Here is a 115,343-nt window from a genome sequence, read left to right on the forward strand (position 1 = left end):
CTCCTGCCGTATCGCTGCTTCCATCTACCCTGATCAAGTATGTGCCGTCTGCCCCGGTGGCCGCGGATGTGAACCTGAAAGTGCTCTACCGGGATTTCCTCTGGGCCGGAGCCTCGTACCGCAAGCGCGATACGTTGGTGCTGCTCGGTGGTGTCAATATAAAAAAGCTGTGGCAGCTAAGTTACGCGTATGACGCGTCCGCTTCCGAAGTAAGCCGCAACAGCAAAGGCAGCAGCGAGATCGTGCTGGGCATCCTGCTCAACAACAACGGCAAGGTCATCAACCCGTCACAGTTCTGGTAATGAAGTAAACAAAGCTACAGGCCACATTTAGTTTGTAGTTTATAGCAAATTAAAATTCTAATTACTTCAGCTGACTGCTGAAAAGAAAGAAGCCAATTTTAGCCTGTACCGGTTGCAGGTAAGGGGTCTTTTTATGTTCGTGCAACAGGTTGTACTGTACCAACGCATAGCCCTGAACATCCTTGTAAAAAGTGTATTTATTTCCGATTCCAAGGGATAAACCCGGCACCCAGGTCTGGTGCATCTGTTCTACCTGGCCTGCTGTGTTAACAACCGGAACAGGCGTGCTCAGGTGATCGTAATGGAGACGGCCAAAGAAGCCCTTGTATACATCGACATCGGTAAAGGCAAAGAGTCCGCCGACCTTATCTGCGCCGCTAACCCAGGGCTTTTCTTTGATACTGACACTGAACCGGTACTGAAAGCCGGCACCACTGGCCACTTTGTCTGTAAAGCGCCAGGCAGCATAAGGGCCGATGTCAATTATAAAACGTTCTTGATTCCCAAACTGCCACAAGCTGCCAAGCACGACGCGCTCTTGCCATGGCTTGTTTTTCAAAGGGTTCAAGCCCAAAATGCCTCTGGGTAAGTCCTTAACACTTTCTATTTTACTAAACCTTCCCTTGTAGCGGTTTAGCTCCTTGCGGGCTTGGTTTAGGGCGGCCTCGTGACCGGACATGTGATTGCCTGCCGCTTTTGCTGCCCGAGCTTTGGCAAGTCCTTGTAGCGGAGGGGGGAGACCAGTACCACCAGATAAGGCGTTAGGTGGAGCTAAAGCTTTGGAGCTATGGGCACTTACGCTTTTGAGGGAATTTAGAGCGGCTGTGGCTTCTCCTGGTAAAGGTCTGCTGCCTAGGGTGGTGATCGCCTTTTTAATTTCTGCTTTCAGTTGTGCTTCAGCTTGGTTGAGTTGATCAAGTTGGAGCTGGTGCTGAGTAAAAGCATGCCTGAGGCTATCCTGTTTCTGCTTTAATATTTTTGGATCCTGATAGCGCTGTTTTAGACTATCGATAGCAGCATCGAACTTAACGGAATCCTGAAGTTCTATCCGTAAAGTTTGCAAACTATCCCGTTTTGCTTCCAACTGCTGTAAAAGGGCTTGTGCTTTTATGATACTTTCTCTGAGCTGATCAACTTCAGATTGTTGAGCTAAAGTGGAAGAGCTGAAGAGTAGCAGGAAAGAAATAATAGCAGCGAGTCTAAAGAGCATGGGATTCCTATTGATAGCAAGTTGTGGTTTAGGCACAATTAGTATTAAAAATAGTTAACTCTGATCAAACCGCAGTATTTATACTTAATAAAAAATTTCTTTCAATAATATAAATGTAAACTGTCAACTTATATTAGGACGGGTGGTTGATTAATCTGTATCAAAAAACCTCCGTTTTATGAGATGAAATGGCTAAGGCAGCATTAACTTCTTATCCTCCGATATTCTTTCTCAAATTGCCGTCTCACAAATCAAAACAAATTTGCTATATTTGAGACGAGTTACTGAGATAAATTATGAAGATTGGCTACGCCCGGGTCTCGACCCAGGATCAAAAATTAGAATTGCAGCTAGACGCCCTTACCCAGTACGGATGCAACCAGATCTACAAAGAAAAGAAATCCGGCAAAAGCAAAGAACGCCCGGAACTCGAGAAGTTGATCGGGCAGCTTCGTGCTGGCGATACGGTAGTAGTCTGGAAGCTGGACCGGCTGGGCCGCTCGCTACGGGATTTGATTGACCTAGTTGCCGAGTTTCAGCAAAGGGGAGTGGACTTTGTCAGTTTGCAGGATGGTATCAACACGGCCACGGCTACCGGCCGTTTTACCTTTAACATCTTTGCTTCCCTGGCTGAGTTTGAGCGGGAGATCATACGCGAACGAACCAAAGCCGGACTTGATGCCGCTAAAGCACGCGGCCGGAAAGGGGGAAGGCCACAAGGTTTATCTAAAGCTGCGATGGAGAAAGCTAAGTCAGCCCGCATCTTGTTTGATTCTGGTACCAAGACTGTAGAAGAAATAGCCAAGATTCTGCATATTTCTAGGGCGACTTGCTACCGATACCTTTCCCAGGTAGCTCCAGTTTTAGTTTAACTTAACCCTATACAACTTATTTATAGAACACCAGTCGATGCAAAATATCACGTTAATTAGTACAGTACATAAGGAAATTGGTAATTGCAATGCTGACGAATTGTTCAAGGTTATTGCAGAAATTAGCCCTGAAGTAATCTTCTTAGAAGCACTTGAATCTACTTATTCAGCGCATGATCAATTGTTGTTTTCCTCATTCGGAGTACATTCTAAGAAACTAGAGATTCAGGCAATACAGAAATATTACCAAGAAAAGTCCTTTCAATATGTTCCTGTGCTTGATGATGGATTATCTGATGCTTTTGACAATAAATACAATATAGTTTGTGACAGGGTTGAGCTACAAATACTGCTAGATAATTTCAATTCTTTAGCTGCAAGAGATGGATTTCAATTTCTAAATAGTGTTAAGGCCATGGATCTTCAAGAAGAAATGAGAAGTTTAGAAAAAGGTCTTCTGAATGATAATCAAATACAAAGGGAAGCCGAAGATTACATCCATGGATATGAGGACTCCATGATTCATAACATTTACTCATACTGCAAAGACAATTTTTTCGATACAGCAATTTTCATGTGCGGCGTGGCGCACAGGAAATCTTTAATCAATAAGATCACAGATTATAATACCCATGAAGGAATAAATGTGAATTGGATATACTATTAGCAAAAAGGCTGCGCACAACGGAGGCTGTTATGCTATGGTCATCATACAGCGTTGTAATTACTAGTTTCGTATTGGCCTCAGTGTAAAGGCTTAACTGTTATGTTTTATTTTGAAATTCATCTCACAAACCCCTTGTTTTTTTAAGACACTACAACTTTTAATTAACCTTTATCGTCTGATTTTACAACAGCACACACCCTGTACACATTACTAACTGGGAAAGTAGATTTGCCGAACAGGAGTTAGTCAAAACAGAGGAACGACTTATCTCGTCAAATCCGGTCAGCTTCAGAACGGTATGCACTCTTACTAAAAACGAATTCTAATCTTTTACAGAGAGTACCCCTAAGTTATATCGCTTCCTACTTAGGCATCACCCAGGTCAGCTTGAGCAGGATAACGGTATAAATCCGGTAAGCAGTTGCTTTTTATCATTTGTTAAATTTTAATCGAGTTCAGTTCCTGACTTTTGTAAAAAACGAAAGGAATGAACTGGATTATCTTGATTATCGCTGGGCTGTTTGAAATAGCTTTTGCTTCTTGCCTGGGTAAAGCAAAAGAAACAACAGGAAGTGAGATGTACGGGTGGTATGGTGGTTTTTTACTCTCCCTGACTATTAGTATGCTACTCTTGATGAAAGCCACGCAAAGTCTGCCGATCGGAACTGCTTATGCTGTCTGGACGGGTATTGGAGCTGTTGGCACTGTAGTGATTGGTATTGTGGTATTTAAAGATCCTGTAACCTTCTGGCGTATTTTCTTCATTGTCACCCTTATCGGCTCCATCATTGGGCTAAAATCTGTTTCACATTAAATCTTCAATGACTTTGCTACATCACTTCTTAAGCGAATTAGCTAGGCCTAAGTCTTCCCTTTATAGCTGATGTAGTAATGTATGCCAGTTTACTATACCACTTCTGAGATCAGGTAAAACTCTTTTAAAAAAAGAGGTATCCGTTTGTCGTGCCTGGTCACTAAAAGCTTAACTATATGCTCGATCCTACTACCCTTACCTTGAATATACCTCATACTACAAAGCCGCGTGTTGTAATCATCGGTGGTGGCTTTGGGGGATTAAACCTGGCAAAAAATTTAAAAGGCAAAGACTTTCAGGTGGTACTACTAGATCGGCAGAACTACCATGGTTTCTGGCCACTGCTCTACCAGGTAGCTACTGCCGGTCTAGAACCAGACGCGATAGCCGAGCCATTGCGCAAAATGTTTGGCAGCGATAAGTTTGAAGACTTTTACTTCCGGTTGGTAAAAGTAAATGGTGTAAATACTGCTGAGAAAACGGTACATACCATCATTGGGGATTTAGCTTACGATTACTTAGTTATAGCTACTGGTACCAAATCGAATTACTTTGGCAATGAGCAGATAAAGAAGAATGCTTTCCCGCTCAAGCAGATTCCGCATGCTCTAAACTTGCGTAGCCAGTTGTTACAGTGTTTTGAACAGGCCAGCATGACACAAGATCCAGTACTACAGCAAAGTTTGCTAAACTTTGTTATTGTAGGTGGAGGCCCAACGGGCGTAGAAACTGCGGGGGCACTGGCCGAAATGCGCAAACACATCCTACCTTCAGATTACCCGGGTGTAGATTTTAGTAAAATGAACATTTACTTAATCGAAGGTATGGATCGGGTATTGCCACCTATGTCGCCGCAGTCTAGCGCTAAAACACTAAAGTACCTGCAGGAACTTAGCATTCATGTGAAACTGAACATGCTGGTAGAAACCTATGACGGCCAAGTGGCAAAGCTGAAAGGCGGTCAGCTAATCAAGACACAAACATTGGTATGGGCGGCTGGCGTGCAAGGAGCCTTGATAGAAGGATTTCCAACCAAAACGATCGAACGTGGGCGTATTCTGGTAAACCCTTACAACCAAGTTATGGATTTTGACAACATCTTTGCCATTGGCGACATTGCCCTGATGAAAACAGAGAAGTGGCCAAATGGACATCCGGGTGTGGCGCAGCCAGCTATACAGCAGGGAAAACTGCTGGCTAAAAACCTACATCGTCTGGTTACAGGACAGAACCTGGAGCCTTTTACATACCATGACAAGGGTTCGCTGGCTATCATTGGACGGAATAGGGCAGTGGCAGATTTATCAAAGAAAATGCAGGTAGGAGGATTTCTTGCCTGGGTGATTTGGTTGCTGGTGCACCTTATGTACCTGATTGGTTTTCGTAATAAGCTGGTGGTGCTGAGCAACTGGGTCTATAAGTTCTTTACCTACCAAAGCGGAACACGCCTTATTATTCGGCCCTTTGTCAGGAAGGGTGATCTAGTGAAGCGAAGATTTCTTAGTAAGTATGAAACTGAATAAATGAGGATAATACAGCGACCTAAGGGTGCATAAATAGGACGTTTCAAGAATGTCCTATTTATGAAAACACATCCGATCTTCTTTAGTCAGATTTACAAATTTAGCTCCCCTTCGTCAGATAATTGCTGGCAATATCTATGACCTGCTGCAATATGTTCTTTAGTACCGGGCTGTTATCGTGCTTTCTCCATACTACATAAAGGTGTATACTATATGGAAGAGGTATAAAACGCACGTTAGGCAGTGCACTTAAAGAGTAGGATAAAGGCAGTATGGAGACCCCAAGCCCTTTTGAAATTAGTCCAAGTATCATTCCCCCAAAATCAGTTTCAACGTGCACGTTGGGAGTAAATTGGTGCTCTTCAAATATCTGTCGAAGAGTTGCGGTATAGACTGAGTTATGCGCTAGGTTGGGTAGGATAAATTTCTCGTACTTTAAATCCTGAAGTTTAGTAAAGTTATGCTCATTGAGGTGGTAGTCAGATGGTACAACAAGAGCAAACGATTCTGAGTAAAGGCAAGCGGTTTGCAAAGCGTCGTTCTCAGCAGGTTCTCTTCTGAGTGCCAGGTCCATCTGGTAATTGAGTAAAAGCTGCTCGAAGCTGGTATCAGTAGGCTCCACTAACTCCACCTTTAGTTCGGGCAGCGCTTGAGAAATATTGGTGATTAAATCTGGTATAAAACCATACACAATAGAACCAGGATAACCTATTTTCACATAACCGAATGCTCCTTCATGAATTTTTTTTGCCTGTAAGTGAATACGGTTGATCGTATCCAACAGGGGTATCCATTGGTCTCTTAGGTATACGCCAGCTTCGGTTAATTTTACACTTCGCTTGCTTCTTTTAAAAAGCTGAACACCTAGTTCTTCCTCCAACGCTTTAATCTGCCTGCTGAGAGCTGACTGGGTTATAAACATGCGTTCTGCTGTTTTCCAGAAGTGCAGTTCCTGCGCCAGCGCGAGAAAATATTTTATCTGTTGAATCTCCATTTACACTGATTCATTTTTTGCATTAGTTAAGCCAAACATAGCATTTTTATACACATAGAAACGCAGTTATTTTGCAATAAATAATAATCTATTACGCAATGGTATCAATACGTCGGTACATGGGGGAAACGGTAGGTTGGGTTAGTGCAGTGATTTCCCTTTCAGCCTTCACGCTGAATAGTATGGGCTTCATTAGTGGGCAGTCAGTCGCATATTTAGTAATGAATATCATAGCTTGTTTTTTAATGATGCTATACGCCCTATCCAAGAAAGCGCATGCGAGCTGGGTGCTTAACAGCATCTTTATGGGAGTGGCTGTAATTGCATTAATCAAGTCTTTTCTCACCTAATACATAAGAAAAGGAATTGTAGTGTATTAGTCATTACAGGCTTTTTTAGTCACCTCCTTTGACTTCCAGATAATGAGGGAGATAGGAGACAAACAATAATAGCTTGTTACTGCATTATTCGACATAACTTCAGGGTAGGCAGTGTACTAAATGGTTACCATAACCTCAAAGCCACTGAGGTCGTGATGACCTATTATAGAACCATTTTTTCATATAACAATGAGTATAAAGATTAGAAAAGCAGTTGAAGATGATAGTGTAAAGGTTTGGCCCTTAATGAAAGAGTTAGCCATTTTTGAAAAATATATCGACTCTTTTGCCATCACACCAGAAATCGTACGTGAAAGTGGATTTCATAAAAACCCGCCTGATTTTTATTGTATAGTTGCAGAAGATGATGACAAAATTGTAGGCATGTTGGTGTATTATTTTCTGCCCTATACTGCTCAAAATAGACCTGCTATTTATATGAAAGAACTCTATGTTGATGCACTCTACAGAGGGCAAAAGATAGGAGAGCAATTAATGCATGCTTTGCGGGAAGAAGCTAAACAAAAGAATTGCGGGCAGATTAAATGGACTGTTGCCCCCTGGAATAAGGCAGGCATCAAGTTTTATGAAAGATTAGGGGCGAATGAAAATCGGGATTGGCTAAACTACGAATGGAACATATAATTTTCAGGTATTACATTAACAGGTAGAGCAATGGAAGTAATCAATATAAAGAAAGCAACTATAGACGACATTAACCAATTACAAAAGATTGGTAGGCAGACATTTTCTGAAACATTTTCAGCCGGTAATTCTGAGGAGAACATGGCTAAGTATTTGGAAGAAGGATTCTCTTTAGAAAAGTTAACGACTGAACTTAATGATCCAGGCTCAGAATTTTATTTTGCTTTGCTTAACAAGGATGTAATTGGGTATCTGAAGCTGAACTTCGGGCAATCGCAAACGGAGCTGAAAGACAACAAAGCACTAGAGATTGAGCGAATCTATGTCTTAAAAGAATTCCATGGAAAAAAGGTAGGTCAACTGCTTTATGAGAAAGCGCTTGAGATTGCAAGGCAGAAACAAGTAGACTACGTTTGGTTAGGAGTATGGGAAGAAAACCCAAGAGCAATTAACTTTTATAAAAAGAATGGCTTTGTAGAGTTTGACAAACACATCTTCAAACTAGGTGATGACGAGCAAACAGACATTATGATGAAGCTAAATCTGATCGAAAAATAAGAAGATAGCTGTTGGCAAAGCTGGCATATAATACAGCGTATTGAATGAGTATAGACCAGATTATTGATAATATTTACCTGCTTCCTGATGCTTCAAAATCAATTCTTAAAGATAGCTTCGAAGAAGTCAGGTATCCTAAAGGCCACATTTTGTTGAGGGCCGATAAGATAGAGCCAAATTTATACTTCATTCATAAAGGGATCGCTCGTGCATTTGCCTACTCAGGGGAAGCCGAAATTACTTTTTGGTTTGGAAGAGAAGGAGATACCGTCCTTTCCATGAAAAGCTATGTTGAAAATCATAAAGGATATGAAAACATAGAATTGTTAGAGGATTGCATTTTATTTGAATTAAATGCTGCACACCTTCAAAAGCTCTTTCTTGTGGACTTGCATATAGCTAACTGGGGACGGAGATTGGCAGAGCAAGAACTAATAAAGACCGAGGAACGACTCATATCCCGGCAAGTCCGAACTGCCTCAGAACGATATGGACAATTGATTAACGATAATCCGGACTTAATTCAAAGAGTTCAGTTAGTCCACATCGCTTCCTACCTAGGTATAACTAGAAATAGCCTAAGTAGGATTAGAGCCGAAATCAGGTAATATCCTTTTTTAACATTTGGTAAATTCATTTTCAGCCTGATTCCAGACCTTTGGTAAAAGAGGTATGAACTGGATTCTTCTGATTATAGCAGCAATATTATAATATTATCGTTATCCTATTAAACAGTATTGCCGAAACTCTGACCCCTTGCAAAAGGCGCTGACAGGTTAAAGGCTCCCACGCTAGAAAATCAGTTCTCCTATATCAATGGCTAATAGCCTTGGTCAAATGATGTAAAAATCACAAGTAAACCTAAAAAATATATGGAACCGATATTAAAAGAAAACCCCAACCGCTATGTCCTATTCCCCATCCAGCACGAAGAAATATGGCAGATGTACAAGAAAGCAGAGGCCAGCTTTTGGGTAGCAGAGGAAATAGATCTGGGGCAAGACATGAAAGACTGGGAGAACCTAAACGATGGGGAGCGCCATTTCATCAGCCATGTCCTGGCTTTTTTTGCAGCCTCGGACGGTATCGTGAACGAGAACCTTGCTGTGAACTTTATGAATGAGGTGCAGATACCGGAGGCACGCTGTTTCTACGGTTTCCAAATCATGATGGAGAACATCCACGCCGAGACATACTCTCTGCTTATTGACACCTATATCAAGGATCAGCAGGAAAAAGACCGTTTATTTCATGCCTTAGATACAGTACCGGCTGTTAAGAAGAAAGGTGAGTGGGCGCTGCGTTGGATCGACAGCGAGAACTTTACTGAGCGACTTATTGCTTTTGCGGCTGTGGAGGGCATCTTCTTCTCCGGCTCGTTCTGCTCTATCTTCTGGCTTAAGAAGCGCGGCCTAATGCCAGGTCTAACTTTTTCCAATGAGCTTATCTCCCGTGACGAAGGTGTTCACTGTGACTTTGCCTGTCTGCTATACAGCATGCTGGTGAACAAGCTGCCAGAGGAACGTGTGCACGAAATTATCCGCGATGCGGTAAGTATAGAGCAGGAATTTGTGACAGACTCGCTTCCTGTTGACCTAATCGGCATGAACGCAAAACTGATGAGCCAGTACATCGAGTTTGTGGCCGATCGCCTGTTGGTAGACCTTGGCTATAGCAAGATTTACAACTCAACTAACCCATTTGATTTTATGGAGATGATCTCGCTGCAGGGTAAAACTAACTTCTTTGAGAAGCGTGTGGGCGATTACCAAAAGGCAGGGGTTATGGCAGAACGAGGCAAAAATGTATTTTCGCTAAACGAAGAATTTTAAACTTAAGTCAGCCTTCTAATTTGCGTTAGCTGTATTTTTGGATAAAGCAGATTAGAAGGCTATAAGACCAAGCAAACACTCCTCAACAACTGGTTTGATATTGTGTTGCAAACAAATGGTTGGCGGGTTTAAAAGCGTGGCTATAGTTACTTTTTGACTGGTTTGTATGAGGGTAATGAGTTTTTTTTACTTGAAATGCAGCATGTTTTCTACATGCAGTTCAAAAGATAAAGCTATTTATTCTATTCTTGACTATATAGGGAGCTCTAGAATGTTACTGCAAACTCAAAGTTTCAAACATAAAACAAACATCCCCAACACGGAGGCAACTGTCGTAATTCAACTAATCTCTGCATTTTGTTTAGTATGAGCTAGGTAGCAATAGCAGGTAACCCGGCTAATACTCAGGAGCCTTGGGAATCTCAATTCATGGAAAAAATTGTCTCTTAAAACCCTCGTGGCTGTTGCACAACTACTATACTTGCATACGCGTTCTGCTTCTAAACTTCCTAAACCAATACTTTCACACTAGCTTCGGTAGGTTGCGTTGTATAGCGCTGAAAAAGCGCAAAATGGTTGACAAAGAAACTTCTTTTTCCAGTACCTGGGCCATGCTTATAGCTCTGGCAGGCTTACTCTTCATGTACTTTTTGAGATTGAAGGCAACAGCTGCCGGCAGCATTACTTTGTGCGCTCCTGATTTGCCCAGCACATTGATTTTGCGCAGGCCATAATGCTGTACCAGGCTTCCGAAGACCGGCTCTATGGTGCTCTGGCGGAGTTTCTTCATGCGATTGCCTTGCTTGCTGTGTTGCCTGGCGAAAGCGCGCTGGTAGTGCTCATCATAAGCGGTGCGTGTAATTTTGCGGCACCGGGTCTTGGGCGCACAGGTAGGCTTGCTTGGACACTGCCTGCAATCACTGGGTACTGCCCAGTAATGCTTCAGTAACCTGCCGTCCGGCGTATGATCAAAGCTTTTGAACTGGAGCGCTTTTCCCATCGGGCAGCTAAACTGATCTGCTTTCTTATCATAAGGAAATCCATTGATCTCAGGCTTGTACATTCCAAAAACCGGTATCCAGGCAGTTATCCCCCGTAGTTCCAGAAAGTAATAGTTCGACCAATTCGAATACCCGGCATCAGCTAGCAGATCTTGCATCAATAGCCCATGGGTTAGGAGTCGGCTTTGCACCTGCTCGGTCAGGTTTGGCAGATACTGGCTATCACGGCCATCAGCAAAATCGGCCTGAATATGCGAGATCACGCCCTGTGCTGTATCTACTGCCATGCTGCAGTGGTAATTGAGTTTTCTGGCCTTTCCCGGCTTTACAGAGATGCGGGCATCCGGATCATGTGGGGCATAATGCGTTTTGTTGCTAACCAGCTGCGCCTTCTCATGATTTGCCCCTAAAGCAGTAGGAGTGCTTTTGAGGTTTTGCTGATGCTTTTTCAGTTTCCTGAGCTGATGGGCGGGAGCGGTGATAAGTTGTGTCGGTTGGTTATTCTTAGGGTGTTGAACGTCATGTAGTGGAGCCGTCAGATACAATTGTCCAGTCTCCTGTGGCTGCTTTAATAGTAGGCTTTCCATGGAAGCGTTGGCCTTAATCGGGGCGGAATCAATTGCCTGTACACTACCCGACACCATACCCTGCTCTACGCACAGGCTGAAGACCTTGTCGAACAGAGTTTCAAACAGGCGTTCAGGATATAGTTTGCGGGTGCGTGATACGGTGGAGTGCCAGGGTAGCGGTTCGTCGAGCTGGTAGTCCAGAAAGTATAACAGATCCAAACGAAGGCTACAATGCTCGATGAGCTTGCGGTCTGATACGATGTTCTCAAGATAGCTTACCAGGCAGAGCTTGAAGAATACGACCGGATCAATGCTTTGCTGGCCGCACTTGCCGTAGTAGGGAGCCGTCAGCTCGTAGAGAAACGAAAGGTCGATCCTGTCCTTGAGGCGCCGGTAAAAGTTATGTCCCGGCACATGAGCCGAAAGCGAGAAACGCAGCTCCCGCTCATCTTTGAAATTCTTCCTTCCCTGCATAACACCATAGAATTAACCACTATTATTTAACGGCTATATCTAAGTTGGTTGTGCAACAGCCACCTTCGTTTATGAGCAGCTTGAAAAAGGATTTGTGCAAAACGAAAACAAGGTAACAACGCATGAAACGAAAGGAGTAACAACGCTAAAAATCTTTTTTGTTACTTTTTTGTTACTCTGGAAACAAAAAACCCGCTTATTAGATAAAATAAGCGGGTTTTTATGGGTTATCGTGTAGTCCGTAGGGGAATCGTAACCCCCGAAGAACATGGTTGATTATCAATGGCTTATGTGGTGTTTTTTCTTTGACTCACCGAATTACACTCCACTTTTGGCTTCAATCTAGCTGCAAATACTATAGACTAAAGTTAAATCTTTTAGCGTTAATTGGCAATGAAAATTAAAGGCTTCTGGCCTCTACTGGTTCCTACACTTTTCATAACAACTCTTATAAGCACACCTACTTTCAGTGTAGGATTAAATTAACTACTTTGATACAAAGCCGCCCTTGGATATTTAGATGGTATGGATATTCATGAGAGATTACAATTAGCCACTCCAACTTCACCTATTTTAATTTGAACACTTCACTGCTGGTAAAGATTATAAAACCATAATGGTAGTAAAGGAACAGGGAGAAAACAAATAGCTAAAGGTTACTTTTTTTATAGAATTAGTGATGTTTAGGCTTCGTATATAATGCTCATGAACAGTAGATGATTATTGAAAACAGGAAAAATTAAATATAAAATTTATATAATCCCTGTTATATTTCCGAGCACTTATTCCTTTTTTGTAATTTAAGAGAAAGGCAATTTCGTGATAAGAATAAGTATCCCTTTCTTATTCTATACGATCCAAGCTTAAAACGAACTACCATGTTAAATGTTGCCCTTCTTTTCTTTATTCGGAGATCTTTTTTTAGCACCTGCTGTGCTGCCAATCTTATAAATAGTGTGGCTATTTATTTAAGCTAATCAAAAAGGTAATAAAAGGGAGTCGCGAGTTTAACAACCACTCCTTTTATCCCATCTAAAAAATTAGCCAATTTTTCTCTTTCTACAAGAGAGGAAATCGCCTTTCCGCGCTGACATTTTATGATCTTATGCTTACAGAACCCAACAATCCTGACTTACAAATAGCCAAAGCAATGAGTCGTATCAAACACTTCTTTTTTGTATTTGCAGCGTGCTTTTTGCCGCTGCTGCTCTCTGCTCAAGATGTTCCCGTTGACCTGGTTACAGGAGCACCTACCGTCTACATACCCCTTCACGCTCTTGCCGATGGCGGAGTAACCGAGCAGGTAGGCTTAAGTTATTCTGCCAATGGGATGAAAGTCAGCAAGCACGAGCAGTCTGGTACAGCTGGTTTGGGGTGGAGCCTACAGGCAGGGGGAAGTATCTCACGGGAAGTGCGAGGCTTACCAGATGACTACAGCGGTTCCAGTACGGATAACCGGCGTGGATGGCTTTATTCATCGGTGCCATCTGAATTGCTGAGTTTTGTTCCCCAGGATAACAGCACATGCCCAGAGCAAAGTATCAACTATACTAAGCTCAATACATGGTACACTAGTTTTGCTGATACGGAAGCGGATGTTTTTTATTTCCAGTGCGGCAATTACAGTGGCAAGTTCATGCTGGACAACAACAAGCAGTGGCAGGTCATTCCTTACCAGGACGTTAGTATCCAATTCAATAGTAATAGCCGAGCCTTCACCCTGACAACAGGAGACGGTATGACCTATAATTTTACTGTCTCAGGAACAACAAAGCAGCAAGCTGTGCTGGCTGGTGGGGTAAGCAGTGTGACTTACTTTAACAACGACTACCAGTATTACAAGACAGAAGTAAGCTACGCATCGACCTGGAAGTTAACAGAAGCCGTTGCTACTTCCGGAAGAAAGATAACTTATACCTATAGCCAAACTAATTACTCATCCGAAGAAGTGCCGGTAAAGTTTGCAGAGTACGGTTCAAGTCCTGTTGTGAAAAGCCAGTACAAGATGAAGTACTCTACCAGTTCTCAAAAACTCACTTCCATCAAAGCAGATCAAACGGAAGTAGTTTTTACATGGGGATCAAAATACATCAGCCAGATAAAGATTTACAACCATGCAAACAAAGTTAACCCACTTATCAAAGAATTTAACTTTAGTTATGCCGGTAGCTCGAGCTTAGGGACTGCTTACCTGCGGAAAGTGGTAGAGCAGTCGAGTGATTGCGTGTTGATGCCACCCTATGTATTTGATTATTTTGGTGCCGACTTAGCTGGAACGGGCAGTTCTATGTTGCCCTTAGATGACAGTGATAAAAAGGACCTATGGGGGTACTACAATGAGAATACCACTTCTGAAGTGCCAACCATTTATGTGTATGATAGCCGCTCCAATGGAGAGCGGTTCCGCATCGAGCCCATACTAGGAGTTACCCCAACTTATACCTTAAGTGGTGGTAGCGACAGAAAAGCCAACCCGCAGACGGCAGCAGCCGGGATGCTTACCAAGGTAACGTATCCGGGTGGGGGACAAACCAGCTTTACCTATGAGCTTTCGGATTATTATGATCCCGTGGCAGGTACTACCTTTTATGGTGGTGGCGTTCGGGTAAAGCAGGTCCGCATCCACGACGGGCATCGCGTTGAAAGTGATCAAGTCAAAGAGCTTGATTACAAGGCTTTAAATGGGCAATCAAGTGGCCGTTTACTCTACCCGCCATCTTTTGTCGTGACAGGCACTACGCCTACAGTCGCTGCCGTAGATGACCTGGCACCTGAGAACAGCATCTTTTATGAAAGAGTAGGGGTGCGCTCTGTTGGAGCCGGGAAAACGGTGTATACTTCGGAAGTAGAAGCAACGTATCCTTTGCCGGCTGCTGATGCCACAATGGTTTCTTTCACTAATTCTGCATCCTATGACAAGGATGGCAAGCTTATTTGCCTTGGAAAAGAAGGCAATACGAAGGTAGATACCTATGCCTATCCCTATGTGCTCAACGGAGACAACTCTTACCTGAGCGGGCAGTTAAAAAATGTTTCTTATTACGATGAACAAGCCGTAGGGGCTTCCAACCCGGAACCTCTCAAGGAAGAAGAGTACGTGTACACCAAGCAGGTGCATGGCAACCTGGTCTACATCAGGGGGTTACGCTATGAACGGGTAGGAACAACCTATATTTATGGATACTATACCATAGTTGCTCGAAGAAGCAAGGTGCTCGCGCAAGAAACAATAAAGCTTGCCAACGAAGCAAACAAATCTGAGAAACTGATAACCACCACCAACTACATATATAGCGGGGTAGGGGATAGCAAACTGTTAAGCCTTGTTCAGTCAACCGATAGCAAAGGACAAGTACATAAGCGTTCTATAAAATACTCGGGAGACTTTTTAAGCAGCCTGACCAATCCGGATCCGGCTAAGCTGATGGACATGGCCTTAAATGCCATGAAAGCGATCGGTGCGAAAAATATTCCGGTTGAAGAAGTGTCTAGCGTCGTATTACCCGGCGGCCAGGAGAAGGTGCTTGCAGCAACACTTACAACTTTTCAGCCACTGGGCTTGCGGCAGTATACGCCTGCGGGAGTTAGCAACTTCGGACCGCTGGCTGTTTATGCCTTAGGGCGTGGCAGCTTCACCCCGGCTTCGATTACCAGCGGCACCTACACAAGCTTCAACTTCAACACCCAGGAGTACCTGGTAGGAAGCAAATTGTCTTATGATCCTGGGTTCAAACAGGTGGTTAACACCGAAGACAACTGGGGCAATGTGGCGTCTGTGCACTATGGGTATGATAAAACATTGCCTGTTGCAGAAATTGTAAACGCCAGGGCAGAGCAGGTAGTGTATGAAAGCTTCGAAGCCGGTAGTAACACAGGCTATAATGCAGGCATCACTGGAACCGGAACCGGGTGGACCGGTGAGAAATCATGGAGTGCAGCAGCAGGCAACACCTACAGCAAGGCTGGTATCAAATACAGCGATGCGCCAAGTTACAGGTTTATGTGCCGGACAAACAGCAACATCTCCGGAAGTCTGACGGTAGAGCTCGTGCAGGGTGGGGTTGTTAAGGCTACCACCACCGTTACTTATCCTGGTAACGGTAACAATACCTGGGAGCTGACTGCACTTACTTTGAATTCATCAGGCTTAACCAATGCTGATTTTGAACTGAGGGTAAAGCCTTCTGCGGCTGTGCTGATTGATGACATCACCTTCTTCCCTGCATCAGCGGCGGTAACCACGAGTGCCTTTATACCCGGCATTGGAAAGACAGCTGTAACGGACACCAGGGGCATGACTACTTTTTACCAGTACGATCAGTTGGGGCAGCTGACGCATGTGGTGGACCAGGACAGAAACATACGCGAACGAAAGACCTACTCGCTGGCCTCTACCAAAGAACCCATTATCTCTGCTAACTTCTATCAACCTTCTTCAATGGAACCTATCTATGCTGGAACGGCTACTACCTTTACAAGCATCCCCTCTGCCTGCCTTTCTGGTCAACTACAATTTAAGTGGTATGTGAATGGGCAGCTGGTTTCTGGCGCTAATACTAATACCCTGACTTATACTTTCCCGGCTGCAGGAACATATTTTGTGAAGCATGAAATAATTTATGATGGAAAACCATTTCCTTATGAGGATGACTTTTTAGTTCAAGGGGGGCTAATCAGTGTTGCCATTCAAACTTCCGGGGCACCGCTTTACACCTGCGGGGGCGGCACCAACAACGACCGGATCCTAAAGGCAGTGGTAGCGGGCTGCAACACAGGCTTAATTTATCGCTGGGAGAAGAGCACCATCTATAATAATTATAATACCTGGGAGACAGTAGGCACCAATTCTGACACTTACGTGACCTATGCCGATGCAGATCTGACGCGTTACCGCTGTGTTGTGATACAAGGATGTGGAGGGCCTTCTGCGACAAGCGAAATTGTTAGCATCCAACATGATAGATTCTGTGACAGCCAATACTAAAAGATATGACAAGAGGTTTACGAATACTCATCGCAAGTATAGCCGTTGGCGCTACTAATATTCCGGCTGCAGCACAGACTCCCGCAACTACTGAAGGGAAAAGAGCTGAGATTATTACAGAGGTTTTAACCCAGAAAGGGTATATGACCAATGCAGCAGTGGATGCAGCAGCACACCCTGTTAAAAAAACTACCATCAGCTTTATTGACGGATTAGGCCGACCAGTGCAACAGGTTGCCCGCCAGCAAAGTTCAGATGGAAACGGGAATGACGTTGTTCAATTCTTTCAGTATGACCAGCATGGAAGACAGACAAAAGCATATCTGCCCTATGTAGCTCCAAGTTCCGGTGGGGGCTATAGGCCGGACGCTATGACTGAGCAACTGAACTGGTATTTGGCTACAGCCGGTGAAGATAAACCATACGCCGAGACTGTGTATGATGCCTCGCCCTTGCAGCGGGTGAAAGGGCAGGGGGCACCGGGCAGCGACTGGCAGCCAGGTACGGGCCACATAGCTACCACCACAACCCGGCCAAACACTGCAGCAGATGCCGTGAGCATCTTCGATGAGACGGGCCGTACAGCCCTTTACTATCTGGCAAATGAACTAGCGGTAACTGAAAGTACGGACGAAAACGGCAATAAAGTGCTGCTTTATACTAACAAATCGGGCCAGCAGCTGCTAAAACGGGTGCAGCTCGATGACGTGCTGACCCTGGAAGGTTTCCCGGATGCGACGTACGCCTGGCTCGAAACCTACTATGTGTATGATACCTATGGGAGCCTGCAGTACCAGGTACCACCGAAAGCCGTTGAGCTGTTAAAGAAGGGAAAAACCTGGAGTGAAGTGCAGGAGCTGCTTTTTAGCTATACGTATGATAGCAAAGGCAGACTAGTAGAGAAAAAAGTGCCTAACAGCGGAAAGACAATCTACAAATACGACAACCGGAACCGTTTGGCCCTGGTACAGGATGCCAACCTGCGCTCCAAAAACAGCAACAGCTGGTACTTCACCAAATATGACCGGTCGCAACGACCTGTGATGGAAGGGATCTATACGTTTGTTCCTGGAACTTACGCTTCGGTGGATGCAGCGCTGGCAGCTCAGACCGTATTTACAGAAGATAGAAATACGAATGGTGCCACCCACTTCTACACCAACAATGCTTTCCCTGCTTCTAGTATCGAAGTGCTGTCGGTAACTTATTACGACACGTACCAAGATTTTAGCACCGCTTCGTATGCTGCGGGCTTATTAAGCAACCAGGAAGCTGCTGCGACCACTAATACCTACGGGCTTGCTACGGGTAAAAAAACTAGAGTGGTTACCAGTACTGGCCTGAGCAGTACCTGGCTGCAACAGGTTTACTATTATGACTCTGAAGCACGCCTGATTCAAACCAAAGCAAACAACCACCTTCACCATGCATTAGAAGATGTTTCGACATCTGTTTATGATTTTATGGGCAAGATTGTCAGCACGCAAAGTACAGTTAAGTCCTCAGCTGCGACCTCGCTCACGGTGGAAAACATAGTAGCCTACGATCTAAACTCAGGCTTAGCCAAGCAGGTGAAGCAGCGCAACAAGCTTAATGGGGGAGTATGGGACAAAGCTGATTACCAGTTGGTGGCTGAATACAAATACGATGGCCTGGGCAAGCTACTGGAAAAGAAACTGCATGAAAAAGCCAGCGGGAGTAACACCTTCCTGCAAACGGTGGATTATAGCTATAACATTCGGGGCTGGCTAACCGGCATCAATAAACCCAGCTCTTCTGATGACTTGTTTACATTAGATCTATATTACAACAAAACGGATGCTGGTTTAGGGAATACTGCCCAGTATAACGGTAATATATCGGCTGTAAAGTGGAGAGTAAACTCGGATGCAGCGGCAAAAGAGCGCAGCTACAAGTTTACTTATGATAAAATGGACCGCCTGAAGGAAGCCGCCTATGCCGCTTCGGGGACAACAGGCTGGACAGAAGAGGTAGGCGGCTATGATGAGAAGGGTATCCGCTATGACCACAACGGGAACATCACTGCTCTGCAGCGTAACACGATCACATCAGGCACCACTACCGCCACCCTGTTGGATAACCTGTCTTACAGCCTGACCGGTAACCTGCTTACCAAGGTAGAAGATTTATCCGGTAATGCGGAAGGCTTTCATAATCGCAGTAGCGCATCAGATGAGATGGCGTATAATGACGCCGGTAGCCTTACAAAGGACCTGAACAAAAACATCACCAGCATTACCTACAATGAGATCAATAAGGTTAGCCAGATCACCATCACCGAAGGTTCGGCCACCAAAATGATTTCGTACGATTATGATGCTACAGGTACGCGCCTGGCTACAACGGCAACGGGCACAGCAAAACAGGATTACCTTGGTGGACTTGTAGTGGAGAATGCGGTTTTCAAACATTTCCCGATGGCTGAAGGGCTGGTACGTATTGCTGACAACAGCTTTATCTATGAATATCACCTGAAAGACCACTTGGGCAACATGCGGGTAGCTTTTACCGAAGCGACCACTACTACCACCGGGGCTACCATGGAGCCTGACTTTGCCTATCAGGAAGAAAGCAACTTTGCTAACATATCAGAGACACGTCACCTGGACCGCGGCCGTGCCAGGACCGGGAGTTATGCAGCGCTACTGAGTACTTCCCGTAACCGGCCCGTTGGGCCCAGCAGAAGGGTTACCATGCAGAAAGGGGATTCGCTGAAGGTGGAAGCCTACGGCCTGTATGAGACGGTAAAAGAGCAGGACATGACCTTTAGCCTTTTGTCCTGGCTGGCAGCGAGTGCTATGATCACTACTGGGCAGGTAGCGGAAGGCAAGGGCAAGCAAAACAAGTATTTGCCATACCTGGGCATGGCCCTGGCAATGGCGCCAAAAATAATTCAGAAGGAAAAAGGGGTTCCGAAAGCTTATTTGCGCTATATTGTCTACGATAGCGATTCGAACTATGTGACGAGCGGCTACCAAGCCCTTGGTCGTAACGGCAAGGGTAACTGGGAGAAGCTCGAGTTGAAGTACAAAGCCGAAGAAGATGGCTTTGCCGAAGTATACCTGGCCAATGAGTCGGGTAATGATGCATGGTTTGACGACATGAGCGTGAGTGTGACCAGCGCGATGATTGTGCAGGAAAACCATTACTACCCGTTCGGGATGGTGATGCAGGGTGCTGTGAATGGCATTGCCATGCCAGCGGATGCCACCAGGCGCCTGTTCAACGGGGGAGCAGAGTGGCAGAACCAGTTTGATGTTGACCCCAATTACCACTCTACTTACTTCCGGGAGTATGACCCGGTGCTTGGCCGCTTTAATGGGATAGATCCAATGGCAGATGCGTTTTCTTCGTGGTCTCCTTACCAGTATGCTTTTAACAACCCGGTGTTGTTTAATGATCCAAATGGAGCCAAGCCGGTCCCAATTGATGGGTATGATTCTGTACCTATTGATGGTGGTATGGTACTGACAAGTAGAGGCTTTGTACCTTTATATGCTTTAGGTGGATCCGGAGTTGGAAGTATTGCCGGAAGTCCCGGCGGTCTCTATTGGGCTAACGGGTTTTACACAGAGGAGCAAAATAAAAAAAGAATGTCAGCTAGTAGCTACTTTTTGTACTATGGTAGAGATAAGGGTACTATGTATTTCTATTATGAGAAAGAAACAGAGCCTACTAAAGAACTTTTTAATGGTAATGTGATAGAGGGTACTACAATAAAGTCAGTTAGGAAGAAAGGATATAGAAATAGTGCTGTCGAGTGGAGAAACCCAAGTGAAACAGATATAATTTTAGCTGGTATTGGAACGTTAGGGTATATTGGTGAGAAGCTTTCACAAAATATTTTGAATAGTCGTTCTGGATTTACATCAGGCAAAATGTTTCCGAATAGTCCTTCTAACTTCTCTAAAGCTAGAGCAAAATATGTTAAGGGAGGGTTAAAAGTTGGAGGATGGGGTTTAACTTTGTACGGATTAGTGAGTACTCAAGATGACTATGAAAAAAGAAAAATTAGTCGATATAGAAGAGATCATAATCTTTTACTTAATGCATATGGGTTTTTTTTCCCTTCTTATGCAGTACCTCTTGCTATTGGAGATTATTTCGGTCAAATTTATTCTAAAGAGATTAATGACAGTATTTTAAAACCGGGTGGGGTCTTGCATGAAGCAACTATATTGACGCTAGAAACTTTAGGAATTCCATCAGAAGCAAAATAATACCTATGACTTTAGTAAACTACATCTTTTGGGGATGGTACCAAATTTTGGATAAGACTATTTATTCAATGAACACTGAAAATCAGGTCATAGGCCCGAAAGAACACTCGTTTTTCATTACTTTTTTATTACACGGGACTAATATTTGGAGTTGCTTTAGGTATTTTTTTATAGAATATTTAGGAAAAACGGTTGGTTTATATGGAGGTTTGTCTATCTTTTTTATGGTTTTTATAATTGGATATTTCTTTTTCTTTACTAAAAAAAGAGCTAATAAAGTAATTTCTGAAAGTGTGAATAATTTTAGAGGTTTCATGGTAATTGTATTAACCCTATTATACACAGTTTGTACTGTATATTTTATGCTCGACATAGGAGATCATATAAGAAATAAGCTAAATCCACATTTACCTTTATAATTCCGAGAAAATTCCATGCTGGCACGGACTCGTAATTAATGTTCCTAATTATTAAAGTTTTAAAAATTTTCCTTATCAAATAACCCTAAAGAAGAAAGTGAGGAGAGAGCGTATTTATACTATATTGTCTATAATGCTGACTCAAACTATGTATCCAATGGCTATAAGGCAGTAGGCAAAGTCAGTTAAGATAATTTTTAAGCATCATTAAATTCTCGGATTAATGATACCAGACGCTACAAGTACACAGATTACTTTCTCTACTTCAAATTTTAATTGTGTCATGGACTATATCTGATACCAATACTACTTCGACTATTAGCCTTGAAAACACACTTTACCCTTACACATGTTGGAGTACTCCTACTCCTGTTTCTCTCCCTTGCATCACGCGTTTCTGCCCAGCCAGCTTCCAACGAGGGGACTGATTTCTGGATCGCCTATACGGCACATCAGTTCGGGACAGAGTCGAAGATGCTGCTCTACATTTCTTCTCCCCATTCTACAACGGGTACGGTCACTATACCGGGGCAGAATTACAGTTCCGACTTCACTGTGGCTCCTAATGAGGTTACCATTGTCACCATCCCGCCCGATGCCTACCTGGGTACTTCAGAAGTGGTGGAGAACCGGGGCATACAGGTTGTAACAAAGGACCCGGTGGTGGTGCATGCGCACATCTTCGGAAAAGGAATTGCCTATGATATGCCGGAGCAAATCGGCGGCTCTACCCTGGTGCTGCCCACCAGCACGCTGGGCCGCGAGTATGTGGTGATTACCCGCGGCTTTGAAGGACTATTAGGCGGCATGGCCGGCTACCGGCCTAAAACCGGCTTTACCGTAGTGGCCGCAGAAGACAACACTACCATTCAGATCACGCCAAGCCAGCTTACGATCGGGAACCAGCCGAAGGGAGTGCCCTTTGAAGTGACCCTGATGCGGGGACAAGCCTACCAGGTGCAGTCGCGCCAGGATTTGACCGGCTCCAGGGTAGAATCCATCAGCGCAAATGGAGAAGATTGCAAGCGTATCGCTGTGTTTTCAGGGAGCGACATTTCCAGGATAGGCTGCCCGTATGCTTCTACAGGCGATAACCTGTATGCGCAGCTCTACCCGGTCAGTGCCTGGGGGAAGACCTACATGACGGCCCCGATCAAATCGCGGTTGGGAGACCTGTTCCGGATCATGCCTGCCGAAGACAACACGAAGGTTTCCATCAACGGCGGTGCTCCCATCACCCTGAATGCCGGTGAGTACCACGAATACTTTTCCGGGCACCCCTATTACATCACGGCCGATAAGCCCATCACGGTAGCGCTTTACATCCGCACCAACGACTGTGACTGGAGCGGTTATGACGGGGATCCGGAGATGATCATTTTCCCGGCCCTGGAGCAGACCATTTCAGAAGTGACCGTTTATTCCACGCCCAATAACACCATCACCAAGCATTACCTGGATGTGGTGATACCTAAAGAAGGGGTGGAAAGCTTCCGCCTGGATGGGAAACCGATCACTTTCATACCAGCCGAAAACAATCCGGACTATGCCTATGCCGTGCTGGATGTAACAGAAGGAAGCCATCATCTGAAAGCAGACGTCGGTTTTTTAGCCATGGCCTACGGGTTCGGACAGTATGAGTCGTATGGGTACATTGCCGGGAGCAGTATGAAGAACATGGCCCAGCACATGACCCTGGACAAGTACGCGTATTGTGACGGGGAACCAGTTACTTTCAGCGGTTTTACCGGATATGAGCCCCTGAGCTGGCATTGGGACTTTGGGGATGGGACCACGTCCACATTGCCCAAACCAACTTATACTTATGACAAACCCGGCACCTATACTGTTACCCTGACCACGCTGCGGGATAACCAGGAAGACTGTAATTCACTGGATGTATCGGTGGCTACGGTTACGGTCTATGCTTACCCTGAGGCTGCATTTGCCGCTACCCAGGAGTGTATGAGCCAGGCCATCCTTTTTGAAGATAAGACAACAGCTGCAAATGAAAACTCCCTGCCAACCGAATGGCTATGGGACTTTGGCGATGGCACTACCAGTACAGAACAGCATCCACGCAAAACCTATACTGAGGCAAAAGAATATCAGGTTACCTTGCAAGTGAAGAACAGAGGCGGGTGCCTGAATGAAGTCAAACGTAAAGTGGTGGTGGCTCCGGCCCCTGTCCTGGATTTTATAGTTGCCGGCAACTGCGAAAACAACCGCATTTCCTTTACCGATAAATCTACCGCTACCACCGATGCGATCACCGGCTGGCACTGGGACTTTGGCGACAACACAACCAGCACGCTGCAACACCCGGAGCACACGTTTTCGACACCCAACACCTACCAGGTTACGCTCACGCTGACCTTTGCTACTGGCTGCCAGACAGCCATCACAAAGCCAGTGGTGATCAACCCAAAACCAGTTGTAGCCATGGAATTGCCGGATGTGTGCATCCTGGATGAAGCGCAGTTTGTCAACAAGTCCACCATTGCCTCTGGTACCATGACCTACCTGTGGGAGTTTGGCGACGGGAAAACATCTACGGAAGTAAACCCGCGTCATCGCTACACCGCCGAAAAAGAATACACCGTGCGCCTGACTGCCACTTCCGACAAAGGCTGCTCAGAAACAATTGAAGTAAAGTATGTGGTAAGTGGGGCCTACCCGAAAGCTGATTTCTCGGCGGCGCAGTTCTGCCAGCAGCAAGGGGTGCAGTTTACTGATGCCTCTACTGTGCCTTTTGGCCGCATCGTGCGCTGGGAATGGGATTTTGGCGATGGTACCACCAGCTCGGAGCAACACCCAAAGCATACCTATGAAAGAGCGGCCACGTACCAGGTCACGCTGAAAGCTTATTCGGGTATTATCTGTGAAAGCATCGTGACCAAAACCATTACTGTTAACCCGGAGCCCGTAGCGGAGTTCCAGGCCGGTAATGTATGTGACGGGGAAGCCATTGTATTCAAGAATACCTCAACGGTAGCAAGCGGCCGCATCGTGGGCCATCACTGGAATTTTGGGGATGGCGAGGGCACTTCCACTTCAGCTAACCCGCAGTATACTTACGCTGCGTCAGGCACCTACCCGGTCACGCTTACCGTCACCACTGACAAGGGCTGCCAGCACAGCAGTACGGAGCTCGTAACGGTGTATGCCAAACCAACGGCTGCTTTCTCGCCGGTACAGGCCTGTATTTCGGATGAAGTGAACTTCCGGGATGAAAGTACGATTCCCGTCGGCCAGATAGAATCCTGGTTCTGGAGCTTTGGGGATGGCAAGACAAGCACTGACCAGCACCCGCGCTACCGCTACAGCCAGGCTAAAAGCTATAAAGTAAAGCTACAGGTTACTACTACCGACGGGTGCAAAGATGTGATAGAGAAAACTATAGTTATACAACCCCTGCCAGTGGCCCAGGCCGGCCCAGACCAGCTGCCCGTCTGTGGTACTACCAGCACTACACTTGCTGCCAACACGCCGGCAACCGGCACCGGCACCTGGTCGATCCTGAACGGAACGGGCGGGCAGTTCTCGGATATGCATAACCCGCGCGCTACGTTCAGTGGCCGGATGGGGGAGACCTACAAGCTGCTCTGGACGGTGCGCAACAGCCCCTGCACCGAAGCCTGGGATGAAGTCGAGCTGCGCTTTGGCCCGGTGCCTGTAGTGGATGCCGGACCGGACCTGCAGATCATCGAAGGCGAATCTATTACCCTGCAGGGAAGTGGCGAAGGAACCTTGCTGTGGTCATCGGCTGCTACGCTGGACAATGCCAGCCTGGCCCGCCCGCTGGCTTTCCCGACCGAAACTATCACCTATATGCTGACGGCCACCTCGGCAGAAGGCTGCCAGAGCACCGACCAGGTAACCGTGCAGGTACTCAAAAAGCTGAAGATCCCGAACGGCATCTCTCCTAATGGCGATGGCATCAACGATGTCTGGCTGATCGAAGGCATAGAGGATTATCCGGCTGTCCGCATAGAAATCTTTAACCGCTGGGGTGCTAAAGTGCACGAATGGCAGGGGCCCGGCACGCCCTGGGACGGAACCCGCAACGGCTCCCCGCTGCCCGATGGCGCCTATTACTACGTGATCGATACTAAAAAAGGAAGAAAAGCCTTTACCGGCGCTATTACCATCCTGCGATGAAAACAAGCAAACTACTTTCGCTGCTCCTTTTTCTGTTTTGCTATAGTTGGACCACTGTAAGTGCGCAGCAACTCAGCCATTTTAGCCAGTACATGCTGAATGGTTACCTTATCAATCCCGCTCTTGCCGGATCAGAGAACTATGGCGAACTGAAGACCGGTTACCGCAGCCAGTGGAGCGGGGTGGAGGGTGCCCCGGAATCCTTTTACCTGACTGCCCACACGCCTCTGGGCAAGATGAACCGCAGCAATACGCCTACGTCTTTCCCATACCGCGAGCGCACCGGCAGCAAATCGCTGCGCCAGAACTATAGAACAAAAGATGTACTCCATGCCTTGCCGCACCATGGGGCGGGGCTGGCTATAGTTCGGGACAAGGCCGGCGTACTGCAGCGTACCGATGTGGGCCTGAGTTATGCCTACCACCTGCCGGTATCCCGCTCGCTGAAACTATCGGCTGGCATGACGGCAGGCTTTGCGCTTTACCAGGTGGATGAAGCGGCCCTGGAACTGACCAACCCGAATGACCCGGCTTTTTTAGGCAGCTACTATAACCAGGCAAAACCAACTATAGCCGCCGGCATGCTGCTTTACTCGGAGCGGTTTTATGCAGGCTTCGCCAGCGCCCAGCTGTTACAGGACGAGCTCTCGCGCCACTTCTGGGACAAGGGAACTACGGAGAACGACGCCCGCTCGCGGGCACACCATTCCCTGATGGGAGGCTACAAGGTCTATCTGTCGCCAAAAGTATCGCTACTTCCTTCGGTGCTGGTAAAGTATGCCAGTCCGGCACCACTTACCGCCGATGTGAACGTAAAGCTGCTGCTTGATGATAAACTATGGCTGGGTGGCTCGTACCGCGAACAGGAATCGTTTGTGGCCCTGGCAGGCATCAATATTAAAAACCTGGTGCAGGTAGGCTATGCGTACGATGTGGCCGCAACCGGCATGAGCCGCTATGGACGGGGCAGCCACGAAGTAGTGATCGGCCTGTTCCTGCACAACCGCGACAGGGTCTTCAGCCCGTCGGATTTCTGGTAAAAAGTAAGCCTAGGATTTGTTTAGTATGTTTCAAAGCCTTATTATTTAGCAGAATAGGATCTGTGGGAGGAGCGGGGTTCGTGCGTGTCCTCGGCTGGACTTCACTCCGGCAAAAGCAAGGCTATACAAACTCGCTCTCGCTCGGCCTTGCTTTTGCCTTCGCTTGCCGGCCTGAGGTACTCCTCACGCCTGTTACCGTTTCGTTTTTGAAGTTCATTGATTCCCTGCGGCGGCTGAACCGTAGCGGCTTCGCGCTAGAATCTTACCCCAACCCCCAGCATCAACCGGGGGCTTTTTGTTTATAGTTGGTGATTTTCCTCTAATTCGAATTTTTAAAAGTGCAAAAATCAGTTGAACGCTTATGGCTTACTGGATTTGAGACATTTGCTTTAGTATTCCTATCAGGTCCCTACTTTCAATTGTAAAATTTTTCTATAAAAACCTTTATCCGATAGTGCATCAACCAATAAAAAATATCTGGTCTAGGATAGATAAATAAAGGTGTAGTGGCGTGCTAGGGCGGGCACGAGCAAGATGTATTTTTGTATACAAAAATGGTCCTACCCGCCTGGTCAGGACCGCTGAATCCTGCCTCGGAACTCGGCGCTTTTTCTTTTTCATGACCACACTTCACCAGGACCCTATTTCCCTTTCATTATCAGATACGCACATTTACACGCTGTTAGTAATATGAATCAATCCTGCCTGGATACATTCATAAAATACAATCTTGGGGTCTGCTGAAGCTTGGCAATAGTGGGTCAAAAGCAACAAGATGGGGATAAGCAAGCCTGTTCTAAAGTGCTTATTATTGGAAGATACAGCAACGCAAAAGTGCGGGGTCATTTATTCTGCTGCAAAGGTAGCCCTGGGACCGGACACGGGTACGCTCTCGCCAAGGTAGTCCAAACAAAATGGGTATCCCTGAAGGGAGCCCTCCGCATTTTCTTTGGCTCCACCTTTCCCTTAGTCCGGTCCCAGGGCAGGTGGGGCACCATAATCAATTCCTTTCACTAAAAAACTACGATTATGGAAAAGGCAGCCAAAAGATCAGCAACGACAAAAGCAGCACCACTTAGCAAAGCGGCCGAAGTAAAACTTACCTACCGATCCAAAGTAAAACCATCCGACAGACCTCAGGTGACCAGCTCTGCTGACAGCTACCGCATCCTGAAAGAAACCTGGGACACAGGCAGGCTAGAGTTTGTCGAGCAGTTCAAGGTACTCTTGCTGAACAGGGCCAACCGGGCGCTGGGTATCTACGAACTCTCCACCGGCGGAGTAGCTGGCACCGTAGCGGATCCCAAGCTGGTCTTTGTAGCTGCCTTGAAAGCCTGTGCTTCAGCTATTGTTCTGTGTCACAACCATCCATCGGGCAATACCAAACCAAGCGCAGCAGACCTGGCATTAACAAAGAAGATGAAGCAGGCCGGGGAGGTACTCGACATCGCCGTGCTGGACCACCTCATCCTCACCAGCGAAAGCTATTATTCACTGGCAGATGAAGGGCTTTTATAGCCCTTCTTTTTGTTCATTCTTTAGGAACTGGGAAGGCGGAGTGGCTGAAGCTTTCAAAACTTATTAGATATCTTTTATTAAGATTCATATCTTCTCCATAATTTGTTAAGGCCCACAAGTTTCCATCCTGCAACCTATCAAGACTGATACATCCCACGACACTCTTCAAAAATGTTCAGCATCTCTTGTCTTAATGCTTCCGGCGCTAAGACCTTTACATTTTTTCCAAAGCTTAAGATCGTTGCAATTAGCTCGTAATTGATCACAACTCTTAGCTTGATCCTCAGTTCGTGGTCGTCATCAATTAGCGTCTCCTGTGACTGGTGCAGATGCTGGGTCTTTACATAATGGCCGTCATGAGGAGTAAAGGACAAGACGATTTGTTCCACCTTGCCATCTTCCAGTGAGATTCCAATGGTATTTTTGAAATACAGCTCCGGTTCAAATCCTTCGGAATGGATGTACACTTCTCCTTCAGCGGGACGAAGACTGTGGATTCGGTCCAGGGCAAACTTTCGAAGATTATTGGTCTCGTGTTGCAGGCCGACCAGATACCATCTGTTCCGATACTCTTTGAGCAGGTAAGGGCTTACAGTTCTTTCCTTGGGAAGCGTATCATCAAACTTTAAGTAAGAGAGTAGAATAGGTGACTTGTTCCTGGTCGCAGCTATCAGGGGATCAAGGAACTCTTTTCCCTTGGCATAGGGAGCCCTTTCAAAATCAATAAATTTCAACCCTTTTGCCGGCCTTTCAAAGCTGATTTGTTGCACAAGGTTGATCACCTTGTCCACGGTTGCGGCAAATTCATTGAAGACGGCTATATGCTTGTACTGGCTTAACGTATCAACGGCTGCAGCCAGAGCCTGCAGCTCTACCTCGTTTAGTGGAAAGTTTCCTATAGAGTAATTAGGATCCGTGTAGTAGTAGCCATTCTCCTTTTTTGAATACGCGATGGGGGCATTGTAATTCAACTGCGAGCAGTGACGCATCTGGTATAGGTCGTAATCCAGGCTTCTTTCGCTTATATCGATGTCCTTTGTTTCGCTGATCCGTTGAATCAGTTCAGCTTTGGACCAATACTTTTTAGTCTTACTTCTTAGGCACTCGTCAATTACCCGCATGCGCACGAGAGCATGTTTATTCTGCGGCATAAAAATTTATTTTACAGCAATTTACAAATTTATTGATGAACGCAAATAGATTGCGTCCATCTTTCCTATATTTGATAAAAAAGATATTCTATGGCAAATTATCCAAAGTTTCAGGTGTTTAAGAGCACCTACAACAATCAATATTACTTTAGGCTCCGCGCTGTTAATACAGAAATCATCCTGAGTGGTGAAGGTTATTTAACAAAACAGGCATGCCTGAACGGCATAGGCTCTGTTAAGGCCAATGCCCCTTATGATTTCCGCTACGTGAGGAGGGACGGAGTTACCAATTTTACATTCAACCTGAAAGCAGCTAATGGCGAGATAATAGGTAGGAGTGAGAACTATACGACAAGGGCTGCACGTGAGAATGGCATTGCTGCAGTAAAAAGGGATGCACCGGCGGCACCTGTTGAAGATCTTTCTTAATTCCTTTTAGAAGTGAGCAAATAAGATTTAGACGAAAGCTTGGAATGAATCAGCACGTTCGTTCAAATGCTTACTTCCAGCAGTTTCTAGTGGTACGGCTCCTATGTATAGAGTGGATTTAATTTCATCTGCCACACCGTCAGTGACATGTTAAAGGTGAAATGTCCGGAGTTTCTGCTAATCTGTCAGGAATGAAGATTTAGAAAAGGTTAAAATTAATATATAGAGATAAATTTGGATTTGGTCCGGCTTTTGTTGGCGCTAACCAAATAAAAAAAACCAGCTTATCTATGGGACATAGACAGCCGGTTCTACTGGGGCCAGCATTTACCAGATGCTGGGGAAATCAAACATGCTTGTTTGGGAACGCAAAAGTAATGAAAAAGTTACTACCTGCAATACCCAACTCTTCTACGGCCTGGCCAGCTATCCCACCCGGCTACTAATAATCACAATCAGGTTGTGGTGAGCCAAATTCACCACAGGTCAATTGTCTGTACCTCCTTTAAACCAGACATGGAATAAGTTTATGCACATGGTAATATAAGAGGAACGCATTTTAAGATCTGGTTGGTGCCTTTGCCCAGGTGGCAGGTGGTGCCAACAAATAGTGCAAGGACAGAGGAGATCCGAAAGGGAGGAACTATACTTGGTTCAGGCCTACCTACTTCTGCTCGTGTCCTTTTCTTGCCTGATTCTTTAGCAACGCATGCATTGCAGCGATGCCAGGGGCTCCTTTGCCCATAGGTTCGGCATGCGCCAAGCAGGGCTGTTTGATATTTGGTACTTCAATTTATCTAAAACCCATTAGTATATGGCTACTAATAGACCGGCCGGGGACGGCCACAGAAATGGCGCTGTAAGAAAGCGCTCCCAGACTTTCAACCCACAGACAGAGCGCTGGGTAAAGCGGGACACGGAGACTGGTCGCTTCATGGACCAGAAATCCGATGGCAAACCTTTCAAGGGGGTGCGCAAAGAAAGGTAAGGTGAGCGGGGTCAGATACAATTTTTATGGTGTTTGACCCTGCACTTTACAAAGAATAAACACGGTCTTTCCTGTCGAAATGCGATTTATGGGAAGGACTACATTTTCAACTTTTAGACATAGTAACATGAAAAGAATTCTATCTATTGATGGCGGCGGCATACGCGGTATTATCCCAGGCCAGGTGCTGGTGGCACTTGAGGAAAAACTGCAGCACCGGTCTGGTAATTCGGATGCCCGCTTAGCCGATTATTTTGACTTTTTTGCCGGTACCAGTACCGGTGGAATCCTGACCTGCATCAGTTTATGTCCTTCCGAGCTAGATCCGACAAAGGCCCGTTTTTCTGCCCAGGAGGCAGTAGACCTTTATGTGCATTATGGAAAGGACATCTTCGATGTCACGCTGTGGCAGCAGCTCCAGTCGGGCTTTGGGACGTTTGACGAAAAATACAATGCTTCTGCTCTTGAAGAATTACTTGAGCGCTATTTCGGGGAATTAAGGCTAAGCCAGCTTTTAAAGCCATGCCTGATTCCTGCTTATGATACGGAGAGGAGAGCAGCCCACTTCTTTGCCCAGCACGATAGTAATAAGCTCGGCGCTGGCGCAGACTTTCTTGTGCGCGATGTCTGCCGTGCCACTTCTGCGGCGCCGACTTATTTTGAAACGGCCATGGTGCGTTCCTGCAGCGGAGTACCTTACTCCCTGGTGGATGGTGGCGTTTTTGCCAACAACCCGGCTTTATGTGCTTATTCCGAAGTGCGAAACGCAATGGGTAATCCAAGCGCCAAGGATATGTTCCTTGTATCCCTTGGTACCGGCAGTATGCATACGCCATACGATTATACGGAAGCAAAGGATTGGGGAGCGATCGGGTGGATCCGTCCGGTAATCGATATCATGATGGCAGGTGCTTCGGAAACGACGGATTACCACCTTTCCAAAATGTTCTCTGCGGGGGGCAATGAAGCAAACTACGTTAGGATTCAGCCTGCCTGGATGGGGAATGCCAGTCTGGACATGGATAATGCCACTGCCGCTAACATCCAGGCTCTGGTGGAAGTAGGGGTTGAAACTGCACAGAACTGTGCTGCTGAACTGGACCGTATTGTGGACGTGTTGCTGGCAGGTACTGATCCGGTGGAATATGAAGTTTTACAGCAAACCACAGCAGCAGGATGAAAAGGAAGCAGGTTTTTCTATTCAGTATGGCACTAAGCATGCTGCTGCTGACAAGCTGTGTGTCTGTTCCCAGAGCCACGGTCACGTTAAGTGGAGAGCTTTCGCAGATGATCGTTCATTCCCGGCAGTCGCACCTGCAGTTGCTTGATCAATACACTGCTATGCGGAAGGCTGAAGTGGACCGGTTCCTGGAGGAAGAGTACATTCCCGCTTTTACAGGCAGGTTTGTGCGGGAGTCGGGTGTGCTTCATAATATTCAGGCAGCAAACACTGATGAAGCGAAAGGGGCTGAGATCCTTGAGTTTGCAGTGGCGGCACTGCCCGTGATTTACCAGGAGCGGGCCGTGATGATGCAGGCAGTGGATGAGATGGACAAGCTGATCCGTACCAGTATTGAAGCGCATTACCAACAGATGCTACAGACCAACCAGGCGCTCACGGCATACCTGGGTTCCGCCGCAGATGTGGTTCAGACAAGGGAAGAGCTGCAGCGGCAGCTCCGTGTCAATGTTGATACCCTAATTCCACTCGATAAAATGAACAAGGTGATGGAGAAGATGCTGCAGGCGGGAGCGAAAGCAGAAGATATACCTGTCCTGTTGGAAGACTTTAAAGAAAAATTAAACGAAGTAAAAGATGGCAAAACCAAATAAATATGCAGCTGCGGCACTGCGTGCCAAGCTGCAAACGGATGAAGAGTATCGGGAGGTTATTTCTAAACTAACCCAGGTACCAGTAGCACAAATAGAGGCATTGTTTCCTAAGGAAGCTGACCAGCAGAAGGTGCGGGAGCTAATGACTTTGGTGAATTCGGCCACAAGCCGCAATGAACAAATCCTAAAACTAAAGCAGAATGCTGAAAAATTCGGCGCTCTGACAATCAGACTGCTGGCACTGCTGTAGTAGTATAAAAGCAATAGCCTGCATATTCTTTCAGGCTATTGCTTTTTCTATGGTTAACTTCGTGGCTTGTGATGATTTTTCAGAACTCGTGATGTTAAATCTTTTTTCCTCTGCTACGCTTGTGAACTGGTTTTGCTTGAATTTCTTTGATATCACTCAGGTCGCGGGCCCTACCAACAGCCTCCTTATTTTTAATAAAATCACGCAGGCCAATGTAGGCCACCTGTAGTCCATCCAGGTTGACCAGTTCTTTGCTTTGGTAGGCATCCTTAAAGCTGACGCCATCAATGGTGTTAAGAATATCAATGCGAAGCGGAGGATAGCCGATCTGGGTGACATACCCTTCCTTTAGGAAATCATCTTTTTCAAAGCCAAGGGAAGCCAAGCCAAATTCCCCGAGCACTTGTAGCATGCGGCTTGCATTTTCTTCTGAGACGTCTATCCAGATGTCCAGGTCACCGGTGTGGCGTGGCCTGCCATGAAAGGCAAGGGCATAACCGCCCACCACCATGTACTCCACTCCATGCTCGTTAAGTGTTCGGATAAATTCTTCGAAATCCTTAGCTAAGACCATTTGAAAGTTTTCTTTTGGAAACAGCGGTTTTATCAAGCCGCTGACCTGGCTTCAGGTATTGGGATACGATGAAGGTAAGCGCTTCTATCCGCTCTTTGGGGGAGCGGCTAAGCCAGTAGCGCAGGTCCTCCTGCTCGTCTATTTCCTTCATCGGGCCCTTTCGGACAACAGCCTGTATGCGCATAAGGACAATGTATATTTGTTTAGGGCATGAACAATACTGCCCTATACAAATATACTAAATTTAAAGACACCTTGTTGCTTTCACTTATACACATCACTGGCTATGGGGAAGGGATGGCAGCATTCACTGCCATCTCTGGGACATACTTGTTTCGAAGCACTAGCATGTCCTGGCTCAGCTTCAGGTCCAGCACCTTGGCGTAGTGCTGTGTGGTTTTGATGGAAGTATGGCCGAGCATTTTGCACACGCTCTCCATGGGCACCCCGTTTAAAAGGGTGACGGTGGTGGCAAAGGTATGGCGGGCGGTGTGGAAGGTGACGGCCTTGTTGATGCCGCACACGTCCATGATTTCTTTCAGGTAAGCGTTCATTTTCTGGTTGCTCAGCACGGGTAGCAACCTGTTCTTGTACAGGCACTGGGGGTGCTGCTGGTACCTGTCCAGTATTATTCTAGCAGCAGGCAGCAGGGGCAGGCGGGTGGGGGTGCCGGTCTTCTGTCGCTGTACAGAGAGCCACGTTTCTCCGTCCACTCCCTTTATAATGTTTTCCTTGGCTAGTTGTTGCACGTCGGTGTAGGCAAGGCCTGTCAGGCAGCAGAACAGGAAGATGTCCCTGACCTGGCTTAGCCGCTCGGTAACCATCTCCTTGGCTGCTATTTTCTTTAGCTCTTCTTCTGTCAGGTAGACCCGCTCCAGCTGCTTTACCTTTCCTTTGTAGTGCAGGAAGGGGTTCCGATCCAGCAGGCCCTGGTGCAGGCACTCCCTGATTACTTTCTTAAGCAGCTTGATGTACTTTAGTGTGGAGTTGTTGGAGCACCTGCAGGTACTACGCAAATAAAAGTCATAGTCAGAGACAAAGCCGTAGTCCACCTGTTTCAGGTCCAGGTCCTTTATCCCGTACTTACTTAATAGAAAATCCTTTATGTGGTGCAGGGAGGTTTTATAGCCTTTCAGGGTAGCGGGTGAGTACCCGGAGCCCAGCAGGGTCTCCACGCGCTGGTTGTGCGTTTCCAGAACTTCAACGATTGTGCTGGTTTTTTCCTGCTTGCCCAGGTATGCTCGTTTTACTTTTTCTGCCGAAACTGCTTTTCCTTGTTCCAGTAACTGGCGGTGGGCTTCGAATATGTTCTGCTGGAGCGTGTCCAGGTAGGCGTTCAGCGAGAGCACCGTTTCCCTTGTGCCGGTGGCCCTTCCGGCACAGGAGTTCCACCGTAGGGGATCGCACTGCCTGGCAGTGGAGAGCTCTGCCCGCTTTCCGGCAACGGTGATGCGCAGGTAGATGGGTACGGGGCCAGTCGTGTAGTTTCTTTGTTTTTTCAGGTAAAAGATAATTCGGATGCGTTTGCTCATGGCAGTATGGCTTTAAAGGTTAATAAAATTAGCCTTGCAGCCAGCTGAAATCAAGATGTACAGGCCCTGTACAGCTTGAAATACAATGGGTTACGATAGATTCGGTGAGTTGAGAAAGTAGCTTAAAATGACGCACCGAATCACGCCCCTTTTTATCGGGAGATGCCGAATAATTCGGTAGTGCCAAAAATGCAAAAAGCCTGCAAATATTTGATTTGCAGGCTTTTTGCTGATTTTAGTATGATAACTTGTAGTCCGTAGGGGAATCGAACCCCTGTTGCCAGAATGAAAATCTGGAGTCCTAACCCCTAGACGAACGGACCGTTCTTGCTGTATTGCGGGTGCAAAGATAGGAGAGTGTTTTTAATCTGCAAACAACAGTATTTGATTTTTTGCCTGTTCATTTATAAGCCTCTGCAAATCAGTAGTAAAAAAATTAGCCACCTGATCAAGGTGGCTAATTTCGGGCAAACAGCTATAGTTATTCGCTCTTTAAGGATAGTACCGGATTGGCCATGGCAGCCTTTATTGCCTGGATGCTCATCGTAATTAAAGCGATTACCAGGGTTAAAATGCCAGCCACTATAAAGGCGCCATATCCTAATGTGATGCGGTAGGTAAAGTCCTGCAGCCAGGTATTTATCAGGTAGTAGGCTATGGGCACAGCTATGACAAAGGCCACCAATACAAGTTTTACAAACTCTTTAGAGAATAATACGGTGATGCTGAAGGTAGAAGCGCCTAATACTTTGCGGATACCGACTTCCTTGGTGCGCTGCGCTGCCATAAAGGCCACCAAACCATATAAGCCGATACAGCCAATGAAAATCGCAATCAAAGAGAATAGTTTGAAGAGCGTGTTTTGTCTGGCTTCATCCTGGTAAAACTCGGCTATAGTTGCATCCAGGTATTCATAGTTAAATACGTCATCCGGATAAACCTTTTCCCAGACTTTCTCTAAATGTTGGAGTGCTTCCTTCTGCTGGCTCATGTCTATTTTGACCGAGATAACACTGTACGCTTCCGGGTTTTTGGTCATAATGATCGGTTCTATGGGCGATGCAAGCGATGCCTGGTGAAAATCGGCTACCACACCAACTATAGTTCCTGCATACCGTTTGTCGCCCAGCGATAAATGTTTGCCTAACGCATCTTCTGGCGTTTTAAGCCCAAGTTTGCGGCGCATCGTATCGTTGATCACCATGTAGTGGATGGAATCGCCACTCGGGTAGCCTTTGCCGGCCAGAAACTTCATATCATACAAACTAAAGTAATAGGGGTCTACAAACTTTTTGTGTGTCTGAAAATCTTCATCTTTTGCTGCATGGTTAAAGTAAAAGTTGCCATAGCTGATGTTGCCGGAAGAAGGGGCGTCAGAGCCGAAACTGATTTCCTTGATAGCTGGGTTATTTAATAATTCCTGGCGCAGCGGCTGAATTTTATAGCCTGTATTTCGGGGTAAAAAGACGGTGATGACTGCTTCCTTGTTAAACCCTAAAGACTTGCTCCGGAAGTAGTTCATCTGCTCATTCACCAGTAGGGTGCAAATAATGAGTACCTGGCAAATAGTAAACTGCATCACCACTAACACCTGGCGTAACGATATTCCACCAAAACGTTGTACGCTCATGCGGCTGCGCAAAGCTGTAATAGGCTGGAAGTTAGACAACACAAAGGCAGGATAAAATCCGGCGAAAAGTGTGACCAGCAAGGTTTGAAGTACAAGGAAAAGCAGCAGTACCTGATCATCAAACAAACTGAAGCTTATCTTGAGATCAAGCAGTGTGTTGAGGTGTGGTAATGCAAGCTCCGTGAGAATAACAGAAAGGAAAGTAGCGCATAATACAATCAAAAGGGTTTCGCACAGAAACTGGATAACCAGTTGGGTGCGGCTGCTGCCCATTACCTTGCGCACACCAACTTCTTTGGCGCGTCTGATTGCCTGTGCCGTTGCAAGGTTTATAAAGTTGATACAAGCCGTAAGTAGCAATACAATGCCAACTATAGCCATCGCCCAGATCAGCTCTTTGGAAATAGGGGTTTGCGCAAATGCCCCGAAAAAGCTGGTATTGTAGTGGATGTCTTTTAAGGGCTGCAGCAGGTACTGCATGTTGTGGCCCGGGCTTTCACGTTCTACATGCTGCTTCACAAATTGGTTGACTGCTGTTTCGGCTGTAGTTGGCGACATGTTGTCTGGCAGCACCACAAATGTCTGGTGGTCGCTCGATAGGTTCCCCCAGTCGGTTGGCAGGGTTTTCCGGATGGTTTCGTAAGATACGAGCATTACAAATGGGAATTCGGTATTGCCCGGCATATCCGGCATCACAGAAACCACCTTCAGGATATACTGGTTATTGTACCTGATCACTTTGCCAACTGCATTCTGTCCCGGGAAATATTTATCTGCAAGTGATTGTGTCAGTATCACGACGTTAGGATTTGCAAATTGCGACTTTACATTTATAGGGCCTGTGTTAAAATCAAAGACATCAAAAAAGCTCGGTTCTACAAACCCGATGTTCTCGTCGACCAGGAATTTCCTGCCTGTGCCCACCGTGTTTGATGGAATATTGATCTGGGCACCCATATCACCCTTTATCTGCGTGATGGCTTCAAAGCCTAAGTTTCCGTTACTACGGAGGTTGGCGGCCAACGGGAAATGGGAGGCAGGTGTGTTAAAACCGTTTACCGGAAATGTAACGACAAACCTGTAAATCTTTTCGGCTTTGGTATGAAAGTTATCGTAGCTGAGCTGGTATTGTATGACCAGGAAAAGCAAAATGCTGCAGGTAATGCCCAGTGCCAGTCCGGCAATGTTCAGGATGCTGTAGCTCTTGTTACGGAGCAACGAGCGAAAGGCGGTGAGAAAGTAGATCTTAAACATAGTTTTATAGTTGGAGGCTTAGTTGTTAGTTATTGGTTGTTAGTTGTTAGTTATTAGTTATTGGTTGTTAGTTGTTAGTGGTTTTGGATCGGCAGGTATTATAGTTTACTCTTTAATCTTGAAAATCCATAAATCCTGATTCTGATAATGCCAAGCAGTGTGCCAAAACTATAAAAGCGGCTTCCCGGATCAATTTCCTAAACTATAGTCCGGAACAGTGTCCATCTGCGGACACTTTTTGTCCATGCATGGACAGCAGGTACTACTTTTTCCGGTAAATTTCCCATAAATTACATAAGTATAAGCCTGGCACAATATTTTACTGTGACCTGTAAACTATAACCCCGCCAACTATGGAAAATAACCTGGGCCGCATCCTGGTAATCGACGATAACGAAGATGTGCTTTTCTCTGCTAAAATGCTGCTGCGCAAATATGCCAAAGAAGTAGTAATGGAGAAGAACCCAAAGAAGATCCCGTTCCTGCTTTCAAACTATGAGTTCGACATCATTCTGCTGGACATGAACTATAGCCAGGACATTACCAGCGGGCAGGAGGGCTTTTACTGGCTGCAGGAGATCCTGAAATATGATCCATCGGCGGTGGTGATTATGATCACGGCGTTTGGCGATGTGGAAATGGCGGTGCGGGCAGTAAAGGAAGGTGCTACCGACTTTGTGCTGAAACCATGGCAAAACGAAAAGCTGATCGCCACACTTTCGGCGGCGGCAAAACTGCGCAACTCCTACAAAGAAGTAACTCAGCTGAAAGAAGTAAACCGCACCCTTTCGGCGGAGCTTAACCCTTCGACCGACATCATTATGGGTAACAGTCAACCTATGCAGCAGCTGTTTTCGATCATAGATAAAGTAGCCAAAACCGATGCCGATGTATTGCTGCTGGGCGAGAACGGAACCGGTAAAGAAGTAATTGCCCGAACTATACACCAGCGCTCCTCCCGTGCCGATAAAGTGTTTGTAACCGTAGATATGGGCGCTATCACCGAATCCTTGTTCGAGAGTGAGCTGTTTGGCCATAAAAAAGGCGCGTTTACCGATGCTAAAGAAGATAGAATTGGCAGGATAGAAGCGGCAAATGGCGGCACATTATTCCTGGATGAAATCGGTAATTTATCGCTGGCTATGCAGGCAAAACTGCTGACTGTGCTGCAGCGCCGTGAAGTGATACGGGTAGGTATCAACAAACCGATACCGGTGAATGTGCGCCTGATATGTGCCACCAACATGCCGCTGAAAGAGATGGTGCAGCGTAACGAATTTCGCCAGGATTTGCTGTACCGCATAAACACCGTAGAACTCAACCTGCCACCTTTGCGCAACCGGCTGGATGATATTCCGCTTTTTGCCGAGCACTTTTTAAGCATCTATGCCCGCAAGTACAAGCAGCCTTTAAAACGGTTGTCAGATTCCGGTTTGGCAAAGTTGCGCCGCTATAGTTGGCCGGGCAATGTGCGCGAACTACAGCACGTGTTGGAGCGGGCATCCATTATGAGCGACAACCGTGAACTGCAGGCCGACGACTTTTTCTTTTTAGCCGAAACGGAAGCGCCCCAAATTATAGCTGCAACTGCAAACGATGCCGTGAAACTGGACGACCTGGAGCGCGAAGCCGTGCAGCGGGCATTGGACAAACACGACGGCAACATCTCGAAAGCAGCCAAGGAATTAGGTTTGTCGCGCGGGGCGCTTTACCGAAGACTGGAAAAGTATGCGCTTTAAGAACTACAGGCTACAGCTGGTGTTGCGCCTGCTGCTGTTGGCGGCATCTATCTATGCATTGGCTATAGTTGGGCCATCGTCAGCCTACGGTGCCACATTTACGGGCCTGCTGGCTTTAATCCTGCTGCAGGTTTTTCTGCTGATACAGTTTCACGAGCGTACCAACCGGCAGTTCCTGCGCTTTCTGAACTCCATAAAATACGATGACTTTACCGAGCAGTTTAACGTAACCGGCGAAGGAAAAGTACAGGACGAACTGACACGTGGGTTAAACGATGTGATGGAGAAGTTCCGGGAAGTGCGTGCCGAAAAGGAAGCCCATCTGCATTACTTTGAAGTGATCGTGCAGCACATTGGCATTGGCATCATCACCTATAAACCCGACGGCGAGATACTGATGCTGAACAATGCCGCCAAAAAACTGGTGCATTTAACGCAGGCAAATACCATAAGCGAACTGCAGAAAGTAAGTCCGGAACTGGCGTTGGGGCTGCAACAACTGGAGCACGGCGATAAGGTTTTGGTGCCGGTGCGGCATGGCGGCGAACAGGCCAATTTAACGGTGCATGTCATCGAACTATCACTGCTGGGCGACCGCGTGCGGCTGGCCTCTATCCAGAACATACAGCGCGAGCTGGAAGAAAAGGAGATGGAAGCCTGGCACAACCTGATCAAGGTGCTCACACACGAGATCATGAATTCCGTTACGCCAATCGCTTCGCTTTCTGCCAGTGCCTCCGAAGAGATAAGCAGCTATACAGATACCGAAGCCGAAGAAGTAACCATTTTGCGCGAAGAGCTGGATGATGTGGGCCGCTGCCTGCAAACTATAAGTCGCCGCTCCGATAGCCTGATAAAATTTGTGAACGACTTCCGTAACCTGACCACTATCTCGGTGCCGCAAAAAACGGTGTTTAAAGTAGGAGAGCTGTTCTGCGAAATCAAGATGCTGCTGCGCGAGCAACTGGCAAATAACCATGTGCAACTGAAAGTGGAGATACCGTCTGAGGACATCCTGCTGTCGGCGGACCGCGGGATGGTGGAGCAGGTGCTGATAAACCTGGTGAAGAACGCCATGGAAGCCCTGCACGAAAAAGAACATGCCACTATAAAACTACAGGCTTACCTGGATGAGCGCAGCCGCGCCCGGCTTTTAGTTTGCGACAATGGCCAGGGCATGACTGAAGAAGCCATGCAGAAGATCTTTATCCCGTTTTATACCACCAAAAAGACCGGCTCCGGTATTGGCCTGAGCTTATCCCGACAGATCATGCGTTTGCACCAGGGCAACATTGCTGTAAATTCTAAACTTGGCGAGGGTACTGTCTTTACACTTAATTTTTAAGCACCGCTATAGTTTGCTATAGTTCATATCTCACCGCTCTTTCGGACATCCATGTACGAAAGCAATCTGCCGGGGACATGGATGTCCCTATGTTACCAATAACGCGGACAAGGATGTCTGCAACAGCTATAGTTCCTGACACGGATATCCGGAACAGCGACTTAGTATTGTTTGCGAAGGAGTTTAACTTAACTATAGTTCTGCGCAACTGCGTATAGGAGTGTAAAACCGCACCACTATGAGCAGAACCGTAACCGTTAGCGCCGAAGTACCCAATGGCTTTGTGGCCAACATACAAATGGGCGATCAGCAATTTATAATTGATGAGACCGGCATTGAACAGGGGCTTGACACCGGCCCGACGCCATACGATTACATTATGAGCGCCTTGGGGGCCTGCACGGTTATAACGCTGCATATGTACGCCAAACGAAAGCAATGGCCCCTGCAGCGCGCCGAAGTTACGCTTGTCCACGAACGCGTTTACGCCACCGATTGCGAACACTGCGACGACAAAGCTGCCAGAATATCACAGATCACCAAGAAGCTCCGTTTAATAGGCAACCTGACGCCCGAACAACGCCTTCGCCTCGAATCCATTTCTGCTAAGTGCCCGGTCCAGAAAACACTGCAGACTGGCCTCATGATCCAGACGGAGCTTGTGCCTGAACTATAGTTTGCTTCTGGCGCTGTTTTCGGTATATTCGTCATGTAAAACCACTGCAATACAGGCTTACCTATAGTTGCATTCTCAAACATATGTTCAAAAAGTCCATCTCTGCTTTTATACTTGGTTTAACCCTGCTGACAGGCTGCGTGCCTCTCGAAGAGCAGGCCCAAAGCAGCACCAGCCATCAAAGCCAGATCCGGTACGAAGATTTTATTTATAACGAAGGCATAAAGTCGGTGCAGTTTTACCAGGCAACCGGTGTGCCCGAAGAAGTGCTGGAGCCGGCCGTAACGAACCTGCAGCAGGGAAGGCCCCTTGTACTGGAGTTCGACAGGCTGAATGTGGGAACACAGCGCCTGGTGGCCAAACTGATACACTGCAACTATAACTGGACGCCCTCTAACCTGAACGAAACGCAGTACCTGAACGAGTTTAACGAGTTCTTTATAACTGATGCACAAAACTCAGTAAACACCCGCGTGCCGTATGTGCATTACCGTTTCCGGGTGCCGCGCGTGAAATTGAGTGGCAACTATGTGCTGGAAGTGCGTGAAGAAGGTGGCAACCTGCTGCTGACGCGCCGCATGATGGTGTACCAGAACCTGACCACTGTTACCGCAAAACTGGGCTTGCCTGCCGGGCCGTCGGGCCGCGAAACAAGGCAGCCGGTAGAGTTTAACGTGTTTTACAAAGACTACGAACTGGTAAACCCGGCCATGGAAGTGAAAGCTGTACTGCGCCAGAACCACCGCTGGGACAATGCCAAATTCATCCCGTCGCCAACCTTTGTGCGCGACCATCTGAAGCGCCTGGAGTACGTGTTCTTCGAGCCAAAGGATAATTTCCTGGGCCTTGCCGAGTACCGTCCGTTTGATACCCGCAGCGTGCGCTACAACGGCATTGGCGTAAGCAACGTGAACACAGAGGCAAACCCTGTAGAAGTGTTCCTGCAAATAGATAAGAACCGCTCTGCTGAAGTTTACAGCCAGGAACCGGACATCAATGGCAAGATGATCATCAATAACCTCGAGTACGGCAACGGCGACATAAACGCAGATTACACGTGGGTTGATTTTGAGCTGGAAGCCCCTGAAGAGCCAGCCGGGCAGGTTTACATTTTAGGTTCCCTTACCGATTGGAAACTATCCCCGGAAGCCCGCATGAAGTACAACCCCGAGCGGCAGGCTTATAGTGGCAAGTTGCTTCTGAAACAGGGCTACTACAATTACCAGTACGCGCTGCAGAAAGGCAATACCATAGACTATAGTTACTACGAAGGCAGCCACTTCGAAACCGAAAACTCCTACGACATCCTGATCTACTACCGCCCACCTGGTTCCCGCGCGGATCTGTTAATTGGGTATGAAGAGATCTTGTTTAACAGGAGACGTTAAGCGAATAATTTCAAATTACGCATATAGTGCAGATAAGCGTATGTTGTGGTTTATACTATAGTTATGTGGTATTTTAAATTATCAAGGAAAGTATCAAGGGATAGTATGTATAGCAATAAGAAGTACTTTGTAACTCTCATATGTTTCTTGTGTGCTTTGCAAATTCAAAGTCAGAATTTATTATTGAACGGAGACTTTGAAATCAGTACAGACTGCCCTAGAGAGGCGGGAAAAATAGAGCTATGTGAGGGCTGGACAATTCCCAATTATTCAACTCCTGACTTTTACAAGAACTGTGATAATGCTTTCCATAATATGGGTGTACCCCAAAATATTATGGGTACACAAATTGCATATTCGGGAGAAAGTTACGCCGGCATAATCTTATTTATGATTGATTACCCCATGTATAGAGAGTACATACAAGGACAGCTTCAGCATACTTTAATTAGAGGTATAAAATACCGAGTAACTATGCAGATCAGTTGGGCTGAAGTTTCAGCATACTTCTGTGAAGTCTTAGGCTATAAATTTTCAGAAGATAATGAAGGATCAAAAGGAGAGAAAAGTGAAAATAAGGTAAAGCATAAAAATGTTATTTCACGCAGTTCAGGAAGTATACCTCTAGCTTATGATAAACTCAAAGATAAGGGTAACTGGCATGAAGTTACATTCATTTATACAGCTAATGGTGGTGAAAAATTCTTAACGCTAGGGTTATTTGGGGATGCATTTAGTAACAAACAAGTGGCTGCAGCGTCTCCTGTAAAAGGGATAAGTGTTAACAAATTAAGTGCGGGAGCATACATCTATGTCGATAATATTGAAGTAATAGAATTAAGAAATTAGATTATTTTTATCATGATGATTTTACAAGTAAAGTTGATTAAGAATATGAATTGTACCTACTAAGCGTAAAATGAAACTTTTCTTAATTTTGATGCGGGAGCATATGAATTGAATTGTTCGGGCACAGCACCTCGAATGCCCTCAAGAGAATATAGGAAGTTTGTTAAGAAGTTCAACGTTAGATATTTAGTTATGGGTAATGTTATGCTTGAAAGCTATACTTGCTTGCTTAACTACAACAAAGAAACCTTTTGGACTTTTGATAAAGAGTAAGAAAATAGGGGGCACAAAAAAGTTCGGTAGGACTCAGTAGGTTTGAACAAGTATAAAAACAGTCCATAACAAGACCTAAAGCACATAAACGTGCCTTAGCCAAGCCGTTATCAATAACCTTATAATGTCCAACATCCAAAAAGCCTATAACAGTTGGGCAGCGCAATATGACACCAACTATAACCGCACCCGCGACCTGGAAGGAACTGCGCTACGAGCTATACTGGCAACTATAGCATTTGAGCGGGTTTTGGAAATCGGCTGCGGAACCGGCAAGAATACAGTTTGGCTTCAGGAAAAAGCAGCTCATGTTACAGCTGTTGATTTTTCGGAAGAGATGCTGGCAAAAGCGAAGCAAAAAATCACATCTCCTATAGTTCAGTTCAAACAGGCCGACATCACCAAAAGCTGGACTTTTACAGAAGGGAACTATGATCTGGTTACGTTTAGCCTGGTACTGGAACACATCGAGAACCTGAACCATAGTTTCAGACAGGCTGCAGAAGTATTACAAACAGGTGGTTATGTTTACATCGGAGAGCTGCACCCGTTTAAGCAATACACCGGCAGCAAAGCCCGCTTCGATTCAGCAGAAGGACGGCAGGTATTGGAATGTTACACCCACCACATCTCCGACTTCACACAAGCGGCCAAACAGCATGGTTTTATAGTTGCTAATTTGGATGAGCACTTCGATGACGGCGACAGAACACAGGTACCACGAATTTTAACGCTTCTGCTACAGAAATTGTAGGGCCAGGTCGCGACTTGGCCGCGCAATAAACTGTAACTATATAACTATAGCTCAAATTATAACTGTAGCAGAAAGTCCCCCTTTGAAGGGGGTAGGGGGATGACAAACGGTAGCTATAAAACTATACCAGCTCAAACAATAGCAAAGACTAAAATCCTGAAAATTCTTAAATCCTGAAATTCCTGATTCAGGCAAATGCCCACTATCAACTATAGCCAGCGTCATTGTTGTGCTTGTCCCTACCGGGCCAGTTGAGTTACAAACTCAACACCATCATAAGGCACGGGTTACAAACCTGCGCCAGCGAAGTATCTTGCTGAAGCAACAATAAACTATAGCTCAAACTATAGCATAACTTAAATCCTGAAAATCTTTTAATCCTGTGAATCCCGGTTCAGACAATAACAAGAAAGGGCAGCTGAATGGCTGCCCTTTTCTATATCTAAAATGTAGAAACTACACGTTAAAGCGGAAGTGCATGATATCGCCGTCCTGCACCACATAGTCTTTACCTTCTACGGCCATTTTACCAGCTTCCTTAATCTTGGCTTCGGTTTTGTATTCCTGGTAATCTTTCAGTTTGATAACTTCAGCACGAATAAAACCTTTCTCAAAATCAGTGTGAATGACACCGGCTGCCTGTGGGGCTTTCCAGCCTTTACCGATGGTCCAGGCACGTACTTCTTTTACACCAGCCGTAAAGTAAGTGATCAGGTTCAGCAAACTATAAGATGCCTTGATCAGCTTGCTCAGACCAGATTCTTTCAGGCCATACTCTGCCAGGAACATTTCCTTTTCTTCTTCATCGGTCAGTTCGGCAATCTGCGCTTCGATAGAGGCAGAGATCAACACTACCTGCGCGTTCTCGTTCTTCACATGTTCTTCCAGCGCCTTCGAGAACTGGTTACCGGTATTAATAGATTCTTCGTCCACGTTGGCCGCATACACCACCGGCTTCTCTGTCAGCAGGTTCAGGTCTCTAACCGTTTCCTTCTCTTCGTCCGTTACATCTAAGCTACGCGCGTTAAAGCCCTGCTCCAGGTGTGACTTATATTTCTCAAGGGTTGCCAGCTCTTTCTTCGCTTTGGCATCGCCAGCTTTGGCCGAGCGCTGCACTTTCAGCATCATCTTCTCAATCGACTCCAGGTCTTTCAGCTGCAACTCTGTGTCAATGATCTCTTTATCAGAAACTGGGTCTACTTTGCCGGCCACGTGTACAATGTTCGGGTCGTCGAAGCAGCGCACTACGTGTATAATGGCATCTACTTCACGGATATTTGCCAAAAACTTGTTACCTAGACCTTCACCTTTGCTCGCACCTTTCACCAGACCGGCAATGTCTACAAACTCAATGACAGTTGGCAGCACGCGCTCCGGGTGCACCAGTTCTTCCAGTATCTGCAGGCGCTCATCGGGCACGGTAATTACGCCCACGTTCGGCTCAATGGTACAGAAAGGGTAGTTGGCAGATTCTGCCTTGGCGTTAGAAATAGCGTTAAATAAAGTTGACTTACCTACGTTTGGCAAGCCCACGATGCCGCATCTTAATCCCATGTATCTATAGTTCTTAATTTCAGGGGGCAAAGATACGATTTTTTGTGGATTGGTTTATAGTTGATGATAAAGTGTTGGAGTAGGAGGAAGGTGTCGTTTTGTTTCGTCCTGTCGAGCGTCACTGAGGTATCTTATGTTTCCTATAGTTGTCGATATTGTCATCCCGAGCGAAGTCGAGGGATCTTATATGGCCTATAGTTTTAATAGTTGTCATTTCGACGCAAGTAGAAATCTATCTCAGCCTATAGTTGATGCTCAAGGGTTATAGTTCTAAAGTTGACGTTGCCTACTATTCGACACAAGCCTTTTCTTTCATAGCCGCTTTTATTCCTGGGAGCTCTACGACCTATAGTTTTATAGTTTGCTTGGCTACCTCTGAGGCCGGGAGGCCCCGTCTTCGGGCATCGCGCGGTGTATATTTCCTTTGCTCCTGACGTCGCAATGCTTTCAGCACCGGAAATCTACAAGGCGCTCAACCCAAAGACTGAAATCAAGCTCGATAGCTTCAGCTTAAACTATAGTTTCTATTTGTTTCTTGGTTAGAGCATATCTGTTTTTCTCGTGGTTGTAATTCCGTGGGTACAGGTAAACCTGTCCTACTCATGGTCTGTAACTATAGAACTATGGCTGAATCTATAGTAGTAGCAGAGTTCCCCTCCTTGGATAAGGAGGGGTTGGGGTGGTTTGACCAACCGCAATTATTGAACTATAGCCCAACTATAGCCACAGCCTAAATCCTGAAAATCCTGTAATCCTGTAAATCCTGATTCTTACAAATCTCCCTTTCCTGTTTTGGGGGTGGGGGCCCTCGATAAAAGGAGAGGGCTGGGGTGAGGTAAACAAAAAAGCCTGCAGGATTAGCTGCAGGCTTTTTAAGTATTTTAAGACAGTAGGAGCGATTATTCCCACTTCAGTTCTTCATCAAAAGTTGCGTCGGCGGTTAGTTCGGCAGTTGGTTCTGCGGTTTCAGCGGCTTCCAGGGCAGCTAAGGCTTCTTCTGTCAGCAATTCGGATTTAACGTGATCGATCGTGCCCTGCAGTGCTTCCATAAATTTCACGAAGTCTTCTTTGTAAAGGAAGATCTTGTGTTTCTCGTAAGAGAAGGTCTCGTCTTTGAACTTTCTTTTGCTTTCTGTGATGGTCACATAAAAGTCGTTTGAGCGAGTTGATTTCACATCAAAGAAATACGTTCTTTTCCCGGCTCTTACTCTTTGGGAATAAATTTCTGCTTTTTCGTTGTTCTCTTCCACCGTTTATTAGACGTTAAATTCAACTTAATGAACCTAAAAGTAACATATAGAAATGATATATAAAAATTTTTGAATTTAAAATTGAAGTTAAATTTTTATCTTATATTTGGCGTCGGACCAAAATAGTAAATCATGAATTTATGTTCAATTTTACTAATATTCCTGCTCTCTTTTTCATCGGGTAACACCCTTTACACGGCCAACGGAAAGGCTACTTACTACGCCGACCGCATGCACGGCCAACGAACCGCCAGCGGCCAGCGCTACGATAAAACGCAGTTAACAGCAGCGCACCCCACACTTCCGTTCAATACGCTGGTAGAAGTAACCAATGTAGCCAATGGCAAATCGGTAGTGGTAAAGATCAACGACCGCATGCCTAAAAACCGTCATACCATCATCGACCTGTCGCGGGCAGCTGCCAAAGAAATAGACCTGATCCGGGCTGGTATTGCCAAAGTAACTATAAAAGAAATAGATCCGGAGCAGGAAAAGCAACAAGACGTGCCATTTGTCGTTTCAGAGACAACATCTGATAAAACAAAATAGCATGTAGCCCATGAAGCAGCCCATCACCCTTGCCGATGTTCAGAAGTTCGAGAACATGGAGTTTTTGGCAAAGCAACTGGTGGAAGGTTTTATTACCGGGCTGCACCAATCCCCTTACCACGGCTTCTCGGTAGAGTTTTCGGAACACCGCCTGTACAACAGCGGCGAAAGCACCCGCCACATAGACTGGAAAGTTTTTGCCCGCACCGATAAGCTTTTTGTAAAGCGTTACGAAGAAGAAACCAACCTGCGCTGCCACCTGCTGCTGGATGTGTCGCCGTCGATGTATTACCCTACGGATACACATGGCAAGATAAAGTTCAGTGTGCTTTGTGCGGCGGCTATCGCTACCTTATTGCGCAAACAGCGCGATGCGGTAGGGCTGGTTACCTTTGCCGATACTATTCAACTACAGACTCCTGTTCGTTCCACGGCCTCGCACCTGCACACGTTACTGCTGCTCCTGCAACAGCAGTTAGATGCAACTCCGGCCCGCTCCGGCACCGAAGTGCCCGGCGTTATTCACCAGATCGCGCAGCAGATTCCGAAGCGGTCTTTGGTTATTATTTTCAGTGATATGCTGGGCCGCAACGAGGATATGGATACTACTTTTTCGGCGCTGCAACACCTGAAGCACCAGAAACATGAAGTGTTGATCTTCCATGTGATGGACCGCAGAACAGAAGAGGAATTTGACTTTGCCGAGCGCCCTTACATTTTTGTGGATGTGGAAACCGGGCAGGAACTAAAACTTCAACCATCGCAGGTGCGCGAGCATTACAAAACTGCCGTAGAGAACTATAAACGCGAGCTGGCTTTAAAATGCGGACAGTACAAAATAGACTTTGTGCCGGTAGACATCAGCGAGCCTTTTGATAAGGTGCTATATAGTTACCTGGTAAAGCGGGCAAAAGTGCGGTAACTATAGAAAACACTACACGCTTTAAACTATAAATTAACTATAGCGGCGCTACCCGAAACTCCATTGTATAGTCAGCATAGTCGGGCTGGGTAATGCCAATGGAGTAAGGCAGGTTCTCCGGGGTTGTATAGCGTGTCCTGTAAGCCTGGTCAATTTTCTCATTCAGCAGGGCATCTTTGCAGGGCACTCCTGTAATGTTCAGCACTTTGTCTCCGTACTTAATTTGCCCGTTTTTTTCATCCAGTAAAGTTGTAAACCAGCTCCGGTTGCTCTTTCCCCAACTTCTGGCAAATATTCTTCCGTCCACGTTCACCATCCAGATATTCAGGAAGGTAGTTCTGTCTTTTCCTGCCTTTATGCCGGTGAGTGTGTGGCGCGCTAGGTGCTGGTAAAAGTCCTCCGGGAAACTATAGTTTTTGGTGTTCATGAATGGATAATTGGTGATCTTAACTTCAGTAGGACAGTTGTCAAGCCTTGCGATATGGCTGCTGATTGTAGAACTATAGTTAATAACTGATCTCAAAATTTACGGTGTCGTGTTCTTTCAGGTCTATCGTCTCGTTGAAAGTTTCGGACTTGCCATCTGAACCCGTTACTTCCCAGGTTAGGTGTACTTTGCTCGTTTGTTTGTAGTAAAAGCCGCGGTACACAGTGGTTTCTGTGGTATTGGCGTCTATAGTAACTACTTCGCTCCTTAAAGAAATCCCATTAAGTGGTGACTCATTGCTGTTAGCTGTATAGGTTATTGTAAGTTTCAGCGTTTTATCTGAATCAGATGGTGTTTGTTTGAATCTTAAAGTTAGGTATGAGCCCTTTGCTACAGGTACATCGTGTTGGTTTTTCTGGCCTGATTTTAACAGCTCAGATATGTAATTCACGTCTCTTGCTTCAACATACCCACTTTTGTCGGCGGTTACCCGGAATAGTTCCTGCTGTCCGTTCTCAGGTATGATAAAACTATAATTGCCTTCGCTGTTGGATGTGGTATTATGGTTAACCGGGTTCACAAAGCTACCGTCTTTGTTTATGCCTTCTGCTACTGTCAGGTTAAGCGATGCATTGGCAACCGGAGTGTTTGTTTCTATATCAAGCACTCTGCCGCTTATTTCCGTTACGGTTTCTTCCTTTTCGCAGGAGGTAAGTAGCAGCGCTACAAAAAATAAAAGGTAAAGTTTGTTCAGTTTGCGCATGGTGTAAGGGTATAGTTTAAGGTATGGGGTTAAATCAAATCGACATCCATCCAGTATTTGCAACCCGGTATAGTTGGTAAGAGGGTAGATGCCTGGCTGTTTTAATAATTTATCTCAAATTCAGTTGTGTCGTGTTCTGTCAGGTAAATGTCGGTTTGGTATTTTTTTACCTGAGAATCCTGTTCCTGTGTCACTTCCCAACTCAGGTTAAATCTTCTGGTATCTCCGTAGTAAAAGTCATATAGGATTTCAGACTCTGCTTTGGTAGCATCTATTTTCAACTCATATTTTGTTCCTGAATAAGGTTCGTTATCAGCATGGCCCGTTCCCAATCCATCTATACTGTAAGCGATAAAAACTTTAAGTGTATTGTTGGTGTTTGGCGTTTTTTTAACGGTAAGTTTTAAATAAGAACCCTTGCCAATTACCATATCGTGCTGTGTCTTTCTGTTCGGTTTAAAAGAGATCAGGACAGAGTTACTTTCACGCGTGCGAACGTAACCATCTTTAACAAAGTCAAAAGTGTACAACTTTTTATCGGCTATTTCAGGCACAAGCATAGCATAATTCCCTTCGACATCCGTTACAGCTGTGCCTATTATTTTCTCACCTTTTTGATTGTTAGGAAGATTCTCCCCAAACGAGATTAAATTTATAGTAACATTGGTTAATGGTTCACCCGTCTCAATGTCTGTTATCTTTCCATAAATTTCAGTTTCAACAAGTGGTTCTTCTTTTTCGCAGGCAAATAAAAAAGCGGTAAGAAAAATGAGCAGGAGAAGAGGGGAGCGGGTGATAAGTTTGTTCATGCTATAGTTGGAGTTATACATTGCGTACACAATATAGTAATTTAACTATAAATGTAAAATAAAGTACAACTCTCAAACTATAGCAACTGTGCTGTTATACCTATTTTGGTGTGTTGTTCAGCGACTGCCACAGGTATTTGCTGGCTATGGTGCGGTAAGGGCGCCAGTTCTCGGCTATCTGCTGCATACGCTGGCGTAGGGGTTTGCCAGTTTCCTCTAAACTATAGTGTCGTTTCATGGCGTTCTGTATGCCCAGGTCATCAACCGGAAACACGTCGGGTCGCTCCAGCGCAAACATCAGCAGCATCTCTACCGTCCAGCGACCAACGCCTTTTATCTGTGTCAGGTGTTGTATCAGGGCTTCGTCTTCCAAGGCATCTATTGTGGCATGTTCCAGGTTTCCGGCTGCTGCAAAAGTGGCTACATTTCGCACATAGCCGATCTTCTGAAACGACAGCCCCACGCTTCGCAGCATTTCATCTGTGGCAGCCAGCACCAGCTCCGGGTGCGGATAATTTTCCGGGAAAAATTCTGTGAATCTTTTAAATATAGTTGCTGCTGCTTTTGTGGAGAGTTGCTGCGACACGATAGCGCTCAGCAATTTATAGTACAGGTCTTCGGATCTGGAAGAAGTGAGCGGCTGGCCCTGTTCGATTATAGTTGCCAGTACAGGATCTTTGCCAAGTACGGCCATCACTTCAGGGGCAGGAGTAGAGCTATTCATAGTTTTATGGATTCAGAGTTTTTCACCCCTACGAAAGGAGAGATCTATTTAAGATACACAATAATCCAAAATAGATCTCTCACTTTTTTCGGGATAACATAATACTTGTGTGAAAAGCTGAAGGTTAATAGCTTTTCCTTAATCAGTAATTTGATAACAATTACAGCGATTTAAGCACTTTTAGCGTGTGCTCCAGCATTTCGTCGGTTACATCGAGGTGCGTTACAAAGCGGATCATCTGCGGCCCGAAAGCCGAAGCGCGAATGTTTTGTTCTGCCAGTGTCTGCACAAAGGCCGCATCGTTGTACTTCTGGTTTAATTTAAAGATAACAATGTTGGTCTCGACAGGCAGTACGCTTTCTACATAGTTTGTCTGCAGCAGTGTTTCTTCCAGTTGCTTAGCCTTGCGATGATCTTCGGCCAGGCGATCGACATGGTTATCCAGGGCATAGATGCCGGCAGCAGCCAGGTAGCCGGCCTGTCGCATGCCACCACCAAACACCTTCCGGATACGGCGGCTGTGCTTTATGAAGGCTTTGCTACCTAACAACACAGATCCAACCGGGGCTCCTAATCCCTTGCTCAGGCAAACCGAAATACTGTCGAAGTACAGGCCATAGTTTTTGGCATCCTCGCCCGAGGCTACCAGGGCATTAAAAACGCGGGCGCCATCCAGGTGCAGGGCCAGGTTCTCGCGCTTACACAACGCTGATATAGCTGCAATTTCATCTATCGTATAATAAGCACCACCGCCTTTGTTGCAGGTGTTCTCCAGGGCAACCAGCTTTGTGATCGGGTGGTGCAGGTTATCGGGGCGTATGTTGCCTTCAATCTGCTCCGGCGTCATTTTGCCACGCTCGCCATTTACTAATGCTACCGATGCGTACGAGTTGGAGGCAATGCCACCGCCTTCGTACTGGTAAATGTGGGCAGTTACATCACAGATTACTTCGGTTAGCGGGCCGGTGTGCGCTTTTATGGCGATCTGGTTGGTCATGGTGCCGGAAGGACAGAAAAGGCCGGCTTCCATGCCGAACATGGCCGCTGCTTTGGCCTCAAGGGCATTTATAGTGGGATCTTCTTCGTACACGTCGTCGCCTACCTGGGCTGCAAACATGGCTTCCAGCATCTCGGGTGTAGGTTTTGTAACGGTGTCGGAACGGAGGTCTGTTATAAACATATCAATTTTGGTTCAGGAAATACTTTACAATTCAAAAATAATGTTTTACTTTTGCCCTTCAAATTAAAACTTTGCAACGATGGGAGTTACTAGACTTAAAAGAAAAGACCGTAAAAATAAGGCAAGAGCAAACAACAAGGTTGCCAGAATTAAGCAATTATTGTTAACACCAGTTATCAAGAATGTTGACATGGACGAGCTGCGCGCTCAGTTCGGTGAGGCTCCAAAAAACAAGAAGGCAGAAGAAACTTCAGCTGAGTAGTCTTATACGGCAAAGTAAAACCATCTGCCTGCCAACGCTGTGAAAGCTTCGGTTGGCGGGTTTTCGAAAGACTTCAGAGTGTGTTTGCACCCGCAGGCACACTTTTTTTATGCCCGCTTGCCCAGCTCAATTACCTGCAGGTTCTCTACTTTGCCGTTATTTACATCAAACCGCATCATGGTGCGCATGGTATGAAAGCCGTGTCTGCCGGCAGCGCCCGGGTTCAGATGCAGCAGGTTGTTCAGGCTTTTGTCTGTCATTACCTTTAGTATATGCGAGTGGCCGGTTATGTACAGTTGCGCTGGGTTTGCTTTGATCTCATTGCGTACATCCGGGTGGTATTTGCCCGGGTAGCCGCCAATGTGTGTCATCATCACATCCAAGCCTTCCACTACAAACCGGTTTACCTTTGGGTGCACCTGCCTTATAGTAGCGTCATCAATATTGCCATACACACCCCGCAAAGGCGCAATTTCATTCAGCCTGTCCGATACTGCTATCGTTCCAAAATCACCTGCATGCCAGATTTCGTCGCAACCTGTTAGTAATCGGATGATTTGGTCGTCAAGGTAGGAGTGAGTATCGGAGAGCAAGCCTATTTTCATGGTTTTTATTTTCTGTGAAGTTAAGGTTTACGAGTGGATTTGAGAAAGTATTATGGTTTTTGTCTTTGCGAGCGTTAGCTGAGGGATCTTTTGTGTCCTATAGTTCATTCCCTCTCTTTTGTCATTTCGAACCGAGTGAGAAATCTATCTCAAACTATAGTTGATGCTGAAAAGCTATCCTGCTATAGTTGACGTTGCCTACCACTTGAAACAAGCCGTTATTCTATAGTTTCTACCAATCCTGGGAGCTCTAAGAGCCTACCGTGCTATAGTTAGTTTGGCTCCCTCCCGGGCCGGGAGGCCCCGTCTTCGGGCATCGCGCTGCTGCCTTCCTGCTATCCTCGTGCCTCTGATTGCCTGACGGCACCGCAACAAGTCAAAGGCGCTCAACCCAAAGACTGATAACACATTCGATAGCTGCTGCTTTGGCTATAATTACTGTATTGGCTCTTGGGTAAAGCAAATCGGTTACTTTCTCGTGATTGTAATTCCTTGGGGACAGGCTGCGCCTGCCTGCTCGTGGTCTGTAACTATGGAACTATAAATTAAACTATAGCAGTAGCAGAGTTCCCCTCCTTGGATAAGGAGGGGTAGGGGTGGTTGGACCAACCGTAACTATAAAACTATAGCCTAAACTATAGCAAAATCAGAAAGTCCCCCTTTGAAGGGGGTAGGGATGACCAACAGCAACTATAAAACTATAGGTGTTCCAACTATAGCAACACCCAATCCTGGAAATCCTTTAATCCTGTAAATCCTGATTCAGACAAAAAAAGGAGACAAAGCCAAAGCTCCATCTCCTTTATTAGTCATTCCTAATTAATCATTAGTCATTAATTCCCCCACGTTTCCGGAGACTTGCGCCATTCAGCTAAGGCTGTCATGGCTGATTCCTGGATGTAGCCGTTGGCTACGGCGGCTTCGGTGAGGGCGCTATAGTTGCTCAGGCAGTGCAGGGTAATACCGGCGTTTTCGAAATTTTTATCGGCCTGCGCAAAGCCATAGGTAAAGATAGCGGCCATGCCTACCACTTCGGCGCCGGCAGCGCGTACGGCTTCGGCTGCTTTCAGGGAGCTGCCACCTGTTGAGATCAGGTCTTCTATCAGTACTACTTTCTGACCTTCAAGTAGTTTGCCTTCGATTTGGTTGCCCATGCCGTGCTTCTTTGGCTCAGGTCTGACATACAGGAATGGCATCTCCAGCAGGTCAGCTACAAGGGCACCCTGCGCAATGCCGGCAGTGGCTACACCTGCTATGGCTTCGGCGTGCGGGTACTGTTTTTTAACCAGTTCCGCCAACTGTTGCTTTATAAAGCTGCGTATATGCGGAAACGAAAGGGTAACACGGTTGTCGCAGTAAATGGGCGAGTTCCAGCCGGAGCTCCACTTAAAGGGCTTATCCGGGCTTAACTTTACGGCTTCGGTTTCCAGCAGAAACGAAGCTACCTGATGTGCTGTCGTCGTAGTATCCATGCGCCGAAATTACAGAATTATTTATCTTTTTTTGGCGCTGTATTTTCTATAAAATGATTTATTTCTTATTTGCGTAAAATTACGCTCAACCAGAGCACCTACTACATGAACGTTTTCATAAACGATATTCCGCTTATTCTTAAAAGATCGAACGAGAAAGTTTACCGTCACCACTACGACCTGGTGCTGGATGCCGATGGCCATTTCACATCAAAAGACCTGGTGGGAGATGTGCTCATTAAGGATGCGGATATGATGCTGATCGACCGGCTGGTGCGCCTGATGGAGGTGAAGAAACTGAAAAAACTGAACTCGCTGACACTGGTCACCAACAAAAAGAAGCGCTTGATCGAGCACCTGAAAGACCAGTTCAAAATCGTGAAAGCGGCCGGCGGACTGGTAGTAAAGGAAGGCAGGATCCTGATGATCTATAGGTTAGGAGTTTGGGATCTGCCGAAAGGGAAGCTGAACAAAAAAGAAAATGCCAAAGCCGGCGCCCTGCGCGAAGTGGAGGAAGAATGTAATATACAGGTAGAGTTGGTAGAAAAGCTCCCTAAAACCTGGCACTCCTATGCGTTTAAAGGCAAGAAGATATTAAAGAAAACGTCGTGGTACGTGATGAACTGCACCGACGACAGCCTGATGAAGCCGCAAGCCGAAGAGTTTATTGAAGAAGTACGCTGGATGACGCCGGAAGAAGCCCTGGAAGCACTACCAAAGGCCTATACATCCATTGCGTTTATAGTTCGGCACTACCTGCAATCGCTGAAGTCGGGAAAGGTATAAAATCGCTTACATCGCCTCCAAAGCGGTGTATTTCGCGGATAATAGAGGAGCTGATCGCTGCCAGTGGAGGAGATGTGATCAGGAACACAGTTTCCAGGTTGGTGTTTACGTGCCGGTTGGCCTGGGCTATGGTATTCTCGTATTCGAAGTCGGTTGTATTTCTTAACCCGCGCAGCAGGAATTTAGCACCTACTTCCCGGGCATATTCAGCTGTTAGCCCTTTGTAAGTAGCTACTTTTACATTCGGCACGCCCACAAAAACGCTCTCAATAATTTTCACCATCTGTTCCACCGGAATATAGCGCTGCTTGCTGCTGTTATTCCCAATGGCAATAATGATCTCATCAAATAATTCGGTACCACGCATCACCACATCCAGGTGTCCGTTTGTAAAAGGATCAAAAGAACCAGGGAAAAGGGCAATGCGTTTCATAGTTTAATTTTGAATAATTGATTACTGAATAACTGAATTAAAATGCAATGGTTGGTAAAATAGCCGATAACTATTCAATTATTCAAAAATCAGTTATTCAAAATTACTTATTCGCACAGATGTAAACTATAGAGTTCGAAGTAGCGGTGCTCAAACAGGTCGTCGAATTTATAGGAGTAGCCAATGTTCTGCGGTTTCCTGCCGAATTTAACCTGGCGGATATACTTCTGCAGGATGGTGAAAAGGGAGGCATCGTGCGTAATGTCGCCCCAGACAGTAATGGTTTCCTGCTCCGGGTTCATCTTTTGCTCCTGCATTACAAAGATGATATAATAGATAAAATCCTCCGGGCTGTGGTACTGGAAAATGTTGCAGAATTGCAGCCCGTGCTCGTCGGCCACCAGTATAGTTACCAGGCCACGCTCTACAAACACAAACATGCTGCGCGGAATGCTGCGGCCGGCCTGGTGCAGAATACTTTTAATGAGTGAGCTGGTCTGGTGCACAAACTGGATCGGGCGCTCCGGAAACAGGTCTTCTATTGTTTGGCGAAGCACACGTTCTATGGCAAAAATGTTAACGGCTTCCAGACTGCTGTGGCGGTATGCAAGCACGTCATCCAGTTGCGGGTTCAGGTTGCTGTGCAGGCGCAGGTAGTCCTGCTGGTGGGCCGGGTCGTACAGCGTTTCGGGTACCAGCGTAAAATGTTGGTTACTCACAGATACGCGTATCGTTTTCCAGTTCTGCTCCTGTAGCACCGGGTTTTCACTGGCGATCAGGCGAAGTTGTTCGGCGGCTTGTGCAGGCGTAAACACTGTTATCAGCTCATAATCCTCCAGCAACGCAAACTTGTCGCGCTCCAGGTCAACTATAGCCAGGCGTATGCTTTTCTGGGCCAGCGATACGTACATATTGCATTTACTGGCGGCAGAGAGCGTAAAGCCTTCGTCCTGAATTTTGTGTGATAGCCGAAAGTTAGTACTGATCGTGTTCAAAGTATAAAGCTGGTGATGAAACGCTTGTTTATAGTGCTATGCAAGTATACTAAAAAGATGGCATTTCTATTTCAGGAAATGATGCGGCATGCTCAGCAGGTCGTTGAAAGAGTAAAGATGATGCAGGATGCGGTGTTTATCGGGCAGTGGTATTTCGCGTACCTGGTGCTTTGTTTTCCAGGCTACTTCCTCAATCAGTTGCATCTCAGGAGTAGCTTCCGGGTCATGGCCGGTTATCAGTTCTCCACCGGTCGCTTTTACTTCAAAAAAGAATTCGATGGCGTGCAGGGGCGCCTGCATAAACTCATTTACAAACAGGAAACGACCAACTTCTACTATTAAACCGGTTTCTTCCAAAAACTCGCGTTTCAGGCAATCAGCCAGACTTTCGCCGAACTGTAAGCCCCCGCCAGGTGGTGCCCAGAAATCCCGGTTCCTGATAGTTGCCTGGTGCCGTACCAGCAACAGTTTTTCGTCCTGTATGCAGATGCCGCACACCCGCACCCGTACTTTATCGGCGTAGGCGGCAGCGTTAGGGTTTATATCCGTCATAGTTTGTTTGCGCGTGGTATTGGTGGTATTTTTGTAATATGATCCAAACATACAATCCCGATTTCGAAGCCGACATCCGCGAAAAACTGGAGCGCCAGGAATTCATGAAACTGATGGGCTTCGAAGTTACAAAAATAGAAGCAGGAAGAATAGAAGGCGAGCTAAAACTGGAACAGCGCCACAAACAGCACAAAGGGTTTACGCACGGTGGTGTAATTGCCACTTTAGCCGATATAGTGGCCGGGTTTGCCGCCGTAAGTTTAGTGCCCAAAGACCACCACGTAGTTACAGCCGAAATAAAAGTATCGTATTTCCACCCGGGCGTGGGCGACAAGTTGCTGGCAAAAGGCTATGTACTAAAGCAGGGCCGCAAACTTAATTTCTGCGAAGCCGAAGTGTACGTGGTAAAAGATGAAGCCGAACCGTTGCTGATAGCCAAAGCCACCACCAGCATGGCAACTATAACCCCGGAAGACCTGAAAGTTAGAGAGTTGAAGAGTTAGAGCGTTTAGGAGTTTATAGTTAAAAGTTTTTAAACTATAGCTATAGTTTCAGATGTTGAGAAGTAACTATAGTTTGCGAACTCGAGCTGGAGTAAACCACCCCTAACCCCTCCGAGGAGGGGAATTAAACTTTTAGCAATAAAGGGGAGCCAATAGCGACTATAGAACTATAGTTTCAACTATAATACGATAACATTAAACAGTGCCAGCAACTATAGTTGGTCAATTCATAATTAATAATTCATCATTCATAATTAACCCAAAATGCGTCCGGTAGAAGTACTGCGTCAGAATTTTCCGTTTGAGCCCACCGAGGACCAAGCGAAGCTGTTTGCCAAACTGGATGAATTTATCCTTTCCAGTGCAGACGACCGGCAGGTGTTTATGCTGAAAGGCTATGCCGGTACAGGTAAAACTACGGTGGTTACCTCGCTGGTAAAGATCCTTAACAAGTTTGGCTATAAGTATGTACTGCTGGCGCCAACTGGTCGGGCGGCTAAGGTAATGAGTACCTATAGTGGCAAAAAAGCGTTTACCATCCATAAAAAGATCTACCGTCAGACTGCCAATCCATATTCTGAGGGGCTGGCTTTTACGCGCATGCCCAACAAGCTGGAGAATACTTTTTTTATAGTGGACGAGGCCTCCATGATCGCAGATGACAGTGGTTTCGGGCAAAATGGATTATTGCAGGACCTGATGAATTACGTGTTCGAGAAAAAGAACAACAAACTGCTGCTGATAGGTGATACAGCCCAGTTGCCGCCGGTAGGGCAGGTGCTGAGCCCATCGTTGGATGCTGGTTATCTGCGCCACAATTTTCGTTGTGCGGTGCAGGAAATCGAACTGAAACAGGTGATGCGCCAGGCAGAAGCATCGGGTATACTGATGAACGCCACCAACTTGCGCAGCCAGTTAAGTGCCGAGCAACCCGACATAAAACTACATACCAAAGGCTGGCGCGACATCTATAAAATGACCGGCGAGAAGCTGGAAGACGGCCTGCGCTACGCGTATGATAAGTTCGGGGTAGAGAATGCTATAGTTATCTGCCGCTCCAACAAAGTGGCGAACATGTATAACCAGCATATCCGGCGCAGCATTTTCTTTTCGGAGGATGAGATTGGCGTAGGCGATTACCTGATGATCGTGCGCAACAATTACTTCTGGCTGCCTAAGGATTCGGAGATCGGGTTTATGGCCAACGGCGATTTTGTAGAGATCACCAAGATCATAAAGCTGGAAGAAATGTATGGTTTCCGGTTTGCCGATGTGCGCGTGCGCTTCGTGGATTACCCCGATGCCGAAGAACTGGAAACCAAGATCATGCTTGACACCCTGCACAGCGATTCGCCGGCTTTGCCAGCTGACCAGAACAAGAAACTATACGAAGAAGTGCTGCAGGACTACATGGACATACCCAACAAGCGCGACCGGGCCAAGGAACTGAAGAAAAACCCGTACCTGAATGCGTTGCAGGTAAAATTTGCCTACGCCCTAACGTGTCACAAGGCGCAGGGCGGGCAATGGCAGGCGGTGTTTGTAGAGCAAGGCTACCTGAACGATGAGATGGTGAACCAGGAATTTGCCCGCTGGCTGTACACGGCCCTTACCCGGTCATCCGAAGAACTATACCTGCTTAACTTTAACGCGCAATTATTAGCCAACTAACGAACTAAAATCTTATATTGCTGCGTTGTAACAACAAAATAAAGAATCCGGCCGTAGGAACCGTATAATCTATAACATTCTCATGAAAAAACTTATCCTTTCGTTCGCAATTGCAGCCCTTGCTGCAGGTGGCGCTGTGGCACAACAGCAGCCTACTAAACAACCTACTGCACCGCAGGCACAGGCTAAAGCGGGTCCTGTTATCACGTTCGAAGAAACGGAGCACAACTTCGGCGATATTACGCAGGGCGATGTAGTAGAGCATACCTTCAAATTCAAGAACACGGGTACGCAGCCGCTGGTAATTGAGCGCGTGGATGTAACGTGTGGCTGTACTTCTCCGGCCTGGAGCAAGGAGCCTGTAATGCCAGGTAAAACAGGTTTTGTGACTGCTAAATACAACAGCGCCGGCAGATTAGGCCAGCAGAGCAAAGCTATTACAGTACACTCCAACACGGGCGAGCCGGTGCATGTGTACATTAAAACCAACATCAAAGAAAAGCAGGCAAGCGCTAAAAACTAAGCTGCCTTTTTTCTCTAAAGCAAAAGCCATCCTGATCGGGATGGCTTTTGTGTTTTTAACTATAGTTGCTCGGTTTACAGCGCTTTTAACACAGCATAGAACAAAGCCGCCCAGCCAACTATAAGCGCCGTACCGCCCAACGGGGTAATAGCACCCAGCCAGGTAATGCCTGTCAAACACAGGGTATACAGCGAGCCAGAGAAAATAAGGATACCGATAAAGAAAGCCCAGGCCGCAACCTGCAAGGCCGGATGCTCTACCCGGAATAACAACAGGCCAACGGCAAGTAAGGCCAGCGTGTGGTACATCTGGTATTTTACAGCTGTCTCGAAGGTATCAGTGCGGTTAGTGGCATTCAGCATAGGGGCAAGGGCGTGTGCCCCAAAGGCGCCGATCATTACCGATAAGGCTCCGAAAGCACTGGCAATAAGGAGTATGGTTTTTTGTGTCACGTTAGGTTGATTTAAGGGATAAGAACTTCTCTTCTATAGTTTCGATCAGTGCTATAACAAGGGCTGCGATAATGAAACCGAAAAAGGATAGCACAAGCGGAATTACTAACAGGGTAACTATAGATCCGCCTATAAAACTAAAGATGAGCGCTATAGTTATGTTAAAGGCCACGTTGGCAGCCAGCCCGCCTACCAGTTTTTCATCATAACTCTGGGGCCGTTTCAGTAGCAGCCTGTTAAAGAATACCGCTAAAGGTATTGTTGCCACATACAGCAAAAATGCCGTCAGCAGCGGGTAATCGTTTGTAAAGCTGACACCAAACCTGGCGAAAATAACGGTAAATATAACATTGTGCAGCGGGTACATGATGGCCAGGTACGCACCCAGCAACACAGGTGCGACCAGAATAAACTTGTTATTTACTTTTGACGGTAGCTTTAACATGTACTGCCCGAAAGGTAAGGAAATTAATCTTCTTCGCCTTCCAGCGCATCAATGATCTGTTCTTCCAGTTCGCTCAGGCTGTCGTACTGCTCCAGGTTAATTTCTTTGCCTGTCTTCTTCAGTTCCTGCACCACATCCAGGGCTACTACCAATGGGTCTACTTCTCGGCCCTGCAGTTCTTTTGTCCAGTCGGTACCTACCAGCAGGCCATCGTCGTACATGCCTACGCACCAGTTTTCCAGAAATTCGGCTACCGGCAACGATTCCGGTTTATAGTCTGCCCACTCATCCGACGCGCAGGCTTTGGCACCTTCGGCATCAGACCAGAAAAGGATCACTTCTGTGTCTTCGTACTCGTTGGAGCTGGAAGTAGCCCAGATGTCGCCTTGAGATAAGCCCCAGACCTGCTCGGTAGCGGCAACCTGCTGTATAAACTTGCGGTAATTGGCTTCGTTTTGATCTTGCATGTTTTTGTGTGTTTTGTTTTGCTATTTGTTATAGTTGCGCGAGCCGAAAATACCGCTGCCCACGCGTATCATGGTGCTGCCTTCTTCCAGGGCCAGTTGCCAGTCCGAGGTCATCCCCATGGATATTTCCTTAAAATCAGGATTTGCGAAGAAGAACGTTTCCTTTAACTGCTCAAAATAGGAGCGAAGCTGCCGGAATTCCTGACGTAGCTTTTCCTCATCATCCGTATTGGTGGCAATGCCCATGACGCCGGTGATTCGGATGTAATGCATGTTGCGGTACTCTTCGGACTGCAGCAAGGCAACAGCTTCGTCGTAAGTCATGCCGTATTTGGTTTCTTCGTCGGCGATAGATAGTTGCAGCATGCAGTTGATAGGCAGGGTACGGTTGCGCTGCTCCGCCCGCTTGTTGATCTCTACGAGCAGTTTCAGGCTGTCAACGGACTGTATGGTGTCTATAAAATCGGTGATGTATTTTACTTTGTTAGTTTGCAGATGGCCGATCAGGTGCCAGGCAATGTCGTGGGGAAGCAGCGCGTATTTATCTACAAGTTCCTGCACTTTGTTCTCACCAAACAGGCGGTGGCCCGCATCATAGGCTTCCTTTATAGTTTCTACGGGGTGTGTTTTGGTTACCGCTACCAGCCGCGCCGGCGTATCTTTCAGTTGCTCGTCAAAGTAGCGTATGTTTTCTGCAATTGTGCTCATAGTTTTAGGTTAATGTTGAATAACTGACTTTTGATTAACTGAAATCTGATGCTTAACAACTATAGTTACAGGGTGCCGAAATTAAGGTTTATAGGTACGGTTTATTCTTTCTACAGGCAAAAAATATAGTTAGTATCACCTGAATCTGCAGAAGCCACACTATAATACGTCCGACTTTCTGACTTATACCTTTCTAACTTCCAAACTATAGTTAGTCTTCCAGCACATTGGTTATGAACGTGTTTTTCAGCAGCATCCAACAAACCAGCAGGAGCAGGGCCCATTTCAGGTACACCTGGTAGTAATCCTTGGCGTCGCGGAAGCGTTTTTCACTTACTTCTGTTTTCTCTAACCGGTTTATACTTTTAAATATCTGCTGCAGCGCATCCTTACTGTCGGCCCGGAAAAACTGTCCGCTACCTATAGTTGCCACATCACGCAGGCTGCTTTCATCCAGCCTGGTTTCCACAAACTGCGTTTTGCCGGCATCATCTACCGCATAAGGTACCTGCCCATCTTTACCAATCCCGATGCTGTAAAGTTTTATATTAAAACCTTTGGCTAACTGTGCTGCCATTTGCGGGTCCAGGCTACCGGCTGTGTTTTCGCCATCACTGATCAATATAACCACTTTGCTTTTAGCTTCCGAATCGCGCATGCGGTTAGTGGCCACGGCCAGGGCGCTGCCTATAGCTGTACCATCGTTCTCTATCATCTTAAACCCGATAGAATTAATACTTTCGCGCAGCATCTGGTAGTCGGTGGTAAGCGGGGCAAGGGAATAGGCATCGCCGGCAAAAACTACCAGCCCGATGCGGTCCTGCACACGGCCGTTAATAAAATCCAGGGCTACTTCTTTGGCGGCATCCAAGCGGTTGGGTTTTATGTCCTGCAACTCCATCGACCCCGACACATCCAGGGCAAGCACAATGTCGATACCTTCGGAGGTTTGCTCTACCTGCTCGTTTATGCGCTGCGGCCGTGCCAGAGCTATCAGTACCAGCATAATGAACAGGATGAACAATACATCGGGGATAAACCGCAGCAGGCTGATCCATTGCCATTGTAGTTTACCATCGAACATGGCCACGTTCAGTTTATTGCGGGAGTTTATGGTAAACAGCCACTTAAGTAAAAACAGCAGCGGCACCACCGGCAGTGCATACAGTACCAGCGGAAACACCCAGTCGAAGGAGCGCAGCGTGTTAAGGCTGAACCATTCCAGGCTCAGCCAGTCCAGCATGTCGTCTGTTATTCTTAGCATTTTTGGTTATTTCGCGTCGGGCTTTGTAACGGCTCTTGGCAAAGCGGCGGAGCAGCAGCAAGGCATCTTTGGTTTCGGTATCGGCCTCGTGCTGCACGTTGCCATATATGGCTTTGTCGCAGAGGCGCAGGGCATCGTTTACTTCTTCGTTGTTGTCGTAATATTCTACTATCTCCTTGGTGGTGAATGAGTTGATGGCGCTTCGTTCCAGTTTGGTCAGGTAGTTCTTCCACAACGATACGGCCTTCTCCATACTCTGCGAAACACCCGTCTTCACGAAACGGTCGATATGCGAATTGTAACGCGAGGTGAAATACAGGTGGTCCTTGCGCAGGCGGTATAGTTTATACTTGGTTTTAATGGTTTGCCCGAAGATCAGCCAGATAAGCGTGGAGACCAGCGTCACGAATGTGATCCAGAGCAGCAGTACCGGCCAGTTAAACCGCTCGGCTACCGGCATCAGCGTGGTCTGGTTTTTAAACGTTAAGGGTTCCCGTACCTTATCCACTAACTGGTGCAGTACCACCCGGCTGCTGTCACCATTTACGCGTATGGTGTCTTTGCCCTGCAGAATAAAAACCGGCAAACTCAGGGCCTGCACTGCTTTGGTGTCAAACGTCCGGAGGGTGTAAACGGCGCTGTCGGTGCTGAGGCCATCAATTGTTCTGGTCGGGTAAAAATCTTTACGTACCAGCTCAAAAGGAGTGAAGTTATAGTTTGTGCCTGGGAGTATGATCTCCTGCCTGGCCGAATGTTTATGCACCAGTGTATAGGTAACCGGCAACCCGATCTTTACGGTATCGGTGCTGAAGGTGCCAACAGGCGGTGCCACCTGCTGCCCGCTCACCAAAACCGGCCATATAACTATAGCTAAAAATAAAAGTAACCTAAGCACTCTTTTTGTGGGTTTTATTGCGGAGCCTGAACAGGTTCACTAACTGTGGTACATAATCTTCGTTGGCCTCTATCGCCAGGTAGTTGGCCTGGTATTTCTGGCAGATGCGGATCACGTTTTCCTGGTTCTGCTGGTACTGCGCAAAATATTTTTTCTGAAATTCTTCTCCCGATGTATTAAGCCATACCATTTTGCCTGTTTCTTTATCCAGCACCGGCACAATGCCCATGCCCGGCATTTTGCGCTCGCGTACATCCAGCAAATGTATAACTATAAGGTCGTGGCGTCGGGCCAGCATCTGCAGCTCTTTCTCATAGTTCATGTCTATAAAGTCAGAGATGAGGAGCACAATGCTGCGGCGCTTGATGATATCGAGGGTAAGGCGGATGCCGGCGGCCAGGTTTGTTTTAGCCGATTTAGGTTGCAGCTCGTGCAGGGCTTTGATAATGGCATAGGCCTGCTCAATTCCCTTGGCCGGTTTCAGGTATTTTTCCTTCTGATCGGAGATGCAGATAATGCCGATCTGGCTTTGCTGCCTTGCCGCCGAAATGGCCAGCACCCCACAGATCTCCTTGCCCACGTCTATCTTCTGTTGTCTGCCAGTACCTATAGTTTGCGAAGCGCTCACATCTAGCATCAGGAACACGGATTGTTCTTTTTCTTCGCGGTATGTTTTTACAAAAGTACCATGGCCTTTGGCGCTCACATTCCAGTCTATCGTGCGCACGTCGTCTCCGTACTGGTAGGCGCGCACGTCGTCAAACTCCAGCCCGGTGCCTTTAAACACCGAGTGGAAATCGCCCTGCATCTGGGTAGTGATTGCCTTTCGTATCCGGATCTCGTACTTGCGCAGCTTTTGAACAAGCTCTTTCATACTGCTGTTGTCCTGGTGTGAGATTTTAAAATTAGGACTAATTGCCGTAATTTACATCCGTGAAACGACTTTTCTACATACTTTTTTGCCTGGCGCTGCTGGGCTGCAACTCCCCGGACAAGGTACAGAAGCCTGATGACATGATACCGGAAGGAAAAATGGCGCAGATACTGGCAGATGTGCATGTGATGGAGTCCGTCATAGAATCCACGATAAATTACCCGGATTCGGCGGTGATGGTGTACAACAAACGCCATAAAGAGATACTGCAGCAGCACAAGGTTTCGTCGGAAGCTTTTCACGATACCTACGATTATTACGCCGCCAACCTGGCAGAAATGGACAGGCTATACGAAGCCGTTCTCGATACCCTCACGACCCGCGAAGCTAAACTGATAGCCAAGAAAGGTGGTTTACCAGGAAGTGATCAGGAGATGGCTCCGGTGTTGCTGGATGACAGCATACCGGATACAACCCGCACCAGGGAGGAAAGAGTAAGGTTAATTGACAGGCCACTAAAGGCGCCGGGCAGACCTGCCGATCCGGAACTGGAACGGGATAACCCTTAAGCTCAGATTAGCTTGCTGCCATTAGGTACTTTTCCCGCAGGCTGTGCCAGTATAATATCTCGGTTCTCGTCTTCAAAGCCGGTCACCAGCACTTCCGACATAAACGTACCGATCTGTTTTTTACCCAGGTTCACCACACACAGCACCTGCCGGCCAATCAGGGTTTCTGGGGTATAGTGTTTGGTTACCTGTGCGCTTGATTTCTTGATGCCCAGCGGTCCGAGGTCTACTGTTAGTTTATAGGCCGGCTTGCGTGCTTCCGGAAATGGGTGCACTTCCAGTATAGTTCCTACGCGTATATCGGTTTGCTCAAACTGTTGCCAGCTAATTGTTTCCTGTGCCTGTTCTGGTGCGTACATCGGTTCGTGTTATAGTTTAATCTTTCCTCAAATATAATAGAAGCTGTCTAAATCCTGTTACCCCAGCGTGGTAGAAGGCTATAGTTTGCACTGCGGGCTGATCCTCAAAAAGTAACATAAGCCTCAGTCCTTCGTAATCCTATGCAGCCTTTCTGCTGTTCAGAAGGTGCAGTGCAAGCTGCTAATCATCACACGCTCACACCCCATACTATGAAAGAAGAATCCGGAGCAAGTAAGTCTGTCTGGGTAGATGGCATTGCTATGCCTGTCACACATCCGTTACAGGAAAACGTTACCTGCGATGTATGCATTGTCGGGGCCGGTATTGCCGGTCTGACCACGGCCTATCACCTGATGAAGGAAGGAAAAACGGTTGTTATACTGGAAGCAAAAAATACGATTTGCGGCGGCGAAACCAGCCGAACCACCGCACACCTGGCCAGCGCCCTCGACGATGGTTTTCCGGAACTGATCCGCTTGTTTGGAGTAGATGGTACCCGCCTGGCCGTGCAAAGCCACATGGCTGCTATCGATAGAATTGAAGCCATCATAAAAGATGAAAAAATAGACTGCGAGTTTAAACGTCTGGACGGCTACATGTTTGCCAACAACCAGGAAGAAGAAGCACAACTGACCCGTGAACTGGAAGCCGCTCACCAGATTGGCTGGCGCGATGTAATTTTGCGTAAATCCTGCCCCTTAGGCTCGCTTACCGAGCTGCCTTGCCTGCACTTCCCGAACCAGGGGCGTTTTCATGTGCTTAAATACCTGGCAGGGTTAACCAATGCGATGCTGGACAAGGATGTTCGGATTTACACCGCAAGCAAAGCCGTAGAGTTCAGGACCGGACCTGTTACCACGGTAGTAACCCAGGACGGACATAGTGTAACCGCGAATACCCTGGTAGTAACTACCAATGTGCCCGTTAACGATGTGGTAACCATGCACACCAAACAGGCGCCTTACCGCACCTATGTAATTGGGGCACGCGTTGCCAAAGGGGAGGTGCCGGATGCTCTTTACTGGGATATGCAGGACCCTTACCACTACATCAGGCTGGAAGAATCGGGAGGCGAAGGCACAGACGACCTGCTTATAGTTGGCGGCGAAGACCACAAGACCGGCCAGGACGATTACCCAACGCTGCGCTATCAGAAACTGGAGCATTGGATGCGACAGCACTTCCCGATGGCGGGAGAGGTGGTTTACCGTTGGTCGGGACAGGTGCTGGAACCTGTGGACAGCCTGGCTTTTATAGGAAGAAATCCCGGGGATGCTGATAACGTGTACATTGCCACCGGCGACTCTGGCCACGGTATGACACACGGAACAATTGCCGGTATGCTGCTCACAGACCTGATCATGGGCCGAAAGAATGAATGGGCAACGATCTACGACCCGGCACGCGTAAGCCTGAAAACTACCGGCGAGTTTTTAAAAGAGAACCTGAATGTGGCAGCCCAGTACAAAGACTACGTAACCGGCGGCGAAGTAAAAGACGCATCGGAGGTGATACCAGGTACAGGGCGCATTATGGGCCGTGGGCCAAATAAAATTGCCGTTTACTGCGACCAGGACGGCGTGCGCCACGAATGCTCTGCCATTTGCACGCACCTGGGCTGTGTGGTTAGCTGGAACAGCGCCGAGCACTCCTGGGATTGTCCGTGCCATGGCTCCCGCTTCGACCCGTTTGGCAAAGTAATTAGCGGCCCCGCCACCAAAGATCTTGAAAAACCGGGTGGCAGATAGTTGCTGGTTATTAGTTGTTGATTATTAATGAGGAGCTTATAGTTATAGTTGATGATCAACTATAGGTTTTAAAACAGAAGGGGCAACTATAGTATCGAAAACTATAGTTGCCCTTTTTAACTTTCTGACTTCCAGACTTCCTAACTCTTTTAGCTCTTAAATTTTTCCAGTTGTTTCAGGCGTTTGGCAATGTTTTGTTCCCAGACTTCAGAGACTTTGGCGTCCAGGCCGTGGCGCGACTGTTCATCAAATTTTTCCTGGTCGGCTTTCCAGTCTGCAAAAGCGGCATTCACAACGGCAGCTAATCTGGGTTTGGCATCGGGGCAGGATGTTCCCAATGCCTGCAGGTTTTTGCGGAGCTGGCGGGCGTGTACTTCGGTCAGGTCGAAGTGCAGCTGCTCGTGGTGCAACAGTTTTTCTGATCTGGTGTTCTTGGTCCAGGATTCGGTAGCCAGGAAAACGCATTTTACGTCGTAGGCAAAGGTATTGGCGTTGCATTTGGCATCTACGGCCAGGTTGGCAGCCGTCAGGGCGTGGTGCGGGTTCAGGGTGTCGGGGCTGGCTTTAAAATCGCTCCAGGCCAGGCGCCTGTCAGCAGACCAGGCAATCTGTTCTGTTTTAGCTGCTTTTTTTTCTTCGGATACAGGCTTTGCAAGTACCGGTGCGGGCGCAATGTAGCCCGTCAGCAACGACAGGAAGAGGGCAATAAAATTCATCTTGGCTAAAAGATTTATATTCGTCTGCTTAACAGCAGCTTAGCGCAGAAAGTGCCAGTACATTGTACTTTATGTGGTAACTACCTGGGAACTAAGCTTTTTGAAGCGTAAAAATAGCAATAAAGCAGCAACCGACAAACCTGCCAGCAACCCAAGCCAGACTCCGTTTACTCCAAAACCCAGCTTAAACCCAAGCACATAGCCCACCGGCAGGCCAAATACCCAATACGCTACCAGCGAGATAACTCCCGGGATGCGCACATCTTCCAGTCCGCGTAAAGCGCCCAGGCCCACTACCTGCACACCATCCGAGATCTGGAATAGTGCCGCAATGATCAGCAAAGTAGAGGCAACCTGAATCACTTCCGGGTCATCAATGTACAGAGCCGGGATGATATCTTTGGCGGCCACCATCAGCAGGCCACTGACAAGCATGAACAGTACGCCCATGGCAAAGCTGCTGTTGCCAGCCATGCGCATAGCCCTATAGTTGCCCAGGCCCTTCTGGTTACCCACCCGTATAGTTGCTGCCGCCGCTATGCCGCTTGCCATCATGTAGGTTACCGAGGCCACGTTTATCGCTATCTGGTGTGCTGCCAGTTGTTTGGCGCCCAGCCACCCGATCATGATCGCCGAAAAGCTGAAAGCGCCCATTTCAAAGATCATCTGCCCGGAAATAGGAAGGCCCAGTTTAAAGATGCGGTACATGTGCAGGAACGAGAGGTGGCGCCAGCGCAGGAAATGGCGGAACACCTCGAACCGCTTCGCATACAGTACCCAGGCAGCCATCATCAGGGCCATAATAACCCGCGAGATAAAAGTAGCCCAGGCCGCGCCCAGCATTCCTAACTCCGGAAAGCCCAGCTTACCCCAGATCAGCACATAGTTCAGGAAAATATTGAGCAGGTTGGCGCCTATGGTGATGTACATGGATTGCTTGGTGAACGAAAGCCCCTCGGCAAATTGCTTAAATGCCTGGAACAACATGAGCGGCACCATCGAAAGGAACAGGATATTTACGTACGGGATCGCCAGTTTTACGACATCTTCCGGCTGATTGAGCAGGTTAATGTAGGGCGACAGAAAGTAACCGGCTATAAACAGCAATATGCCCAGCAGGAAGTTGGAGATCAGGCCGTTGAGCAGCAGCAGCGAGATGCGCGTATAGTTACGGCGGCCTTCGGCAGCGGCGATAAGCGGTGTTATACTGAACGAAACGCCCATCCCGAACACCATCACGATCATAAAGATACTGTTGCCCAGCGAAGCAGCTGCCAGCGGAATGGTACCGATCTGCCCCACCATCAAACTATCGAACACACTTACCATAATGTGGCCTAACTGGCTGAGCACTACCGGGTAAGCGAGTGAAAAGTTTTTGGCGAAATGTTCCTTGTAAGTGGCGGTATCCATAGTAATCGGGAAAGGCCTGCAAAATTAGCAGTTTTTTACCGGATGCCCATGCTATAGTTTAATTACGCCACTATTAGTTGCTGCAGGGCTTTCTGTAAGCGTCCCAGGGCCAGTACCAGTTCTTGCTCTTCTACGGCAAACGACATGCGCACATGGCCCTTGCCGCCAAACAGGTCGCCGTTGGCAACTATAAGCTGATAGTCCTGCTGCAGGTAATGTACCAGGTCGGCGGTGGTTGCAATGGTTTTGCCTGCCGGTGTTTTGCTGCCAATGTAGTAGCTCAGGTCCGGGAAAAAGTAATAGGCGCCATCGGGCTCCATAAAGCGCACATGCGGAATGGCTTCGAGGCCGGCCTTCATGAGCTGCCGGTGCCGGGTAAGAACGGGTAGCATGGGGTAGAGGGCGTTTTGTTGCTGTTGCAGCGTGGCCAGGGCGGCATCCTGTATAAACATGCTCACACCCGAAAAAGTACTGGACTGGAAATCGGTGCACTTTGCAACTATAGTTTCCGGCCCCACCATATACCCGATGCGCCAGCCTGACATGGCAAAGTTCTTAGAGAAGCCGTTGACAACTATCGTTCTTTCCGGCGGCCCCTGGCAGGCAAGGGCAGAAGTAAAAGGCTTGCCGTAAGTATCAAGGTCATATATTTCATCGCTTATCAGGTAAAGGTCCGGGTAATCCTGCAGCAGGGCGAGCATAGCTTCTACTTCAGGTTTGGTATAGATACGGCCGGTAGGGTTGGCAGGGTTGGTTAAAAGTAAGATCCTGCTTTTAGAGGTCAGTGCCTTTCGTACTTGTTGGGCATCCAGGCTATAGTTGTGCTGGGGTGTGGTTTCAATTGTTACCAGTTTGCCTTTGGTGTACTTCAGCAGTTCATAAAAGCCGAACCAGGCCGGCGTGGGTATCACCACTTCGTCGCCCTCGCGCAGGAGCACGGAAAACAAGTTGAAAAGTGCCTGTTTGGTGCCTGGCGTCACTACTACCTGCTCTGGCTTTACTTTTATGCCATCGTGCTGGTAACGGTCTGCTATGGCCTGGCGTAATTCCGGGCTGCCTGCTGCGGGGCCATAGTAGGTTTTGCCCTGGTGCAGGGCGGAAATGGCAGCGGCAATAGCAACAGCAGGGCTTCTAAAGTAGCTTGCTCCGGAAGCAAGGTTCAGTTCGGTCATTGTTCAGGCTGGTATAAAATATCTGCAAAGTATTTCTTTTTATCCTGAAAAACAGATTTTACACGCAGCCCATGGCGGGCGCCTAATTGCTCAGCCTGTGCTAAAGTAAACTTGCAGGAATTTTCGGTATGAATGGCTTCCCAGGGCTGTAGATGAAATGTTTGCCCGGGAGCGGCCTGTAAAGTTATAGTTTGCGCTGCCTGGCTTACAAGATAACTTCGCATAACGCCTTCCTGCGGGTCGTACAAAGCAAAATGCCTGAAATTATCAACGGGGATATTGCCGCCCAGTTCCCGGTTAATGCGGTGGAGCAGGTTCAGGTTAAAGGCTGCTGTTACGCCTGCAGCATCGTTATACGCGCTCAGGATTGTATCCGGGTCTTTGTGCAGGTCAATGCCCATCAGCAGCATATCCTGTTGCTGCATGTAGCTGCGGAGCTGCTGTATAAAATCTTCCTGTTCCTGTGTGGTAAAATTGCCGATGTTGGAGCCTAAGAACAGCAACACTTTTCTGCCGGGTTTATTTTTGTTTAGCCAGTCTAAAGCCGTAGAATAATCGCCGACTACGCCGTGTACTTTTAAACCGGGCATTTCCTGGTGAAGCGTTTCCAGCAGTCCGGTTATGGCATCTCCCGAAATATCTACCGGCACGTATTCAAATTCAGCCTGCCTGCCAAGCAGCTCGTGTAGCAACGTTTTCGTTTTCAGAGCATCGCCGGCACCCAGGTCTATCAGGCAGAAAGGGCCGTTGGCTGCGAAAGCCGAAGCTATAGTTGCGCCATGGGTCTTCAGCAATTCGTGCTCAGCACGGGTCAGGTAATACTCCGGCAAATGCATGATCTGCTGGAAAAGCCTGCTTCCTGCTGCATCATAAAAGTAACGGGAGGAGAGGTGCTTTACCGGCTGGCTGAGGCCCTGTATCACATCCTGTAAAAATAAATTCTGCTGTAGGTTTTCAGCATGTTGTATGCTGAGGTCAGTTATAGGAAGGGTAGAAGTCGTCATGTAGTTTTATCTGTTTGCCAGTCTGATACCGTTGAACTGCCACCGCTTATCCGGGTGGAAAAAGTTACGGTACGTGGTTCGGATGTGGTTAGAAGGGGTGGCATAGGAGCCGCCGCGCAGCACCATCTGGTTTATCATAAATTTGCCGTTGTATTCGCCCAGCGCTCCTTCCGCTTTCGAGAAACCCGGGTACGGATGGTAGGCACTATAGGTCCATTCCCAGGCATCGCCGTATAGTTGCTGCATACCGTCTATAGTTGGGTCCGCGGGCTGCGGTTCTGAAATGGCTTTGTCTGCAAAATTGCCTTTGGCGGGTGGGTAGGCCTGGGTGGTGGCTTCCCATTCAAACTCGGTCAGTAAGCGTTTGCCGGCCCAGTTGGCATAGGCATCTGCTTCGTAAAAACTGATGTGGGTGACCGGGTCGTTGGGGTTTACATCCTGCAGGCCGTGCAGGGTAAAGCGCTTCCAGGTGTTGTCCTGTTTTACCCAGTATAGCGGGGCCTGTAGTTGCTGCGTTTTTACCATTGCAAAGCCCTCATCCAGCCAGTGCCTGAAATCCGTGTAGCCGCCATCCTCCATAAATGCAAGGTATTCTGCATTGGTCACCAGCCGGTTCATTACCTGCAGGTCCTGTATCAGCACTTCGTGCACGCCCAGTTCGTTATCAAAACAAAACTCATTGCCCTGGTAGCCGATCTGGTAAATACCGCCTGGTACCTCTGAATAAGTTGCAGGCACAGCCTTAACTATAGTTTGAGCTGGCGCAGGTGTATAGGCTGGCAACAGCGGGTTGGTGCTGAGAATGTATTTGATGTCGGTGAGCAGGAGCTCCTGGTGCTGTTGTTCGTGCTGAAGCCCTAATTCCAGTACATGTAGCATGGCACCAACTATAGCATCGTCCGGGTTTTGAAGCAGCTTTTGCATATGCTCGTTTACATAAGCCCGGTAACTATAGATGTCGCGGAGCGGAGGCCGTGTAAGGGTGCTGCGTTCGTGGCGCTGCACGCGGTTGCCTACGCTGTTATAATAAGAATTGAACAGGAAACTATAGTTCGGGTGGAACAGCTTATAGCCGGGTAGGTACGGCTTCAGCACAAATTCCTCGAAAAACCACGTTGTATGTGCCATGTGCCATTTCGGAGGGCTTACATCTACTATAGGTTGCACCACGGTATCTTCGGGCTCCAGGGGCCTGCAGATGGTTTCGGTCTGGGTGCGTATGGTAGTAAACCGCTGGAGGGTGCTGGTCAGGTCGGTGATGGTTTGTTTCATTTGTTGGGTGCCGGGCAGGCTGTTTTGTATACCCACCGGAGTTAGATGTACGTAAAAACCGCAGCAAAGGCACTATTTCTGAATGGAAATACGATATTTGTATCAAACAACCTGTCCTGTTATGGCCTTACAATGCTCCGTTATACCGCATACATTGCATTTTAAATTTGATGCCCGTACGTCGCGTGGCGCCATTTCGGAGCACCAGGTATACTATATAAAACTATGGCAATCAGGCACGCCCGAATTGGTAGGTGTAGGAGAATGTGCTCCTTTGGCCGGTTTAAGCATCGACCATCGCCCGGATCTGGTGCAAAAGCTGGAACAGGTAAGCCGCCAACTCAACCAACTGCAGCTCTTAACTATAAATTTAAACGAAGTTATCACCCGGCTCGAACTACAAGAGTGGCCTGCCATCCGGTTTGCCATAGAAACGGCCTGGCTGGACCTGCAGAACGGCGGCAGCAAAGTTATCTTTCAGAATGATTTCAGTGCCGGTAAAGCTGGCATTCCAATCAACGGGCTGGTGTGGATGGGAGAGAAGGCTTTTATGCAAGAGCAGATAACCCAGAAACTGGCGCAAGGCTATAGTTGCCTGAAACTGAAGATCGGGAGCCTGGACTTTACAACCGAACTGGAATTGTTGCAGCAGATACGCGAAACTGCTCCGGCTTCAGAGCTAACCATTCGGGTAGATGCCAATGGTGCCTTCGCTCCGCAGGAGGCTTTCAAAAAGCTGGAGCGCCTCGCTAAATACGACATCCATAGCATAGAGCAACCTATAAAGCAGGGGCAGTGGCAGCAAATGGCCGAACTTTGCAGCTACACACCCATCCCCATTGCCCTGGACGAGGAACTGATAGGCGTACAGCAACTACAGGAACATCAGCAGCTGCTGGAAACTATAAAACCGCAATATATCATCTTAAAACCGACTTTAGTAGGCGGGCTGCAGGCCAGCGCAGACTGGATAAACTTAGCCGAAAACTATAGGATAGGCTGGTGGATGACCTCTGCGCTTGAATCAAATATCGGATTGAATGCCATCAGTCAGTTTACTGCCAACTATAGCCTGGACATGCCGCAGGGACTGGGCACCGGGCAACTGTACCACAACAACATTGCCTCGCCATTGCAGATAGCACAGGGGCAGCTCTGGTATAAGGAGGGGCAGCGTTGGGGCGAACTATAGTTACAGGTACTTTTCCAGCAGGATCTGTTTTACCTGGGCCATGCCGGTGCTGGCTTTATCTTCTATTAAATACAGGTTAGGCCGCTTGCGCATCTGGGGCAGGTTCGGGTCAACCACAAATACGGGCACATCTTCGGGCACCAGATCCACGAGCCCGGCTGCCGGGTAAACCACCAGCGAGGTGCCTACTACCAGAAAGATATCGGCCTGCAGGGTTTCTTCTATGGCTTTCTCCATGAGTGGCACCGGCTCCCCGAACCACACAATGTTGGGTCGTAGCTGCGAGCCGCGCTCACATTTATCACCTTTCTTCAGTTCCCAGCCGGTAATGGGGTACACCAGTTTTTCGTCCAGGGTGCTGCGGCTCTCGAACAGTTTGCCATGCAGGTGAATTACATTTGTAGAGCCCGCCCGCTCGTGCAGGTCATCTACGTTCTGGGTAATGATGCGCACATCAAAGTGCTTTTCCAGTTCGGCCAGAAGGGTATGGCCGGCGTTTGGTTTTACATCTGCTGCATTCTTACGGCGCTGGTTATAAAAGTCCAGTACCAGTTCCGGGTTTTTGCGCCAGCCCTGCGGCGAAGCCACTTCCATAACATCGTATCCTTCCCAAAGGCCGTTCGCATCCCGGAAGGTAGCAATGCCACTTTCAGCACTGATGCCGGCCCCAGTCAGGACCACCAGTTTTTTCTCCATCGGTTAAGGATCAGTTGGTTATAGTTTAATGTGTATAGTCTGCAAACAGGTTATACGGCAGCACCCTGCTACCTGATATAACTATGCAGGGATAAGGTTTTTAAAATACTTTCCCGGGCAATTATAGCGGCAAAAACGCTTATAAGTATAGTTTCAGGCAAATATAGTTAGTTGTGAATGTTTATAAATATTTCAATATTTAATTTGTGTTTTAAAAAACAGCCGATTAAATTGCATTACTTCAATTAAAAGGAATTGTAATCTTTTAAAGATAAATTGAAGCCTGAAATGAGATTGCCACTTATGGAATTATACTTGCAAAAGAACGGTTTAAGCTGGCATACTATTTGGTTTTCTACTGTAAACAAAACTTTTAGCCGATGTTAGATCTTCTTAACTTTGTAGCGTTATCCGGTGTTTTTAATGTGTTGTTCTTCTGGTACGCTTCTACCAAAATGAAATCCAAAGCCGACCCGGTTAAAACGCTTATTGTATCTTTTGTATTTTCGATCCCGCTAAGCTTCCTGCTGATAGGGGTATACACCACCATGCTGATCTATGCCGCTAAAACCGGCGCCAGCGAAGATGCCATGTGGGAATACATGGAACAGGAAGAACTGCAGTAACCTATTTCGCCTCCGATCTCTTACAGTTAGTTTTAGAAAAATATCACAACGACAGCTCCCAAAGCTGTCGTTTTTTGTTTGTTTACCTCACCCCAGCCCTCTCCTAAAAACAGGAGAGGGAGATTGTTTGAATCAGGATTTACAGGATTAGGGGATTTACATGATTATGGAATTTTCAGGATTAGGGCTTTGGCTATAGTTTTATAGTTGCCCGTTTTTGCTGGCGCGGGTTTGTAACCCGTGCCTAACTATGGTGTTGAGTTTGTAACTCAACTGGCTCGTTAGAGACAGAAATGTCTGAACTGGGATTAATGGTGATGAGAGGATTTTCAGGATTCGTGCTTTTGCTATAATTCAGGCCATAGTTTCATATGTAATGCTTTAACACCCCTGTAGTCCCCTCAAGGGGACAATCTCTGCCGTTACCCTTTCTCAAGCTATAGTTCTATAGGTACAGACCACGAACAGGGCAGGTTTACCTGTCCCTACGGAACTACAACCACGAGAAAAACCGATCTGCTCAAGCTAAGAGCAAGTATAGACAACTATAGATATAGCTTAGCTATCGAAAGATCTCAGTCTTTGGGTTGAGCGCCTTGGCAGGTTCCGGTGCCGATAGGCAGCGCGACGTAGGAGCGCGGGAAGCTGGCACCGCGCGATGCCCGAAGACGGGGCCTCCCGGCCTCAGAGGGAGCCAGGCTAACTATAGAACTATAGGTAATTAGAGCTCCCAGGATTGGAAGATGCTATAGAACAACGACTCGTTTCAAGTTGCAACTATAGTTAACTATAGCACCAGACGCTAGCAGGAGCTGCGCACACTGCTAGGTCATTACAAACTACAGGCTGAGATAGATTTCTCACTAAGTTCGAAATGACAAAAGAGAGGAAATGAACTATAGGATACATAAGGTCACTCGGCTGCGCTCGACATGACAATTAGAGAAACTATAGCCAGAGCCAGGGTTACTGGTAAGCCTGTCCCTGCCGGGCCAGTTTAGTCAGGAGACTAAACACCATTGTAAGTCACTAGCAGAATGCTCGCGCAGCATCCGATTGCACAAAAGCTAACTATAGAACTATAGCATTCAACGGGAAAGGGGATAACTTACTAAAGAAAATACTACGACAGAATATTTACAGCATCACGGTTGATAAGCGTAGTACCAGCATACCGGTTTTCCCTCGGTCCATTCTCCAGCTTTAAAACACCTCTGGGACAAACATGCGCGCAAATACCACAACCCACACACGACGAGCGGATGATCGGTTCGCCTTGTTGAGCGTACCAGCGGACATCGATTCCCATTTCGCAATACGTAGAGCAGTTGCCACATGAAATACACTGACCGCCGTTAGTTGTGATACGGAACCGCGAGAAATGCTTTTGCAGCAGGCCCAGGTAAGCCGCCATCGGGCAACCGAAACGGCACCACACCCGGTTACCAAGAATAGGGTAAAAGCCCACACCAACTACCCCGGAAAAAATAGAGCCGATAAAAAATCCATAGGCGCTCGAAAAGCCACCGGATAAATCGCCGAACAGCGTGCCACCCGACCAGGAATTAGCCCAGAGCAGGAGCGTGGTAATGATCACAAACCCCAGGATAGGATAGATGATGGCAACTTCCCATTGCCAGGCTTTGCGGCTATTGTCGGAGAGATGGCGGTATGGGTCGCCGGCGGTTTCGGCGAGGCCGCCGCAGCCGCACACCCAGGAGCAATACCAGCGCTTGCCGTAAAAATAAGTAAGTACCGGCGTGGCTATAAAAGATATAACAGCACCCCAGAACACCATAAATACGCCCAACGCGGCACCATTGTCTATCAGATACCCCACGGTGCCCGGAAAAAGGTAGTCGTATTTGAGTGGCCAGAAATAGCTGAAATAAAACTCCGGCTGGTTAAATGCCAAAAGCAGGCCAGGCAACAGAAAAGCAAAGCCCAACTGGAAAAATATCACCGAGCAGGTACGGATAAGGTGGTAGCGGTTGTTGCGGTATTTGAGCAGGGCGTAAACTCCCATCAGCAGTACAGCCAGGGTATACAGTGCCCCATACACAAACCAATGGTCCGATGGTTTATTGCGCAGCCACTGGCTAAGCGGTTCGAAAGCAAGAATAAGGCCCTGCAGGGTTTCTGGGAACCAGTACAAAAGCACATAAAAGCCCGTCAGAACTACGCCCAGCAGCCACGCCGACCAGCCACGCGAGGTAGCATCCTGTTGCCAGAGCTGGTTATTTTGCTGTGCCACGTGTGCCTGCAACCGGTCCGGAACTATAACGCATAAGCTGCCAACTATAAGCAAGCCAATGCCGCTCCAACCCCAGAGTACAGGATCGGTATAGGGGTAGGCAACTATGCAAGTAATAAGGCATAGGATGCTGACGGCCAGCAGGGTATAGCCGGTGTAGATGAAGTATGAATTTAGCTTGCGGTGCATAGGTCAGCAGTTGTCGGGTGTGGTTGAGAAAAGGGAGAAACGATGGCGCAGCTGCCACCAGGCATGTTGTTTGGCCGGTGCCTGCTGCTCCGGGAACTGCTGGTAATACTGCCGCAGGAGTTCGGGTTCGTAGCGCTGGAAAAACTCTGCATCGAAGTTGGCCGCCGTAAGTTCCTGCATCACATGGTGTATAGTATAGTTTGATCTCAGCCAATGGTGGCAAAGGTCGTGGCGGTAACGTACACCCAGCAGGTTAATGCCTACCAATTGGCTGTTCCTGAGATTGTAAAACAGGCGGATGGCTTTGGTTTTGCCTGGGTGCTCCCAATACAGGGAACTATAGTGTTGCTCGTCCCAGTCGCGGGGAACGAAGCCGTAGGTCTGGTACTCGATGTTGAAGAACTTGGCAGAGTTAAACCAGGGGCCACGCTTGTAAGGAGTGCCACCGCCGCAGAGGATGGCAGCCAGTGCTTCGCCGTGTTGCCGGCCGGTGTACCAAAGTTGCTCCAGCGCTGGCTCTCCGGGAGCGGGTTCCCGGAACTGGGCGCAGTCGCCGATGGCATAAATGTCCTTACAACTTGTCTGGAATAAATAGTTTACCAAAATGCCTTTATCTGTCTCAATAGCAGTGTTTTTTGAAAGGGATATGTTTGGCTTTACGCCTGTCGCGATACCTGCAAACTGGCAGGGTAATTCTGCGCCGGTCTTGGTTTTTACAGCACTTACCCGGCCATCTGTATCTCCCAGAATCTCTGCTAATTCGTCCTGCAGAAGGAGGTTTATACCGCACTGCTGAATGTGCTGGGTTACCAGTTGGGCTTCCTGCTGTGGTAAATTGCTGCGCCAGTAAAGCGGCTCCCGCACCAGCATGGTCACTTCTATGCCTTTGCTTTGGAGCATCTCTGCCATCTCAACCCCGATCAATCCGCCGCCAACTATAGTTGCCTGCTTTATGCCTATAGTTTGCTGCTGCATCAGTTCCAGGTCCTGCCAGGTTACCAGCGCCTGCACGCCTTTCAATTGCTGGCCGGGCCAGTTGTAGTAAACCGCCGAGGAGCCGATTGCCAGCACCAGTATATCATAGCTTATTGACTGCCCTTTCTGCAGTTGCAGTTCCTTTTTATCAGTGTCTATTTTCTCAACATGGTCGTGCAGCAGCGTTATGTTTTGCTCTTTCCAGTACCAGTCGGCGTATGGAATGATATCCTGCTGTCGCAGGTGGCCCATGTACACGTACATCAGGGCAGGGCGCGAAAAATGGGTAGCAGACTCGGCAGAGATAACGGTAATGCGGCACTTGGCGCGTGCACGCAGGCGCTGAGCCAGGGTGATGCCGGCTATCCCGTTCCCGATAACTACTACATGCTGATCTGCCTTCATGGGGTTAGGTGCTGTTTACTCAAATATAAGCTAAAATGCGCAAAGCAGTGTTAAACGCTAAGGTTTACGCAAGCAGCGCAGGGTTTGTATAGCTTATAGTTTATTGGTTGTATAGTTTAAACAGAGAAATAAAAAAGACCGGCGCATGGGTCCGGTCTTTTGTTTATAGTTTATTTTTTATGTTTAGTGGCTGCCGGCGCTGCTGCCAATATCGGTGCCGCCGTCCTGCACATCGGCACTGCCGCGGCTACCGCTTTTCTGCGATGGTGCACCACTGGCTTTGCCTTTCATAATTCGATCATTGTTCACGTTCTCCTGCTGGCCGATAGGGTGGATGTTTGGTACTTTATTCCCCTTGTTCAGGTCTTCGTTCTGAAGTTTGTCGTTTTTTCTATCGTTTGTGTTCATAACTGGTTTGTTTTAACGTTGATAAAACCGCTCATAATCGTCCCGGTAATCTCTGTCCGGGTCGTGGCGGGTAATTTGGTTGCCAGGCTCGGGGTGGCGGCTGGTATAGTTACCATGGTAGCTTCGGCGGTGGCCGGTCAGCGGATCATAGTAACGTAACTCATTAAAATCAGCATTGTAATTGCCATCGTAGCCTGCGCTCAGCGAGCCAGCCATGTTGCCATAGTTCTGGTTATCGCTATAGTTGTTATAAGGGTCGCGGCCATAGTTATCCTCAAAGTTTCCGCTGATGTGGGTAGAGCGGTAAAGGCTCACCGGTTGCTGGGTTTCCTCGTCCATCCAGTAGCCGCGTGGGTGAGGCCGTTGGTTGCGGTTCTGCATGCGGTTACGGTCCCAGTCGTTTTCGCGGTAGTTGTTACGGTTGTCGTTATAGTTTGCGTACTGACCGGTGTCGCGGTTTTCCTGCCTCCTGTCGTAGTTTCCGGCATTATCATAGCGCTCTCCGCGGCGGTCAAATCCGTTGTAGGTGGTTTCGTTATGTTGCGGGCTGGTGTTATCAAAACGGTAGGCCCCTCTGTATACATCCTCGTCAACCGGGCGCTGGTCGCCGCGGAAATGGTTGCGGTAATCGGTGTAACCCTTATTATACCAATCGTTTCCTTCCATAGCTTTATCAATTTGATTGTTAATACCTTTTATAACGGCTTAAACCGGCTATGGTTAAGGTAATTGCAAAATCGGGATGTGGTCGCAAACTAATCCAATCCGGTAAAGCTGCCGTACAACAAAACGAACAATTTAACCTACAGCTATGAGAAACAGACAAGAAAACGACTTCCGAAACAACCAGACAGATACCAACGCGCGCTGGCTGCACCGCCACCATCACGGCGAAAACTCAGACCGCGGCAACTATACCGTAGATTCTCATTTTAACAGCGGGCGCGGCGAATACGATGTAGATTACATGGACAGTGCATCGTTCAATTCGAACGACGACCAGGGGTACCATTACCCGCAGGGGCGCTTCCAGGCAGGTGGTGCGCAGTACATGGGCGAGGACTTTGCCGGCCGTGGCCAGAGTACCGATGATAATATATATGGCATGACCTACACGCCGCAGAACCGGTACAACTCCGGCCGCCACTACGATGCCCGCGCCGACTACAGCAACCGCGACTACAGCGACTACCGCGAACAGCACACCCCACGCAGCCGCTATGGACTGGCTGATGAGCGCTTCGGACATGAAGTAAGCCGTGGCAACCGTGACGACTATAGCGGCCATTCATCAATGGGAGATATAGAATCCTACAGACGCTATGAACAGTTTGACCCGCGCTATGACAACGATTACAGTGGTGGCTTTGCCGGCCGCAACTATACTGATGGCGCAGATCACTTTGGCGAAGGCCGTTACTATAGCAACTTAGACCGCTGGCGTGGCGAACAGAACCAGCAGCAGAATTACGGCCGTGGCCGGGGACGCCGTAGCGACCGTGACAGATAATCCAAACAACTATAAGGCGCAGGTGCAGCAAATGTGCCTGTGCCGCTTATTTTAAGATGATAGCTATGAGACAGAGAGAAGAAATGAACTATAGAGATAATGACCGCCACTATAGCCGTGGCAACAACTATAACCAATACAACGAGCCCTACAGAAGAAGCGAACACGAGCCCGGAGACCGGTACAGAGCGCCGCAGGACCGTGACGACTGGCAACAGGGCAGGCACCGCCAGGAAGGAAACTACCATGCCACGCAGGACGATTACTATAACGCCATGTATGACATTGCCAACTACTCCGGGCAGCCGCGCCACCAGGACTATGGCCTGTACCATGGCACCGACGATGAACTGGAAAGCATTAAGCCGATGCCATTGCAGGAAGGCCCATATTACGGACGCCAGCGCTACAACTATAGTTTAGGCTACAACCCGAACTATGACAACCCTGAGGAAGGCGACATGTACCGTAACTTTGACAGCCGCGGCAACCACGGCTACCGACACGATGCCTCGTATGGCAGCGTAGACGAGTTCCGTGATTTTGGCGACGACCACTATGGTAGCTCCGATTATACCAACCGCGGCGACTACGATGACAGGCCGGACAGATTTAACAGGTATTAAGTTACCAAACTGCAACCTTGCCGTATAAAGGAAGGTACATTAGTATAGAATTTCCATCTGAGAAAAGGCCGCGGCAACTGTCGCGGCTTTTTTATTTTCCAGCTATTGTGTGGACTGGCAACTATATTTATATTTGACTATACACCCTAACACCTTACCTACATGAAATTGTTAAAAAAGATCGGACTGACCTTGCTCGGTCTGGTAATACTGCTGGCAGTTGGCTCGCTGTTCATTTCCTCTAAACTAAGAGTAGAGCGCTCTATTGAAGTGGCTGCCCCGGCCGGAACTGCCTTTGAGCAGGTAAACACGCTGCGCAACTGGGAACGATGGTCGCCGTGGCATGGCATAGACCCGCACATGCTGCTAACTTACAGCGGCCCGGACGGCGGTGCGGGCGCCAGCTACAATTGGTTCAGCAAACACCCCGATGTGGGCGACGGCGAATTCAAGATCGTTAAAACAGAACCTTATAAGCTGATTGATGCCGAGATGAAGTTTGGCCCGAGCAACACGGCCACTACTACCTATACGTTTGATGAAACTGCAGGCGGCACGCGTATTACCTGGGCCATGGAGTCGGAGCTGGGCATGAACCCGGTTAACAAGTACTTTGGGCTGCTGTTTCTGGATAAGTACGTAGGCGCTGATTTTGAGCGTGGCCTGAACAACATCAAACAGATCGTGGAAGCGCAACCGGCAGCACAGCAAAATGATCACGCCGGCCACGGCCATTAACTATAGTTTGCCCTTGGTACCGTGAAAATGTATTCAAGCCCTCGCTCGCGACCCTTGAGTGTGAATTACAAGCGGACTCTGGCCGTGTGATCCATAGTTTATCAGGACCTGATTATTCTGAAGTATAACTATAGTTTAGTTGACATGGCGGGGCGACACATTTAGCGCACACTCGCGGAACCTGACTGAGGGCAAGGAGCCCTGTCGTTCGCAAACAAAAAAGCCAGGCGATGAACCTGGCTTTTCTTTTATAGTTTAACTATAGGTTAGATCAGTTTGTACAGTCTGTCGCGTAGGCCTGCTGTGGCTTCAACCAGCGGCAAACGTACGGCAGCCTCACACACCCCGAAACGCTCGAGCAGGGCTTTTACGCCAACCGGGTTGCCTTCTTCGTACATCAGCGGGTTAATGTCAACAAAATCGTAAAGCAGTTGTGTGGCTTTTGCGGCTTCACCGTTCAGGCTGTGGCGTATCATGTTGCTGAATTTCTCCGGGAAAGCATTGGCCAGTACCGAAATAACACCAACGGCTCCTATCGAGATCATAGGTATTGTCAGCAGGTCGTCGCCGGAGATCAGCAGGAAGTCGGCTGGTTTGTGTTTGGCGATGGCCATGCACTGCTCCAGGTTGCCCGATGCTTCTTTAATAGCGAGAATGTTAGGATGAGCAGCCAGCTTTAAAGTAGTTTCGGCGGTAACGTTGCTGCCTGTGCGGCCGGGCACGTTATACAGAATAACCGGCACCGGCGAGGCATCGGCAATAGCCACGTAATGCTGGTAAATACCCTGCTGCGACGGCTTGTTATAGTATGGGCTCACCGACAGGATAGCATCAATACCATTCAGGTCTGTTGTGGCAAAGCTGTTAAGCAATTCCTGCGTATTGTTGCCACCAAGGCCATATACAAGCGGTACGCGCCCGTTTACGTGTTGTTTTATAGTTTGCAGCAGCTGTTTCTTTTCTTCGGCGGTAGTGGTCACCGACTCGGCAGTGGTACCATTAATTACCAGGTAATCTACGCCGCCATCCAGCACAAAGTCCAGCAGCTTGGCAAGGCCGTTATAGTCTACAGCCAGGTCTTTTGTAAAAGGCGTTACCAACGCTACGCCCGTTCCTTTTAATCTTTCCTGAATCATCTATTTAAAGTAAGAACTACGAAGTTCTGATTATGTATTGGTTTGTGCAACGTTTGGACTAAAAAGCGTATTAATTCTTTCAGTTTGTGTCAGAGAGTTCTTGTTATATCATATGTAAATAACAAAAAGCTATTATGAAAACGAAAGCAAATAAATATTCAATATAATGTGCTTTTCTTTCTCCAAAACTATCCATCCTCCTTCCTTTTCCGGGCACAACCAGAGGCTTTCCTATGAATAGAATAGCTATAATTTGTAATACCTGAAATAATAATAAAATAAGTACCGTATTTCTTAAGCCAACAAATAATTGAGAGCTTATAAGTTCGAAATATTGTGACTCAATTATAATAAAGTATAATAGTAAATGTAGGAGGGAGATACCCATCCATATTAAATACACCTTAAAATTTCTTAATGATCTATAGTTGAAGTAATATAAAAAGAATTGGGTAGAAGCAGTATAAATAAAGATAGTAGCGGCCTTCTCTTTAAGATTATTTACTAAAAGAAATATTATTGCTATTACTAACGAAAAAATAAAATAAATTATCAAAGAGGCTTTATCCCAGGTTTTTAGTTTCTGAATAGTAAGAATCTTATCCCACATGGAATTTAATTAAATTGTATCTCACGAGTTGGTGTATGCTACGTACAAGGGCAATAATATTTGATTGATTAAATTGGTATTAGTTATTTAAAGCACCAACTAAAACTTCAATCACATTTATAGCTTTCTGCCTGTCAGAATTTTCTCCTGCACATTCCTCATAAAATGTTGGAGCATAAAATTCAGCTATTTTGATTCCGTTTTTACTTATGAAATAGAAGGTGTTTTCATCCCCATCCTCAATCATGCAATTATTTGCCGATTCCCCTTTATTGCTTTTGATATTCCATAGTTGCTGCGCGTTTAATTGCTGCCAATAGTTTTGCAGTTCTGCCTGCTTTAAATTTTGCGCCAATAAATAGCGGTTTGCATTTGGAACAGTTTTCTGGAATTTAGTTTCTTCTTCTAAGTACAGGTTCTTAAGATCGCCCGGTATTGGTCTGCCTTGTAGCCTTTTATAAGGGCTTGTATAGGTAAAAAGATATACATTCTGCTTCTGCTTGGCTATAATAATATAGTTTGGCGCATTGTACCAACTTGACCAGTTATGATAGATTAATGTGCTGTCATAGTTTGCCTGGAAGAATTTGTGCAAAGGCGTAATCTTATCCTGTTGCTGAGCTTGTAATTGTTTCGGGAAATAGATAAACAGCGTTATCAGGGAAACTACAGCTATAGTTCTATACATTACAAAATATTTTGAAGCGCTCCGAAAATGTACTCATTAATCATTACCCGTTAAGCCATTGTTGACATTTATACCAACAGCTATATTTTGCCTTAAACTTTCAATTACTGCCAATCCAAATGGCATACCCGATGCATGATATGAATGAAGCTATAATATAGATTATTGCAAAAAGGTAAAGTGTGTTTTTTCTTGTAATACCCAATGAGTTTATCTTACTGTACACTATATCATAACCTATGAACCTAAAGTACCTAAAGTAGAATAGACCAATCAGGAGTAACATCATGCCTGATACGGTGTAATATCGCATATCATACAGCTCGTTGTTTTTAAAAGTTAAGCTGTTCTCCTGAATAAGGAATAATACAAAAAGCGAATTGCACATAAAAACAAGCGCCATTAAAATCAGACCACTTGCTTTAAACATGTTAGGTTCTTTCTTCCTGTAAAAATTGCAACATGCAAAATAGAGCGTATCGAGAAATAGAATCATTTTTAAGAGAGTTTTTTAGCTATGTTTGGTGTTTTCACCAATAACTATATTAGCCGACTCAGCACATGCTAGTTAAAATACGCAGCGAGGGCGTCTATCCATTTTCATTACTCATTACATTATATTATTCTCTTCCACCCACTTCAGGAACTGGTCTTTGTACACTTCACCGATCGGGATTTCTTTCTGGCCGATGCGGATGCGGCTTTTCTCGATGCTGTCGATCTTTTGCAGGGCAACTATAAAGGAGCGGTGCACACGCAGGAACTTCGACTCCGGCAGTTTCTCCATCATCTTGTTCATCGATAGCAGCGTGATGATCTTCTGGTCTTTGGTCTGGATGATCACGTAATCCTTCAGGCCTTCTATCCAGAGAATGTCCTTGAAATCAACGCGTATAGTTTTATAGTCGGCCTTCACGAACATGAACTCCTGCTCGGGTGCGGCTGCATGGTTAACTATAGTTTGCTCTGCCTGTTTCGGGTGACGTTGCTGCAGGCGCTCCTGCGCTTTGGTAACGGCCTTCAGGAAACGGTCGAAGGGGATAGGTTTGAGCAGGTAGTCTACAGCATCGTGGTTAAACCCTTCCATGGCATACTCGGGGTAGGCGGTGGTAAAAATTACCAGGGGCTGGTTTTTAAGGATGTTTAGGAACTGGATACCGGTCAGCTCGGGCATCTCAATGTCCAGAAACATGAGGTCTACCTGTTCTTCCTGCAGCACTTGCATGGCCTCGGTGGCGCTGGAGCAGGTTTTTACCAGTTGTAAATAAGGCAGCTTGCTGATGTAGCTTTCCAGGATGTCTAACGCGAGCGGTTCGTCGTCAACGGCGATGCAGCGGATGTTCATAGTTTAGGTGTGTTTTGGTGGAAGTATAGTTTCATGGTGGCATAAAAAACGCCATCCTTTTCTTCGAAGGTTAATTTGTGCTGGTTGGGGTACAGCAGTTTTAAACGCTGTTTCAGGTTTTCGAGACCGATGCCGCCAAACTCGCGCTTTTTGTGGGTGCTGCTATTGTTTACTGTACTGAACAGCAGGAATTTATCGCTCACCGCCAGGTTTATCAGAATACCGATCTCGTTCTTGCTCACCAGGCCGTGCTTAAAGGCATTCTCTACCAGCGTCATCATCAGCATCGGGGCAATCTGTTTGCCTTCTATATCGCCCTCAATGTTAAATTTAATGCTGGTCTGTTCGCGCAGGCGCAGTTTCTGCAGGTCTATAAAGTTGTTGATGTGCTCTACTTCCTTATCCAGGCACACCAGCGTGTCGTTGCTTTCGTACAGCATGTAGCGCATCAGCAGCGAGAGCTTCATAATGGCATCCGGCGTTTCGGGGTGCTGTTTGTAGGCCAGGGAGTAAATGTTGTTTAGTGTGTTAAACAAAAAGTGTGGGTTCACCTGCGATTTCAGGAAGGCCAGCTCGGCCACCAGTTTCTGGTTCTCCAGCTCCTTGTTGCGGCGCTCGTTGCGGATATAGTTGCCTGTTACTTTCAGGCCCGAACTTATAAAGATCAGCATCAGCCCGCCAAGGCCATACTGCAGCATCCGCTCCGATGTATACACCGCTTCCATTTTGGGGTTAAACTCCCGGAAAACATAGTAGTCCATCGGCGATTTAACCAGGCCATAAAGCAACAGCAGCACCAGCACATTTACAATGTATAGCATTAACCGGTTGCGGGCCAGGTACTTCGGGATAAGGTAGTACCAGTTTATGTAAAAAATAAGCAGCCAGAATGCCAGGCCTACCAGCACATCCAGCACCCGGTGCGGCGTAAGTGCTTTGGTGCCGTTTATGTAATACAACACCCATGTACTAAAAGCCAGCCACGCCAGCACATGCAACGCTATCTGGTAGCGCTTTTTTATAGTGGCAGCCGGAAACACAAGCGACGACATGGTGTAAGTGCTGATATTTTACAGGTTATAGTTGTGTAACTTAAAGATAATCAAAATAAATACAGTATAAGCCCAAATCGGCCAGCGCCCATAAAAAGACTACCAAGCCAGCGAATAAAAAGATAAGCCGCTTTCCGGGCCAGCGCCGAACTATAGCGACCTAAAAGCAGGGTTTGTCTATAGTTTGGGGCGGTTGGTATAATGTATTTTGGAATTATAAAGTTGTTGATTTATTTGTACTACATGCCGCTTACGGAATTACTGCAGTTAAATTTCTGGAAAGCGCATGCCCAGAATGTTTGTTGTTTGTTTTAGTGAGGAGCGCCGTCTGTTTTGCAGGCGGCGCTCCTTTATTTTATTGCAGCATCTTCAGAAACTCGTCTTCCGTGAGAATGGTGATACCTAATTTGGTAGCTTTTTCGAGTTTGGCAGGCCCCATTTTTTCGCCGGCAACCAGGTAGTTGAGTTTAGCCGAGATAGAGCTTACAATTTTGCCGCCGTGGCTAACTATAAGCTGCTGCAGTTCGGCGCGGCTCATGGTCGAGAATACTCCTGAGATTACAAAGGTTTTACCTTCCAGCTTATCGCTCTGCATTTCGGGCGCCACTTTTTCGGACTTAAACTGCAGCCCCGCAGCCTGTAATCTTTCCAGCAGCACTGTATGTTCCGGGTCGGCAAAATATTCCTGAATAGAGCTGGCAATGCGCTCGCCAATTTCATTTACCGAGATAAGCTCCTCAAAGGTGGCACCGCGCAGGGCTGCCAGATCCGTAAAATGGTCGGCCAGCTTTTTGGCGACCGTGCTGCCCACAAAACGTATTCCTAAGGCAAAAAGCACCCGCTCAAACGGCGTCTCCTTCGACTTGGCCAGGCTGTTTAGTATGTTGGTAGCCGATTTTTCGCCCATGCGTTCCAGACCGGCTAACTGCTCCAGAGTCAGGTCGTACAGGTCGGCTACGTTGCGCACATAACCGGCTTTGTATAGTTGCTCCAGCGTTTTGGGTCCCAGCTCATCCACGTTCATGGCTTTGCGGGTGATAAAATGCTCCAGCTTGGCCAGTATCTGCGGCTCACAGCCTTTCTCGTTGGGGCAATAAAACTGTGCTTCGCCTTCCACGCGTACCAGCGGCGTACCGCAGGCAGGGCAGTGGGTCGGGTAAATAATGGGCTGGCTGTCGGCAGGGCGTTTCTCAAAATCAACTCCTGTAATTTTAGGAATGATCTCGCCGCCTTTCTCTACAAATACCGTATCGCCCAGGCGCAGGTCCAGTCGCTGTATCTCGTTGGCGTTGTGTACCGATGCGCGTTTTACCACTGTTCCGGCCAGTAGTACCGGGTTAAGCAAAGCCACCGGCGTTACCGCTCCGGTGCGGCCTACCTGGTACTGTATGCCCTGTAGTTTGGTGGTAGCGCTCATTGCCGGGTACTTATATGCTATTGCCCAGCGCGGGCTTTTGGCCGTAAATCCCAGTTCTTCCTGCAACGCATAACTGTTCACTTTCACCACCACACCGTCGGTGGCTATAGGCAGTTCGTCGCGCCGGGTTTCCCATTCGTTGATGTACTCCAGTACCTTGTCTATAGAGCTGCATTTGCGCCAGGTATCCGATACTTTAAAACCCCATTTCTGTATGGCTTCCAGGCTCTCGGAGTGAGAGTCGAACGGTAATGGCGAACTATGGAAACTATAGGAGAAGCAGCCCAGTTTGCGGCTGGCCACAATGCTGGAGTCCTGCTGTTTTAAAGTACCTGATGCGGCATTTCTAGGGTTGGCCAGTAGCTGTTCGCCGGCTTCTTCGCGCTCCTGGTTCAGCTGCTCAAATACCTGAAACGGTAAAAATACTTCGCCACGCACTTCAAACAGTTCCGGAAACCCTTGCCCGTGTGCCTGCAACGGAATATCGCGGATGGTGCGCACGTTGCCAGTAATGTCATCGCCGCGGGTACCATCGCCGCGGGTAGCGCCCTGCACCAGTATGCCATTTTCGTAAGTCAGGCTGATGGCCACACCGTCAAATTTCTGCTCGCACACATATTCCACTTCGTGTCCGATGGCTTTGCGCACACGGTTATCAAATTCACGCAGGTCGGCTTCGGAGTACGTATTGCTCAGCGAGAGCATCGGGTAACGGTGGTATACCGTTTTAAAGCTTTTGGTGATGGTGCCGCCTACCCGTTGCGTAGGGGAGTTGGGCAGGCGCAGTTCCGGGTGTTGTTCTTCCAGTTCCTGCAGGCGTTTCAGCATCATGTCAAACTCAAAGTCTGATACTTCTGAAACGCTGTTCTGGTAATATTGGTAGTTCAGGTAATTCAGGCGGTCGGTGAGTTGCTTTACTTCGGCGGCTATCTCGTGCGGTGCTGTCATAGGTCAGGTTTATACTTCCCGTAAAAATATCTAAAACCGCAGTAGCGCGCAAAGGGATTTGTGATTGGTTTGAATGATAGGTTCGTGTTTTAGGGTTGGCTATAGTTGCAGTTGTAATTAGACGATATATAACGCTTTTGTCATTTTGAGTATCGTTTCAAGTCATAGTTGTCATCCCGAGCATAGTTGAGGGTCTTATGTATCTTATAGTTTCCATTATTGTCATTTCGAACAGAGTGAGAAATCTATCTCAGACTATAGTTGCTTCTTTGTCATCCTGAACGAATACTGTCATGTCGAGCGAAGCCGAGACATCTTATATGACCTATAGTTCGATAAGCTATCCTGCTATAGTTTCCTTTGCCTACTGCTGGAACCAAGCCATAGTTCTATAGCTGCTTCTAATCCTGGGAGCTCTAATAGCCTACTGTTTTATAGTTAGCTTGGCTCCCTCCCGGGCCGGGAAGCCCCGTCTTCGGGCATCGCGCTGCTGCCTTCTTGCTATCCTCGTGCCTCGGATTGCCTGACGGCACCGCAACAAGTCAAAGGCGCTCAACCCAAAGACTGTAATCACATTCGATAGCTTCTGTCTTAGCTATAGTCTCAGTGCTTGTGCTTGGTTGTAGCAGATCGGCTACTTTCTCGTGGTTGTAATTCCGTAGGGCCAGGTAAACCTGTCCTGTTCACAGGCTGTAACTATAGAACTATAGTTTGTGAAATGGAAGAGGCAAAGTTCCTCTCCTTGGATAAGGAGGGGCAGGGGTGGTTGGACCAACCGTAACTATAAAACTATAACTGCTCAACTATAGCAAGGGCAGAAATTCCCCTCTTGAGAGGGGTAGGGGTGTGTTTTCTAACGCCTGAACTATAGCCAAAACTCCAATTCTACAAACCTATTAATCCTGATTCTTACACCTTATAAAAAGAAAAAGCTGGTAACGTTCAATTTCCAGCCTTCTGTAACATGTAATCATATGAGAACTATAGTTGTAACTATAGCAACAATGCTTTCTCCCTATTTGATTTTTACGCCGTCAGCTACGAAGCGCAGTTCTACTTTAGGCTCGGTGATGGCGGCAATTTCTGCTGCTGATCTGCCGGCGTCTTCGGCGTAGTGGCGCTGGTCGTCTACAGATATTTCTTCGCGTTTAGCTGTTCCGGTAAATACCACGCTTTTGCCTTTCAGATCTTCCACCGGTAAAAAGAATCCATAGTCCCGGAAAGTTACTTTCATAGAGCTGTTATCTGCCAGTTTCACATCCATCCAGCAGCCCTTGGACTGGCAGCTTTCTATTATCTCCCCGGTCACGGTGGCCTGCACCGAATCCGTTTTGGCTACCGCATCCTGCAGTTCGGTTACGGATAGGATGTTCTCTTCTTTAAAATCAGAGCCGTAAAGGCTGGCCTCTGTAGTGGAGGTGGCCTCCTGTTGTACTGTGGCAGATTCTTCTTTTGTCTGGCTGCAACCTGTAAGCAGTATACCGCAAAGCAACAGGGCCGGAATAAAGCGTTTGATCATGGTTTGTTCGTGTTGGTGTGATGTAAATATAGCAAATTCTATGAGGAATGCTATAGTTACAAAACCGGCATTAAAGTGGCGCTTATAGTTGGCTCAGGGTTGGTCTAACCAACGGGCATTGTTTATGTTGATGAGCAGGCGACCTGTTAACACCGGCAGGTAGCGGGCCGGTATGCTTGCCTCAAAGTTATCCAGCATCAGGTCGAAACTGGTACCGAAGCTGATGGTATTCTTGTCGGGAGCAAAATGTACCGGTATTTTTTTCTCGTTGGTATTGCCCTGCAACGTAATGGTGGTCCGCTGATTTTGCTGCGAAGAGCCAGTGCGGTCGCTGTTCATAAGTTCATTGGGCACGTCTATCAGGAAAGCCAGTTCCGGAAACCGGGCTCCGTACAGCACGTCATAGGCCATGTTCGCAGGGATGGTGTCGCTGGTAGGGTAAAGGGAGTTGATGAGCACGCTACACTCCAGCTGCTCGCGGGTTCGGTTATAGCGCACCAGCAGTTCGTCGGATTTAAACTCGTAGCGTCCGCGCGGGCTCTCCAGTACAATGGTTATCGTGTTTTTTCCGGTAAATGGGCGTGGTGTCTGGGCGCTGGCATTCAATTGACAAAGTAGCAGCAGAAAAACGCAGAGACCGACTATTCTGAATAAAAATGTGACATGCATAAGCTTTCGTTTACTTACCCTTATAACGCAAGCCGGCTACGGATGGTAACACCTATTGCCTTTAATTATCAGGCACCTGCAAAAAGTATCTTTATCTGTGGTAGGCAAAACAAACCTGCATACGTATAGGTATATACAGAAAGTGAAACTGCTGGCAGATAAAGCCGGAAAAACAGGCCTCTGACGCATACATCAGATGAATTCAGATAAGAAAAATAAGGTAGGACAAAAGCAGTTGTCTGCTTTCCGACAGATCGAGCGTATGCACCCGATCCGGATGCTGCTTTACTTGAGCATGGTGGGCATTGGCGTACTGTTTCTAATCCTGCTGATCGCGTTTGTGCGTACCGGTGGCTTTGGCAGCGGGCTGGTGCAGTTCCCGAAATTCTTCAGTGTCAGTACGGTGATGCTGCTCATCAGTAGCTATACCATCAGCCGGGTGCCGGGCATCTATAAAAAAGACAAGCTGAAGAAAATGGTCCGTTACCTTGGCTTTACCCTTGTGCTTGGACTGCTGTTTGTGGGGGCACAACTCTTAGGCTGGCGCGAGATGGAAGCGGCTGGCATAACCTTTAGCGGAAGGGCATCGGGCACTTATCTTTACCTGATCTCGGCGCTGCATATCCTGCACCTGGTGGGCGGGCTTATTTTCCTGGCATTTCTGTTCTTTAAAACAGCACACATGGCCACCGACAGCGTGCGCAGCCTCATCTACATCCGCGACCCATACCGCCAACTACAGCTAACTATGATCTGCAGCTACTGGCACTTCCTCGATTTTGTATGGCTGGCGCTGTACCTGGTATTCCTGTTCATGTTCTAAGTCATCAGCGTACCAGCGTTAAGCTTCCTTTGTATTGGGTGTTGCCAAAATCTATCACATAAAAGTAAACACCGGCATTGGCTCCTGCCCCGTCCCATTTAAAGGTATTCTGGTTACTGAAATACACTTCCTGACCCCAGCGGTTAAATATTTTTATGCTTGCAAAGCGGGCTGAACAGAAGTCGGAAGGTAGGTCGGGTATCTGGAAATAATCATTCAGTCCATCGTTGTTCGGGGTAAAGATGTTGGCCGGTATAAAGTCCTGCAGCAGCGGTACGCGTACCTTAAACTCCATAGTTAAAACCGGTGCCGGAGCCGGGTTGCATGCCTCTTCTGTCAGTATAAAGTTAACACGCAGCACGTTTCGGTCGGCCATGGGGCAGGTAGCTGTCAGTTTAAAGGTGCCGGTTGCCTTGCCGTTGCCGGGAGTGGCGGTAAATTCCATGCCGTAATCCTGCAAATCAAAGCCGTCTCCGGCTGCCTGCAGCAGCAGCGGGTTCAGGTCTACATCATCGCCGGTAAAGTTTACTTCAAAAGGTTCGTTCAGTTCCAGTTCGTATAAGGTAGCGGCTTTATCTGCCGTAAGCGTTGGGGCATTGTTTGGTGCTGAGATCCTGAATTCTATTGTCAGGGTCTGGTCAGGCGATGGGTTGCAGGTACTCTCTTTAAGCGTGAAAGTGACTTTGCGGACCGTCTCGTTCTGGTTGGAACAAAAGGGTGTCCAGCGCAGCTTGCCGGTGGCCGAGCCATTCCCGTTGGTACTGGTGAACTGCATGCCGGTTGCTGTCAAGTCAAAATCGGTGCCGGCTGCCGTAAGCGCAAGTGCGTGCCCGTCAATATCCTTGCCCAGCACATCCATTTCAAATTCCTGGCCTGCCTGCAGCATAATTATTCTGTCAGCCGGGGTTGCAGCTATAGTTGGAACATGGTTCACGTTCGCCGGCCTGACCTCTATTGCTTCGGTGCGTGTTATGTTTGTGCCGCAAAAGACGGAGGTAACTGTAAATTCTATAGTATACGACTCGGCAGATAGTGCTTTGCAATCGATGGGCCAGCTAAAGGCGGACTGCACAGTGCCGGTACCGGAACCTCCTGTAAAACTAATGTTCTGCGATGCCAGATCGAACCCGACACCCCGCGCGCTTACCGATACCACCTGACCGTCCGCATCGGCACCGAGTACATCAAAGTTCAGTACGTCGCCAAGGGCCACGTTAAATTTGCGGAGCGGTGTGCTGAGCGCTATAGTTGGCAGCGCATCGGGTATAGGCTCGGCTATAAAACTCAGCCGGACGGTGTCCTGCCGGGGCAGGCTGCAGCCATCATCCTGTACTACCAGGTCCAGTTTATAGATGGAGCCGTTTGTGGTAAAGCATTCATCAAAACAAATGGTGGCTTTCAAGGTATCGGAAGCAGTAGTGCTGCGGTTAATGATGCCTTGCTGCTGGCCCGAGAAAGTAAAAGCGTTGGCTGGAAAATTAACCGGGATTACCTTTAATGCCACAAATTCATTTCGGTCGGGGTCGGTAAAGAAAACATCAAGGCAACGGCTGCCGGTCGGGTTTATCCGGAGCACTTCATTTTCCTGGTAGGTAGCTTTTTTACCTTTTTCGCGTACCAGCACACCCGGCGAGGCATTGGTAGGGCAGTCCAGTACCATTACCTGAAAATCGCGGCGCACTTCGCCAATCTTTTTCCCCATCCGGAATTCCTGCACACGCACGCCAAACACAAAAAGGCCCTTCTTTTCAGGGCGCATGGTCAGGCGGCCGGTTACCGCATCTATCTGCATGGGTGGGTTGCCGCGTATCTGGTTCTGAGTGTTATAGCCGGGCTGCCAGCGCACAAGCGGGTAGGGGGCCGGGCGCGGCTGCACCTGTTCGTAGCCTAGTACGCCATAGGCAGGCATGGCCGGAGTTGTGAATCCGTTCAGGGGAGTTACCATGTCATAAACCAGCGAATCACCGTCGGCATCTGTTCCACTGAAATCAAAGTAAAAGAGCTCGTTTACACAGGCATAATCGCTGAGTGGAGGAAATAATCTGGGAGATGAATTACGGAATTCCGCATTGTTCTGGCGCACCGCCGGGAACTCCATGTAAAAGGTCTGGGCAGCGGCATCCGGCGACTGAATATTGTTGATCGTATAGTTGCGGCAACAACGCTCCCAGGTAACATAGTAGCCGTCGGGGTTATTGAATATTTCTGGCTCCAGTGTGATGGGTACATTGTATACAATTTTGCTGGTGCGCAGCTGGCTGACGGTACATTCTATGTTGGTATAAGGCACCGGCACCCGCGACTGGGCCGACATAGCCCGGCTCATGATCCAGCGGTTAGTGCCCTTCTCAAAAATGTTTACGGTGATGCTCTGGTCAAAAGCTCCCGGGTTCCCGTTCACATCGTCGAAGTACAGGTTCAGGTATAGCTGGTAATTGTTGGCCCGCACATACCGCAGCTCAAACTCGCCGCCTACAATGTGTGTGGCCTGCGCTATAGTTGCGCTGAGCATTACCAGAATAAGTATTAGTAAACGGTGTTTCATGCACAGGCAATTGAAGTGGCGCAACTATAAGTATCCGGATATGCTATCGCAGAAAGCGAGTAAAGTACTAAAAACTATGTGTATTCTGCAATAGTTGTGATGGATATTCTAAGTACGAAAATCCTATAGTTCAGTTGGTTGCAGCAGGCGGGAAATCAGTTCGGAGAATGGAAGCGGCGTGCTGAAGTGCGCGACAGTAATGCTGTTGCAGATGATGCGGATAAACGAAGGCTGCCCGTTTACGCGGGTATAGTTAATGGTAATGTTGCCGTATAGCTGGTTGCAAACGTTGCTGCCAGGCAAGCTTTGCGGCAAGGGAATCAGATAGTAGGTCTCGATGCGCTGTTTTTTGTCATGCTCTGATATCGTGCGCACATCCGAGCTGCGCAGCCGGTAGCCCAATTCTTCTACTTTCGTTTTCAGGTAATCCACTAAAAAAGAAAAAGAGGCGGGGCCCACCTCCGGGCTATAGAAAAGCACTATACCTTCACGGCCCGGTTCCTGTATAAGCTGTACTTTTTTTGTACTGGTAAGGCCTGCTTTCTGGTAATGATACGCTTTGCTGAAACTGCTGAGCAAACCATTGGGCAGGCCCTGCTGTACCCAGGCGGCATAGCGTGCCTGGTAGCGCGCCGAACGCCTGAGCCGGCTGCAGGAATCTTTCCTGTAAAACAGCCCCAACAATCGTTTCAGAATTCCGTTTAACGTCATTTAGTAATCTAAAACACTTAAACACGTTATCTCCTGAATAGTTTTGTATCTTACCTATTAACCGGAGATGGTCGCTTACATCTTACCGCACTTACTACCCTGGTTTGCAGGCAGGCAAAGGCTTAAACCTGACAGGCAGATGAGGGACTTAAACTTAGACTTTAAAGAAAATGGTTGCACAGGAATTAGAACTAAAAAAACGGCTGCTGCAGGAATGCACCAAAATGCTGAACACCCAGATCAAAGCTGCAAAAGATGCCATGGACGATGCACAGGAGAGTGCCAACGAGCACCAGGGCGCAATAGAGGACAAATTTGAGTCGTTCAGAGAAGCCTGCCAGATACAACGTGATATGTTTGCCCGCCAGCTGGATGAACTGATTACGACTATGGGCGTACTGAAACGCATTAACGCCACCCGCGAGAACAAGGAAGTAGCATTTGGGGCCGTGGTACATACCAGCCTGCAAAATTATTTTATAGGTGTAAGCCTGGGGCAGATCGAAGTGGATGGCGAAACCTATTTTGCTATCTCGGGCATGTCGCCGGTGTTTAAAGCAATGGCCGGTAAAACTGCCGGCGACAGCTTCGAATTCAGGGGGCAGGAATATAAAATTGAACAGGTTTTTTAAAGCACTGCACAACCTTTTGCCGCTTTCTGAAGTTAAAAGTGTGGTAAAGGGTTAAAAAAAAACGGCTGGCATCTGATGCCAGCCGTTTTTTTTTGCGTAGTGTGTTACTTAACGCGGGTCCAGTTCTGGGTTCTGCCGATCAGCGATATACCGATGTAGCCCTTCACTTCCATTTTGTCCTTGCCGGTCATCTTCATGTAGCAGGAATAGGTTTTGCCGCTTTCCGGATCGTAAATAGTGCCATCATCCCACTTGTTGTCGCCTTCGTACTCAAACCCCTTCATAAAATCCAGGCCAAGCAGCGGGCGGGTACGGAGTTTTTTGTCCGGGTTATTTTCATCCAGCTTTGGTTTTCCGTTTCTTAGCGGCTCTTTCAGGGTAATAATCTTACCGCAAAGCTTATCGCCACACTTGTAAATTTCGAAGCGGGCTTTACCTTCTTCGTTTGTCCAGACGCCAATCGGCGACAGGGATTGTGCCCATGCGTAGGTGCTTAGCAGCATGAGTACGGCCAGAGCGAGCAGGTTCTTTTTCATGATCGGTTAGTTGTTTGTTAGATACTGATACTAAAAATAATAAAAAACTTTTGATTTAAAACACATAGCTGCAATGCAACTTATAGTTGGCTTTACTCAAATGCTGTGCCTGTTATGCTGCTACCGGCACCTACTATAAAAGAATACCAAACTATAGTTTGTTGTGTATCAGTGTATTGTAGGTGGTAAGTGCGGTTTATAGTTGTTTTAGGCGGTTTTGCTGCCTTTCCGGACAGATAAAACAGTTTGGCAGAATTAAAAAAATAATAAAAACCTTGTGAACTTAATGCCGTTATTTTACCTTTAATAAGAAGTAAATGTAGCGAGTGCTACGGCTCTGGTCTGACCACCTTATTCAACATCTGGTCGAAGGTTCAGGGTTTATGTCGGACTATAGAGAAAGGAGGTACAAATGTCTAATCCCAAACAAGTTTTAACGAGCCTAAGTAATTGCATTCACCTAAACAGTGAGTCGGCTTCGTAAACGGGATTTTTGCTGTTTGCACAGCTTAATATTACTCAAGGTCTTCGGATGGTAACCTGAACAACAGGAAGCCGCTTGTTAAGACTTTTTAGGATTCTGAAACACCTGGTGTAACTTGACGGGCTACATCAGGTGTTTTGCTTTTCAGCCGGCTATAGTTACAGATCATCTTTGTAAATCGTGTTGTTGCGCGTCCTGCGCTCCCGCAGAAAGTTGCCTATAAAAACCGCTACCGCTACTATACAACTCAGCCCCATCAGCAGTAACAGCAAATAGCGCGTATCCCAGCGCTCGCCGCCGGCATTTAACCTGAAAATTACAACTATAGCTGCCAGCAGCGTTAGCGCCGTAACCGTATGGGTAACAAACTGGTTGTGTTTGCGCAAATGGTAAGTACAGGCCAGCAGCATAAGGCCAAGCCCGGGAGCTACCAGGGCTACCGGAGGCTGTTGCGGGTGTATAAAGTAAACCGTAAGCCCGGCAACTATAAGTATTAGCGCATTTACAGAATTGATGACGTAGGAGTGCATAGCCGCAGTTTTGCTGGTATAATGCTATGTACGCGAAAAATCCTTAATGTTTTATGGTTGGCCTACAGGCTATAGTACCCGGCGCACTTCCAGAAAGCGGATATCATATCTTGTACCCTGCACTTTGCTGATCTTTACGCCGCCATTAGAGGAAGCATGTACAAACGAAATGGTATCGCCGGGCTCAGAGATAACAATGCCCACATGCCCGGGCGTGCGGTCTGTCTCATCCGTACCGGTAAAAATAACAAGGTCGCCCGGAGCGGCTTCGTCTTTGGCAACAGCTATGCCTTCACTTGCCTGTAACGATGAGGAATGGGGAATATCCATGGCAAATCTATCGAACACGTGCGTTACAAACCCGGAGCAGTCGAACCCGGCAGGTGTAATTCCGGCATATTGGTAGGGGGAACCTATCAGGCTGTTGGCATACTGCAGAATTTCCGCAGCTTCTGCTGTGCTATAGTTGCCTGGTTGTCCTTTGGCTGGTATCGCTACCCATTTGTCATCAGCGTGCTGTACCTTTTCGGACTTTTCTGCTACTGCTATAACATTGGTTGTCGGGTGTGCCACATTTGGTGTGTAAAGTTTATAACCTGTAGCCAGTAACACAACTAACACTAATACCGGGGAAATGAATAAAATCAGGTTTCTTTTCATAGTTAACATAGTTTGCGTATCCTGTTGGTTGCCAATATCATGCCATTCACTTTAGCGTAGCACTTCGTTAGCTACCTTGTTGCCTTTACCTTCCTAAAACCAGCCTTCACCCTATCAATTCGGGTATTTACCACCTTTCAGGCCTTATAGTGAACAAATGTGGCTACATTATTACTTAAATAGGAATAAATATTTATAAATTTGAAATATACTTTTAGTAGTAACATCAAAATGAAGCTTTATCGTTCATCGTCTGTTGAGGTAACCCTGCCTGAGAGCGGTGAGTGGGTTCGTATGGAGTGCTTGTCTGAACCTGAATTTGAAGCTTTTAAGACTGGCCTGTTACAGGCCCTTGCCTATGTAAAAAAACATCCGGTAAACACATGGCTGCTGGACTTCAGAGCTCTGGATGCGTTGGGTGAAAGAGAGGAGACCTGGCTGCAGGTGCAGTTCTTTCCGCAACTGATGATGCTGGGGCACGAGCATTACATTGCAGTTATCGTATCAGAAGAATGTTACCACCGCATGCTGGAAGAAGTAGGAGACTATGGCCTGAAAAGCTATAATTCCTTCATCATTATTAATACCTTCTGTCAACTGCCGGAGGCCGAAGACTGGCTGCGTAACCAGCGCCTGAGCAAGGCAGGATAGGAGGCCAGGGATTTAGATTTTGAAAAAAAGCATAATTGTTGTAACATGCTTGTTAAACAAAATCTAAACCTAACACATGCTTTCAAAACACCATCTACAAAAAACCTTACTATTCTTTCTATTTTTTGTGCTGGCAGGTATAGCGCCGGCAATGGCGGCAGAACTTAAGTATAAACTTGAGATGCCGGAACCTCACACCCATTATTTTGAAGTGAGCGCTACCTTAGAGGGTGCCCGTAAAAAGTACATCGATTTTACCATGCCTGTGTGGGCACCGGGCTCATACTTGGTGCGGGAGTTTGCCAAAAATGTGGAAGGCTTTAACGCTACTGACGGTGCTGGTAAAGCACTGCGCTCTGAGAAGATCGATAAAAACACCTGGCGGGTGTATAGCAACAGGGCTTCAGAAGTAACAGTAAACTATAAGGTATACGCCTACGAACTGAGTGTGCGTACCAGCTATCTGGATGCAACACACGGCTATGTAAACGGTACCAGTATGTTTATGTACCCGGAGGGCTATGAAAAACAAGCCGGTACCCTGACAGTGGTGCCACATAAGAGCTTTGGCAAGGTAGCAACAGGCCTTAAGCAGGTGAGCAAGTTTACCTACACTTTCCCGAACTACGACGTACTGGCTGATTCGCCGCTGGAAATTGGTAACCACGAAGTATATACGTTTGAAGTAAATGGCGTGCCGCACGAAGTAGCTATGTACGGCGACGGCAACTATGAGCCGGAACGCCTGATGAAAGACATGAAGCGTGTAGTAGAAGAGAGCGTAGCCATTATGGGCGAACTACCGATAGACCGTTATGTATTCATAGTTCATAACCTGCAGCGCGGCGGGGGCGGCCTGGAGCACCTTAACTCAACCACCCTACAGACGAGCCGTTTTAACTATGGCACCGAAAGTGGTTATACTGGTTTCCTGAGCCTGGTAGCCCATGAGTATTTCCATTTATGGAATGTAAAGCGCCTGCGTCCTGCCCCACTTGGTCCATTTAATTACAACGAAGAGAACTATACCCGACTGCTTTGGGTATCGGAGGGTATTACCAGCTATTACGATGACCTGATCGTGCGCAGGGCTGGCCTGATGCCGGAGCAACGCTACCTGGATGTGGTGGCCGGAAGCATCAGCAACGTGGAGAACACACCGGGCAACAAAGTACAGTCTGTGAGCGAATCCAGCTTCGATGCCTGGATAAAATACTACCGCCAGAACGAGAACTCCAACAACGCGGAAGTATCTTACTACACCAAAGGCGGTGTACTTGGCCAGTTGCTGAACATGGAGATCATGAAAAGCACGAACGGTGCCAAGAGCCTGGACGATGTGATGCGCAGCATGTACAACCGCTACTATAAGCAGCTGGACAGGGGCTTTACGGAGAAAGAGTTTCAGGCAGCCATTGAGCAGGCCGCAGGCCACAGCATGGATGCTTTTTTCAGAGACTATGTACATGGCACCAGCACCCCGGACTATAACAAGTACTTTAATGCTGCCGGGCTCCGCCTGGTTAACCTGAACGAACAGAACGTGAGCGGAAGCTGGGGGGCAACCACATCCTTTAACGACGGACGCCTGACCATAACAGGGGTAACCCGTGGCAGCAGCGCCTACGAAGCCGGCCTGAACGTAAAAGATGAAGTTATAGCTATAAACGGCTACCGTGTGGGCAACGACATCGATCGCTATGTAGGCGGTGTGCAGCCCGGTGATGAACTTGAGGTGCTGATCTCCCGTGATGGTATTTTACAGATAGTACCTGTAAAAGTGCTGAAGGATACACGCGTTCGGTATAAATTCGAAAAAATAGAAAAGCCTACAAGTGCTCAGCTTGAAATCTACAATAAGTGGTTAGGTATTAAAGGAGCTTAAACACCCGATTATACTATAATGCTGAAAGGAGAAGCATAGACTTTACTGGCCGTGCTTCTCCTTTTTTATTTTCACTATTTCTGAACGTAAAGTAAACCGACAACTCAATTAGTGTTCTACTTGAACTGGTAAGGAATGCGGCATAACATGCAGAGAAGGTATGCTGTAGCAATTAATTAAACGCTAAATACCATCCTACCTTATCCATTTATGCTTTTGTGAAATTTAATCGGGATTTTATTAAAATCTAATTTTGAATTTATTGCCGATTCAGAATATATAGCACGTTCTATTCTTTATCAAATACAATTTATATTTTTGTTATTGGTTTTAAATTGTATATATTTCGTGCAAATTCTGAAAATTACGCGCACATAGGCATGGTAGTTCATTCTACAGCTTGTTCTGAAATTGTATACAACTCCGAATTGGAGATATTACAGGTGATCTGGAAAAACAGACCAACAGATGCTGTTTTTGTTGAGACTTACCTGCAGGGCCTGGCTTTTGTGCAGGAACAGGTAAAGGTAAAACTATACTGTACCGACCTAACACTTTCCGGCCCGCTGGAGCGTGAGCAGGAGGCGTGGCTGAACAACCATTACTACAGCAAGGTACACGATACCATTCAGGAAGATTTTTTTGTAGCCGTAGTTTTCTCCGAAGATCATTTTAAAGCGATAGTTACCAACTATACCGCTACCGAACCTGCCGAGCACAGCTTTATCCACTTCAACTATTTTACCGATAGGGCAGAGGCTATTCTGTGGCTGGAGAGTGAAAAAAAAGGCCGGGATGCTATTATGTTCCCGACCATTTCTCAGCTTTAGGCTTTTGTTCCCGCTATAGTTTACGGGAAAATTCCGAGGGCTTCGTAACTTACCCCTATCTTTTCAATAGCTGTCAGGAAAGCAGCTGTCCGCATATCACTGATTCCTTTCTGGTGCATGATTTCCCGTATCTCGTGGTAGGCATTTATCATGGTATCCTCGAGGCCCGACCGAACAAGGCTTACTTCATCCGCTCCCTGCGTAAGCATGGCCTTCTCCTGTGCCGACAGGCTTTTGCCGGATGATGATTCGATGGCGTTGACCAGCCTTCTGTAGCTCGCTTCCTCTGCACGCTTGCCCATCCGCCCGAAACGCACATTCGACAGGTTTTTCAGCCATTCAAAGTAAGATACCGTTACACCTCCTGCATTCAGGTACAGATCCGGAATAACCACAATACCATTTGCCAGTAAAATCTCTTCTGCTCCTTTGGTTACCGGTCCGTTGGCACCTTCCGCTACGATCTTGGCTTTTATCCTGCCAGCATTCTCCTGGTTAATCTGATTTTCAAGAGCCGCCGGTATCAGGATATCGCATTCTGTTTCCAGCAGTTCGGCGGAGTTTTCTATGTTGCGGCAATTCTTATAGTTCAGAATAGAGCCTGTTTCGCTGCGGTGCTTAAATGCGTCCTCCACATCAATGCCATCCGCATTGTAAATGCCACCTTCGCGTTCAGCTATACCTATAATTACCGCGCCGTCCTGCTGGCAGAAATAAGCCGCATTGTACCCCACATTCCCAAGACCCTGGACGATGATCCGTTTGCCTTGCATGGTATTACCGCTCAGATTCTTGCCTTTCAACAGTTCACTATCGGCAAGGGCCTCTCTGATTCCAAAATAAACGCCAAGCCCTGTTGCCTCGGCTCGGCCGCGAATGCCACCCTGGCCCACAGGCTTACCCGTTACGCAGCCCAGCGCATTGGTTTCACCGTACTTCAGTGCCTGGTAGGTATCTGCTATCCAGGCCATCTCACGGCTGCCGGTGCCATAGTCCGGAGCCGGTACATCCATGCCAGGACCGATCAGATTCTTTTTAATGAGCTCGGCTGCATAGCGGCGGGTTACTTTCTCGAGGGTCTTTACAGAACTGGTGCGTGGGTTAATTTTAACGCCTCCTTTTGCGCCACCAAAGGGCACATCCACTACAGCGCATTTAAAGGTCATCAGGGTAGCCAAAGCTTTTACTTCATCTTCGTCAACCTGCATACTAAATCGTATACCGCCTTTAGAGGGTAGTTTATGGTGGCTGTGCTGTACACGAATACCCTCTATCACTTCTATCTTTCCGTCTATTTCAACCGGGAAAGACACTTTATATACACTGTTACATACCTTAATCTGAGCAAGTATACCTGAAGAAAGTCCGGAGTAGCGGGCTGCATTGTCGAAATACTGGTGTACACTCTGCAGGAATCTGCTTCCTTCGTTGTGATTATCGGCCATAGCGTTACAATTTAGCTTGTTTAAATAATTGCATTTTAGAACGGGCTAACCAGTTTTTTGTTCTGCTATTGCGGCTACAGCCCAATCTCACTGTCTTTCAGTACAATAAGTAGCCTGTATGTGGCGTTACATAAATGTTGTTTAAACAAGTTTTACAATCAATTTGTATTGATTAGATTTAATTTAATCTTGTTTGTTAACTATTATGGCCGCATCTTTGCAGTAGTAGATTAGCGAACCGCACCAGTATCTCTTTTTAAGTCAGTTTAACGATTAGCCAGGGCATGACAAATACTTTTATAGCACATGGGCTGCAGCAATATGCGGTTACACCGGAGCACGTACAGTTGTCGCAAAATTTAGCTGTGCACTACGACACAGTAGCAGAAGTACTCAATATAAGATGGGAGGGGACAGTAGATACCAGTGAGCTGCGCAACGGTTACACTTACATTCTACGGTTGGTACAGTTCTTTAAGCCCACCCGCTGGGTGCTCGATCTGCAGCACCGGGACACTATAAAAAAGGAGGACCAGAAGTGGGTATTCAAACACATTTTCCCGAGAGCGCTCCGCTTGCTTAACCAGGATGTTTTTGTGGCTGTTATCCTTCCGGTTCATTTTTACGAAAGTCTGATACATGATCTGGACGGCGATGATATGATCTACGGAGATAAAGTGCTGATTTTAGAACATTTTTTATATTACGAAGAATGCCTGCGCTGGCTTAATGAGATGCACTCCGGCAGCGAAACAGCATAAACACAACAAACTATAGCTTATAAAAAAGGAGTCCCGGCTAAACTATAGCCGGGACTCCTTTTTTGCCTTATAGCTAAGCCGTCTATTTTAGTGAACTGATATCAGTTCCACATCAAAGATCAGCGCTGCATTTGGCCCGATCACGTCGCCTGCGCCCTGAGAGCCATACGCCAGGTCAGAAGGAATGTATAATCTCCACTTGGCACCTTCTTTCATCAGTTGCAGTGCTTCTGTCCAGCCAGCAATAACGCCGTTTACCGGGAACGTAGCAGGCTGACCGCGCTCGTAAGAGGAGTCAAAAGTAGTACCATCGATCAGCGTGCCATGGTAGTGCGTTGTTACTTTATCAGAAGCAGATGGTGATTTACCAGATCCTTCTTTCAGCACTTCATATTGCAGGCCACTTGGTAATGTTTTTACACCTTCTTTGTTTTTATTTTCAGCTAAAAACGCTTCGCCGGCCTGCTTGTTCTCTGAGGCAGCAGCGCCTTGTTTTGCGCCCATTTCCTGCTGAAGCTGCATCATGGCTTCCTGTACTTCTGCCTGCGATAACGTTGAAGGCTTACCTTCAATGGCTTCTTTCATGCCTTTTATAAAAGCATCCGGGTTTACATCTATGCCTTGTTTTTTAAGGTTACCCGCCATGTCGCGGCCAATAATGTAGCTGATCTTTTCTTGTAATGTCATGTTTTGTTTCTGTGTGTAAGAAAGTATAAAAGTAGAAGGATTGGAGTTTTAAACCTAATCTGAATATAAACGACAAAAGCGAACCGGGTGGTCCGCTTCCGCTTGTTTAAATTGTAATCTGTTTATAAATACAAGTGAACGTCCTCATCTGATAGATCTATCTGTAAGTCGTGTGGAGTCAGCCAGCCTTTCATCAGAAAGCCGAACGTTGTGCCTATCAGCAACAACGATGATATAGTTGATATGCGCTTCATGGATCTGGAAATGTAAAGGGTTAGTTACCCGTAGTAACGTGTACCGGCAGGTAAGGTTGTCTGTGAAATATAACTAAATTGTTAATTCTGTTTTAACTATAGTCTGGCTTTGATGATAACAAAAAAGGAGCCAGTTTTCACCGGCTCCTTTTAATATTCAGCTATAGCTCAAACTATAGGTTACATGTTTCTGCGGTACTGTCCGCCAACTTCAAACAATGCATTGGTGATCTGGCCCAGCGAGCAGAATTTCACCGTCTCCATCATCTCTTCGAAAATGTTGCCGTTGTTGATTGCTACCTGCTGAATGCGCTTCAGCATTTCCGCAGACTTATCCGCATTACGCTGGTGCAGCGACTGCAGCATGGATATCTGGTATTGCTTTTCTTCTTCGGTAGCACGGATAACTTCCTGCGGAATAACAGTAGGAGAGCCCTGCGACGACAGGAAGGTGTTCACACCAATGATCGGATATTCGCCCGTATGTTTCAGCGTTTCGTAGTACAGGCTTTCCTCCTGAATCTTACCGCGCTGGTACATCGTCTCCATCGCACCCAATACACCGCCACGCTCCGTTATTCTATCAAACTCTGCCAGTACAGCTTCTTCCACCAGGTCTGTCAGTTCTTCGATGATGAACGAGCCCTGCAGTGGGTTCTCATTCTTCGCCAGACCCAGCTCACGGTTTATAATCAACTGGATCGCCATCGCACGACGTACGGAAGCTTCGGTTGGCGTTGTAATGGCCTCGTCGTAAGCGTTGGTGTGAAGCGAGTTACAGTTATCGTAAATCGCGTAGAGAGCCTGCAGCGTCGTACGGATGTCGTTGAAGTCGATCTCCTGTGCGTGCAGCGAACGGCCAGACGTTTGGATATGGTACTTCAGCATCTGCGAACGGGCATCGGCGTTATACTTGTGCTTCATCGCTTTTGCCCAGATACGACGGGCCACACGGCCGATTACCGCATACTCCGGATCGATACCATTAGAGAAGAAGAAGCTCAGGTTTGGAGCAAACTTGTTGATGTCCATGCCGCGGCTCACGTAATACTCTACGAAAGTAAAGCCGTTGGCCAGTGTGAAGGCCAGCTGCGAGATTGGGTTGGCACCTGCTTCTGCAATGTGGTAACCGGAGATAGAAACCGAGTAGAAGTTGCGCACGTTCTTGTTGATGAAGTACTGCTGCACGTCGCCCATCAAACGGAGCGAGAACTCGGTAGAGAAGATACAGGTATTTTGTGCCTGGTCTTCTTTCAGGATATCCGCCTGTACGGTACCGCGCACTGCTGCCAGCGTACGTGTTTTAATCGGCTCATATACTTCAGCAGGCAATACCTGGTCACCGGTAACGCCCAGTAGCATTAAACCTAAGCCATCGTTACCTTTTGGTAACTCACCCTGGTATCTCGGACGTTCAACACCTTTCTCTTTATAGATCGCTTCAATCTTTGCGTTTATCTCCTCTTCCAGGCCATGCTCTTTGATGTATAGTTCGCACTGCTGATCGATGGCGGCATTCATGAAGAAACCTGTAAGTATAGCCGCAGGACCATTGATGGTCATCGAAACCGAGGTCATTGGGTCGGCCAGATTGAAGCCGGAGTATAGTTTCTTGGCATCGTCCAGGCAGCAAATGCTTACACCAGAGTTACCAATTTTACCATAAATATCCGGACGGAAATCAGGGTCTTCACCGTAAAGTGTTACCGAGTCGAAGGCTGTAGACAAACGCTTGGCGGGCATGCCTAAACTTACATAGTGGAAGCGACGGTTCGTACGTTCCGGTCCGCCTTCGCCGGCAAACATACGGGTTGGGTCTTCGCCTTCGCGCTTGAACGGGAACACACCCGCCGTGTAAGGGAACTCGCCAGGTACGTTCTCTTGTAAGTTCCACTTAAGCAAGTCACCCCATGCTTCGTAGCGAGGAGTAGCAACTTTCGGAATCTGTAAATGGGAAAGCGACTCTGTGTGCGTCTTGATCTTCAGTTCTTTGTCGCGTACCTTGAACACGTAGAACTCATTCTTATAAGCCTGTACTTTGTCTTTCCAGTTCTCGAGTATCTTCTTGTTCTGGCCGTCCAGGTTCAGTTCTACTTCGGCGTAAGCTTCTTCCAGTTGTTTTACTAAACGGTCTTTATCGGCAATCTCTATAGTCTGAACTGCTTCAATCGACTTCTTGATGCCGTATAGTTTCTGCGCTACTTCTGCCTGGTCCTTGCTCCACTTGTCGTAGTTGCGGATAGTCTCCGAAATCTCAGAAAGGTAACGCGTACGGGCAGGAGGGATGATGTATACTTTCTCTGACATCTCCTGCGACGTATGCAAGTTAGATGCGAACTCAACACCAGTTTTCTCTGTAATCTTCGCCATTACTGCACGGTACAGGCGGTTCATACCCGGGTCGTTGAACTGAGAAGCTATAGTTCCGAATACCGGAATGTCGTCATCGTTCACTTCCCATAGTTGGTGGTTGCGCTTGTACTGCTTTTTTACATCACGCAGGGCATCCAGGGCACCACGCTTGTCGAATTTGTTCAGAGCAATTACATCGGCAAAGTCCAGCATGTCGATCTTTTCGAGCTGTGTGGCGGCACCGTACTCCGGCGTCATCACATACAAACTCATATCCGAGTGCTCGATGATCTCGGTATCTGACTGACCAATACCGGAAGTCTCCAGGATGATCAGGTCAAAGTCAGCAGCTTTTACGATATCTACAGCGTCCTGCACATACTTGCTCAGGGCCAGGTTGCTTTGGCGGGTAGCCAGCGAGCGCATATAAACTCTTTCGTTGGAGATCGAGTTCATACGAATTCTATCACCAAGTAGGGCACCACCAGTCTTACGTTTTGACGGGTCTACGGAGATGATGGCAATTTTCTTTTCCGGGAAATCCAGCAGGAAACGGCGCACCAGCTCATCAACTAAAGATGATTTACCAGCACCACCTGTACCGGTTATACCCAGCACCGGCGTCTTCACTTCCTTGGCCTGCTCTTTTACTTCGTTCAGTATGGATCGGGCTTCTTCCGGGAAGTTCTCGGCAGCTGATATTAATCGGGCAATGGCTTTCGGATCCTTATCACGCAGGTGCTTCGCTTCGCCATTCAGGTTATTGCCCGTCGGAAAGTCGCATTTTTCAAGCATATCGTTGATCATACCCTGCAGGCCCATTGCGCGTCCGTCGTCCGGAGAGTAGATACGGGCAATGCCGTATTCGTGCAGTTCTTCTATCTCGGTTGGGAGGATAACGCCGCCACCGCCGCCGAAGATGCGGATATGACCACAACCACGCTCTTTCAGCAGGTCGTACATATACTTGAAGTACTCGATGTGGCCGCCCTGATACGAGGTAATGGCAATAGCCTGTGCATCTTCCTGAATGGCGCAATCCACAATCTCCTGCACCGAACGGTTATGGCCTAAGTGTATCACTTCTGCGCCCGATGCCTGTATGATACGACGCATGATGTTAATGGCAGCGTCGTGGCCGTCGAACAGAGAAGCTGCTGTCACGATACGGATATGGTTGACAGGCTTATATGGTTCTACTTTAGTAATGGACATACTTTAGTAACAAGATTTATCAAAATATGATGCGAAGATAGGATTAAGATTTATAAGATTAAAGGATGGGCAGGATTTGGCTAATTTTCTATAGTTGTATACGCAACTATAGAAACCCTGACAATACAAAACAGAACAACAACTATAGTTTAGGCTGCTGAATAGAAAGGTATAGTTGCAGAAAGTTTTACGGTTTATTGATAGCCCAGGCCTGCTTCTTTGCCCACTGATACCAGATCGGCTACGTTGACGGTGCCCAGTTTTTGCTGTATGTTTTTGCGATGAGTGCTTACCGTGTTAGGGCTGATGTATAGTTTGTCGGCAATGGCTTTGGTGCTGAGGCCACGGCACACCAGGTCCAGCACTTCCAGTTCACGTTTGCGCAACGATCGGATCAGGAGTTTGTTCTTTTGCTTCAGGTTTTCGCGCAGGGCCTGCACCAGTTGCCTGTCCGTGTTCATCCGGGGGCTCATGTCCACGTCCACGCACAGCAGTTCTTTTACCTGGTCCGATTCGTCCACCCGAAAAGCTTTGGCCCAGCCTATAAACCATTTATAGTCTTTCTCATCCTTGTGCCGTGCCCGGAAAACGCCGCCAAACTCAGCTCCGTCAAAATTCTGGTAGTGTGTGATGCTGTTGTCCGGTATGTTCTGGTCGTCGGGATGCACGATCTTATACATATACTCCATGCCGCCCATTTCCTGTATTTCCTCCAGGGTATAGCCCAGGGATTCCTCATTGGTTTTGTTGCACCAGATAAGGCCTTCCTGCAGGTCGGAGATGTAGATATTGGCCGGAACCTGGTGCACTACTTTCTCCAGAAACGCACATTTTTCCTGCAATTCCTGTAGTTGTTGTTCCAGTTCGGCAATTCTGTTAAGCGGTTGGGGGTGAGTTTGCTTTTCAGCCATGTAGAGTTTAGGTATAAGAGTGCGCAGATTTACCTATAAAATTAAGCATAACATACCAGACTATAAAGCAATGCGCGCCCACATTTCATTATAATTTATAAGTTAAGATTTATAGTTTGCAGCATTGCCGGTCTGCGCTGCTAATGGCAGGTGCTGTGGCTATAGTTTCCGTTTATTGCCGTTTTCCTCTTTCAGCCGCTGCTGGTGTTTTTCCATCGTATCCATCACTTTTTCGGGGGCTACATCTTTTTCCAGTTCATCAATTTCCGGGTTCGCCGATTCCTGTATATCCATTTTATGGGCAATGGCCCTGACGAGTTTTACCAGGTGCGTTACCTCGTGTTCGGTCAGCAGGCTGATCTGCAGGTCCAGCTCGGCGCGTTTATCGGCCTGCGCCGACATGCGGTTCTGGCTAATGAGCACAAAAGTAGAAAGGAAAATGGCCTCTACGGATGCTACCATGGCCAGCACAACAAGCGAAGGGTCGAAAGGCTCCAGCCCTAACAGACCGGTATTCCATAGTATCCAGACACCGAAAAAAACGATGTGGATGTACACGAATTTCATGCTGCCTACAAAGCCGGTAATGGTATCAGCCAGCCTGTTCTCTCTCGATCTTTCCTTGTCTTCCTGTCTTTTGCGTTCCAGCAGGGCCAGTATGTTACGCTCTACAACCCGGGCCATTTCGCCCGAAGCGTCCGGGGCAGTTTCTGTTTTATTATTTTCTTGCATAAAGGTCGGTAATGCTGCTTTGTATACGTGGCGAGGTTGCAGAAACTATAGTTTATAGCGCTTTGGATGAGTTTACCCCGCAAGTACAGGGCCGTTTTGCCGGTGATTTCAGCTTCCGGAACCTGTGGCTGACCATGCTATAGTTGCACCAACATGTTTTTAGCGCATAAATCTTAGCCAAATCTTACGCTGGGTGGCTGCAACAAACACAATTCTTCTTAACTTTGTTTTTCGTATAGATACTTATGAAGAACATTCGCAATTTCTGCATCATTGCCCACATCGACCATGGTAAAAGTACGCTGGCCGATCGCCTGCTGGAGTTTACCTCCACGGTAGCGGAGCGTGAGATGCAAAACCAGCTGCTCGATAACATGGACCTGGAGCGTGAGCGCGGCATTACTATTAAGAGCCACGCCATCCAGATGAACTATAACTATAAAGGAGAGGACTATGTGCTCAACCTGATCGATACACCAGGCCACGTAGACTTTTCCTATGAAGTATCCCGTTCCATTGCTGCCTGCGAGGGCGCACTGCTGATCGTGGACTCTTCGCAGGGCATTGAAGCCCAGACCATCTCCAACCTGTACCTGGCTATCGGCTCTGACCTGGAGATTATCCCGGTACTGAACAAGATAGACCTGCCACATGCCATGCCGGAAGAGGTATCGGATCAGATCATCGACCTGATCGGTTGCGACCGCGAAGACATTATTCACGCCTCCGGTAAAGCTGGTATTGGTATCGAAGAAATTCTGAATGCTATTTGTGAGCGTATTCCGGCACCAAAAGGCGACCCGGCGGCTCCGTTACAGGCCCTTATCTTCGACTCTGTTTTTAACTCTTACCGTGGTATCGAAGTTTATTTCCGTATCTACAATGGCACGCTGAAGAAAGGGGAGAAGGTAAAGTTCATTAACACGGGCAAAACCTACGAAGCCGACGAGATTGGCGTGCTGAAACTGAACCAGGAAGCGCGCCAGGAGATGTCGGCCGGTAATGTGGGATACCTGATCTCGGGTATCAAAAACGCCAAAGAAGTAAAAGTAGGCGATACTATAACTCACGTGGACCGTCCGGCGCAGGGCATCCAGGGTTTTGAAGATGTGAAGCCGATGGTATTTGCCGGTATTTACCCGGTAGAGACAAGCGAGTACGAAGAACTGCGTGCTTCCATGGAAAAGCTGCAACTGAATGATGCTTCGCTGGTGTGGGAGCCTGAGACTTCTGCTGCACTTGGTTTTGGTTTCCGTTGCGGTTTCCTGGGCATGCTGCACATGGAGATCGTACAGGAGCGTCTGGAACGCGAATTCGACATGACGGTGATCACTACTGTTCCGTCGGTGCAGTTCCATGCCTATACTACCAAAAACGAAATGGTGAAGGTGAACGCGCCATCCGAGATGCCGGAGCCAAACTATATCGACCACATCGAGGAGCCATTCATTAAAGCGCAGATCATTTCCAAAGCCGAGTACGTGGGACCGATCATTACGCTGTGTATGGAGAAACGCGGCATCCTGAAAAACCAGACCTACCTTACATCCGACAGGGTAGAACTTTCGTTTGAAATGCCGCTGGCCGAGATCGTATTCGACTTCTTTGATAAACTGAAAACTATTTCGCGCGGGTACGCCTCGTTGGACTATGAGTTGATCGGTTTCCGCCAGTCTAACATGGTGAAGCTGGATGTGATGCTGAACGGCGAGAAAGTAGATGCGCTTTCGGCTATAGTTCACCGCGACAAAGCCTACGAGTGGGGCAAGCGCCTGTGCGAAAAGCTACGCGAACTGCTGCCACGCCAGATGTTCGAGATCGCCATCCAGGCAGCTATCGGGCAGAAGATCATCGCCCGCGAAACGGTAAAAGCCATGCGCAAGAACGTACTGGCCAAGTGCTACGGCGGTGACATCTCGCGTAAACGTAAGCTCTTAGAGAAACAGAAAAAAGGAAAGAAACGCATGCGCCAGGTTGGTAACGTGGAAATTCCGCAAGAAGCCTTCTTAGCCGTGCTTAAACTCGACTAACCAGACAAGCCCCGACGTGCCCCTGCGCGCCGGGGCTTGTGGTTTAATAAACTATAGTTTTGTACGCAGACATTACCATAAAAGCCCGGTGTCCGGATCCAGCAAATGCAGAAGCTACGCTGCTGGAGCACGGTGCCCATTTTGCCGGACTGGATATACAGACGGATACTTACTATGAAACAGACTATGGTAAGCTAAAGCACCGGCAGGGAAACATTGAGAATGTACTGATCCACTATAACCGGAAGGCAGCCGGAAATGCCAGCGAAACAGAAGTGCTCCTGTATCTGAAAAACCCGGGCGCTGAAACTATAGCTCAGATCTGCGGCGAACAACGTGTGCTGATGCAGGTAAGAAAAACCCGGCGGATCTTTTTTGTTGAGAACGTGAAGTTTCATATCGATTTTATAGAGTCCCTGGGTTGGTTTTTAGAGATAGAAGCAATTGATCTGGAAGGTTCGCTTGGTAAAGATCTGCTCCGGCATCAGTGCAATCATTACAGGGATTTGCTGCAGATAGAGGAGGAGAACCTTGTCCATGTTTCCTACACAGACCTGTTACAGTATTCTTAATTTGTAATTCAACATTCATAATTCACATAAACTATGATCCTGCTCGACGGTAAGAGAACATCGGAAGCGATACAAGAAGAAATTGCTGCGGAAGTAGCTGAGATAAAAGCACACGGCGGCAAGGTGCCACACCTGGCGGCCATACTGGTAGGTAATGATGGCGGTTCTGTAACCTACGTTACCAACAAAGTGCTGGCCTGCGAGCGCGTAGGCTTTGGCTCTTCCCTGATCCGCTACGAAGACGATGTGACCGAAGAAGAACTGCTGGCTAAAATACAGGAACTGAACGAAAGCGATGTAGTAGACGGATTTATAGTGCAGCTGCCACTGCCACGCCACATAAACGCCCAGAAAGTGCTCGAAGCCATTGACCCTCGGAAAGACGTGGACGGTTTCCACCCGATAAATGTGGGCCGTATGGTCGTAAACCTGCCATCCTATCTTCCTGCCACGCCTTATGGTATTTTGCAGCTGCTGGAGCGCTATAACATTGAGACCAACGGCCGGCATTGTGTTGTAATCGGTCGAAGCAATATTGTGGGCACGCCGATGAGCATCCTGATGGCGAAAGGTGGCTACCCCGGCAATGCAACTGTTACCCTGTGTCACCGCAATACCGTAGACCTTGGCTATCATACCCGCCAGGCAGACATTATTATTATAGCCGTTGGCCAGCCCGGTCTGCTGACAGCCGACATGGTAAAAGAAGGTGCCGTTGTAATTGATGTGGGTACAACCCGCGTTCCGGATGCATCCCGTAAATCAGGTTACCGTTTGCGTGGCGACGTGGATTTTGAAAATGTGGCTCCGAAGTGCAGCTATATTACACCAGTACCAGGTGGGGTTGGCCCGTTAACGATTGCCATGTTGCTGAAAAATACCCTGC

General features: G+C 47.4%; 105 protein-coding genes and 1 tRNA gene (1 of these 106 running past the window's edge). 49 read left to right on the top strand and 57 right to left on the bottom strand.

Translation table 11 applies throughout. The annotated features are described in order from the left end of the window. Positions 1-302, top strand: a 302-nt coding sequence (locus H7F15_RS02885; protein WP_185195463.1) for a type IX secretion system membrane protein PorP/SprF, incomplete at its 5' end; no start/stop codon positions are given. 61 nt (positions 303-363) lie between these two features. On the opposite strand, the gene H7F15_RS02890 is transcribed toward H7F15_RS02885, so the two are convergent. Further along, entirely contained in the window at positions 364-1,512 is a 1,149-nt protein-coding gene (locus tag H7F15_RS02890) for a hypothetical protein (protein WP_185195464.1), read from the bottom strand. 296 nt (positions 1,513-1,808) lie between these two features. Here H7F15_RS02890 and H7F15_RS02895 point away from each other — a divergent pair, with 296 nt between their 5' ends. From H7F15_RS02895 to H7F15_RS02910, 4 genes are all read left to right on the top strand, one after another. After that, positions 1,809-2,384 (top strand): recombinase family protein, encoded by a 576-nt coding sequence (locus tag H7F15_RS02895; RefSeq protein WP_185195465.1) that lies wholly within the window; start codon positions 1,809-1,811, stop codon positions 2,382-2,384. 37 nt (positions 2,385-2,421) lie between these two features. Further along, positions 2,422-3,051 (top strand): hypothetical protein, encoded by a 630-nt coding sequence (locus H7F15_RS02900; RefSeq protein ID WP_185195466.1) that lies wholly within the window; start codon positions 2,422-2,424, stop codon positions 3,049-3,051. Between the two features lie 487 nt (positions 3,052-3,538). Next, positions 3,539-3,865 (top strand): multidrug efflux SMR transporter, encoded by a 327-nt coding sequence (locus H7F15_RS02905; protein WP_185195467.1) that lies wholly within the window; start codon positions 3,539-3,541, stop codon positions 3,863-3,865. 176 nt (positions 3,866-4,041) lie between these two features. Then, positions 4,042-5,388 carry an NAD(P)/FAD-dependent oxidoreductase gene (locus tag H7F15_RS02910; RefSeq protein ID WP_185195468.1) on the top strand — a complete coding sequence of 449 codons (1,347 nt, stop codon included), beginning with the start codon at positions 4,042-4,044 and terminating at the stop codon, positions 5,386-5,388. Between the two features lie 100 nt (positions 5,389-5,488). Here the strand turns inward: H7F15_RS02910 and H7F15_RS02915 are convergent, their stop codons facing one another. Further along, a complete protein-coding gene (locus H7F15_RS02915) occupies positions 5,489-6,382 on the bottom strand; it encodes a LysR family transcriptional regulator (protein ID WP_185195469.1) in 894 nt (297 codons plus the stop codon). A gap of 569 nt (positions 6,383-6,951) precedes the next feature. Between H7F15_RS02915 and H7F15_RS02920 the strand changes: the two genes are divergently transcribed. The 4 genes from H7F15_RS02920 (at position 6,952) to H7F15_RS02935 (ending at position 9,797) form a co-directional block, all read left to right on the top strand. Further along, on the top strand, positions 6,952-7,407 hold the full coding sequence (locus tag H7F15_RS02920; RefSeq protein ID WP_185195470.1) for a GNAT family N-acetyltransferase: 456 nt from the start codon (positions 6,952-6,954) through the stop codon (positions 7,405-7,407). A gap of 30 nt (positions 7,408-7,437) precedes the next feature. Then, positions 7,438-7,965: a GNAT family N-acetyltransferase gene (locus tag H7F15_RS02925; RefSeq protein WP_185195471.1), complete on the top strand. Its 528-nt coding sequence runs from the start codon at positions 7,438-7,440 to the stop codon at positions 7,963-7,965. Between the two features lie 44 nt (positions 7,966-8,009). Further along, positions 8,010-8,573 (top strand): Crp/Fnr family transcriptional regulator, encoded by a 564-nt coding sequence (locus H7F15_RS02930; protein WP_185195472.1) that lies wholly within the window; start codon positions 8,010-8,012, stop codon positions 8,571-8,573. Between the two features lie 264 nt (positions 8,574-8,837). Next, positions 8,838-9,797, top strand: coding sequence for a ribonucleoside-diphosphate reductase small subunit (locus H7F15_RS02935; protein ID WP_185195473.1), 960 nt, complete (start codon positions 8,838-8,840; stop codon positions 9,795-9,797). 523 nt (positions 9,798-10,320) lie between these two features. Here H7F15_RS02935 and H7F15_RS02940 read toward each other — a convergent pair. After that, entirely contained in the window at positions 10,321-11,841 is a 1,521-nt protein-coding gene (locus tag H7F15_RS02940) for an IS1182 family transposase (protein WP_185195474.1), read from the bottom strand. Positions 11,842-12,991: 1,150 nt separating this feature from the next. Between H7F15_RS02940 and H7F15_RS02945 the strand changes: the two genes are divergently transcribed. The 5 genes from H7F15_RS02945 (at position 12,992) to H7F15_RS02965 (ending at position 28,204) form a co-directional block, all read left to right on the top strand. Continuing rightward, entirely contained in the window at positions 12,992-16,825 is a 3,834-nt protein-coding gene (locus H7F15_RS02945) for a hypothetical protein (protein WP_185195475.1), read from the top strand. A gap of 5 nt (positions 16,826-16,830) precedes the next feature. Then, complete coding sequence (locus H7F15_RS02950; protein ID WP_185195476.1) at positions 16,831-21,066, top strand: DUF6443 domain-containing protein; 4,236 nt, start codon at positions 16,831-16,833, stop codon at positions 21,064-21,066. Positions 21,067-21,809: 743 nt separating this feature from the next. Then, a complete protein-coding gene (locus tag H7F15_RS19590) occupies positions 21,810-25,646 on the top strand; it encodes a PKD domain-containing protein (RefSeq protein ID WP_185195477.1) in 3,837 nt (1,278 codons plus the stop codon). Continuing rightward, positions 25,643-26,686, top strand: a complete 1,044-nt coding sequence (locus tag H7F15_RS02960; protein WP_185195478.1) for a type IX secretion system membrane protein PorP/SprF — start codon at positions 25,643-25,645, stop codon at positions 26,684-26,686. Before H7F15_RS19590 ends, H7F15_RS02960 begins: the two co-directional genes overlap by 4 nt. 1,029 nt (positions 26,687-27,715) lie before the next feature. After that, positions 27,716-28,204 (top strand): RadC family protein, encoded by a 489-nt coding sequence (locus H7F15_RS02965; RefSeq protein WP_185195479.1) that lies wholly within the window; start codon positions 27,716-27,718, stop codon positions 28,202-28,204. Between the two features lie 137 nt (positions 28,205-28,341). On the opposite strand, the gene H7F15_RS02970 is transcribed toward H7F15_RS02965, so the two are convergent. Beyond that, positions 28,342-29,355 carry a YafY family protein gene (locus H7F15_RS02970; protein ID WP_185195480.1) on the bottom strand — a complete coding sequence of 338 codons (1,014 nt, stop codon included), beginning with the start codon at positions 29,353-29,355 and terminating at the stop codon, positions 28,342-28,344. Positions 29,356-29,445: 90 nt separating this feature from the next. Between H7F15_RS02970 and H7F15_RS02975 the strand changes: the two genes are divergently transcribed. The 5 genes from H7F15_RS02975 to H7F15_RS02995 all read left to right on the top strand — a co-directional run bounded on the left by H7F15_RS02975 (position 29,446) and on the right by H7F15_RS02995 (position 32,855). Next, the gene (locus H7F15_RS02975) at positions 29,446-29,784 is read left to right on the top strand and encodes a YegP family protein (protein ID WP_185195481.1); all 339 of its coding nucleotides are present in this window, start codon (positions 29,446-29,448) and stop codon (positions 29,782-29,784) included. Between the two features lie 814 nt (positions 29,785-30,598). Beyond that, positions 30,599-30,772, top strand: coding sequence for a hypothetical protein (locus H7F15_RS02980; protein ID WP_185195482.1), 174 nt, complete (start codon positions 30,599-30,601; stop codon positions 30,770-30,772). 127 nt (positions 30,773-30,899) lie between these two features. Next, a complete protein-coding gene (locus H7F15_RS02985; protein ID WP_185195483.1) occupies positions 30,900-31,952 on the top strand; it encodes a patatin-like phospholipase family protein in 1,053 nt (350 codons plus the stop codon). Continuing rightward, entirely contained in the window at positions 31,949-32,605 is a 657-nt protein-coding gene (locus H7F15_RS02990; protein ID WP_185195484.1) for a hypothetical protein, read from the top strand. Before H7F15_RS02985 ends, H7F15_RS02990 begins: the two co-directional genes overlap by 4 nt. Next, positions 32,589-32,855, top strand: coding sequence for a hypothetical protein (locus H7F15_RS02995; protein ID WP_185195485.1), 267 nt, complete (start codon positions 32,589-32,591; stop codon positions 32,853-32,855). Before H7F15_RS02990 ends, H7F15_RS02995 begins: the two co-directional genes overlap by 17 nt. A gap of 94 nt (positions 32,856-32,949) precedes the next feature. Here the strand turns inward: H7F15_RS02995 and H7F15_RS03000 are convergent, their stop codons facing one another. From H7F15_RS03000 to H7F15_RS03020, 5 genes are all read right to left on the bottom strand, one after another. After that, on the bottom strand, positions 32,950-33,429 hold the full coding sequence (locus H7F15_RS03000; RefSeq protein WP_185195486.1) for a nucleotidyltransferase: 480 nt from the start codon (positions 33,427-33,429) through the stop codon (positions 32,950-32,952). After that, on the bottom strand, positions 33,416-33,613 hold the full coding sequence (locus H7F15_RS03005; protein ID WP_185195487.1) for a hypothetical protein: 198 nt from the start codon (positions 33,611-33,613) through the stop codon (positions 33,416-33,418). Before H7F15_RS03005 ends, H7F15_RS03000 begins: the two co-directional genes overlap by 14 nt. A 100-nt stretch (positions 33,614-33,713) precedes the next feature. After that, positions 33,714-34,961 carry a site-specific integrase gene (locus H7F15_RS03010; RefSeq protein WP_185195488.1) on the bottom strand — a complete coding sequence of 416 codons (1,248 nt, stop codon included), beginning with the start codon at positions 34,959-34,961 and terminating at the stop codon, positions 33,714-33,716. Positions 34,962-35,212: 251 nt separating this feature from the next. Beyond that, positions 35,213-35,284, bottom strand: a tRNA-Glu gene (locus H7F15_RS03015). Between the two features lie 158 nt (positions 35,285-35,442). Beyond that, a complete protein-coding gene (locus H7F15_RS03020) occupies positions 35,443-37,845 on the bottom strand; it encodes an ABC transporter permease (RefSeq protein WP_185195489.1) in 2,403 nt (800 codons plus the stop codon). Between the two features lie 353 nt (positions 37,846-38,198). Between H7F15_RS03020 and H7F15_RS03025 the strand changes: the two genes are divergently transcribed. From H7F15_RS03025 to H7F15_RS03050, 6 genes are all read left to right on the top strand, one after another. Next, on the top strand, positions 38,199-39,584 hold the full coding sequence (locus H7F15_RS03025; protein WP_185195490.1) for a sigma-54 dependent transcriptional regulator: 1,386 nt from the start codon (positions 38,199-38,201) through the stop codon (positions 39,582-39,584). Continuing rightward, complete coding sequence (locus tag H7F15_RS03030; RefSeq protein WP_185195491.1) at positions 39,574-40,929, top strand: PAS domain-containing sensor histidine kinase; 1,356 nt, start codon at positions 39,574-39,576, stop codon at positions 40,927-40,929. Before H7F15_RS03025 ends, H7F15_RS03030 begins: the two co-directional genes overlap by 11 nt. Before the next feature lie 238 nt (positions 40,930-41,167). Further along, entirely contained in the window at positions 41,168-41,605 is a 438-nt protein-coding gene (locus H7F15_RS03035; protein ID WP_185195492.1) for an OsmC family protein, read from the top strand. An 83-nt stretch (positions 41,606-41,688) separates the two neighbouring features. After that, the gene (locus tag H7F15_RS03040) at positions 41,689-42,993 is read left to right on the top strand and encodes a DUF5103 domain-containing protein (RefSeq protein ID WP_185195493.1); all 1,305 of its coding nucleotides are present in this window, start codon (positions 41,689-41,691) and stop codon (positions 42,991-42,993) included. Positions 42,994-43,056: 63 nt separating this feature from the next. Further along, positions 43,057-43,842, top strand: coding sequence for a hypothetical protein (locus H7F15_RS03045; protein WP_185195494.1), 786 nt, complete (start codon positions 43,057-43,059; stop codon positions 43,840-43,842). Positions 43,843-44,239: 397 nt separating this feature from the next. Then, a complete protein-coding gene (locus H7F15_RS03050) occupies positions 44,240-44,869 on the top strand; it encodes a class I SAM-dependent methyltransferase (RefSeq protein WP_185195495.1) in 630 nt (209 codons plus the stop codon). Between the two features lie 456 nt (positions 44,870-45,325). Here the strand turns inward: H7F15_RS03050 and ychF are convergent, their stop codons facing one another. After that, positions 45,326-46,423, bottom strand: a complete 1,098-nt coding sequence (gene ychF / locus H7F15_RS03055; protein WP_185195496.1) for a redox-regulated ATPase YchF — start codon at positions 46,421-46,423, stop codon at positions 45,326-45,328. Positions 46,424-47,322: 899 nt separating this feature from the next. Continuing rightward, positions 47,323-47,673 (bottom strand): DUF3276 family protein, encoded by a 351-nt coding sequence (locus H7F15_RS03060; RefSeq protein WP_185195497.1) that lies wholly within the window; start codon positions 47,671-47,673, stop codon positions 47,323-47,325. 132 nt (positions 47,674-47,805) lie between these two features. On the opposite strand from H7F15_RS03060, the gene H7F15_RS03065 reads away from it, so the two are divergent. Together H7F15_RS03065 and H7F15_RS03070 are read left to right on the top strand one after the other, a co-directional pair. Further along, positions 47,806-48,222: a septal ring lytic transglycosylase RlpA family protein gene (locus H7F15_RS03065; protein WP_185195498.1), complete on the top strand. Its 417-nt coding sequence runs from the start codon at positions 47,806-47,808 to the stop codon at positions 48,220-48,222. 10 nt (positions 48,223-48,232) lie between these two features. Then, entirely contained in the window at positions 48,233-49,144 is a 912-nt protein-coding gene (locus H7F15_RS03070; protein WP_185195499.1) for a DUF58 domain-containing protein, read from the top strand. Positions 49,145-49,181: 37 nt separating this feature from the next. On the opposite strand, the gene H7F15_RS03075 is transcribed toward H7F15_RS03070, so the two are convergent. The 5 genes from H7F15_RS03075 to H7F15_RS03095 all read right to left on the bottom strand — a co-directional run bounded on the left by H7F15_RS03075 (position 49,182) and on the right by H7F15_RS03095 (position 53,047). Beyond that, positions 49,182-49,667 (bottom strand): DUF2255 family protein, encoded by a 486-nt coding sequence (locus H7F15_RS03075; RefSeq protein WP_255481056.1) that lies wholly within the window; start codon positions 49,665-49,667, stop codon positions 49,182-49,184. Continuing rightward, a complete protein-coding gene (locus H7F15_RS03080) occupies positions 49,651-50,334 on the bottom strand; it encodes a carboxypeptidase-like regulatory domain-containing protein (RefSeq protein WP_185195500.1) in 684 nt (227 codons plus the stop codon). Before H7F15_RS03080 ends, H7F15_RS03075 begins: the two co-directional genes overlap by 17 nt. 101 nt (positions 50,335-50,435) lie before the next feature. After that, complete coding sequence (locus H7F15_RS03085) at positions 50,436-51,143, bottom strand: hypothetical protein (RefSeq protein WP_185195501.1); 708 nt, start codon at positions 51,141-51,143, stop codon at positions 50,436-50,438. 100 nt (positions 51,144-51,243) lie between these two features. Then, positions 51,244-51,867: a DNA-3-methyladenine glycosylase gene (locus tag H7F15_RS03090; RefSeq protein ID WP_255481057.1), complete on the bottom strand. Its 624-nt coding sequence runs from the start codon at positions 51,865-51,867 to the stop codon at positions 51,244-51,246. Between the two features lie 160 nt (positions 51,868-52,027). Continuing rightward, entirely contained in the window at positions 52,028-53,047 is a 1,020-nt protein-coding gene (locus H7F15_RS03095) for a low specificity L-threonine aldolase (protein ID WP_185195502.1), read from the bottom strand. A gap of 79 nt (positions 53,048-53,126) precedes the next feature. On the opposite strand from H7F15_RS03095, the gene H7F15_RS03100 reads away from it, so the two are divergent. Continuing rightward, positions 53,127-53,309, top strand: a complete 183-nt coding sequence (locus H7F15_RS03100) for a hypothetical protein (protein WP_163914465.1) — start codon at positions 53,127-53,129, stop codon at positions 53,307-53,309. Between the two features lie 107 nt (positions 53,310-53,416). Here H7F15_RS03100 and H7F15_RS03105 read toward each other — a convergent pair whose 3' ends face one another. After that, the gene (locus H7F15_RS03105; RefSeq protein WP_185195503.1) at positions 53,417-53,914 is read right to left on the bottom strand and encodes a metallophosphoesterase; all 498 of its coding nucleotides are present in this window, start codon (positions 53,912-53,914) and stop codon (positions 53,417-53,419) included. An 833-nt stretch (positions 53,915-54,747) separates the two neighbouring features. Further along, positions 54,748-55,386: an orotate phosphoribosyltransferase gene (gene pyrE / locus H7F15_RS03110; protein ID WP_185195504.1), complete on the bottom strand. Its 639-nt coding sequence runs from the start codon at positions 55,384-55,386 to the stop codon at positions 54,748-54,750. A 105-nt stretch (positions 55,387-55,491) separates the two neighbouring features. Between pyrE and H7F15_RS03115 the strand changes: the two genes are divergently transcribed. After that, the gene (locus H7F15_RS03115) at positions 55,492-56,172 is read left to right on the top strand and encodes an NUDIX hydrolase (RefSeq protein ID WP_185195505.1); all 681 of its coding nucleotides are present in this window, start codon (positions 55,492-55,494) and stop codon (positions 56,170-56,172) included. On the opposite strand, the gene coaD is transcribed toward H7F15_RS03115, so the two are convergent. The 3 genes from coaD to H7F15_RS03130 form a co-directional block, all read right to left on the bottom strand. After that, positions 56,126-56,605, bottom strand: coding sequence for a pantetheine-phosphate adenylyltransferase (gene coaD / locus H7F15_RS03120; RefSeq protein ID WP_185195506.1), 480 nt, complete (start codon positions 56,603-56,605; stop codon positions 56,126-56,128). The two genes, H7F15_RS03115 and coaD, sit on opposite strands and share 47 nt — an antisense overlap. A gap of 107 nt (positions 56,606-56,712) precedes the next feature. Then, positions 56,713-57,600: a DUF3822 family protein gene (locus tag H7F15_RS03125; protein ID WP_185195507.1), complete on the bottom strand. Its 888-nt coding sequence runs from the start codon at positions 57,598-57,600 to the stop codon at positions 56,713-56,715. A gap of 66 nt (positions 57,601-57,666) precedes the next feature. Further along, complete coding sequence (locus H7F15_RS03130) at positions 57,667-58,203, bottom strand: NUDIX hydrolase (protein WP_255481058.1); 537 nt, start codon at positions 58,201-58,203, stop codon at positions 57,667-57,669. Between H7F15_RS03130 and H7F15_RS03135 the strand changes: the two genes are divergently transcribed. From H7F15_RS03135 to H7F15_RS03145, 3 genes are all read left to right on the top strand, one after another. After that, positions 58,191-58,655 (top strand): PaaI family thioesterase, encoded by a 465-nt coding sequence (locus H7F15_RS03135; RefSeq protein WP_185195508.1) that lies wholly within the window; start codon positions 58,191-58,193, stop codon positions 58,653-58,655. The genes H7F15_RS03130 and H7F15_RS03135 overlap by 13 nt on opposite strands. 264 nt (positions 58,656-58,919) lie before the next feature. Continuing rightward, entirely contained in the window at positions 58,920-60,326 is a 1,407-nt protein-coding gene (locus H7F15_RS03140; RefSeq protein ID WP_185195509.1) for an ATP-dependent RecD-like DNA helicase, read from the top strand. Positions 60,327-60,408: 82 nt separating this feature from the next. Further along, positions 60,409-60,849 (top strand): DUF1573 domain-containing protein, encoded by a 441-nt coding sequence (locus tag H7F15_RS03145; RefSeq protein ID WP_185195510.1) that lies wholly within the window; start codon positions 60,409-60,411, stop codon positions 60,847-60,849. 74 nt (positions 60,850-60,923) lie between these two features. Here H7F15_RS03145 and H7F15_RS03150 read toward each other — a convergent pair whose 3' ends face one another. The 7 genes from H7F15_RS03150 to H7F15_RS03180 all read right to left on the bottom strand — a co-directional run bounded on the left by H7F15_RS03150 (position 60,924) and on the right by H7F15_RS03180 (position 65,954). Continuing rightward, on the bottom strand, positions 60,924-61,301 hold the full coding sequence (locus tag H7F15_RS03150; protein ID WP_370523377.1) for a DUF423 domain-containing protein: 378 nt from the start codon (positions 61,299-61,301) through the stop codon (positions 60,924-60,926). A gap of 1 nt (position 61,302) precedes the next feature. Next, positions 61,303-61,746 (bottom strand): hypothetical protein, encoded by a 444-nt coding sequence (locus H7F15_RS03155; protein WP_185195511.1) that lies wholly within the window; start codon positions 61,744-61,746, stop codon positions 61,303-61,305. A gap of 23 nt (positions 61,747-61,769) precedes the next feature. Continuing rightward, positions 61,770-62,213 carry a DUF2750 domain-containing protein gene (locus H7F15_RS03160; protein WP_185195512.1) on the bottom strand — a complete coding sequence of 148 codons (444 nt, stop codon included), beginning with the start codon at positions 62,211-62,213 and terminating at the stop codon, positions 61,770-61,772. 21 nt (positions 62,214-62,234) lie between these two features. After that, complete coding sequence (locus H7F15_RS03165; protein ID WP_185195513.1) at positions 62,235-62,921, bottom strand: YggS family pyridoxal phosphate-dependent enzyme; 687 nt, start codon at positions 62,919-62,921, stop codon at positions 62,235-62,237. A 211-nt stretch (positions 62,922-63,132) separates the two neighbouring features. Further along, a complete protein-coding gene (locus tag H7F15_RS03170) occupies positions 63,133-64,185 on the bottom strand; it encodes a VWA domain-containing protein (protein ID WP_185195514.1) in 1,053 nt (350 codons plus the stop codon). Beyond that, the gene (locus tag H7F15_RS03175) at positions 64,127-65,080 is read right to left on the bottom strand and encodes a hypothetical protein (protein ID WP_185195515.1); all 954 of its coding nucleotides are present in this window, start codon (positions 65,078-65,080) and stop codon (positions 64,127-64,129) included. Before H7F15_RS03175 ends, H7F15_RS03170 begins: the two co-directional genes overlap by 59 nt. Further along, the gene (locus H7F15_RS03180; RefSeq protein WP_185195516.1) at positions 65,073-65,954 is read right to left on the bottom strand and encodes a DUF58 domain-containing protein; all 882 of its coding nucleotides are present in this window, start codon (positions 65,952-65,954) and stop codon (positions 65,073-65,075) included. Before H7F15_RS03180 ends, H7F15_RS03175 begins: the two co-directional genes overlap by 8 nt. Before the next feature lie 59 nt (positions 65,955-66,013). On the opposite strand from H7F15_RS03180, the gene H7F15_RS03185 reads away from it, so the two are divergent. Further along, positions 66,014-66,523, top strand: coding sequence for a DUF4296 domain-containing protein (locus tag H7F15_RS03185; RefSeq protein ID WP_185195517.1), 510 nt, complete (start codon positions 66,014-66,016; stop codon positions 66,521-66,523). Positions 66,524-66,525: 2 nt separating this feature from the next. On the opposite strand, the gene H7F15_RS03190 is transcribed toward H7F15_RS03185, so the two are convergent. After that, positions 66,526-66,882 carry a tRNA-binding protein gene (locus H7F15_RS03190; RefSeq protein WP_185195518.1) on the bottom strand — a complete coding sequence of 119 codons (357 nt, stop codon included), beginning with the start codon at positions 66,880-66,882 and terminating at the stop codon, positions 66,526-66,528. A 210-nt stretch (positions 66,883-67,092) separates the two neighbouring features. Between H7F15_RS03190 and H7F15_RS03195 the strand changes: the two genes are divergently transcribed. Then, on the top strand, positions 67,093-68,631 hold the full coding sequence (locus H7F15_RS03195) for an FAD-dependent oxidoreductase (RefSeq protein ID WP_185195519.1): 1,539 nt from the start codon (positions 67,093-67,095) through the stop codon (positions 68,629-68,631). 149 nt (positions 68,632-68,780) lie between these two features. Here the strand turns inward: H7F15_RS03195 and H7F15_RS03200 are convergent, their stop codons facing one another. From H7F15_RS03200 to egtB, 5 genes are all read right to left on the bottom strand, one after another. Then, positions 68,781-69,347 carry a DUF922 domain-containing protein gene (locus tag H7F15_RS03200; protein WP_185195520.1) on the bottom strand — a complete coding sequence of 189 codons (567 nt, stop codon included), beginning with the start codon at positions 69,345-69,347 and terminating at the stop codon, positions 68,781-68,783. Between the two features lie 69 nt (positions 69,348-69,416). Beyond that, positions 69,417-70,760, bottom strand: a complete 1,344-nt coding sequence (locus H7F15_RS03205; RefSeq protein WP_185195521.1) for an MATE family efflux transporter — start codon at positions 70,758-70,760, stop codon at positions 69,417-69,419. 62 nt (positions 70,761-70,822) lie between these two features. Then, positions 70,823-71,932 carry an aminotransferase class I/II-fold pyridoxal phosphate-dependent enzyme gene (locus tag H7F15_RS03210; RefSeq protein ID WP_185195522.1) on the bottom strand — a complete coding sequence of 370 codons (1,110 nt, stop codon included), beginning with the start codon at positions 71,930-71,932 and terminating at the stop codon, positions 70,823-70,825. Then, the gene (gene egtD / locus H7F15_RS03215; RefSeq protein WP_185195523.1) at positions 71,929-72,936 is read right to left on the bottom strand and encodes an L-histidine N(alpha)-methyltransferase; all 1,008 of its coding nucleotides are present in this window, start codon (positions 72,934-72,936) and stop codon (positions 71,929-71,931) included. The genes H7F15_RS03210 and egtD overlap by 4 nt, the downstream gene beginning before the upstream one ends. A 6-nt stretch (positions 72,937-72,942) precedes the next feature. Then, on the bottom strand, positions 72,943-74,208 hold the full coding sequence (gene egtB / locus H7F15_RS03220) for an ergothioneine biosynthesis protein EgtB (protein ID WP_185195524.1): 1,266 nt from the start codon (positions 74,206-74,208) through the stop codon (positions 72,943-72,945). A 121-nt stretch (positions 74,209-74,329) separates the two neighbouring features. Here egtB and H7F15_RS03225 point away from each other — a divergent pair, with 121 nt between their 5' ends. Continuing rightward, positions 74,330-75,400 (top strand): o-succinylbenzoate synthase, encoded by a 1,071-nt coding sequence (locus H7F15_RS03225; protein WP_185195525.1) that lies wholly within the window; start codon positions 74,330-74,332, stop codon positions 75,398-75,400. On the opposite strand, the gene H7F15_RS03230 is transcribed toward H7F15_RS03225, so the two are convergent. Further along, positions 75,401-76,096: an NAD-dependent deacylase gene (locus H7F15_RS03230; RefSeq protein WP_185195526.1), complete on the bottom strand. Its 696-nt coding sequence runs from the start codon at positions 76,094-76,096 to the stop codon at positions 75,401-75,403. 380 nt (positions 76,097-76,476) lie between these two features. On the opposite strand from H7F15_RS03230, the gene H7F15_RS03235 reads away from it, so the two are divergent. Further along, a complete protein-coding gene (locus H7F15_RS03235; protein WP_163914518.1) occupies positions 76,477-76,722 on the top strand; it encodes a hypothetical protein in 246 nt (81 codons plus the stop codon). A gap of 1,123 nt (positions 76,723-77,845) precedes the next feature. Here H7F15_RS03235 and H7F15_RS03240 read toward each other — a convergent pair. The 4 genes from H7F15_RS03240 to H7F15_RS03255 form a co-directional block, all read right to left on the bottom strand. Beyond that, positions 77,846-79,165 (bottom strand): 4Fe-4S dicluster domain-containing protein, encoded by a 1,320-nt coding sequence (locus tag H7F15_RS03240; protein ID WP_185195527.1) that lies wholly within the window; start codon positions 79,163-79,165, stop codon positions 77,846-77,848. 3 nt (positions 79,166-79,168) lie between these two features. Next, a complete protein-coding gene (locus H7F15_RS03245; protein ID WP_185195528.1) occupies positions 79,169-80,545 on the bottom strand; it encodes an NAD(P)/FAD-dependent oxidoreductase in 1,377 nt (458 codons plus the stop codon). A 183-nt stretch (positions 80,546-80,728) separates the two neighbouring features. Continuing rightward, positions 80,729-80,953 (bottom strand): hypothetical protein, encoded by a 225-nt coding sequence (locus tag H7F15_RS03250; RefSeq protein WP_185195529.1) that lies wholly within the window; start codon positions 80,951-80,953, stop codon positions 80,729-80,731. A gap of 12 nt (positions 80,954-80,965) precedes the next feature. Beyond that, positions 80,966-81,619, bottom strand: coding sequence for a hypothetical protein (locus H7F15_RS03255; RefSeq protein WP_185195530.1), 654 nt, complete (start codon positions 81,617-81,619; stop codon positions 80,966-80,968). A gap of 145 nt (positions 81,620-81,764) precedes the next feature. Between H7F15_RS03255 and H7F15_RS03260 the strand changes: the two genes are divergently transcribed. From H7F15_RS03260 to H7F15_RS03270, 3 genes are all read left to right on the top strand, one after another. After that, a complete protein-coding gene (locus tag H7F15_RS03260) occupies positions 81,765-82,463 on the top strand; it encodes a hypothetical protein (protein WP_185195531.1) in 699 nt (232 codons plus the stop codon). 65 nt (positions 82,464-82,528) lie between these two features. Beyond that, positions 82,529-83,089, top strand: coding sequence for a hypothetical protein (locus H7F15_RS03265; RefSeq protein ID WP_185195532.1), 561 nt, complete (start codon positions 82,529-82,531; stop codon positions 83,087-83,089). Between the two features lie 162 nt (positions 83,090-83,251). Beyond that, the gene (locus tag H7F15_RS03270; RefSeq protein ID WP_185195533.1) at positions 83,252-83,827 is read left to right on the top strand and encodes an SRPBCC family protein; all 576 of its coding nucleotides are present in this window, start codon (positions 83,252-83,254) and stop codon (positions 83,825-83,827) included. A gap of 266 nt (positions 83,828-84,093) precedes the next feature. Here the strand turns inward: H7F15_RS03270 and dapA are convergent, their stop codons facing one another. The 7 genes from dapA to H7F15_RS03305 all read right to left on the bottom strand — a co-directional run bounded on the left by dapA (position 84,094) and on the right by H7F15_RS03305 (position 93,211). Beyond that, positions 84,094-84,963 (bottom strand): 4-hydroxy-tetrahydrodipicolinate synthase, encoded by an 870-nt coding sequence (dapA, locus tag H7F15_RS03275; protein WP_185195534.1) that lies wholly within the window; start codon positions 84,961-84,963, stop codon positions 84,094-84,096. Between the two features lie 689 nt (positions 84,964-85,652). Further along, positions 85,653-86,261, bottom strand: a complete 609-nt coding sequence (locus H7F15_RS03280; protein WP_185195535.1) for a hypothetical protein — start codon at positions 86,259-86,261, stop codon at positions 85,653-85,655. A 610-nt stretch (positions 86,262-86,871) separates the two neighbouring features. Next, positions 86,872-87,606 carry a LytTR family DNA-binding domain-containing protein gene (locus H7F15_RS03285; protein WP_185195536.1) on the bottom strand — a complete coding sequence of 245 codons (735 nt, stop codon included), beginning with the start codon at positions 87,604-87,606 and terminating at the stop codon, positions 86,872-86,874. Beyond that, entirely contained in the window at positions 87,603-88,658 is a 1,056-nt protein-coding gene (locus tag H7F15_RS03290) for a sensor histidine kinase (RefSeq protein WP_185195537.1), read from the bottom strand. Before H7F15_RS03290 ends, H7F15_RS03285 begins: the two co-directional genes overlap by 4 nt. 355 nt (positions 88,659-89,013) lie before the next feature. After that, complete coding sequence (gene ligA / locus H7F15_RS03295; protein ID WP_185195538.1) at positions 89,014-91,023, bottom strand: NAD-dependent DNA ligase LigA; 2,010 nt, start codon at positions 91,021-91,023, stop codon at positions 89,014-89,016. Positions 91,024-92,038: 1,015 nt separating this feature from the next. Continuing rightward, positions 92,039-92,542, bottom strand: a complete 504-nt coding sequence (locus H7F15_RS03300) for a DUF4920 domain-containing protein (protein ID WP_185195539.1) — start codon at positions 92,540-92,542, stop codon at positions 92,039-92,041. A gap of 93 nt (positions 92,543-92,635) precedes the next feature. Beyond that, the gene (locus H7F15_RS03305; RefSeq protein ID WP_185195540.1) at positions 92,636-93,211 is read right to left on the bottom strand and encodes a hypothetical protein; all 576 of its coding nucleotides are present in this window, start codon (positions 93,209-93,211) and stop codon (positions 92,636-92,638) included. Positions 93,212-93,407: 196 nt separating this feature from the next. Between H7F15_RS03305 and H7F15_RS03310 the strand changes: the two genes are divergently transcribed. Next, positions 93,408-94,034, top strand: coding sequence for a cytochrome c oxidase subunit 3 (locus H7F15_RS03310; RefSeq protein ID WP_185195541.1), 627 nt, complete (start codon positions 93,408-93,410; stop codon positions 94,032-94,034). A gap of 4 nt (positions 94,035-94,038) precedes the next feature. On the opposite strand, the gene H7F15_RS03315 is transcribed toward H7F15_RS03310, so the two are convergent. Continuing rightward, a complete protein-coding gene (locus H7F15_RS03315) occupies positions 94,039-96,579 on the bottom strand; it encodes a gliding motility-associated C-terminal domain-containing protein (RefSeq protein ID WP_185195542.1) in 2,541 nt (846 codons plus the stop codon). 123 nt (positions 96,580-96,702) lie between these two features. Then, the gene (locus H7F15_RS03320) at positions 96,703-97,290 is read right to left on the bottom strand and encodes a hypothetical protein (protein WP_185195543.1); all 588 of its coding nucleotides are present in this window, start codon (positions 97,288-97,290) and stop codon (positions 96,703-96,705) included. Between the two features lie 170 nt (positions 97,291-97,460). On the opposite strand from H7F15_RS03320, the gene H7F15_RS03325 reads away from it, so the two are divergent. Next, a complete protein-coding gene (locus H7F15_RS03325) occupies positions 97,461-97,922 on the top strand; it encodes a hypothetical protein (RefSeq protein ID WP_185195544.1) in 462 nt (153 codons plus the stop codon). Between the two features lie 104 nt (positions 97,923-98,026). Here H7F15_RS03325 and H7F15_RS03330 read toward each other — a convergent pair whose 3' ends face one another. The 3 genes from H7F15_RS03330 to H7F15_RS03340 form a co-directional block, all read right to left on the bottom strand. Beyond that, on the bottom strand, positions 98,027-98,458 hold the full coding sequence (locus tag H7F15_RS03330) for a DUF2147 domain-containing protein (RefSeq protein WP_185195545.1): 432 nt from the start codon (positions 98,456-98,458) through the stop codon (positions 98,027-98,029). Between the two features lie 642 nt (positions 98,459-99,100). Continuing rightward, positions 99,101-99,472 (bottom strand): hypothetical protein, encoded by a 372-nt coding sequence (locus tag H7F15_RS03335; protein WP_185195546.1) that lies wholly within the window; start codon positions 99,470-99,472, stop codon positions 99,101-99,103. A 69-nt stretch (positions 99,473-99,541) separates the two neighbouring features. Next, entirely contained in the window at positions 99,542-100,132 is a 591-nt protein-coding gene (locus H7F15_RS03340) for a C40 family peptidase (RefSeq protein ID WP_185195547.1), read from the bottom strand. Positions 100,133-100,363: 231 nt separating this feature from the next. Here H7F15_RS03340 and H7F15_RS03345 point away from each other — a divergent pair, with 231 nt between their 5' ends. The 3 genes from H7F15_RS03345 to H7F15_RS03355 all read left to right on the top strand — a co-directional run bounded on the left by H7F15_RS03345 (position 100,364) and on the right by H7F15_RS03355 (position 103,498). After that, positions 100,364-100,783 (top strand): hypothetical protein, encoded by a 420-nt coding sequence (locus H7F15_RS03345; RefSeq protein ID WP_185195548.1) that lies wholly within the window; start codon positions 100,364-100,366, stop codon positions 100,781-100,783. Between the two features lie 151 nt (positions 100,784-100,934). Further along, a complete protein-coding gene (locus H7F15_RS03350; RefSeq protein WP_255481060.1) occupies positions 100,935-102,668 on the top strand; it encodes a M61 family metallopeptidase in 1,734 nt (577 codons plus the stop codon). Positions 102,669-103,096: 428 nt separating this feature from the next. Further along, complete coding sequence (locus tag H7F15_RS03355) at positions 103,097-103,498, top strand: hypothetical protein (RefSeq protein WP_185195549.1); 402 nt, start codon at positions 103,097-103,099, stop codon at positions 103,496-103,498. Between the two features lie 20 nt (positions 103,499-103,518). Here H7F15_RS03355 and H7F15_RS03360 read toward each other — a convergent pair whose 3' ends face one another. Continuing rightward, positions 103,519-104,943, bottom strand: a complete 1,425-nt coding sequence (locus tag H7F15_RS03360; protein ID WP_185195550.1) for a Glu/Leu/Phe/Val dehydrogenase — start codon at positions 104,941-104,943, stop codon at positions 103,519-103,521. A 284-nt stretch (positions 104,944-105,227) separates the two neighbouring features. On the opposite strand from H7F15_RS03360, the gene H7F15_RS03365 reads away from it, so the two are divergent. Then, positions 105,228-105,704, top strand: coding sequence for a hypothetical protein (locus H7F15_RS03365; protein WP_185195551.1), 477 nt, complete (start codon positions 105,228-105,230; stop codon positions 105,702-105,704). A gap of 87 nt (positions 105,705-105,791) precedes the next feature. Here the strand turns inward: H7F15_RS03365 and H7F15_RS03370 are convergent, their stop codons facing one another. From H7F15_RS03370 to H7F15_RS03385, 5 genes are all read right to left on the bottom strand, one after another. Further along, entirely contained in the window at positions 105,792-106,391 is a 600-nt protein-coding gene (locus H7F15_RS03370) for an FKBP-type peptidyl-prolyl cis-trans isomerase (protein ID WP_185195552.1), read from the bottom strand. A 122-nt stretch (positions 106,392-106,513) separates the two neighbouring features. Further along, positions 106,514-106,645, bottom strand: coding sequence for a hypothetical protein (locus tag H7F15_RS19430; protein WP_255481061.1), 132 nt, complete (start codon positions 106,643-106,645; stop codon positions 106,514-106,516). Between the two features lie 180 nt (positions 106,646-106,825). Beyond that, a complete protein-coding gene (locus tag H7F15_RS03375) occupies positions 106,826-110,212 on the bottom strand; it encodes a methylmalonyl-CoA mutase family protein (protein WP_185195553.1) in 3,387 nt (1,128 codons plus the stop codon). Positions 110,213-110,406: 194 nt separating this feature from the next. Then, positions 110,407-111,123, bottom strand: a complete 717-nt coding sequence (locus H7F15_RS03380; RefSeq protein WP_185195554.1) for a LuxR C-terminal-related transcriptional regulator — start codon at positions 111,121-111,123, stop codon at positions 110,407-110,409. A 159-nt stretch (positions 111,124-111,282) separates the two neighbouring features. Next, positions 111,283-111,855: a DUF1003 domain-containing protein gene (locus H7F15_RS03385; RefSeq protein WP_185195555.1), complete on the bottom strand. Its 573-nt coding sequence runs from the start codon at positions 111,853-111,855 to the stop codon at positions 111,283-111,285. 11 nt (positions 111,856-111,866) lie between these two features. Between H7F15_RS03385 and H7F15_RS19435 the strand changes: the two genes are divergently transcribed. The 4 genes from H7F15_RS19435 to H7F15_RS03400 form a co-directional block, all read left to right on the top strand. After that, positions 111,867-111,998 carry a hypothetical protein gene (locus H7F15_RS19435; RefSeq protein WP_255481062.1) on the top strand — a complete coding sequence of 44 codons (132 nt, stop codon included), beginning with the start codon at positions 111,867-111,869 and terminating at the stop codon, positions 111,996-111,998. Positions 111,999-112,100: 102 nt separating this feature from the next. Then, positions 112,101-113,885, top strand: coding sequence for a translation elongation factor 4 (gene lepA / locus H7F15_RS03390; protein WP_185195556.1), 1,785 nt, complete (start codon positions 112,101-112,103; stop codon positions 113,883-113,885). A 59-nt stretch (positions 113,886-113,944) separates the two neighbouring features. Continuing rightward, complete coding sequence (locus H7F15_RS03395) at positions 113,945-114,457, top strand: class IV adenylate cyclase (protein ID WP_185195557.1); 513 nt, start codon at positions 113,945-113,947, stop codon at positions 114,455-114,457. Positions 114,458-114,490: 33 nt separating this feature from the next. Continuing rightward, positions 114,491-115,343, top strand: the 5' portion of a protein-coding gene (locus tag H7F15_RS03400; protein WP_185195558.1) for a bifunctional 5,10-methylenetetrahydrofolate dehydrogenase/5,10-methenyltetrahydrofolate cyclohydrolase. The gene runs 29 nt beyond the window's last position; the window shows 853 of its 882 coding nt (coding positions 1-853); it begins with the start codon at positions 114,491-114,493; the stop codon falls past the right edge of the window.

The organism is Pontibacter sp. Tf4 (genome assembly GCF_014212495.1).
Classification (GTDB): Bacteria; Bacteroidota; Bacteroidia; order Cytophagales; family Hymenobacteraceae; genus Pontibacter.

What these genes read in the sequence shown, in the direction of transcription:
- H7F15_RS03300 (WP_185195539.1), bottom strand. Translation starts at nt 92,542, where the DNA reads ATGATCAAACGCTTTATTCCGGCCCTGTTGCTTTGCGGTATACTGCTT.
- H7F15_RS02980 (WP_185195482.1), top strand. Translation starts at nt 30,599, where the DNA reads ATGGCTACTAATAGACCGGCCGGGGACGGCCACAGAAATGGCGCTGTA.
- H7F15_RS03210 (WP_185195522.1), bottom strand. Translation starts at nt 71,932, where the DNA reads ATGACCGAACTGAACCTTGCTTCCGGAGCAAGCTACTTTAGAAGCCCT.
- H7F15_RS03065 (WP_185195498.1), top strand. Translation starts at nt 47,806, where the DNA reads ATGAATTTATGTTCAATTTTACTAATATTCCTGCTCTCTTTTTCATCG.
- H7F15_RS03020 (WP_185195489.1), bottom strand. Translation starts at nt 37,845, where the DNA reads ATGTTTAAGATCTACTTTCTCACCGCCTTTCGCTCGTTGCTCCGTAAC.
- H7F15_RS03050 (WP_185195495.1), top strand. Translation starts at nt 44,240, where the DNA reads ATGTCCAACATCCAAAAAGCCTATAACAGTTGGGCAGCGCAATATGAC.
- H7F15_RS02960 (WP_185195478.1), top strand. Translation starts at nt 25,643, where the DNA reads ATGAAAACAAGCAAACTACTTTCGCTGCTCCTTTTTCTGTTTTGCTAT.
- H7F15_RS03200 (WP_185195520.1), bottom strand. Translation starts at nt 69,347, where the DNA reads ATGAATTTTATTGCCCTCTTCCTGTCGTTGCTGACGGGCTACATTGCG.
- H7F15_RS03280 (WP_185195535.1), bottom strand. Translation starts at nt 86,261, where the DNA reads ATGTATAGAACTATAGCTGTAGTTTCCCTGATAACGCTGTTTATCTAT.
- H7F15_RS03305 (WP_185195540.1), bottom strand. Translation starts at nt 93,211, where the DNA reads ATGCATGTCACATTTTTATTCAGAATAGTCGGTCTCTGCGTTTTTCTG.
- H7F15_RS03310 (WP_185195541.1), top strand. Translation starts at nt 93,408, where the DNA reads ATGAATTCAGATAAGAAAAATAAGGTAGGACAAAAGCAGTTGTCTGCT.
- H7F15_RS02965 (WP_185195479.1), top strand. Translation starts at nt 27,716, where the DNA reads ATGGAAAAGGCAGCCAAAAGATCAGCAACGACAAAAGCAGCACCACTT.
- H7F15_RS03095 (WP_185195502.1), bottom strand. Translation starts at nt 53,047, where the DNA reads ATGTTTATAACAGACCTCCGTTCCGACACCGTTACAAAACCTACACCC.
- H7F15_RS03285 (WP_185195536.1), bottom strand. Translation starts at nt 87,606, where the DNA reads ATGAACATCCGCTGCATCGCCGTTGACGACGAACCGCTCGCGTTAGAC.
- ligA (WP_185195538.1), bottom strand. Translation starts at nt 91,023, where the DNA reads ATGACAGCACCGCACGAGATAGCCGCCGAAGTAAAGCAACTCACCGAC.
- H7F15_RS03270 (WP_185195533.1), top strand. Translation starts at nt 83,252, where the DNA reads ATGAAATTGTTAAAAAAGATCGGACTGACCTTGCTCGGTCTGGTAATA.
- H7F15_RS02985 (WP_185195483.1), top strand. Translation starts at nt 30,900, where the DNA reads ATGAAAAGAATTCTATCTATTGATGGCGGCGGCATACGCGGTATTATC.
- H7F15_RS03085 (WP_185195501.1), bottom strand. Translation starts at nt 51,143, where the DNA reads ATGAACAAACTTATCACCCGCTCCCCTCTTCTCCTGCTCATTTTTCTT.
- H7F15_RS19435 (WP_255481062.1), top strand. Translation starts at nt 111,867, where the DNA reads ATGCTGCTTTGTATACGTGGCGAGGTTGCAGAAACTATAGTTTATAGC.
- H7F15_RS03345 (WP_185195548.1), top strand. Translation starts at nt 100,364, where the DNA reads ATGAAGCTTTATCGTTCATCGTCTGTTGAGGTAACCCTGCCTGAGAGC.
- H7F15_RS03010 (WP_185195488.1), bottom strand. Translation starts at nt 34,961, where the DNA reads ATGAGCAAACGCATCCGAATTATCTTTTACCTGAAAAAACAAAGAAAC.
- H7F15_RS03025 (WP_185195490.1), top strand. Translation starts at nt 38,199, where the DNA reads ATGGAAAATAACCTGGGCCGCATCCTGGTAATCGACGATAACGAAGAT.
- H7F15_RS03320 (WP_185195543.1), bottom strand. Translation starts at nt 97,290, where the DNA reads ATGACGTTAAACGGAATTCTGAAACGATTGTTGGGGCTGTTTTACAGG.
- H7F15_RS03315 (WP_185195542.1), bottom strand. Translation starts at nt 96,579, where the DNA reads ATGAAACACCGTTTACTAATACTTATTCTGGTAATGCTCAGCGCAACT.
- H7F15_RS02945 (WP_185195475.1), top strand. Translation starts at nt 12,992, where the DNA reads ATGAGTCGTATCAAACACTTCTTTTTTGTATTTGCAGCGTGCTTTTTG.
- H7F15_RS03375 (WP_185195553.1), bottom strand. Translation starts at nt 110,212, where the DNA reads ATGTCCATTACTAAAGTAGAACCATATAAGCCTGTCAACCATATCCGT.
- H7F15_RS02970 (WP_185195480.1), bottom strand. Translation starts at nt 29,355, where the DNA reads ATGCCGCAGAATAAACATGCTCTCGTGCGCATGCGGGTAATTGACGAG.
- H7F15_RS03265 (WP_185195532.1), top strand. Translation starts at nt 82,529, where the DNA reads ATGAGACAGAGAGAAGAAATGAACTATAGAGATAATGACCGCCACTAT.
- coaD (WP_185195506.1), bottom strand. Translation starts at nt 56,605, where the DNA reads ATGAAACGCATTGCCCTTTTCCCTGGTTCTTTTGATCCTTTTACAAAC.
- H7F15_RS03030 (WP_185195491.1), top strand. Translation starts at nt 39,574, where the DNA reads ATGCGCTTTAAGAACTACAGGCTACAGCTGGTGTTGCGCCTGCTGCTG.
- H7F15_RS03195 (WP_185195519.1), top strand. Translation starts at nt 67,093, where the DNA reads ATGAAAGAAGAATCCGGAGCAAGTAAGTCTGTCTGGGTAGATGGCATT.
- H7F15_RS02995 (WP_185195485.1), top strand. Translation starts at nt 32,589, where the DNA reads ATGGCAAAACCAAATAAATATGCAGCTGCGGCACTGCGTGCCAAGCTG.
- H7F15_RS02910 (WP_185195468.1), top strand. Translation starts at nt 4,042, where the DNA reads ATGCTCGATCCTACTACCCTTACCTTGAATATACCTCATACTACAAAG.
- H7F15_RS02895 (WP_185195465.1), top strand. Translation starts at nt 1,809, where the DNA reads ATGAAGATTGGCTACGCCCGGGTCTCGACCCAGGATCAAAAATTAGAA.
- H7F15_RS03040 (WP_185195493.1), top strand. Translation starts at nt 41,689, where the DNA reads ATGTTCAAAAAGTCCATCTCTGCTTTTATACTTGGTTTAACCCTGCTG.
- H7F15_RS03090 (WP_255481057.1), bottom strand. Translation starts at nt 51,867, where the DNA reads ATGAATAGCTCTACTCCTGCCCCTGAAGTGATGGCCGTACTTGGCAAA.
- H7F15_RS03190 (WP_185195518.1), bottom strand. Translation starts at nt 66,882, where the DNA reads ATGTACGCACCAGAACAGGCACAGGAAACAATTAGCTGGCAACAGTTT.
- H7F15_RS03250 (WP_185195529.1), bottom strand. Translation starts at nt 80,953, where the DNA reads ATGAACACAAACGATAGAAAAAACGACAAACTTCAGAACGAAGACCTG.
- H7F15_RS02940 (WP_185195474.1), bottom strand. Translation starts at nt 11,841, where the DNA reads ATGCAGGGAAGGAAGAATTTCAAAGATGAGCGGGAGCTGCGTTTCTCG.
- H7F15_RS03130 (WP_255481058.1), bottom strand. Translation starts at nt 58,203, where the DNA reads ATGTTTGGATCATATTACAAAAATACCACCAATACCACGCGCAAACAA.
- dapA (WP_185195534.1), bottom strand. Translation starts at nt 84,963, where the DNA reads ATGATTCAGGAAAGATTAAAAGGAACGGGCGTAGCGTTGGTAACGCCT.
- H7F15_RS03385 (WP_185195555.1), bottom strand. Translation starts at nt 111,855, where the DNA reads ATGCAAGAAAATAATAAAACAGAAACTGCCCCGGACGCTTCGGGCGAA.
- H7F15_RS19430 (WP_255481061.1), bottom strand. Translation starts at nt 106,645, where the DNA reads ATGAAGCGCATATCAACTATATCATCGTTGTTGCTGATAGGCACAACG.
- H7F15_RS03100 (WP_163914465.1), top strand. Translation starts at nt 53,127, where the DNA reads ATGGGAGTTACTAGACTTAAAAGAAAAGACCGTAAAAATAAGGCAAGA.
- H7F15_RS03180 (WP_185195516.1), bottom strand. Translation starts at nt 65,954, where the DNA reads ATGAAAGAGCTTGTTCAAAAGCTGCGCAAGTACGAGATCCGGATACGA.
- H7F15_RS03035 (WP_185195492.1), top strand. Translation starts at nt 41,168, where the DNA reads ATGAGCAGAACCGTAACCGTTAGCGCCGAAGTACCCAATGGCTTTGTG.
- H7F15_RS03340 (WP_185195547.1), bottom strand. Translation starts at nt 100,132, where the DNA reads ATGAAAAGAAACCTGATTTTATTCATTTCCCCGGTATTAGTGTTAGTT.
- H7F15_RS03070 (WP_185195499.1), top strand. Translation starts at nt 48,233, where the DNA reads ATGAAGCAGCCCATCACCCTTGCCGATGTTCAGAAGTTCGAGAACATG.
- H7F15_RS03380 (WP_185195554.1), bottom strand. Translation starts at nt 111,123, where the DNA reads ATGGCTGAAAAGCAAACTCACCCCCAACCGCTTAACAGAATTGCCGAA.
- H7F15_RS02975 (WP_185195481.1), top strand. Translation starts at nt 29,446, where the DNA reads ATGGCAAATTATCCAAAGTTTCAGGTGTTTAAGAGCACCTACAACAAT.
- H7F15_RS03140 (WP_185195509.1), top strand. Translation starts at nt 58,920, where the DNA reads ATGCGTCCGGTAGAAGTACTGCGTCAGAATTTTCCGTTTGAGCCCACC.
- H7F15_RS02935 (WP_185195473.1), top strand. Translation starts at nt 8,838, where the DNA reads ATGGAACCGATATTAAAAGAAAACCCCAACCGCTATGTCCTATTCCCC.
- H7F15_RS03155 (WP_185195511.1), bottom strand. Translation starts at nt 61,746, where the DNA reads ATGTTAAAGCTACCGTCAAAAGTAAATAACAAGTTTATTCTGGTCGCA.
- H7F15_RS03135 (WP_185195508.1), top strand. Translation starts at nt 58,191, where the DNA reads ATGATCCAAACATACAATCCCGATTTCGAAGCCGACATCCGCGAAAAA.
- H7F15_RS02900 (WP_185195466.1), top strand. Translation starts at nt 2,422, where the DNA reads ATGCAAAATATCACGTTAATTAGTACAGTACATAAGGAAATTGGTAAT.
- H7F15_RS03205 (WP_185195521.1), bottom strand. Translation starts at nt 70,760, where the DNA reads ATGGATACCGCCACTTACAAGGAACATTTCGCCAAAAACTTTTCACTC.
- H7F15_RS03080 (WP_185195500.1), bottom strand. Translation starts at nt 50,334, where the DNA reads ATGCGCAAACTGAACAAACTTTACCTTTTATTTTTTGTAGCGCTGCTA.
- H7F15_RS03000 (WP_185195486.1), bottom strand. Translation starts at nt 33,429, where the DNA reads ATGGTCTTAGCTAAGGATTTCGAAGAATTTATCCGAACACTTAACGAG.
- H7F15_RS03335 (WP_185195546.1), bottom strand. Translation starts at nt 99,472, where the DNA reads ATGCACTCCTACGTCATCAATTCTGTAAATGCGCTAATACTTATAGTT.
- ychF (WP_185195496.1), bottom strand. Translation starts at nt 46,423, where the DNA reads ATGGGATTAAGATGCGGCATCGTGGGCTTGCCAAACGTAGGTAAGTCA.
- H7F15_RS02930 (WP_185195472.1), top strand. Translation starts at nt 8,010, where the DNA reads ATGAGTATAGACCAGATTATTGATAATATTTACCTGCTTCCTGATGCT.
- H7F15_RS03005 (WP_185195487.1), bottom strand. Translation starts at nt 33,613, where the DNA reads ATGCGCATACAGGCTGTTGTCCGAAAGGGCCCGATGAAGGAAATAGAC.
- H7F15_RS02950 (WP_185195476.1), top strand. Translation starts at nt 16,831, where the DNA reads ATGACAAGAGGTTTACGAATACTCATCGCAAGTATAGCCGTTGGCGCT.
- pyrE (WP_185195504.1), bottom strand. Translation starts at nt 55,386, where the DNA reads ATGGATACTACGACGACAGCACATCAGGTAGCTTCGTTTCTGCTGGAA.
- H7F15_RS03260 (WP_185195531.1), top strand. Translation starts at nt 81,765, where the DNA reads ATGAGAAACAGACAAGAAAACGACTTCCGAAACAACCAGACAGATACC.
- H7F15_RS03365 (WP_185195551.1), top strand. Translation starts at nt 105,228, where the DNA reads ATGACAAATACTTTTATAGCACATGGGCTGCAGCAATATGCGGTTACA.
- H7F15_RS03145 (WP_185195510.1), top strand. Translation starts at nt 60,409, where the DNA reads ATGAAAAAACTTATCCTTTCGTTCGCAATTGCAGCCCTTGCTGCAGGT.
- H7F15_RS02990 (WP_185195484.1), top strand. Translation starts at nt 31,949, where the DNA reads ATGAAAAGGAAGCAGGTTTTTCTATTCAGTATGGCACTAAGCATGCTG.
- H7F15_RS03255 (WP_185195530.1), bottom strand. Translation starts at nt 81,619, where the DNA reads ATGGAAGGAAACGATTGGTATAATAAGGGTTACACCGATTACCGCAAC.
- H7F15_RS03115 (WP_185195505.1), top strand. Translation starts at nt 55,492, where the DNA reads ATGAACGTTTTCATAAACGATATTCCGCTTATTCTTAAAAGATCGAAC.
- H7F15_RS03045 (WP_185195494.1), top strand. Translation starts at nt 43,057, where the DNA reads ATGTGGTATTTTAAATTATCAAGGAAAGTATCAAGGGATAGTATGTAT.
- H7F15_RS03330 (WP_185195545.1), bottom strand. Translation starts at nt 98,458, where the DNA reads ATGAAAAAGAACCTGCTCGCTCTGGCCGTACTCATGCTGCTAAGCACC.
- H7F15_RS03360 (WP_185195550.1), bottom strand. Translation starts at nt 104,943, where the DNA reads ATGGCCGATAATCACAACGAAGGAAGCAGATTCCTGCAGAGTGTACAC.
- H7F15_RS02915 (WP_185195469.1), bottom strand. Translation starts at nt 6,382, where the DNA reads ATGGAGATTCAACAGATAAAATATTTTCTCGCGCTGGCGCAGGAACTG.
- H7F15_RS02925 (WP_185195471.1), top strand. Translation starts at nt 7,438, where the DNA reads ATGGAAGTAATCAATATAAAGAAAGCAACTATAGACGACATTAACCAA.
- egtD (WP_185195523.1), bottom strand. Translation starts at nt 72,936, where the DNA reads ATGACGACTTCTACCCTTCCTATAACTGACCTCAGCATACAACATGCT.
- H7F15_RS03230 (WP_185195526.1), bottom strand. Translation starts at nt 76,096, where the DNA reads ATGGAGAAAAAACTGGTGGTCCTGACTGGGGCCGGCATCAGTGCTGAA.
- H7F15_RS03235 (WP_163914518.1), top strand. Translation starts at nt 76,477, where the DNA reads ATGTTAGATCTTCTTAACTTTGTAGCGTTATCCGGTGTTTTTAATGTG.
- H7F15_RS03165 (WP_185195513.1), bottom strand. Translation starts at nt 62,921, where the DNA reads ATGAGCACAATTGCAGAAAACATACGCTACTTTGACGAGCAACTGAAA.
- H7F15_RS02905 (WP_185195467.1), top strand. Translation starts at nt 3,539, where the DNA reads ATGAACTGGATTATCTTGATTATCGCTGGGCTGTTTGAAATAGCTTTT.
- egtB (WP_185195524.1), bottom strand. Translation starts at nt 74,208, where the DNA reads ATGAAACAAACCATCACCGACCTGACCAGCACCCTCCAGCGGTTTACT.
- H7F15_RS03245 (WP_185195528.1), bottom strand. Translation starts at nt 80,545, where the DNA reads ATGAAGGCAGATCAGCATGTAGTAGTTATCGGGAACGGGATAGCCGGC.
- H7F15_RS03105 (WP_185195503.1), bottom strand. Translation starts at nt 53,914, where the DNA reads ATGAAAATAGGCTTGCTCTCCGATACTCACTCCTACCTTGACGACCAA.
- H7F15_RS02890 (WP_185195464.1), bottom strand. Translation starts at nt 1,512, where the DNA reads ATGCTCTTTAGACTCGCTGCTATTATTTCTTTCCTGCTACTCTTCAGC.
- H7F15_RS03240 (WP_185195527.1), bottom strand. Translation starts at nt 79,165, where the DNA reads ATGCACCGCAAGCTAAATTCATACTTCATCTACACCGGCTATACCCTG.
- H7F15_RS03290 (WP_185195537.1), bottom strand. Translation starts at nt 88,658, where the DNA reads ATGTCGTCGCTTGTGTTTCCGGCTGCCACTATAAAAAAGCGCTACCAG.
- H7F15_RS03350 (WP_255481060.1), top strand. Translation starts at nt 100,935, where the DNA reads ATGGCGGCAGAACTTAAGTATAAACTTGAGATGCCGGAACCTCACACC.
- H7F15_RS03225 (WP_185195525.1), top strand. Translation starts at nt 74,330, where the DNA reads ATGGCCTTACAATGCTCCGTTATACCGCATACATTGCATTTTAAATTT.
- H7F15_RS03170 (WP_185195514.1), bottom strand. Translation starts at nt 64,185, where the DNA reads ATGCTAAGAATAACAGACGACATGCTGGACTGGCTGAGCCTGGAATGG.
- H7F15_RS03370 (WP_185195552.1), bottom strand. Translation starts at nt 106,391, where the DNA reads ATGACATTACAAGAAAAGATCAGCTACATTATTGGCCGCGACATGGCG.
- H7F15_RS03160 (WP_185195512.1), bottom strand. Translation starts at nt 62,213, where the DNA reads ATGCAAGATCAAAACGAAGCCAATTACCGCAAGTTTATACAGCAGGTT.
- lepA (WP_185195556.1), top strand. Translation starts at nt 112,101, where the DNA reads ATGAAGAACATTCGCAATTTCTGCATCATTGCCCACATCGACCATGGT.
- H7F15_RS03325 (WP_185195544.1), top strand. Translation starts at nt 97,461, where the DNA reads ATGGTTGCACAGGAATTAGAACTAAAAAAACGGCTGCTGCAGGAATGC.
- H7F15_RS02920 (WP_185195470.1), top strand. Translation starts at nt 6,952, where the DNA reads ATGAGTATAAAGATTAGAAAAGCAGTTGAAGATGATAGTGTAAAGGTT.